84 protein-coding genes and 9 tRNA genes (1 of these 93 only partly in view) are annotated in these 84,155 nt (G+C 26.9%); 28 read left to right on the forward strand and 65 right to left on the reverse strand.

What is annotated here, in order from left to right; all coding sequences use genetic code 11:
- The 10 genes from ABDZ71_RS15870 to ABDZ71_RS15915 all read left to right on the forward strand — a co-directional run.
- Nucleotides 1-639, forward strand: the 3' portion of a protein-coding gene (locus tag ABDZ71_RS15870) for a MerR family transcriptional regulator (protein WP_343763126.1). The gene continues 189 nt to the left of window position 1, outside the view; 639 of the gene's 828 nt are visible here — the last part of the coding sequence; its start codon lies beyond the left edge, outside the window; the stop codon is at nt 637-639.
- Between the two features lie 97 nt (nt 640-736).
- On the forward strand, nt 737-2,086 hold the full coding sequence (locus tag ABDZ71_RS15875; RefSeq protein WP_343763128.1) for an MATE family efflux transporter: 1,350 nt from the start codon (nt 737-739) through the stop codon (nt 2,084-2,086).
- Nucleotides 2,087-2,287: 201 nt separating this feature from the next.
- Nucleotides 2,288-3,784: a YjjI family glycine radical enzyme gene (locus ABDZ71_RS15880; protein ID WP_343763129.1), complete on the forward strand. Its 1,497-nt coding sequence runs from the start codon at nt 2,288-2,290 to the stop codon at nt 3,782-3,784.
- Nucleotides 3,777-4,613 carry a YjjW family glycine radical enzyme activase gene (locus tag ABDZ71_RS15885; protein ID WP_343763131.1) on the forward strand — a complete coding sequence of 279 codons (837 nt, stop codon included), beginning with the start codon at nt 3,777-3,779 and terminating at the stop codon, nt 4,611-4,613. The genes ABDZ71_RS15880 and ABDZ71_RS15885 overlap by 8 nt, the downstream gene beginning before the upstream one ends.
- Before the next feature lie 300 nt (nt 4,614-4,913).
- On the forward strand, nt 4,914-5,165 hold the full coding sequence (locus ABDZ71_RS15890) for a TM1266 family iron-only hydrogenase system putative regulator (RefSeq protein WP_343763133.1): 252 nt from the start codon (nt 4,914-4,916) through the stop codon (nt 5,163-5,165).
- A 2-nt stretch (nt 5,166-5,167) separates the two neighbouring features.
- Nucleotides 5,168-6,214, forward strand: coding sequence for a [FeFe] hydrogenase H-cluster radical SAM maturase HydE (hydE, locus tag ABDZ71_RS15895; RefSeq protein ID WP_343763135.1), 1,047 nt, complete (start codon nt 5,168-5,170; stop codon nt 6,212-6,214).
- A 1-nt stretch (nt 6,215) separates the two neighbouring features.
- The gene (hydG, locus tag ABDZ71_RS15900; RefSeq protein ID WP_343763136.1) at nt 6,216-7,601 is read left to right on the forward strand and encodes a [FeFe] hydrogenase H-cluster radical SAM maturase HydG; all 1,386 of its coding nucleotides are present in this window, start codon (nt 6,216-6,218) and stop codon (nt 7,599-7,601) included.
- Nucleotides 7,602-7,609: 8 nt separating this feature from the next.
- Nucleotides 7,610-8,797, forward strand: a complete 1,188-nt coding sequence (hydF, locus tag ABDZ71_RS15905; protein ID WP_343763138.1) for a [FeFe] hydrogenase H-cluster maturation GTPase HydF — start codon at nt 7,610-7,612, stop codon at nt 8,795-8,797.
- A 170-nt stretch (nt 8,798-8,967) separates the two neighbouring features.
- Nucleotides 8,968-10,359, forward strand: coding sequence for a sodium:solute symporter family protein (locus ABDZ71_RS15910; RefSeq protein ID WP_343763140.1), 1,392 nt, complete (start codon nt 8,968-8,970; stop codon nt 10,357-10,359).
- Between the two features lie 248 nt (nt 10,360-10,607).
- Nucleotides 10,608-11,855 (forward strand): glycosyltransferase family 4 protein, encoded by a 1,248-nt coding sequence (locus ABDZ71_RS15915; protein WP_343763142.1) that lies wholly within the window; start codon nt 10,608-10,610, stop codon nt 11,853-11,855.
- A 45-nt stretch (nt 11,856-11,900) separates the two neighbouring features.
- Here the strand turns inward: ABDZ71_RS15915 and ABDZ71_RS15920 are convergent, their stop codons facing one another.
- Complete coding sequence (locus tag ABDZ71_RS15920) at nt 11,901-12,563, reverse strand: PHP-associated domain-containing protein (RefSeq protein WP_343763144.1); 663 nt, start codon at nt 12,561-12,563, stop codon at nt 11,901-11,903.
- Nucleotides 12,564-12,904: 341 nt separating this feature from the next.
- Here ABDZ71_RS15920 and ABDZ71_RS15925 point away from each other — a divergent pair, with 341 nt between their 5' ends.
- The 4 genes from ABDZ71_RS15925 (at nt 12,905) to ABDZ71_RS15940 (ending at nt 16,170) form a co-directional block, all read left to right on the forward strand.
- Nucleotides 12,905-13,390, forward strand: a complete 486-nt coding sequence (locus ABDZ71_RS15925; protein ID WP_343763146.1) for a dUTP diphosphatase — start codon at nt 12,905-12,907, stop codon at nt 13,388-13,390.
- Nucleotides 13,391-13,489: 99 nt separating this feature from the next.
- A complete protein-coding gene (locus ABDZ71_RS15930; protein WP_343763148.1) occupies nt 13,490-13,918 on the forward strand; it encodes a DMT family transporter in 429 nt (142 codons plus the stop codon).
- Nucleotides 13,919-13,998: 80 nt separating this feature from the next.
- A complete protein-coding gene (locus ABDZ71_RS15935; protein ID WP_343763150.1) occupies nt 13,999-14,895 on the forward strand; it encodes a selenium metabolism-associated LysR family transcriptional regulator in 897 nt (298 codons plus the stop codon).
- A 78-nt stretch (nt 14,896-14,973) separates the two neighbouring features.
- Nucleotides 14,974-16,170 carry a S8 family serine peptidase gene (locus ABDZ71_RS15940; RefSeq protein WP_343763152.1) on the forward strand — a complete coding sequence of 399 codons (1,197 nt, stop codon included), beginning with the start codon at nt 14,974-14,976 and terminating at the stop codon, nt 16,168-16,170.
- A gap of 181 nt (nt 16,171-16,351) precedes the next feature.
- Here the strand turns inward: ABDZ71_RS15940 and ABDZ71_RS15945 are convergent, their stop codons facing one another.
- From ABDZ71_RS15945 to ABDZ71_RS16015, 15 genes are all read right to left on the reverse strand, one after another.
- A complete protein-coding gene (locus ABDZ71_RS15945; protein WP_343763154.1) occupies nt 16,352-17,296 on the reverse strand; it encodes a phosphoglycerate dehydrogenase in 945 nt (314 codons plus the stop codon).
- A gap of 103 nt (nt 17,297-17,399) precedes the next feature.
- Nucleotides 17,400-18,251, reverse strand: a complete 852-nt coding sequence (locus ABDZ71_RS15950) for an acetyl-CoA carboxylase carboxyltransferase subunit alpha (RefSeq protein WP_343763156.1) — start codon at nt 18,249-18,251, stop codon at nt 17,400-17,402.
- Between the two features lie 51 nt (nt 18,252-18,302).
- On the reverse strand, nt 18,303-19,166 hold the full coding sequence (accD, locus tag ABDZ71_RS15955; RefSeq protein WP_343763157.1) for an acetyl-CoA carboxylase, carboxyltransferase subunit beta: 864 nt from the start codon (nt 19,164-19,166) through the stop codon (nt 18,303-18,305).
- A gap of 16 nt (nt 19,167-19,182) precedes the next feature.
- A complete protein-coding gene (locus ABDZ71_RS15960; protein WP_343763159.1) occupies nt 19,183-20,532 on the reverse strand; it encodes an acetyl-CoA carboxylase biotin carboxylase subunit in 1,350 nt (449 codons plus the stop codon).
- A gap of 87 nt (nt 20,533-20,619) precedes the next feature.
- The gene (gene fabZ, locus ABDZ71_RS15965) at nt 20,620-21,054 is read right to left on the reverse strand and encodes a 3-hydroxyacyl-ACP dehydratase FabZ (RefSeq protein ID WP_343763162.1); all 435 of its coding nucleotides are present in this window, start codon (nt 21,052-21,054) and stop codon (nt 20,620-20,622) included.
- A gap of 36 nt (nt 21,055-21,090) precedes the next feature.
- Nucleotides 21,091-21,543, reverse strand: a complete 453-nt coding sequence (gene accB / locus ABDZ71_RS15970; RefSeq protein WP_343763164.1) for an acetyl-CoA carboxylase biotin carboxyl carrier protein — start codon at nt 21,541-21,543, stop codon at nt 21,091-21,093.
- A 1-nt stretch (nt 21,544) separates the two neighbouring features.
- Complete coding sequence (gene fabF, locus ABDZ71_RS15975) at nt 21,545-22,783, reverse strand: beta-ketoacyl-ACP synthase II (protein ID WP_343763166.1); 1,239 nt, start codon at nt 22,781-22,783, stop codon at nt 21,545-21,547.
- A 17-nt stretch (nt 22,784-22,800) separates the two neighbouring features.
- Nucleotides 22,801-23,547 carry a 3-oxoacyl-[acyl-carrier-protein] reductase gene (fabG, locus tag ABDZ71_RS15980; protein WP_343763168.1) on the reverse strand — a complete coding sequence of 249 codons (747 nt, stop codon included), beginning with the start codon at nt 23,545-23,547 and terminating at the stop codon, nt 22,801-22,803.
- 26 nt (nt 23,548-23,573) lie between these two features.
- Complete coding sequence (gene fabD / locus ABDZ71_RS15985) at nt 23,574-24,521, reverse strand: ACP S-malonyltransferase (RefSeq protein WP_343763171.1); 948 nt, start codon at nt 24,519-24,521, stop codon at nt 23,574-23,576.
- A 17-nt stretch (nt 24,522-24,538) separates the two neighbouring features.
- Nucleotides 24,539-25,465, reverse strand: a complete 927-nt coding sequence (gene fabK / locus ABDZ71_RS15990; RefSeq protein ID WP_343763173.1) for an enoyl-[acyl-carrier-protein] reductase FabK — start codon at nt 25,463-25,465, stop codon at nt 24,539-24,541.
- 121 nt (nt 25,466-25,586) lie between these two features.
- Nucleotides 25,587-25,808 (reverse strand): acyl carrier protein, encoded by a 222-nt coding sequence (acpP, locus tag ABDZ71_RS15995; RefSeq protein WP_343763175.1) that lies wholly within the window; start codon nt 25,806-25,808, stop codon nt 25,587-25,589.
- 41 nt (nt 25,809-25,849) lie between these two features.
- A complete protein-coding gene (locus tag ABDZ71_RS16000; protein WP_343763176.1) occupies nt 25,850-26,827 on the reverse strand; it encodes a beta-ketoacyl-ACP synthase III in 978 nt (325 codons plus the stop codon).
- Nucleotides 26,820-27,299 carry a MarR family winged helix-turn-helix transcriptional regulator gene (locus tag ABDZ71_RS16005; RefSeq protein ID WP_343763178.1) on the reverse strand — a complete coding sequence of 160 codons (480 nt, stop codon included), beginning with the start codon at nt 27,297-27,299 and terminating at the stop codon, nt 26,820-26,822. Before ABDZ71_RS16005 ends, ABDZ71_RS16000 begins: the two co-directional genes overlap by 8 nt.
- A 23-nt stretch (nt 27,300-27,322) precedes the next feature.
- Entirely contained in the window at nt 27,323-28,357 is a 1,035-nt protein-coding gene (locus ABDZ71_RS16010; RefSeq protein ID WP_343763181.1) for an NAD(P)H-dependent flavin oxidoreductase, read from the reverse strand.
- 133 nt (nt 28,358-28,490) lie between these two features.
- Complete coding sequence (locus ABDZ71_RS16015; RefSeq protein ID WP_343763183.1) at nt 28,491-29,426, reverse strand: M23 family metallopeptidase; 936 nt, start codon at nt 29,424-29,426, stop codon at nt 28,491-28,493.
- A gap of 181 nt (nt 29,427-29,607) precedes the next feature.
- Between ABDZ71_RS16015 and ABDZ71_RS16020 the strand changes: the two genes are divergently transcribed.
- Both ABDZ71_RS16020 and ABDZ71_RS16025 read left to right on the forward strand, forming a co-directional pair.
- Nucleotides 29,608-30,588 (forward strand): DnaD domain-containing protein, encoded by a 981-nt coding sequence (locus ABDZ71_RS16020; RefSeq protein WP_343763186.1) that lies wholly within the window; start codon nt 29,608-29,610, stop codon nt 30,586-30,588.
- Nucleotides 30,588-31,559, forward strand: a complete 972-nt coding sequence (locus ABDZ71_RS16025; protein ID WP_343763187.1) for an ATP-binding protein — start codon at nt 30,588-30,590, stop codon at nt 31,557-31,559. Before ABDZ71_RS16020 ends, ABDZ71_RS16025 begins: the two co-directional genes overlap by 1 nt.
- Before the next feature lie 225 nt (nt 31,560-31,784).
- Here the strand turns inward: ABDZ71_RS16025 and ABDZ71_RS16030 are convergent.
- The 10 genes from ABDZ71_RS16030 to ABDZ71_RS16075 form a co-directional block, all read right to left on the reverse strand.
- Nucleotides 31,785-31,859: transfer RNA gene (locus ABDZ71_RS16030), tRNA-Glu, on the reverse strand.
- Nucleotides 31,860-31,883: 24 nt separating this feature from the next.
- Nucleotides 31,884-31,961: transfer RNA gene (locus ABDZ71_RS16035), tRNA-Asp, on the reverse strand.
- 7 nt (nt 31,962-31,968) lie between these two features.
- Nucleotides 31,969-32,044 (reverse strand) — tRNA-Val (locus tag ABDZ71_RS16040).
- Nucleotides 32,045-32,053: 9 nt separating this feature from the next.
- A tRNA-Glu gene (locus ABDZ71_RS16045) sits at nt 32,054-32,128 on the reverse strand.
- A 23-nt stretch (nt 32,129-32,151) separates the two neighbouring features.
- Nucleotides 32,152-32,227, reverse strand: a tRNA-Thr gene (locus ABDZ71_RS16050).
- A gap of 6 nt (nt 32,228-32,233) precedes the next feature.
- Nucleotides 32,234-32,311 (reverse strand) — tRNA-Asp (locus tag ABDZ71_RS16055).
- A gap of 6 nt (nt 32,312-32,317) precedes the next feature.
- Nucleotides 32,318-32,393: transfer RNA gene (locus tag ABDZ71_RS16060), tRNA-Val, on the reverse strand.
- A gap of 6 nt (nt 32,394-32,399) precedes the next feature.
- Nucleotides 32,400-32,474 (reverse strand) — tRNA-Glu (locus ABDZ71_RS16065).
- Between the two features lie 140 nt (nt 32,475-32,614).
- Nucleotides 32,615-33,415, reverse strand: a complete 801-nt coding sequence (locus tag ABDZ71_RS16070; RefSeq protein ID WP_343763189.1) for a pyruvate, water dikinase regulatory protein — start codon at nt 33,413-33,415, stop codon at nt 32,615-32,617.
- A gap of 18 nt (nt 33,416-33,433) precedes the next feature.
- Nucleotides 33,434-33,802: a CoA-binding protein gene (locus tag ABDZ71_RS16075; protein WP_343763191.1), complete on the reverse strand. Its 369-nt coding sequence runs from the start codon at nt 33,800-33,802 to the stop codon at nt 33,434-33,436.
- A 144-nt stretch (nt 33,803-33,946) separates the two neighbouring features.
- Here ABDZ71_RS16075 and ABDZ71_RS16080 point away from each other — a divergent pair, with 144 nt between their 5' ends.
- Nucleotides 33,947-35,179 carry a BaiN/RdsA family NAD(P)/FAD-dependent oxidoreductase gene (locus ABDZ71_RS16080; protein ID WP_343763193.1) on the forward strand — a complete coding sequence of 411 codons (1,233 nt, stop codon included), beginning with the start codon at nt 33,947-33,949 and terminating at the stop codon, nt 35,177-35,179.
- A gap of 63 nt (nt 35,180-35,242) precedes the next feature.
- Here ABDZ71_RS16080 and ABDZ71_RS16085 read toward each other — a convergent pair whose 3' ends face one another.
- The 7 genes from ABDZ71_RS16085 to ABDZ71_RS16115 all read right to left on the reverse strand — a co-directional run bounded on the left by ABDZ71_RS16085 (nt 35,243) and on the right by ABDZ71_RS16115 (nt 41,861).
- A complete protein-coding gene (locus tag ABDZ71_RS16085) occupies nt 35,243-35,995 on the reverse strand; it encodes an acyl-[acyl-carrier-protein] thioesterase (protein ID WP_343763195.1) in 753 nt (250 codons plus the stop codon).
- A 146-nt stretch (nt 35,996-36,141) separates the two neighbouring features.
- The gene (locus ABDZ71_RS16090; RefSeq protein WP_343763197.1) at nt 36,142-36,327 is read right to left on the reverse strand and encodes a DUF1858 domain-containing protein; all 186 of its coding nucleotides are present in this window, start codon (nt 36,325-36,327) and stop codon (nt 36,142-36,144) included.
- Between the two features lie 121 nt (nt 36,328-36,448).
- A complete protein-coding gene (locus tag ABDZ71_RS16095) occupies nt 36,449-37,735 on the reverse strand; it encodes an adenylosuccinate synthase (RefSeq protein ID WP_343763200.1) in 1,287 nt (428 codons plus the stop codon).
- A gap of 239 nt (nt 37,736-37,974) precedes the next feature.
- On the reverse strand, nt 37,975-39,348 hold the full coding sequence (locus ABDZ71_RS16100) for an NAD(P)/FAD-dependent oxidoreductase (RefSeq protein ID WP_343763202.1): 1,374 nt from the start codon (nt 39,346-39,348) through the stop codon (nt 37,975-37,977).
- 200 nt (nt 39,349-39,548) lie between these two features.
- The gene (locus ABDZ71_RS16105; protein ID WP_343763204.1) at nt 39,549-39,770 is read right to left on the reverse strand and encodes a DUF3006 domain-containing protein; all 222 of its coding nucleotides are present in this window, start codon (nt 39,768-39,770) and stop codon (nt 39,549-39,551) included.
- 131 nt (nt 39,771-39,901) lie between these two features.
- A complete protein-coding gene (locus ABDZ71_RS16110; protein WP_343763206.1) occupies nt 39,902-41,623 on the reverse strand; it encodes a phospho-sugar mutase in 1,722 nt (573 codons plus the stop codon).
- A 163-nt stretch (nt 41,624-41,786) separates the two neighbouring features.
- Nucleotides 41,787-41,861: transfer RNA gene (locus ABDZ71_RS16115), tRNA-Thr, on the reverse strand.
- Between the two features lie 298 nt (nt 41,862-42,159).
- Here ABDZ71_RS16115 and hsp18 point away from each other — a divergent pair.
- On the forward strand, nt 42,160-42,603 hold the full coding sequence (hsp18, locus tag ABDZ71_RS16120) for a heat shock protein Hsp18 (protein WP_343763208.1): 444 nt from the start codon (nt 42,160-42,162) through the stop codon (nt 42,601-42,603).
- A 112-nt stretch (nt 42,604-42,715) separates the two neighbouring features.
- Here the strand turns inward: hsp18 and ABDZ71_RS16125 are convergent, their stop codons facing one another.
- From ABDZ71_RS16125 to ABDZ71_RS16215, 19 genes are all read right to left on the reverse strand, one after another.
- Nucleotides 42,716-44,122 (reverse strand): sensor histidine kinase, encoded by a 1,407-nt coding sequence (locus ABDZ71_RS16125; RefSeq protein ID WP_343763210.1) that lies wholly within the window; start codon nt 44,120-44,122, stop codon nt 42,716-42,718.
- The gene (locus ABDZ71_RS16130) at nt 44,112-44,804 is read right to left on the reverse strand and encodes a response regulator transcription factor (RefSeq protein WP_343763211.1); all 693 of its coding nucleotides are present in this window, start codon (nt 44,802-44,804) and stop codon (nt 44,112-44,114) included. The genes ABDZ71_RS16125 and ABDZ71_RS16130 overlap by 11 nt, the downstream gene beginning before the upstream one ends.
- 328 nt (nt 44,805-45,132) lie before the next feature.
- A complete protein-coding gene (locus ABDZ71_RS16135; RefSeq protein ID WP_343763213.1) occupies nt 45,133-46,977 on the reverse strand; it encodes a hypothetical protein in 1,845 nt (614 codons plus the stop codon).
- A gap of 13 nt (nt 46,978-46,990) precedes the next feature.
- Nucleotides 46,991-47,695, reverse strand: coding sequence for an ABC transporter permease (locus tag ABDZ71_RS16140; RefSeq protein ID WP_343763216.1), 705 nt, complete (start codon nt 47,693-47,695; stop codon nt 46,991-46,993).
- A 35-nt stretch (nt 47,696-47,730) separates the two neighbouring features.
- Complete coding sequence (locus ABDZ71_RS16145; RefSeq protein ID WP_343763218.1) at nt 47,731-48,621, reverse strand: ABC transporter ATP-binding protein; 891 nt, start codon at nt 48,619-48,621, stop codon at nt 47,731-47,733.
- A 272-nt stretch (nt 48,622-48,893) separates the two neighbouring features.
- The gene (locus ABDZ71_RS16150; RefSeq protein ID WP_343763220.1) at nt 48,894-50,237 is read right to left on the reverse strand and encodes a replicative DNA helicase; all 1,344 of its coding nucleotides are present in this window, start codon (nt 50,235-50,237) and stop codon (nt 48,894-48,896) included.
- Between the two features lie 26 nt (nt 50,238-50,263).
- The gene (gene lonC / locus ABDZ71_RS16155) at nt 50,264-52,171 is read right to left on the reverse strand and encodes a Lon family ATP-dependent protease (protein ID WP_343763222.1); all 1,908 of its coding nucleotides are present in this window, start codon (nt 52,169-52,171) and stop codon (nt 50,264-50,266) included.
- Between the two features lie 10 nt (nt 52,172-52,181).
- The gene (gene rplI, locus ABDZ71_RS16160; protein WP_343763224.1) at nt 52,182-52,625 is read right to left on the reverse strand and encodes a 50S ribosomal protein L9; all 444 of its coding nucleotides are present in this window, start codon (nt 52,623-52,625) and stop codon (nt 52,182-52,184) included.
- Nucleotides 52,626-52,627: 2 nt separating this feature from the next.
- Nucleotides 52,628-54,604 carry a DHH family phosphoesterase gene (locus ABDZ71_RS16165; protein WP_343763226.1) on the reverse strand — a complete coding sequence of 659 codons (1,977 nt, stop codon included), beginning with the start codon at nt 54,602-54,604 and terminating at the stop codon, nt 52,628-52,630.
- 17 nt (nt 54,605-54,621) lie between these two features.
- Nucleotides 54,622-55,587 (reverse strand): DUF2232 domain-containing protein, encoded by a 966-nt coding sequence (locus ABDZ71_RS16170; RefSeq protein WP_343763228.1) that lies wholly within the window; start codon nt 55,585-55,587, stop codon nt 54,622-54,624.
- Between the two features lie 11 nt (nt 55,588-55,598).
- Nucleotides 55,599-55,916 (reverse strand): MazG-like family protein, encoded by a 318-nt coding sequence (locus tag ABDZ71_RS16175; RefSeq protein WP_343763230.1) that lies wholly within the window; start codon nt 55,914-55,916, stop codon nt 55,599-55,601.
- Between the two features lie 232 nt (nt 55,917-56,148).
- Nucleotides 56,149-56,391, reverse strand: a complete 243-nt coding sequence (rpsR, locus tag ABDZ71_RS16180) for a 30S ribosomal protein S18 (protein ID WP_343763231.1) — start codon at nt 56,389-56,391, stop codon at nt 56,149-56,151.
- Nucleotides 56,392-56,411: 20 nt separating this feature from the next.
- The gene (locus ABDZ71_RS16185) at nt 56,412-56,861 is read right to left on the reverse strand and encodes a single-stranded DNA-binding protein (RefSeq protein WP_343763233.1); all 450 of its coding nucleotides are present in this window, start codon (nt 56,859-56,861) and stop codon (nt 56,412-56,414) included.
- 13 nt (nt 56,862-56,874) lie between these two features.
- Nucleotides 56,875-57,162 (reverse strand): 30S ribosomal protein S6, encoded by a 288-nt coding sequence (gene rpsF, locus ABDZ71_RS16190; RefSeq protein WP_343763235.1) that lies wholly within the window; start codon nt 57,160-57,162, stop codon nt 56,875-56,877.
- Nucleotides 57,163-57,282: 120 nt separating this feature from the next.
- Nucleotides 57,283-58,431, reverse strand: a complete 1,149-nt coding sequence (locus ABDZ71_RS16195) for a double-cubane-cluster-containing anaerobic reductase (RefSeq protein WP_343763237.1) — start codon at nt 58,429-58,431, stop codon at nt 57,283-57,285.
- A 349-nt stretch (nt 58,432-58,780) separates the two neighbouring features.
- Nucleotides 58,781-59,971: a dicarboxylate/amino acid:cation symporter gene (locus ABDZ71_RS16200; RefSeq protein ID WP_343763239.1), complete on the reverse strand. Its 1,191-nt coding sequence runs from the start codon at nt 59,969-59,971 to the stop codon at nt 58,781-58,783.
- 235 nt (nt 59,972-60,206) lie between these two features.
- Nucleotides 60,207-60,404 (reverse strand): DUF951 domain-containing protein, encoded by a 198-nt coding sequence (locus ABDZ71_RS16205; protein ID WP_343763241.1) that lies wholly within the window; start codon nt 60,402-60,404, stop codon nt 60,207-60,209.
- A 22-nt stretch (nt 60,405-60,426) separates the two neighbouring features.
- A complete protein-coding gene (locus ABDZ71_RS16210) occupies nt 60,427-61,296 on the reverse strand; it encodes a mechanosensitive ion channel family protein (protein WP_343763242.1) in 870 nt (289 codons plus the stop codon).
- 3 nt (nt 61,297-61,299) lie between these two features.
- Entirely contained in the window at nt 61,300-61,545 is a 246-nt protein-coding gene (locus tag ABDZ71_RS16215) for a putative Se/S carrier protein (protein ID WP_343763244.1), read from the reverse strand.
- Nucleotides 61,546-61,725: 180 nt separating this feature from the next.
- Between ABDZ71_RS16215 and ABDZ71_RS16220 the strand changes: the two genes are divergently transcribed.
- The 3 genes from ABDZ71_RS16220 (at nt 61,726) to yyaC (ending at nt 64,618) form a co-directional block, all read left to right on the forward strand.
- Nucleotides 61,726-62,880 (forward strand): aminotransferase class V-fold PLP-dependent enzyme, encoded by a 1,155-nt coding sequence (locus tag ABDZ71_RS16220; RefSeq protein ID WP_343763246.1) that lies wholly within the window; start codon nt 61,726-61,728, stop codon nt 62,878-62,880.
- An 11-nt stretch (nt 62,881-62,891) separates the two neighbouring features.
- Nucleotides 62,892-63,956 carry a sporulation integral membrane protein YtvI gene (ytvI, locus tag ABDZ71_RS16225; RefSeq protein ID WP_343763248.1) on the forward strand — a complete coding sequence of 355 codons (1,065 nt, stop codon included), beginning with the start codon at nt 62,892-62,894 and terminating at the stop codon, nt 63,954-63,956.
- A 65-nt stretch (nt 63,957-64,021) separates the two neighbouring features.
- Entirely contained in the window at nt 64,022-64,618 is a 597-nt protein-coding gene (gene yyaC, locus ABDZ71_RS16230; protein WP_343763250.1) for a spore protease YyaC, read from the forward strand.
- 86 nt (nt 64,619-64,704) lie between these two features.
- Here the strand turns inward: yyaC and ABDZ71_RS16235 are convergent, their stop codons facing one another.
- The 13 genes from ABDZ71_RS16235 to rpmH form a co-directional block, all read right to left on the reverse strand.
- Complete coding sequence (locus ABDZ71_RS16235; RefSeq protein WP_343763252.1) at nt 64,705-64,956, reverse strand: YkuS family protein; 252 nt, start codon at nt 64,954-64,956, stop codon at nt 64,705-64,707.
- A 57-nt stretch (nt 64,957-65,013) separates the two neighbouring features.
- Nucleotides 65,014-65,520, reverse strand: a complete 507-nt coding sequence (locus ABDZ71_RS16240) for a DUF4446 family protein (RefSeq protein WP_343763253.1) — start codon at nt 65,518-65,520, stop codon at nt 65,014-65,016.
- 42 nt (nt 65,521-65,562) lie between these two features.
- A complete protein-coding gene (locus tag ABDZ71_RS16245) occupies nt 65,563-66,408 on the reverse strand; it encodes a ParB/RepB/Spo0J family partition protein (protein WP_343763255.1) in 846 nt (281 codons plus the stop codon).
- A gap of 16 nt (nt 66,409-66,424) precedes the next feature.
- Nucleotides 66,425-67,192, reverse strand: a complete 768-nt coding sequence (locus ABDZ71_RS16250; protein WP_343763258.1) for a ParA family protein — start codon at nt 67,190-67,192, stop codon at nt 66,425-66,427.
- Nucleotides 67,193-67,349: 157 nt separating this feature from the next.
- The gene (gene noc / locus ABDZ71_RS16255; protein WP_343763260.1) at nt 67,350-68,126 is read right to left on the reverse strand and encodes a nucleoid occlusion protein; all 777 of its coding nucleotides are present in this window, start codon (nt 68,124-68,126) and stop codon (nt 67,350-67,352) included.
- A gap of 95 nt (nt 68,127-68,221) precedes the next feature.
- On the reverse strand, nt 68,222-68,941 hold the full coding sequence (rsmG, locus tag ABDZ71_RS16260; RefSeq protein ID WP_343763262.1) for a 16S rRNA (guanine(527)-N(7))-methyltransferase RsmG: 720 nt from the start codon (nt 68,939-68,941) through the stop codon (nt 68,222-68,224).
- Nucleotides 68,942-68,972: 31 nt separating this feature from the next.
- Nucleotides 68,973-70,862, reverse strand: coding sequence for a tRNA uridine-5-carboxymethylaminomethyl(34) synthesis enzyme MnmG (mnmG, locus tag ABDZ71_RS16265; protein WP_343763264.1), 1,890 nt, complete (start codon nt 70,860-70,862; stop codon nt 68,973-68,975).
- 8 nt (nt 70,863-70,870) lie between these two features.
- Nucleotides 70,871-72,259 (reverse strand): tRNA uridine-5-carboxymethylaminomethyl(34) synthesis GTPase MnmE, encoded by a 1,389-nt coding sequence (gene mnmE / locus ABDZ71_RS16270; RefSeq protein ID WP_343763266.1) that lies wholly within the window; start codon nt 72,257-72,259, stop codon nt 70,871-70,873.
- A gap of 53 nt (nt 72,260-72,312) precedes the next feature.
- Nucleotides 72,313-72,939 (reverse strand): RNA-binding cell elongation regulator Jag/EloR, encoded by a 627-nt coding sequence (gene jag / locus ABDZ71_RS16275; RefSeq protein ID WP_343763268.1) that lies wholly within the window; start codon nt 72,937-72,939, stop codon nt 72,313-72,315.
- 18 nt (nt 72,940-72,957) lie between these two features.
- A complete protein-coding gene (locus ABDZ71_RS16280; protein WP_343763270.1) occupies nt 72,958-73,626 on the reverse strand; it encodes a membrane protein insertase YidC in 669 nt (222 codons plus the stop codon).
- A 25-nt stretch (nt 73,627-73,651) separates the two neighbouring features.
- Complete coding sequence (gene yidD, locus ABDZ71_RS16285; protein WP_343763272.1) at nt 73,652-73,861, reverse strand: membrane protein insertion efficiency factor YidD; 210 nt, start codon at nt 73,859-73,861, stop codon at nt 73,652-73,654.
- Nucleotides 73,858-74,199, reverse strand: coding sequence for a ribonuclease P protein component (rnpA, locus tag ABDZ71_RS16290; RefSeq protein WP_343763273.1), 342 nt, complete (start codon nt 74,197-74,199; stop codon nt 73,858-73,860). The genes yidD and rnpA overlap by 4 nt, the downstream gene beginning before the upstream one ends.
- A gap of 56 nt (nt 74,200-74,255) precedes the next feature.
- Nucleotides 74,256-74,390: a 50S ribosomal protein L34 gene (gene rpmH / locus ABDZ71_RS16295; RefSeq protein ID WP_343763276.1), complete on the reverse strand. Its 135-nt coding sequence runs from the start codon at nt 74,388-74,390 to the stop codon at nt 74,256-74,258.
- Between the two features lie 584 nt (nt 74,391-74,974).
- On the opposite strand from rpmH, the gene dnaA reads away from it, so the two are divergent.
- From dnaA to gyrA, 7 genes are all read left to right on the forward strand, one after another.
- Nucleotides 74,975-76,324: a chromosomal replication initiator protein DnaA gene (dnaA, locus tag ABDZ71_RS16300; RefSeq protein ID WP_343763286.1), complete on the forward strand. Its 1,350-nt coding sequence runs from the start codon at nt 74,975-74,977 to the stop codon at nt 76,322-76,324.
- Nucleotides 76,325-76,586: 262 nt separating this feature from the next.
- Nucleotides 76,587-77,693, forward strand: a complete 1,107-nt coding sequence (gene dnaN / locus ABDZ71_RS16305; RefSeq protein ID WP_343763288.1) for a DNA polymerase III subunit beta — start codon at nt 76,587-76,589, stop codon at nt 77,691-77,693.
- 16 nt (nt 77,694-77,709) lie between these two features.
- A complete protein-coding gene (gene yaaA / locus ABDZ71_RS16310) occupies nt 77,710-77,916 on the forward strand; it encodes a S4 domain-containing protein YaaA (RefSeq protein WP_343763290.1) in 207 nt (68 codons plus the stop codon).
- Nucleotides 77,917-77,988: 72 nt separating this feature from the next.
- On the forward strand, nt 77,989-79,083 hold the full coding sequence (gene recF, locus ABDZ71_RS16315) for a DNA replication/repair protein RecF (RefSeq protein WP_343763292.1): 1,095 nt from the start codon (nt 77,989-77,991) through the stop codon (nt 79,081-79,083).
- A gap of 26 nt (nt 79,084-79,109) precedes the next feature.
- The gene (remB, locus tag ABDZ71_RS16320) at nt 79,110-79,373 is read left to right on the forward strand and encodes an extracellular matrix regulator RemB (RefSeq protein ID WP_343763296.1); all 264 of its coding nucleotides are present in this window, start codon (nt 79,110-79,112) and stop codon (nt 79,371-79,373) included.
- Between the two features lie 27 nt (nt 79,374-79,400).
- The gene (gene gyrB / locus ABDZ71_RS16325; protein WP_343763297.1) at nt 79,401-81,314 is read left to right on the forward strand and encodes a DNA topoisomerase (ATP-hydrolyzing) subunit B; all 1,914 of its coding nucleotides are present in this window, start codon (nt 79,401-79,403) and stop codon (nt 81,312-81,314) included.
- A 22-nt stretch (nt 81,315-81,336) separates the two neighbouring features.
- Nucleotides 81,337-83,856, forward strand: a complete 2,520-nt coding sequence (gyrA, locus tag ABDZ71_RS16330) for a DNA gyrase subunit A (RefSeq protein WP_343763299.1) — start codon at nt 81,337-81,339, stop codon at nt 83,854-83,856.
- The last annotated feature ends 299 nt before the right edge of the window (nt 83,857-84,155 follow it).

Consider the following 84,155-nt stretch of genomic DNA (forward strand, 5'->3'; position numbering starts at 1 on the left):
AGTATTGATGAAATTAAAAAATATTTTAATGATAGAAATTTAAAACAATCCGTTGATATACTAAAATATAAACATGAGGAACTTAAAAATAAAATTAAGGAATTACAACAATTAGATAAAAATATTACAGAAAAAATTAATCACTTAGAAAATATTTCTAAGATTTCAAATTTAGAAGATATAGTTATAAAAGAAATTAAAGAAAGAAAAATAATTACTTTTGATAAATCACTAAATAATGAAATAGAACTAAGCTATGAATGTCTCCAGTTAGAAAATTCATTAAAAGAAATAGCTCCTATAGTTGGAAGTAACCGATACGGAACAATTAGAAAACAAGAGAACATAAAATTTAATAAGCATACAAAATCAATTGTTATGTTTATTTTTATTAAAGATAAGGAAAATATTAATGAAATTTATATAAAAAAAATCCCTAAAGGTACTTACGCATGTATGTATTACAAAGGAAATGTTTGGAATATAGATTTTAATTTAAAGAAAATAATTGAATATATTGAAAAAAAGAATTATAGAGTATGTGGTGATATTATTCAAATTATTCAAATAGATGTTAGTGTTACAGACCAAAGTGAAGAAGAATTATTTGAAATACAAATACCAATAAAAAAATGTTGACCTTTGTGTAACACAAAGGCTTATAATATACTCCGTTAGAAAAACATAGTTAGTATTTATACTCTGTGTTTTGTTATATTCTTTTGGAGGTAATTAAATGAATGAAAATATACTAGGAACAGAAAAAATATCTAAATTGTTTATCAAATTTTTGATTCCAGCAGTAATTTCTATGGTAATAGCTGGTGCTCAAACTATAATAGATGGAATATTTTTAGGGAATTTTGTTGGACAAAATGCACTAGCCAGTGTAAATATAGTACAGCCATTCATGCAGATTATAGTAGGTTTTAGTATGATAACAAGTGTAGGTTCTCTAAGTTATATAGGAAGAAGTCTAGGAGAGAATAAAAAAGAAGAAGCTCAAAATGCATTTAAAACAACATTTATTTTTATTGCGGCTATATCTTTAGTAGTATTATTTCTTGGAAGATTATTTAATAAAGAAATTGCATTATTATTAGGTGCTAATAATGTATTACTAGAAGGTGTATCCACCTATATAAAAACTATATCTATTTTTGCTCCTTTAATGTCTTTGATGTTTTTATTTGGATTTATTAATAGAGTACTAGGCAAACCAGAATTATATTTAAAAGCAACTATTTTAAGTGTAATTGTTAATATAAATTTAGACTATATACTTATAAAACAATTAAATCTTGGTATAATGGGAGCAGCATTTGCTACAGGAATAGCCTTTACATCGGCATTTTTAATAGTAATATTCCCTATGTTAAACAAAAAAAATGTAGTTAATATATTTAGTGGTAAATTTGATAAATCAATTATAATACCTGTAATATATAACGGTTCATCCGAAGGAGTTAATTCAATTGCAACAGCTATAACTGCATATATGTTTAATATGGCCTTTATGAAAATAGCTGGTGAAGCTGGTGTTGCAGCCTTTACAACAATAAACTATATAGGTCAATTTGGAACTCTTATAATGTTTGGTATATCCGATGGAATAACCCCTATAGTTAGCTATAACTATGGAGATAAAAAACATGATAGATTAAATAACACATTAAACTTAGCATTAAAGTTAAATTTAATTATAGGAATACTATTATTTTTGATTCTATTTATATTTGGAAAACAATTAATATCCTTATTCGCTAGTGGAAATAGTCAAGTTTTAAACCTAGCAACAAATGGATCAAAAATTTATGCATTTGCCTTTTTATTGTGTGGATTTAATATAATTATGTCAGGATATTTTACAGCAATAGGAGATGCTAAAGAATCTATTATAATAGCAGGAAGCAGAGGAATAGTATTTATAATTTTAGGTATAAATATACTTCCTATGATTATAGGCACAAGTGGAATATGGGGTACCGTACCCTTTTCTGAATTTATGACTTTTACTATAGGAATTTACCTAATGAAGAAAAATAATATAATTCTTATTAATAGCAAACTTGAAAATTCACTTTAAAATTTTATAAAACTAACAAGTATATTCTTATAAATATAACTTACGCTATTACCCTACTTTAATAGCATAAGTTATATTTTTTATATATATTTTTTTATACTTATATGTGGATATTATGTTAAAAGAAAACATTTGCATAATTTAACTATTAAATATAAAATTAAGTTGTCATATTAAAATTTATAATAGGAGCTGAGTAAGTTGAATAATACATTAAAAATAATAAAAGATAAAACATTAACTTATGAACAAAAAGTTTTATCTTTAGCTCGTGAAGCTGAAGCTTCATTAAATGTTTTAAATATAGATTCAGAAACAGAAACCCTTCGAAAAGAAGGAATAATATGTGATTTAAATGAAGGAAATGCTCCCTATAGACCTAGATATATAGTTCCTGATTATGAAAAATTCATAAATCAAGGAAGTGAATTTTTAGGACTATCCCCTGCTAAAGATATATGGGAAGCTGTAAATAACCTATTAATATTATATAAGCATGTACCTTCTATTACATCTATGCCTGTTTATATAGGAAATATAGATACTTTATTAGATCCATTTATAGAAGATGAAAAAGAAAGCTATAAAGCTATAAAACTTTTTTTAACTCATATAGATAGAACTATTACAGACTCCTTTTGCCATGCTAATTTAGGTCCTAAAGATACTAAGGCTGGTAGAATTATATTAAAAGTTCAAAGAGAACTTGAAACTGCTACACCTAATATATCTTTAAAATATGGAGAAGATACTCTAAAAGATTTTGCTGTAGATTGCATTAAAACTGCTTTAGTTACTGCTAAACCAAGCTTTGCAAATGACAAAATATTTTCTAAAGAATTTACTAAAGGTAAATATGCTATAGTTAGCTGCTATAACGGACTATATATAGGTGGTGGTAGTTATACTTTAGTAAGACTTAATCTTGCAGATTTATCTAAAAAAGCTACTGGTGTAGATCACTTTATAAATGAAATTCTTCCCTTTGCTATGGATAAAATGAGTAAATATATAGATGAAAGAATAAAATTTATTGTAGAAGAAAGCGGCTTTTTTGAATCTAACTTTTTAGCTAAGGAAGGTTTAATTAAAAAAGATAAATTTACCGCTATGTTTGGTATGTTTGGATTAGCAGAATGCGTAAATAACCTTTTAAATGCTAAAGATTTAAAAGATAGATTTGGACATAGTGAAAAAGCTAATAAACTAGGTCTTCAAATAATAGAAAAAATGTATGATATAGTTAATAAAGGCTTTAACTCTAATTGTTCTATAACAGATGGACATTTTCTATTACATGCACAGGTAGGAATAGAATCTGATAAAGGAATAAGTCCTGGATGTAGAATTCCTATAGGAGAAGAACCAGATTTACCAACACATTTAATTCAAAGCGCAAAATTCCATAAATACTTTCCTTCAGGTATAGGCGATATATTCCCCTTTGAAGTTACAGCAAAGAAAAATCCTAAAGCTATTCTTGACATAATAGAGGGTGCTTTTAGTGAAGGCATGAGATATTTTTCTTTATACTCTTCAGATAGTGACGTAATTAGAATAACTGGTTATTTAGTAAAGTTATCTGATATCAAAAAATTAGATAAAGGAAATCAAGTACTTCAAGATACAGTTGCATTAGGACTTGGATCTGTTAAAAATTCTAGAGTTCTTGAAAGAAAGGTAAGAGATAATGCTTAAAGGATTAATAAGAAAAATAATTCCTTTTAGTTCAGTAGATGGTCCTGGAAACAGGACTTCTATTTTCTTTCAAGGATGTAATTTTGATTGTCTTTATTGTCACAACCCTGAAACTATAAATCTTTGCAAAAAATGTGGTACTTGTGCTTTTGTATGTCCTTATGATGCTGTTGAATTTTTAGGAGATCATGTTAAATGGCATGAAGAAAAATGTATGGATTGTGGATTATGCCTTAAAAATTGTAAAAATAATTGCGGACCTAGAACTAAATATATGAGTGTTGGTGAAATACTAAAAGAAATATTAAAATATAAACCATTTATATCTGGTATAACTGTATCTGGTGGTGAATGCACCCTTCAAAAGAACTTTTTAGTAGATTTATTTGAAAAAGTAAAAAAATTAAATTTATCTATATATGTAGATACAAATGGATCCACTGACTTTAGTAAAAATAAAGAACTTACTGATTTAATGGATTATGCAATGCTTGATATTAAATCTTTTGATAAAGATGAACATAAAATGCTTACAGGCATGGATAACTCTATAGTTCTTAAAAATGCTAGATATTTAGCCAGTATAAATAAACTTTATGAAGTTAGAACAGTAATAGTTCCAGATCTTTTAGATAATGATAAAAATGTAGATGAAATAAGTAAACTTATTGCATCTTTAGATTCTAATATAAGATATAAACTTATAAAATATAGGCCTATGGGCGTTCGTGAAAATAAAATTAAATCTTTAAGTCCTTCTAATGACTATATGGAAAACCTTAAAGACATATGTATACATAATGGCTTAAGTAATATAATAATCTTATAATTAGCTACTTTATATAAATTTTTTCCATTGACAAAACTTATATATATAAAGTAAAATATGTTCAAACTAATAATTCAAACTAAAAGAGAAATATTCTCTTTTAGTTTGTTTATAAAATAATATTATTCCTAACAGAAAAGATACAATCTAATTTGAAAGGAAAGTTATACTAACATATATTAAAATATTAGTTATAAAAGCATATTTAGCTTATATCTATAACTAATTTAACTAGAATAAAAAACTTTCCTTATAGGAAAGTTTTATTTTTTGTTTTGAATAATCTTAAGGAGTGATACTATGAAAAAAATTGCAGTAATAAGCGCAATACTAGACGATCCTGAAAATTGTCAAAAAGAATTTAATGAAATAGTTTCTAATTTTAAAGGCATAGTTCGCGGAAGAATGGGAATACCTTTTGAAAAAGAAAAAATATCAGTAGTATCAATTACAGTTATAGGAACTCTTGACCAGATAAACAGTCTAACAGGAAAGCTTGGAAATGTAAATAATGTGTTAGTTAAAACATCAATATCAAAGAAAGAGATTTAATTATGAAAAATATTATAAATAAGTTATATGAAAACAATTTCTTAAATGAAAAAGAATTATTATATCTTTTAAATAATATTAGTCCTGAATCTAAAAAATATTTAACCTTAAAAGCCAATGAACTTAGACTTAAATATTATAAAGATAAGGTATACCTAAGAGGATTAATAGAATTTACAAACTACTGCAAAAATAACTGTGCCTATTGCGGCATACAATCTAATAACAAAAATGCTGATAGATATCGTTTAAGTTGCGAAGAAATAATTAACTGTTGCTCTAAAGGATATTTATTAGGATACAGAACCTTTGTGCTTCAAGGTGGAGAAGATCCTTTTTACACTGATGAAAAAATAATAGATATAGTAAGTTCTATAAAATCTAAATTTCCTGATTGCGCAATAACTTTATCTATTGGTGAGAAAAGCTATGAATCTTATAAAAAATACTATAATGCTGGAGCAGATAGATACCTTTTAAGACATGAAACTGCATCTAAAAAACTTTATGATTTTCTTCATCCTAATATGAGTTTTGAAAATAGAGTTAATTGCCTTAAAAGCCTTAAAAATATAGGATACCAAGTAGGAGCTGGATTTATGATAGGACTTCCAAATCAAACTAATGAAGATTATGTAAAAGATCTTATATTTCTAAAAAATCTAAATCCACATATGATAGGGATTGGTCCTTTTATTCCTCATAAAGATACTATATTTAAAAATGAAAAATCAGGTACTTTAGAAAAAACAACAACTTTACTCTCTATTATAAGACTTCTTTTACCTACAGTACTTCTTCCTGCTACAACTGCTTTAGGTACCATAAGTCCCCTTGGAAGAGAACAAGGGTTAAAAGCTGGAGCAAATGTAGTTATGCCTAACTTATCCCCTACAAGTGTTAGAAATAAATATCTTCTTTACGATGGGAAAATATGTACAGGGGACGAAGCTGCAGAATGTAGAAAATGCATAGAAAATAGAATAAATAATGCTGGTTTTTCTCTTGATTTATCAAGAGGAGACAATATAAACTGGAGGAGAAAATAATATGAAAAACACATTTATAAATCATGAATATATAGAAAATTTACTTCAAGAAACAAAAAATGTTACTAAAAATAAAATAGACTCTATTTTAGAAAAGGCTAGTAAAAAGAAAGGACTATCTCATAAGGATATAGCTGCCCTTCTTCAAACAGAAGATAAAGATCAAATAAAAAAGATTTTTAAAATAGCTGAAGAATTAAAAAAATCTATTTATGGAAATAGAATAGTACTTTTTGCTCCTCTATATGTTAGTAACTATTGTGTTAATAGCTGCCTTTACTGTGGATATAAAAAATGTAATGAATTTAAAAGAAAAAAATTAACTCAAGAAGAAATAAAAAATGAAGTAAAAATTTTAGAAAAAATGGGTCATAAAAGATTAGCTTTAGAAGCTGGTGAAGATCCTGTAAACTGTGATATAAATTATATATTAGATTCAATAGATACTATATATAAAACCCAAAATGAAAATGGAAATATAAGAAGAATTAATGTAAATATTGCTGCTACTACTACTGAAAACTATAAAAAACTTAAAAAAGCTAATATAGGAACTTATATTCTTTTCCAAGAAACTTATCATAAACCTACCTATGAAAAAATGCATCCAAAATGTTTAAAAGGAGATTATGAATATCACTTAACAGCTTTTGATAGAGCTATGGAAGCTAAAATAGATGATGTAGGCGGCGGTGTTTTATTTGGCCTTTCTGACTACAAGTTTGAAGTACTTTCTTTAATGCTTCATAATGAACATCTAGAAGAAAACTTTGGCGTAGGTTTCCATACCATATCTGTTCCTAGATTAAAGAAAGCTGAAGGCATGGATCTTAATATGTTCCCTCATATAGTAGATGATGAAACTTTTAAGAAAATAGTGGCTATAATTAGATTAGCAGTACCCTTCACTGGAATAATCTTATCAACTAGAGAAAGCGCTAAATTTAGAGAAGAAGTTATACACTATGGAGTATCTCAAATTAGTGCTGGATCTTGTACTGGAGTTGGTGGATACAAAGAACATGAAGAAGGTAGAAATATTAATCAATTTGATATAGAAGACCATAGAAGCCCCTTAGAAATATTAAAAGACTTAGTAAAAGATGGCTATATACCTAGTTACTGCACTGCTTGCTATAGAAAAGGACGTACTGGTGATAGATTTATGAGCTTAGCAAAATCCGGTGAAATTCAACATGTCTGTCAACCTAACGCCATAATGACATTAATTGAATATATAATGGACTATGGGGATGAAGAATTAAAAACTTTAGGAGAAGAATTAATAAATAAAGAAATTGAAAAAATCCAAAGAGAAGATATAAAAAATAAAGTTTTAGAAAACATAGAAAAAATTAAAAATGGAAAAAGAGATTTATTCTTTTAGGAGGTATTATGAATAACACACCAAATTCAAATAGAACTCATATAACCATCTTTGGTAAAACTAATTCTGGTAAATCATCTTTAATAAACTCTATAATAGGTCAAAATATTTCTCTAGTTTCTCCTATTAAAGGAACTACTACAGACCCTGTTTTAAAAGCTATGGAACTTATTCCTTTTGGTCCTGTTTTATTTACAGATACTGCAGGCCTTGAAGATGATACATCTTTAGGTAAACTAAGAATTGAAAGAACCCTTAAAACTTTATTTAAAACTGATTTTGCAATATATGTTATGGACATAAATGATATAGATAAAAAATCTTATGAAAACACTATTCTTAAATTTAAACAATATAATATACCTTATATAACAGTAATAAATAAAATAGATACTGCTAATGAAGATTTAATTAAAACTTCCAAAGAAACTATTAAAGATGCCATATTAGTTTCATGTAAAAGACCTGAAACTATATTAAATCTTAAAGATATTTTAATAGAAAAACTTAGTAAAAGTGAAGTATCAGATACTATTATTGGAGATTTACTACCTTATAATAGTAAAGTTATATTAGTAGTACCTATAGATTCAGAAGCTCCAAAGGGAAGAATAATACTTCCACAAGTACAATTAATACGTGACCTTTTAGACCACGGAATAAAAAGTTATGTTACTCGCGATACAGAACTTAAATCTTCCCTAGAAGATATAAAGGATGTAGATTTAGTAGTAACTGATTCTCAAGCCTTTAAAAAGGTTAATGAAATAGTTCCAAATAATATAAAACTAACTAGTTTTTCTATATTATTTTCTAGATATAAAGGAGACTTTGAAACATTTTTAGATGGCATAAAAAAAGTTGATAAATTAGATGAAAATTCTAAAATACTTATAAGTGAAAGTTGCACCCATAATCATTCTCATGAAGACATTGGACGAATAAAAATTCCTAGAATGTTAAATAAACATGTAGGTAAAAATCTTAATTTTGATTTTAAAATGGGTGAAGATTTTACAGAAAATATTAAAAACTATGATTTGGTTATTCATTGTGGCGCTTGTATGGTAAACAAAAAAGCTATGAAAACAAAAATAAATTTATGTAAAGAAAATAATGTTTCCATTACAAACTACGGAATGCTAATTGCATATTTAACAGGTATATTAGACAGAAGCATTGAAATATTTAAATAAAAATCCTTTAATTACAAATTTAAAGTAATAAAGAGTGTAATGTTAAATTCCTTGGAATTTCTACACTCTTTTTATTTATAGAAGATTTTTGAAAAATACACCTTGTTCATATATTGTAAAAATGTACTATCATAATAATAGATTAACTATTTATTAAGGAGATGGACATTTTGCTCATAGCTAGTATAATTTTTACTTTAATATTAACAGCTATTTTAGGATATATTGGTAAATTAAAAATAAATAATTCTAAAGACTTTATTAATGCCAATAATAAACTAGGTCTTATTGGCGTAACAAGTATGCTAATGGGAGTTATCATAGGTGGAGCTTCTACAGTAGGCACTTCTCAAATGGCTTATAAACATGGTATTTCCGCAATTTGGTTTATACTAGGCGTATCTATTTCAAGTGTACTTTTAGGTCTTATTTATTCAAAACAAGTAGATAAAAAAAATTTTAGTACCTTACCTCAAGTTATAGGAAATACCTATGGTGAAAAATCAAGAACTGCCTCTAGTGTGCTTTTATCTTTAGGTATGTTTATACACATAACTGGTCAGGTATTAGCCTGTACAGCTTTATTTACTGCTATATTTGGAGTAGATTCTAAAATCACTTCTTTTATAGTGGTACTGCTATTAGTTTTTTATATAGTATTTGGAGGATTTTGGGGTAGTACCTTAGTAGGAGCTATGAAAACAGTTCTTCTTTATGGTACCAGTATTATATGCGGATTAATACTTATATTTAAACTTAATGCTCCAAAAGAAATAGCAACCTTTTTTCCTAAAAATCCTTGGTTTAATTTATTTAGTGATGGTGTATTTCAAGATCTAGCTTGCTGTTTTTCTACTATAGTAGGAATACTTTCTACTCAAACATATTTTCAAGCTATAATGTCTGGTAAAAATTCTAAAATATCTAAATATAGTTCTTTTATAGTAGCTTTTTTAGTATTTCCTGTAGGATTAGTTTGTACTTTTATAGGTATGTATATGAGGGTACATTTTCCTTCAATATCTCCTAAAGAAGCCTTTCCATTATTTCTTATAAACTATTTAAACCCAATGCTTGGAGGAGTATCTATAGCTACTGTATTAATATCTTCTATAGCTACTGGTGCAGGTCTTGCTCTTGGAATATCAACTATGTTTGTAAAAGATATAATACCTAAGTTTTTAAAAGAAAAACTAGATGATAAAAAAGAAATTTTATTTTTAAGGATAACAATAATTATAGTTGGTATATTAACTTTATTTTTAGTAATAAATAATACAGAATCTATGATCTTAGATTGGGGATTTTTATCTATGATATTTAGAGCTACTCCAATATTTATTCCAGTAATAGCTGCTTTATTTATGAAAAACTATGTTAATTGTAAAGCTGGACTATATTCAATAATAATAGGTCCTTTATGTAGTATGCTTTGGATATTATTAGGATTAGATAGCGTCTGTTCTATATATATAGGTATATTTTCTAACATATTAGTATTATTTATTCTGAGTAAAAAATTTAATAAAACAAATACTATTACTAGAAACATAAATAATTAAATATATTAGTTTTATAAAGGAGGATTCATATGGCTAAAAAAGGTATGAAAAGACCTTCTCCTAATGAAAATAACAAAGACCCAAATAAAAAAAGGAAAAAAACTACTCCAGTAGTTCCTGAAACAAAATAATATTTTAAAAGAGACTATTTAAAATTTAAAATAGTCTCTTTTGATTTATCTATTTATAAATTATAATATCAATATATAAAAAAATATATGGTTAAATAAAATTTACGGGGGATAAAAATGAAAAAAATACTAAACATTATAGCACAAAAACCTAATAGTACAGGAAGTGGGATTTATCTACAATCTTTAGTTAAAGAAGCTGATAAAAAAGATTATAAACAAGCAGTAATTGCAGGTATATCAAAATATGATACTAAAGTATCTTTTGATTCAGTAAATAAAGTAGATTTTTATCCGGTAATATTTGAAACTGAAAATATGCCCTTCCCTGTTATTGGCATGAGTGATGTGATGCCTTATAATAGTACAAAATATAGGGATTTATCTAAAGAAAAACTATCTAAATGGAAAGAAGGCTTTTCTAAAGCTTTAAAAAAATCTATAGAAGAATTTAAACCGGATATAATAATATGTCATCATTTATGGTTATTAACAGCTCTTACTAAAGATTTAGTATTAAATAATATTCCTGTAATAGGCTTTTGTCATGGAACAGACTTAAGACAAATGAAATCTTTAAGTAAAAAATCTAAAAATATATTTAAAGAAACTATAAATTATATAAAATATAACTGTAGAAACCTAGATCTTATAATTGCCTCCCATTCTAATGAAAAAAATGAAATAATAAAGTACTATGGTATAGATAAAAATAAAATTGTACTTGGTGGTAGCGGTTATAACTCTGATGTTTTTTACAATAATTATGAAAAAAATAAAAATCTTAATGATTTAACTAAAATAGTCTATGCCGGTAAACTTAGTTTCTCTAAAGGAGTACCTTCTTTAATAAATTCATTAAATTTGTTAAAGGAAAAAAATAAAAATTTTGAACTTTTCTTAGCTGGATCTGGTACTGGAGAAGAACTTGATTACATACTAAATTTATGCAAAAAATCTAAATTTAAAATACATATTTTAGGACCAATACCTCAAAGTGATCTAGGAAATTTATTTAGAAAATCAAATATACTAGTTTTACCTTCCTTTTATGAAGGAATGCCTCTAGTTTTAATAGAAGCAATGGCTTGCGGTATTAAAATAGTCTCATCAGATCTTCCTGGTTTAAAAGAATGGATGGGAAAAACTATAAATAATAGTGGAATAATAAATTATGTACCTCTTCCTAGGATAGAAAATATAGATGTTCCTCTAGATGAAGATTTACCTGAATTTGAAAAAAAATTAGGTGAAAATATAGAAAATCATTTTAATAAATTAATAACATATGATAAAAAGTTAAAAAAATCTATAGAAAATAAATCTTGGAGAGGTGCTTTTGAAGATTTAGAAAAATATTTTTAAATATATAAAATAAGTAGAGCATTTTTATGCTCTACTTTATTATATCTATACAATACATTTTCTAATTAACATATCATAACTTTTACTATAGTGAATATATCCTCCATTATCATATATAGCAGGATATACTTTATCCTTTTTTATAGCATCTATTAAATCTTTTTCATCTCTTATACCATCTGGAAAAACTGTAGCATATTTACCTACATTTTCTATAACATGTGCATCACTAGAACCTATTGATGGAAGCTTTAATCTACTAGCTAAAGAATATGCTCTTAAATTCTGTGAAAACTCTGTACTACCATTAAAAGCTTCAACTGCTGAAAGTCCAAAATCAAAGGCAGTACTTATATAATCTCCCATACCCCTATTGTTATTTCTATAAGGGTGAGCACTTATAGCTACTCCATTTTTTTCATTAACAATTTTAAGTAATTCTTTTGCGTGAATTTTTTCTTTAGGAATATCTCTTACACCAAATACTAATATATCCCCTTCATATGTAAGTATCTCTGCTCCAACTAGTATTAAAAAATTTTCTTTTTTAGCAAACTCATGTGCTTCATCAAATATTTCATTACTTTCATGATCAGTAATACACACACCATCTAATCCAATTTTTTTAGCTCTATATACTATATCTTTTAAAGATATTTCACTATCTAAAGAATATTTACTTTCATGTATGTGAGTATCTATTATCATAAAAACCTCCACCATATTTTATATTTTACATTTTCATATTATCATTTCTCTTAATTATTTTGTTGAATTATTAAATATATTAATAATTTAAACTATTGTGCATAAGATATTTTTATACAAATTAATATAATATTGCATGGTTTATATTTACAATATGCTTTAATTATATTAAAAAATTAAAAATATTTAGTATTTTAATCAAAAAAAATTATGTAACCGATTGCAAATTCTTTTAAAATCCATTAGTTTTAGATAGAATATATATATATGGTATTATATATTTTTTGATCTTAGTTGCAATAATATTAGTTAAAAACCTAGCGAAAGGCGGCCTAATATATATGAATCTAACCAATTTATTTGAATTACAAAAAAAATTAGACGACCATATATTAAAAAAGCACTGCTTAAATGGTAAATCTCTATTGAGTGAAAAGATCCTTGCTCTTCAAGTAGAGCTTGGAGAATTAGCAAATGAAACTAGATGCTTTAAATATTGGAGCACTAAGCCTCCTTCTAATAAATCTAGAATTTTAGAAGAATACGTGGATTGTCTTCATTTTATTTTAACCTTAGGATTAGAACAAAATTTTAAAGATTTAACTATTAATCCTAAAAACCCTGACTACAACATTACAGAACAATTCCTAAGTTTATATATAGACATAAATGACTTTATGATTTGTTCTTCAAGGGATAATTACATAACTTTATTTGAAGACTTTTTAAGCTTAGGTGTAGAACTTGGGTTTACAAAATCAAATATTGAAGATGCTTACTTTAAAAAGAATTCTATAAATCATAGAAGACAAGACGAAGGCTATTAACAAAAATAGGTTATAAGTTTAATACTTATAACCTATTTTTTTATTAATAATAAAATATCTTGTTGGTTAAAATAGCTATACAAGGAGGTTTTTTTATTTATGTTAGGAATAATTTACTCTATAATTGCAGGAATTTCTATGACCCTACAGGGAGTTTTTAATACAAGATTAAGTGATAAAATAGGCCTTTGGGAAACAAATTGCTTGGTTCAAGGCATAGGCTTTATATTAACTTTAATAGCAGTTTTCACTATAGGCTCTGGTAATATAAAAAATATTAAATCTGCTAACAAAATGTATTTATTAGGTGGAGTTTTAGGAGCTATAATTATATACACAGTTATGAGAGGAATTAAATCTTTAGGCGCTACCTGCGCTATTGGAATAATACTAATATCACAACTTTCTTCTGCTGGCTTAGTTGATTGTTTAGGACTTTTTAACTGTGAACCTATAAAATTCGGTTTTACGAAAATAGCTGGCATTATAATCATGATTGTAGGAATAATTATATTTAAGATAAGATAATGATTATTGCTTTTACTTTAAATTTATAAATTGCTATAATATATTTATAAACATATTATAGCAATTTAGGAGGTAACTAAATGGATTTTAAACAAATAGAGGCTTTTATAAGTGTTGCTAAATACAAGAGTTTTTCTAAAGCTGCTAATTCTGTATTTTTATCACAACCAGCTATAAGTTCTCATATATCCAGCTTAGAAAAAGAACTTTCCATTCAACTGTTTGATAGAACATCAAAGGAAGTATTATTAACACCCGCAGGAAGTTCCTTTTTAAAATACGCTTTAGATATTTTAAACGCTAGAGATAACGCAGTTTGCTGTCTTTCTAATTTTAATAATACTATATCTGGTAAACTAACTTTAACTGCAAGTAGTACTCCTTGTAATACAATTGTTCCAAAATTAATAAAAGAATTTGAAAAAAAATATCCTGATGTATCATTTAACATACTAGAACAAAGTTCTGGTGAAGTAGTAGATAATCTTTTAAATTTTAATTGTGAAATAGGAATAATAGGTAGATTAATTAATTTAGATAAAATAAAAAATTATAAACTTATAGAAGATAACTTAGTACTTATATCAAACCCAAGCTTAAATTTGCCTAGTGAAATTACAAGTTCAGAACTGTCTAAACATAAATTTATTCTTAGAAAAAAAACTTCTGCAACTAGAAAGACTTTTGAAACCAGTCTAAAAAAACAAGGAATTGATCCAACATCCCTTAATGTCTGTTGCGAAGTAAATAACTTAGATACAATATTTCAGTTTGTGAAATCTAATGTAGGTATATCCATAGTTTCTGAAAAGGTTTGTGATGAATACTTAGGTTCAAATCATATAAAAAAATCTAACATAACGGATTTAAATTTACAAAGAAATCTTTATTTATCATTATGCTCAAGAAGAACATTAACTCCTACTGCTAAAGCATTTTTTGATTTTTGTTTAGAATATTTCAATATACATAATTAATATAATAATTACATAAAGGAACACTTAATAAATTTTAGCATTATAATATATAATGAAAATAATATTAAGGAGTGTTTTATGTTTCCCTTAAAAAATAAATTAGACAATAATTTAAAGATATCTATAAAAAATAATTTTTATAGAAACTATAGGGTTTTAGTTATTTATAAGTCTCTTCAAAAAGATGTAGAGAAAAAAATCAAAATATATAAAGGAGAAATAATACACTCTATTTCTACATGTAATTGTGTTTGTGCTTATGTTAATAGTAGAGCTATAAATAGGTTAGCAGAACTTCCTCAAGTTTCTTATATAACATCAGATATTTATGCAAACCTATGTGGAAATAGCGTATTACCTTCTAACAAAGTAGTACTTTCAGAAAAATATAGATTAACAGGTAAAAATATTGGGATAGGACTAGTAGATAGCGGAGTATATCCTCATGCTGATTTATTAAGTCCTAGAAAAAGAATAAAATACTTTTTAGATTTAATAAATGATTACAAATATCCATATGATGATAACGGACATGGTACTTTTATATCTGGAATGATAGGTGGTAACGGAACTTTATCTAAAGGTACCTGTAAAGGTGTTGCCCCAGACTCTCATATATGCATGATTAAAGCTTTTAATTCTGCAGGAAAAGGTTATGTATCTGATATATTATTTGCAATAGAAAATTTAATAAATAATAAAGATGAATTTAATATAAAAGTTATTTGTCTACCTTTTGAAATTACTTCAAATGATTATAACATACTTAAATTATTCTCAAATCTTTTTTCTATGGCAAGAAAAAATAATATAATAGTAGTAGTTCCTTCTGGTCATAACGGTAACAAAGAGAGCTCTATATCAGGTATCGCTATTTTAAAAGATTGTATAACTGTAGGTGGAATAGATACAACTGGTATTAAAGAAAAACCATACCCTCTTTCATCTTCAGGTCCATTTTCAAAATTAGACAAACCTAATTTATGTGCTGCAGCTTGCAATTTATATTCATTAAACACAAATAAGAACTATATATCAGAAAGAGCAGGAAGAAAAATATATCCTAGATCTTTAGAAGAACCTTATACGGTGTACTCTGGTACATCTTGTTCTGCAGCCTATATAAGTGGACTATGCGCATTACTATTTGAAAATAATATTGATTTAACCTATGAAGATACACTTTCTCTTATGAAAGTTTCTTGTGATTTTCTAGAAATGTCCAAATGGATTCAAGGATTAGGAGTTATAGATATAAATAAACTTCTCCAATAATTAATACATTAAAATATAAAGTCATATATAATTATAAAAACTATTTATTGAATCTATTTACTTTTTAACCTAATAAATTTATTAAAAAATTTATAATTTCCTAACTAAAAACAAAGCTATTAATATTTAGTATTTAAAACATTAATAGCTTTTAGTTTTTTTATTTATAGGTATTTATTATTTAATATCCTTTATTAATATCTACAACGTTTATTAATTCTTTTTCTTCTACATAGTTTTTCATATTATTGTATATACATTGAAATCTTCTATCATTTCTTTTTTCTGATATCCAAGAATTATGAGGAGTTATTATAACATTATCTAAATCCCATAGTTTATTATCTTCTTTTAATGGTTCTTCTTCAAAAACATCTAAAGCAGCAGCTTTTATTTTACCGGCTTTTAAATTATTAATAAGTTCTTTTTCATCTACTATATTACCTCTTGCTATATTTATAAAAAAGCAACCCTCTTTCATTGAATCAAATATATTTTTATTTATAAAATGATAGTTATCTTTAGTATAAGGTATAGTTACAACAACTATATCACTTAAAGATAGCATTTCTTTTATATTATCTTTAGAATAACATCTATCAAAATATTCTACTTCTCTTCCATTGGTATTAGATCCTAATATATTAACTCCAAAACTTTTAAGTCTTTTAGCAGCTTCTTTAGCTATACTTCCAGTTCCCATAAATCCTATAGTTTTATCATATAACTCTAATATACTAGTATCCATTTTCCATTTCTTATTATTTTGTTTTTCATATAAAGACTTAGAATTTTTTAAAAGTTCTAATGCTTTAAGAACTATCCACTCACCTATTGGTATAGAATATCCACCTTTATTATTAGTAATTTTGATATTACTCTTTCTAACCTCATTTAAAGGCAATTGATCTATTCCTATGCTAGATAGTTGTATCCACTTTAATTTTTCCATAGGAGCGATGTCTAAAGTTTTAAAGGGGTCATAACATACTAATATTTCTGTATCTTTCATATTTTCAGTATATTTCATGTTTTTCTCATCAACTATAGTAACATTATATCCAAGCTTTTCTATACTTTTCATTTTGTCTTTTCCATAATCATATGTAAATAGTGCCTCTATCATTAAATCTCTCTCCTCTTTCTAAAAAATAATATGTTTTTTGATTTTATCATCAATATACTGAAAATTCAATGAAATTATAAAATAAAAATAGGAGTAAATTTATTTACTCCAAAAATTCTCCTATACCTCTAAATTTTTCATATCTCTTTTCTAGAAGTACTCCCATATCATATTTTTTTAGTTCTTGTAGCTCGCTTATAAATATATCTTTCATAGTTTTTGACATTAATTCTATATTTTTATGTGCTCCACCTGTAGGTTCTTTTATAACTTTATCTATTATATTAAATTCTTTTAAATCTTCTGCTGTAAGCTTCATAACTTCTGAAGCTTCTTTTGCTTTACTAGCATCTTTCCATAGTATACTTGCAAAGCCTTCTGGAGAAAGTATTGAATATATAGAGTTTTCAAGCATATATATTTTATCTGTAACAGATAAAGCTAATGCACCTCCACTTCCCCCTTCACCTATAACTACACTTATAGTAGTAGTTTTAAGTCTAGACATCTCTAGAAGATTTCTTGCAATTGCTTCTCCTTGTCCTCTTTCTTCTGCATCTATTCCACAGAAAGCTCCTGGAGTATCTATAAAGCATATTATTGGTCTTTTAAATTTTTCTGCCTGCTTCATTATTCTAAGAGCTTTTCTATATCCTTCTGGTTTTGGCATTCCAAAATTTCTTTTTATATTTTCTTTAGTATTTCTACCTTTTTGCTCAGCTACTATAGTTACCGGTTTGTCATTTAGCATTGCTAACCCACATACTATAGAAGAATCATCTCCATAATTCCTATCTCCATGTAATTCAATGAAGTTGTCAAATATTAAATCTATATATTCTAAAGCAGTAGGTCTTTCTTTTAATCTTGCAAGGCTAACCTTTTCCCAGGCTGATTTACTTTTAAACCCTTTTATATTTTTCATGAAATTACCTTTATTGTTTGAATCATTCATAGCATATCTCCAATCTAAATCAAGTACTTTTAATATTACTTAATTTATTTTCTAAACTTTATGCATATAAATAAGTTTTGATAGTACTTTTCTAAGGTCATATCTCGGAACAATTTTATCTATAAATCCATGCTCTAATAAAAATTCTGATGTTTGAAAATCTTCTGGCAATTTTTGGTTTATAGTCTGCTCAATAACCCTTTTACCAGCAAATCCTATTAAAGCTTTAGGTTCTGCAAGTATTATATCTCCAAGCATTGCAAAACTTGCAGTAACTCCTCCAGTAGTTGGATCTGTTAATACGCATATATATAATAACCCTTCTTTATCAAGTCTTCCTAAGGCTGCACTAACTTTAGCCATCTGCATTAAAGAATACATTCCTTCTTGCATTCTGGCTCCTCCAGATACTGTAAATATAACTACTGGTAATCTTAATTTTATAGCATTTTCTATAGCTCTAGTTACTTTTTCTCCTACTACAGAACCCATACTTCCCATCATGAAAGAACTATCCATTACACATATTACGCACTCTTCTCCTGCTATACTACATTTTCCTGTAATAACTGCTTCATTCATTTGTTTTTTAGTTTTTATATTAGTAATTTTTTCATAATATCCTGGAAATTCTAATGGGTTTATAGTTTTAATATCTTTATCCCATTCAATAAATGAATCTTTATCCGCTAAATACTTTATTCTTTCTTTAAATGTAAGTCTAAAGTGATGATTACAAAAATTACATATCTTATAATTCTTATCCATATCATCTTTATAAACTATTTTTCCACATTTAGGACACTTAACCCACATTCCATCTGGAATAACTGGTTTCTTATCTAATTTATGATTATTTAAACTATCAGGGTTAACTGTTATATACTTAGTTTTTTTAAATAATCCCTTCAACATATACTCCCTCCTGACTTTACTTGTTGTCAGTTAGTAATTTTTCAATATATTTTGTATCATAATTTCCTGATGCAAAATTAGCATCATTTAATAGCTCAAATTGAAAATCTATATTTGTAGGTAGGCCTTCTATTATAAATTCTCCTAATGCTCTTTTCATAATTTGAATAGCTTCTTTTCTGTCATTACCATAACATATAAGCTTTCCTATCATAGAATCATAATATGGTGGTATAGCATAACCTGTATATACAGAACTATCTAATCTAACCCCTAATCCTCCTGGTACATATAAATCATTTATTGTTCCAGGACAAGGTCTAAAACCATTTTTAACATCTTCTGCATTTATTCTGCATTCTATAGCATGACCTTTAAGATTTATATCTTCTTGTTTAAGGTCTAGTTTTTCACCATAGGCAATTTTAATTTGATATTTAATTAAATCTATTCCTGTTACCATTTCTGTTATTGGGTGTTCTACTTGTATTCTTGTGTTCATTTCCATAAAATAAAATTTATTATCAGAATCTAACAAAAACTCAATAGTTCCTGCATTTTTATATCCTACTGCTTTTGCTGCTTTTATTGCAGCTTCACCCATTTTTTCTCTAAGTTTTTCATTCATTTTAGGAGATGGTGATTCTTCTAAAACCTTTTGGTTTCTTCTTTGAAGAGAACAATCTCTTTCCCCTAGATGAACTATATTTCCATAGTTATCTCCAAGTATTTGAAATTCTATATGTCTTGGCTTCTTTATAAATTTTTCCACATACATACTGCCATCTCCAAAGGCAGTTTCTGCTTCAGCTTTAGCCATATTAAAAGCTGATTTCATTTCATCTTTAGAATTAACTATTCTAATTCCTCTACCACCACCACCGGCAGAAGCTTTTACCATTACAGGGTAACCCATTTTTTCTCCTAATTCTAATGCTTTTTCTTCATCTTCTACAACTCCAGCTGAACCTGGTATAACAGGAACTTCTGCATCTGTCATGATTTGTCTAGCATTAGATTTATTTCCCATTTTATCTATTATACTTCCATCTGGACCTATAAAGACTATATTGCATTCTTTGCACATGTTAGCAAACTTACTGTTTTCTGATAAAAAGCCAAATCCAGGATGTATAGCTTGTGCTCCCGTTAAAACTGTAGCACTTATTATATTGTACATATTAAGATAACTATCTTTAGGAGATTTTCCCCCTATACATACAGCTTCATCTGCCATTTGAACATGCAGTGCATCTTTATCAGCTTCTGAATAAACAGCTACTGTTTCTATTCCCATTTCTCTACATGCTCTTATTATTCTAACTGCAATTTCTCCTCTATTGGCTATTAGTATTTTTGTAAACACCTGCATCTTCCCCATTCTTTAAATATTTTAGGCATATTAAAATAAATAAAAAGAATAACTTAAACTAATTATTTAATTAAAACTGCCTTATCCTATCATAAATAGTAATTCTGCTTGAGCTGCTACTTTTCCATCAACTGTAGCTACAGCTTTTCCTATTCCTGCAGGTCCTTTTATTTTCACAAGTTCAACTTCTAATTTTAATACATCACCAGGTACAACTTTTTTTCTAAATTTAGCTTTATTTATTCCACCAAAATAAGCAATCTTACCTTTAAAATCATCCTTACTAAGTATAGAAACTGCTCCTACTTGAGCTAAAGCTTCAATTATTAAAACTCCTGGCATAACCGGTTCTTGTGGAAAATGACCTTGGAAAAAGTATTCATTCATAGTTACATTTTTATAGCCTATAGCTTTCTTACCTTCTTCAAGATGAGTTATTTTATCAACTAATAGAAATGGATATCTATGAGGTATTATCTTTTGTATATCATTTATATCAAGTATCTTATTTTCCATAAAAATTCTCCTTTTTTATAAAACAGAAATTTATATTTACCTTATTTTAAATAATTCTTGTCCGTACTCTACCATATCTTCATTTTTTACTGATATTTCTGCTATTTCTCCATCTGTTTCTGCTTCTATTTCATTCATAACTTTCATAGCTTCTACTATACAAAGTACATCGCCTTTTTTTACTTTATCTCCTACTTTTACATAAGGATCTTTTCCAGCTCCTGGTGATTCATAAAAAGTTCCAACTATAGGTGACTTAACAGATGTAAGATTTTCATCAACTTCTTTATCTTTTTTATATGCCACTTTATTTATTTCAGATATATTGTTGTTTTCAATAGAATTTCCTTCTAAATTTTTAACTTCTTTATAAACAACATTATTTTCTTTTTTCATTTTTATAGATATTCCTTCAGCTTCTATATCTAAAGAGGATAGATTTGATTTACTCATTGCATTTATTATGCCTTCAATTGCTTTAAACTCCATATTACTCACTCCACCTTTTCAATAATACTACTGCGTTATGTCCGCCGAAGCCTAATGAATTAGACATAGCATAGTTAATACTCTCTTTTCTTCCTCCACAAGTAACATAATCTAAATCACATTCTTCATCTTTTTCTTTATATCCTACTGTTGCTGGAACAAAACCTTCTTCTAAGGCTTTAGCACAAACTATTCCTTCTATAGCTCCTGCAGCTCCAAGTAAATGACCTGTCATTGATTTTGTAGAACTTACAGGGATTTTATCTGCATATTCTTTAAACACTTTTTTAATAGCTATAGTTTCAAATTTATCATTATATGGAGTACTTGTTCCATGAGCATTTATATAAGATACTTCTTCTTTTTTAATTCCAGCTTCTTTTATTGCTAAGTCCATAGCTTTTGCTGCACCGTCTCCTTCAGGTGATGGTGAAGTCATATGATAGGCATCACAAGTAGCTCCATAACCTACAACCTCTGCATATATCTTAGCCCCTCTTTTTTTAGCATGTTCTAAAGATTCTAATATTAAAATTCCAGAACCTTCTCCCATAACAAATCCATTTCTTTCTTTATCAAAAGGAATAGAGGCTCTATTTGGATCAGTGCTTTTAGATAATGCTGTAAGAGATGTAAAACCTGCTACTGAAAGAGGAGTTATAGATGCTTCTGTTCCTCCAGCTATCATTATATCTGCATATCCATTTTTTATGTTTCTAAAAGCTTCTCCTAAACAATTTGTACCAGTTGCACAAGCTGTAACTATTGTTGTACATACAGCTCTAGCTCCAAATTCTATAGCTATATTTCCTGCTGCCATATTACTTATAATAATAGGAATAAAAAGTGGATTAACTCTATTAGGTCCTCTCTTTTGAAGTTTTTGTTCTTCTTTTTCTATAGTTCCTATTCCACCTATTCCAGATCCTACTATAACTCCAAATCTGTCTTTATCAATAACCTCTAAATCTAATTTACTATCTTCTACAGCTTGTTTTGAAGCAGCTATAGCAAACTGACAAAATCTATCCATTCTTCTAGCTTGCTTTCTTTCCATATAATCTTCTGGATTAAAATCTTTTACTTCTGCTGCTAATTTAACTTTAAAATCCTCTGTATCAAATGCTTTTATATTATTTATACCTACTTTTTCTTCTTTTATATTTTCCCAAAAATCATTTGCAGTATTTCCTATAGGAGTTACTGCTCCCATTCCTGTAATTACTACTCTATTTTCCATCTATTACACCACCTTTTCTACATTGCCATTCCGCCGTCTACACTAATAACTTGACCAGTTACATATGAAGATTTTTCTGTTGATAAAAATCCTACTACATTAGCTATATCTTCAGGATTTCCTATTCTTTTTAAAGGTATCATGCCTTCTATATTTTTCTTAACTTTATCTGATAGTACCTCTGTCATATCTGTTTTTATATATCCTGGAGCTACAGCGTTAACTGTTATTCCTCTGCTACCTAATTCTTTTGCTAAAGATTTTGTCATTCCAATAACTCCAGCTTTTGCTGCAGAATAATTACATTGACCAGCATTTCCTGAAATACCTACAACTGAAGATATATTTATTATTTTTCCTGATCTTTGTTTAAGCATAATAGGAGTTATATGTTTTAAGCAATTATAAACACCTTTTAAATTAACGCTTATTACTTTATCAAAATCTTCTTCTTTCATTCTAAGCATTAAAGCATCTTTAGTTATTCCTGCATTATTTACTAATATATCTATCTTTCCAAACTTATCTAAAGCCTCTTTCATAATCTTTTCGGAATCTTCAAATAAACTTACATCAGCTCTAACTACATGAACTTTTGATCCTAAATCTTCTATTTCTTTTGCTACATCTTTTATTGATTCTACGCTACTTCTATAATTTAATACTAAATCCGCTCCCATAGATGCTAATTCTATAGCTATAGCTTTTCCTATTCCTCTACTTGCTCCTGTAACTACAGCAACTTTATCTTTTAAACATTTCATAACTATATAAAACTCTCCTATCTAAATTATTTTATATAACCTAAGTTTTTCAACTCATTTACTGTCTTATCTAAAGATTTTAGATCTTCAACGTTTAATATTTTAACTTTTCTATTTACTTTTTTTATAAATGAACTAAGTACTTTTGAAGGTCCTAATTCTATAAATACATCAACACCGTCATTTAGCATTGTATTTACACAGTCTTCCCATAACACAGTAGTCATAACCTGTTTTTTTAATGTATCTTTTATTTTATCTTTATCTTCTATAAAATTTCCTGTAACATTAGTTACCACAGGTATTTCTATATTGTTCATCTCTATATTTTTTAAGTTATCATATAATTTATCTGCTGCTTTTTTAAGCATTGATGTATGAAAAGGTCCACTAACTTTTAGCATTACACATTTTAAAGCTCTTTTTTCTTTAGCAATTTCACATGCTTTTTCTACTGCCTTAACTTCTCCGCCAATTACTATTTGTCCAGGACAGTTTATGTTTGAAACTTCTACTTTACCAAAAGGTTTTGCACCTTCAATAACTTCTTTAATCTTATCTTTTTTAAGACCTATTATTGCAGCCATTGTACCTTCACCTTGTGGTACAGCTTCTTCCATATAAGTCCCTCTTTTTCTAACAAGTGAAACTGCTTCTTTAAAATCAATAACTTTACTACACACTAAAGCTGAATACTCTCCAAGACTTAATCCTGCAGTAATATCTGGATTAACACCATAAGATTCTAAAGCTTTCATCGCAGCAATACTTACTGTTAAAACAGCTGGCTGAGTGTTTTCAGTTTTATTTAATTCATCTTTACTTCCTTCAAAACACATATGAGATAAAGAAAATCCTAAAGCTTTATCTGCTGCTTTAAAAACTTCTCTACATTCTGGTATAGTATTAAGTTCTTTACCCATACCTTCATATTGAGCTCCCTGCCCTGAAAAAACAAAAGCAATTTTTCCCATGTATATCCTCCATTAAATTATTTATTATTCATAAGTGAATTTGCTTCATCAAATATTTCTTCTATTATTTCTGAGCAGCTTTGCTTTTTGCTAACAAGACCTGCAATTTGTCCAGCCATAACAGAACCATTTTCTATATCTCCATCTTTTGCAGCTTTGCTTAAAGCACCTCTTCCTAGTTTTTCAAATTCTTCTGGAGCTGCTCCTTCTTTTTCTAAAAGCTGAAATTTTCTAACTAATTTATTTCTTAAAACACGTACAGGATGACCTGTTGCTCTACCTGTAACTTGTGTGTCTATATCTTTTGCCTTTAAAACTTTTTCTTTATATCTATCATGTACAGTACATTCATCAGAAACTAAAAATCTAGTTCCAAGCTGTACTCCGTCTGCTCCTAACATAAATGCTGCTGCAATTCCTCTTCCGTCACCAATTCCTCCAGCAGCTATAACTGGAATATTTATAGCATCTACTACTTGAGGTATTAAAGTCATTGTAGTAAGTTCACCAACATGGCCTCCAGATTCACAACCTTCAGCTATAACAGCATCTACTCCTGCTCTTTCCATTCTTTTAGCAAGGGCTACTGAAGGAACTACTGGTATTACTACTATTCCATGCTCTTTCCATTTTTTTATGTACTTACCTGGATTTCCTGCTCCAGTAGTAACAACTTTAACTCCTTCGTCGCATACCATTTGAGCAATTTCTTCTGCCATATCACTTAAAAGCATTATATTAACGCCAAAAGGCTTATCTGTCATTTTTTTTGTTTTTCTTATTTCTTCTCTAACCCATTCAACTGGTGCATTTCCTGTTATTATACCAATTCCACCGGCATTAGATACTGCTGCTGCTAGGGAACTATCGGCAATCCAAGCCATTCCCCCTTGAATTATAGGATATTTTATATCAACCATATCGCAAAACATGGACTTACTCATTGTTATTCCTCCTTGAATAATAAAAAATATTAATGACTACTTTATTCGTGCTATAATTGATTCATTCTATAATTTAAGTTTAGGGCTCATCTAGCTTTAGATGGCCCTTTTCTTTTTTTAATTAAGCTATTTTACTTTTTACGTATTCTACAGCTTCAGCTACTGTTGTTATTTTTTCAGCTTCTTCTACTTGTATATCAAATTCTTCTTCTATTTCTATTATTATTTGGAATAAATCTAAAGAATCTACTCCTAAATCTTCAAAAGATGTTTCTAACTTTACTTCGTCCTCTTCTAATCCTAATTGATCTACTATAATATTTTTTATTTTTTCAAATACCATGTTATATTCCTCCTAAAGTAATTTTTTATATTAATTTTATATTAAACATTCCAACAAAGAGCAGCCCCGCCATATGTTAGGCCTCCTCCAAATCCAACTAAAATTATCTTGTCACCTTTATTTAATAATTTCTTCTTGTTCATTTCATCTAAAGCTATTGCTATACTAGCTGCTGAAGTATTACCATACTTATCTAAATTAGTATAGAATTTATCATTATCAATATTTAATTTTTTAGCTGTATAATCTATAACTCTAACATTAGCTTGATGGGGAACTATATATTTTACATCATCTAACTCCCAAGAAGTTTTCTTTATAAGTTCACCTACTGTATCAGATATAGATTTTACTGCAAATTTAAATATTTCTCTTCCATTCATTTTTATATATTTTTCATTAACTTCATTTTTTATACTTACATATGGATTTTGAACATCATAGGCTCCACAGGTTAAGTTATCACCTTTTTCTCCAATAGAATGGGTATGAAAAGCTTCTATACCTTTATCACCTTTTTCTATTACACAAGCTCCTGCTCCATCTCCAAATAAAACACAAGTTCCTCTGTCTTCCCAATTTAAAATCTTAGATAAAGTTTCTGCACCTATAACTAGTGCCCTTTTTCTATTACTAGATTTTAAAAGTGAACTTGCAACTTCTAAACCATAAATAAATCCTGAACAAGCTGCTGATATATCAAAACACATAGCATTTAAAGCCCCTATATTGTTTTGAACACTACAAGCTGTTGAAGGCATAAAGTTATCTGGAGTTAAAGTAGCTACAATAATCAAATCTATATCTTTAGAATCTAAATTTGAATCTTTTAAAGCTTCTTTAGCTGCATTAGTTGCCATAGTTATAGTATCTTCACCTTGAGATATTCTTCTTTCTTTTATACCAGTTCTAGTTTTTATCCATTCATCATTTGTATCCACTACTTTAGATAAATCATCATTTGTAATTACATTTTTAGGTAAGTAACTACCTGTACCTGTAACTTTAATATTAATCATTATCTTTCTCCTTTTTCATTACATTTTTTAAATGATATTTCTGTTTAAAAAATGAATTTAACTTATCCAAAGACCTTATAAGGACTTTTGTTTCCTCTTCTGTAAGTCCTTCTATAGTAGCTTTTACCATATCAGAATGAAATTTTTCATGAACTCTATAAGCAAGTTTACCTTTTTTAGTTAATTTAACTTGAACAATACGTCTATCTTCTAAACATTTTTGTCTCTCTACATATCCTTTTCTAACTAAATGATTTATTGCAGTACTAAGGGTTCCTATTGTTATGTCTAAATCCATTGATACTTCAGTCATAGTTCTAGGTGTATACATACCTATAGCTTCTATTGTATGTATTTCAGTAACTGATAAATCCTTAAATATACCTTGCTGTAGTGCTTGTTGTTCTATAGTTAAAATATCATTAAAAGTAACTACTAATAATTCATTTAAAATATATATGGATTTGCTCACTTTAATCACCACTTTATATAGTTTTATATAGTTAATTCTTTTATAAGTTCTTTTACAGTAACTATCTTATCTATTTTATAACCATTTGATCCTGTAAATATAAGTCCTTTATCTATATTTCCTTTTACAGCTTCTATTAAAGCATCTGAAATACAATAAGGGGTTGTCTTAGGATCACATTTTCTCAAACAATTGTAACAAATTTTAGGAGTGACTTTATTCTTTTGAATAGTCTCTATAAAGTTATTTTTTATAGCTCTTCCTGGCAATCCTACAGGACTTTTCACTAAAATTATATCTTCTTCTTTTGAATTTAAAAAAGCTTTCTTAAAGTTTATATCTGCATCACACTCTTTTGTAGCTATAAACCTCGTAGCCATTTGAACTCCTGAAGCTCCTATATTTATAAATTTTTTAATATCATCAGATGTATATATTCCACCTGCTGCTATAACAGGTATTTCTTTATCATAATTTTTTATTTCTTCTAATACATCTTTAACAATATATTCTAAAGAATGAGTAGCAACCTCATCCATTTTAAATCCTAGATGTCCTCCAGCTTTAGGTCCTTCAACTACTATAAAATCTGGAAGTCTATCATATCTTTTCTTCCAATGTTTTAAAATTATTAAAGCTGCTTTTCTAGATGAAACTATTGGAGCTATTTTAACATTATGTCCTTTTATCATTTTAGGTAATTTCATAGGAAGTCCTGCTCCTGAAATTATAATATCTATGTTTTCTTCTAAAGCTGCTTTAACTAATTCTTCATAGTTGTTCATAGCTACCATTATGTTTATTCCAATTATTCCTTTGGGACTATCTTTTTTTGCTTTTCTTATTTCGCTTTTTAAAGCTCTTATATTAGCTTCTTTAGGATTAGTTTTAAAATCATCTTCTCTGTATCCTATCTGTGCAGCTGAAATTATACCTACAGCACCTTCTTTTGCTACTGCTGATGCTAACTTATATCCTGAGACTCCAATTCCCATACCACCTTGGATTATAGGAACTTTCGCAGTAACATCTCCTATTTTTAAAGGATTTAATCCCATAATCAATTCTCCTTATTATTTGATAATCAAATATTTTGATAGCCAAAGTATATAATAAAAGTACATGATTGTCAAACAAACACCATGTACTTTTAACCTTATTGTTTTAATATTTAATTAACATTTATTTAAATTACTTTAAATATATAAGTGGATTTACTGGCTTATTATTTTTTCTTACTTCAAAATGAACGTGAGGGCCAGTACTTCTACCGGTGCTACCTATTTCTGCTATTTTCTCTCCACGCTTAACATTCTGTCCTTTAGTTTTTATTAATTTACTACAGTGTCCATATATAGTTTCTACACTATTTTTATGTTGTATCTTTATCACTTTTCCATAACCTTTTTCCCAAGCAGAATATATTACTTTTCCATTTTCTGCAGCATAGATAGGTGTTCCTTTAGGGGATGCAATATCTATGCCGTTATGCATTCTTCCCCATCTTCTACCAAAACCTGAACTTATAACTCCAACAGAAGGTCTTAAAAATTTAGTAGTAAATCCTCCTCTTGATAATCTTTTTTCTTTTACTATCGTTTTAGTAGTTTTAGATTTTTCTATATTATTAAATACTTCTTTCATTCCATCTACATTTTTAATATAAGTTGATACTTCTTTTGAATCTAACTTTTTTTCTATTTCAGCTAAATTTTTATTATTTTTTAGTTTATTTTTTAAAGCTAAAACTTCTTTTTCGTTTGCTAAAGTACCTACTTTTTCATTTTTTATTTTTAATTCTATTCCTTTGACTTTTATATTATTATTATTAACTATAGAATCTTTAATAATTTTTTTGCTTGTATATATATCTTTAGATGCTTTTATATCATTAAAATTAATATTATTTTTCAATTTTACATTAAATCTTTTTTCTATACTAGATTTAATTTGTTTGTTTATGTTATTAAAATCCTCCTTATTTTTAACATAAGCTACTTTTTTTCCATTTAAACATACTTCATAAGCATTAGGTTTAGTGTTAAAGTATTTAATAGATGTAACTATAAATGTAAATGCTACTAATGTTAAAATAATTAATTTTATGCTACTTTTTCTCCGATTCACTTTTATATCATCCCTTCAAATTAAAATATTATTTAGATAGCATACATTAAATTAACTTTCCCAAAAAATCTAAATTTATTACTATATTAGAAAAAATGTATAATATTAGTTTATTGTAGTAAATAAAATACTTTGTTATAATATAGTAATGCATATAATAATCAAAGGTAGGTGTAAAGCCTTGAGTACTTTTGTATTTAAAAATAATAATTTCAAATACACTCCAGTAAGCAATATTTTTATAGATAAATTTATGCCCAAAGCCCGAGGAGAATTCGTTAAAGTGTATCTTCTAGGGCTAAAATATTGTACCTCTGGAGAAATAGGTGTAACTTCAGAAATTCTTGCAAGTACACTTCATCTTCTAGAAACAGATGTTATGAATGCTTGGAACTATTGGGATGATGAAGGAGTTATAAAAATACATAACATCGATACTATGGGTAATTTTAGTGTAGAATTTTTAAATCTTGAAAATTCTCCAACTCACGAGTCAGATAAAATAAACCTTCTTGATGAGTTAAATAATACTTCCATAAAAGACATGCTTCAAGACATAGAAAAACTTTTAAGTAGGCCATTATCTTCAAAAGAAATGACTATGTATATTGAATGGATAAAGGAATATAAATTTCAACCAGAACTTATACTTTTATTAATACAATATTGTGCATCTAAAAATAAAACTGACTGGAGATATATAGAGAAAATAGCTATATCATGGTTTGATGAAGAAATAAAAACTATCGATGCAGCCCAAAGTTATATAAAAAGACACGAAGACAAATGGGTGAAAATCAAAAAAATACTTAACTATCTAGGTATAAAAGATGGAGAAGTTATGAAACCCCAAGAAGAAATGTTGACTAAGTGGATTAATGTATATAAATTACCTTTAAATGTTATATTTAAAGGCTGTGATATATGTTTTCAAAGAATTAGCAAATGTGATTTTAGATACATAGACGGTATTTTAACTAATTGGTATAAAAATGGATTAAACTCTTTAGAAAAAATAGCTGTAAAAGATAAGAAAAAATCTTATTCTAAAAATAAAAATTATTATAATAAACAAGCTAAAGTTGATAATTTTAATAATTTTGATCAAAGAGATTACGATTTTAAAGAATTAGAAAAGAAATTGTTAGGATGGGATAAATAATGATTAAAGGATATCAATCTCAAATTCTTAAACAATACGAAAAAATAAGAGACGAAGAACAAAAATCCTTAAAAAAACGAAGAAAAGAGCTAAAAATTAAACTACCACAAGTTTTTGATATAGAAAGAAAAATAGCTAAGTTAAGTGTTGAAATGTCCCTAGGTATAATTAAGAATCATGATAATTTAGATGAATACTTAAAATCTATAAAAAAGCAAATAACAGATTTAAGAATAAAAAAGTCTGAACTATTAGTAAGTAGGGGTTACAGCATGGACTGCTTAGAACTTCATTACAGATGCACTAAATGTAAAGATACTGGATTTATAGGAAATAAAAAATGTTCTTGTTATAAGAGAAAACTTATAGACTTATACTATAATAATTCAGATTTAAAATTTGCTCTTAAAACTAATAACTTTGATAACTTTAATTTCTCATATTTTAGCAATCAAAAAGTAGATTATCATAGAGATAGTCCTAGAAAAAATATGGAAAACATAGCATCTAAAGCCTGGTCTTATGTAGAAAATTTCAATAAATCTAATGAAAATCTTCTTTTTATAGGTAATTCTGGTACTGGAAAAACTTTTTTATCTCACTGTATAGCTAAAGAACTTTTAGATAAAGGTATTTTTGTAGTTTACAGAACATCTGATGAACTTATTAAAAATCTTAGAGATGTTAGATTTAATAATAATAAACAGTTAGAAGAAACTCTTATTACCTGTGATCTTCTTATTATAGATGATTTAGGAACAGAACAAATAAATGAATTTTCTAAAACAGAATTATTTAACTTTCTAAATAAAAAACTATTATTAAATAAAAAAATGATTATTTCTACTAATTACAGCATAGAACAAATACTTAAAAGTTATTCTGAAAGAATTTCATCTAGATTATTTGGTAGTTTTACTCTTTGTAAATTTTATTGTGATGATATAAGAATTCAAAATAATATAAAATAAATTAAGTTAATGAAATTTATTAAAAACTTTATAATTATACAAAATAAAATAAGGTAGTTAGATAACTTATCTAACTACCTTATTTTATATATGTATAATATAATAATATATAAAGACTAGATACAATCACTATTAATATTATTGAAAGCATATAGTCCTTGAACCTAATTTATGTCTACATAAAAATTTTATTTGCAACTACTAAGTAACTGCAAATAAAATATTTGGTGACCCCTACGGGAATCGAACCCATGTTACCACCGTGAAAGGGTGGTGTCTTAACCGCTTGACCAAGGGGCCTTATTAAGTTTTTTTAAAATAAAATGGCGACTCAGAAGGGGATCGAACCCTCGACCTCCGGCGTGACAGGCCGGCACTCTAACCAAGCTGAGCTACTGAGCCAGTTTTATGGTGGGCACAACAGGGCTCGAACCTGTGACCCCCTGCTTGTAAGGCAGATGCTCTCCCAGCTGAGCTATGCGCCCATAAAACCTTGGTGACCCCTACGGGAATCGAACCCATGTTACCACCGTGAAAGGGTGGTGTCTTAACCGCTTGACCAAGGGGCCTTATTAAATTTTATTTTAAATAATGGAGCTGGCAATAGGACTTGAACCTACAACCTGCTGATTACAAGTCAGCTGCTCTGCCAATTGAGCCATGCCAGCTTAAAATGGCGACCCAGAAGGGGATCGAACCCTCGACCTCCGGCGTGACAGGCCGGCACTCTAACCAAACTGAGCCACTGGGCCATTTTATGGTGGGCACAACAGGGCTCGAACCTGTGACCCCCTGCTTGTAAGGCAGATGCTCTCCCAGCTGAGCTATGCGCCCATAAAATGGTGACCCCTACGGGAATCGAACCCATGTTACCACCGTGAAAGGGTGGTGTCTTAACCGCTTGACCAAGGGGCCTTAGTCATTTCTTCGGGCCTTGCCGACCCGACATAAAATATAATACATTAAATTTCTATAAGTGTCAACAGTTTTTTCAAAGTTTTTTTATATTTTGTTATTTTTCTCTATAAAGTACTAATTTAATTATAATTTATATACTAAACTAAGTCTTTTAGATTCTCCATTATAATTAAAGCAGTATCTTCTATAGCTCTTTTAGTTACATCTATCACTTTACACTTTAGTCTTCTCATTATCTTATCTGCATATTCTAATTCATTAAGTATTCTTTCTGCATTAGCATATTGTATCTCTTTTAAAAATTTTATGTTTCCTAATCTGTTTTCTCTTATTTCCATAAGTCTTACAGGATCTATAGTAAGTCCTATAATTCTTTTTCTGTCCATTTCAAATAATTCTTCTGGAACAGGTATTTCTGGCATTAGAGGTACATTTAAAACCTTTATACCTTTATTGGCAAGATACATACTAAGTGGAGTCTTTGATGTCCTAGATAGACCTAATAGCACTACATCTGCATGCTTTATTCCTGAATGGTCTTTACTATCATCATATCTTATAGCAAACTCCATTGCTTCTATTTTTTTATAATATTTTTTATCCATATTCCAAATTGCACCTGGTTTGTATTCAGGAACCTGATTTGATAATCTTGAAACTAAACTTATACAAGGACCTAACACATTTGATATATGAATACCTTTTTCAACACATGTTTGTACTAGAAATTCTCTTATATCTACCAATACTATGGTAGATATTATCATAACTTCTTTTGGATTATCTATTTTATTTACAAAGTTGTTTACATCTTCAAAAGTCTTTATATAGGGTACTCTTTGGACTTTAATATAATTATCAAATTGAATTGCTGTGGCATTTGCTACTTGTTCTGCTGTCTCTCCTATAGAATCTGATACCGCATATATCTTAAACATAAATAATCCCCCTTAATTTTATTTTGAAAGCTCTACTAAAGCACATCCTTTTATTGCAGAAATATTTTTTTCTTTACAGTAGTTAATTATTTCATCACTTTCTGCTCCTGGTTGTATAAGTATTTTATCTATACCTAAATCTACTGCTTCTTTTACTACATATATCCCTAAAACAGGATTTATACATAAATCTAATACATCTATTTTATGTGGAACATCTTTTACACTATTATAAACTTTATGATCTTCACTTTTAGGTTTTACTCCAATTACATTATACCCCTTAGCTTTTAAAGCATTCAATATTTTATATGCATATTTTGTTTCATTTAACACACTTCCTGCTACTATCCAATTTTTATAATTTAAAAATTCATTTGCTTCCATAAAAAAAACTCTCCTTTTATACTTTTTTTCTATTATAATATTTATTATAAGCATAATTATTATTTTCATAAGGAATATAAATTTGGTAAATTATAATTATTAAAAATAAACTAAATTTTACATAAAATAAGGAGAGATTTAAAAGTGTATCATGAAATTATAACTATAGGCGGTGGAGCTTCTGGTATAATGGCTTCTATAACAGCTAAAGATATGGGAAAAGATATAGCTATTATAGAAGGTACAGATAGAATAGGTAAAAAAATATTAGCAACTGGAAATGGCCGCTGTAATATAACTAATAAATTTACATCTCCATCTAAATATCACAGCAGTAATAAGGATTTTTTTAATAATATTCTAAATTCTTTTACTGTAAAAGATACTGAAAACTTTTTTAATTTTCTTGGTCTTCCTTTAGTTGAATTAGAATCTGGTAAGATGTATCCTATGTCTCTTCAAGCTTCTTCTGTTCTTGATATATTAAGAATAGCTATAGAAGAGCGAGACTTACCTTTATACTTAAATAATAAAGTAAAAAATATTAAAAAAACTAAAAAGGGATATAGAATTCAAACTTCTACAGATGTTTTTGAATGTAAAAAGTTAATAATAGCCTGTGGCGGTATGTCTTCCCCTAAAACTGGCTCTGATGGCTCTGGTTTCACTTTAGCTAAATCTTTAAACCATTCTATAATAAAACCTAAGCCAGCCTTAGTGCAGCTTAAATTAGATTTTAAAAGCCTTAAAGCTTTATCCGGCGTAAAATTTGATGGCAACATAGAAATTCATGTAAATGAAAAACTTATTAGAAAAGAGTTTGGGGAAATACTTTTTACAAACTACGGAATATCCGGTCCTCCAATACTCCAATTAAGTAGTATAGCATCTGATGCTGCTTTAGCTCAAAAAGAATGCTTTATACATGTAGATATGATGCCTACTTTGTCTAAAGATGAAATAGAAGAATTTTTAGAAAATCATTGGGGTACATTTTCATATAGAAGTGTATATTATTCCTTTATAGGAATAATAAATAAAAAAATCATCCCTATACTATTAAAAAATAGTGGTATAGTTGATATTCATAAGCCTTGTTATGATTTAGATTGGCATGAAAAACAAAGTATTTTGTCCCATTTAAAGGATTGGAAATTTAAAGTTATAGGAACTAACTCTTTTGGGAATTCTCAAGTAACTTCTGGAGGAATAAATACAAAAGAAGTTTCTTCAAAAACTTTAGAATCTAAAAAAAATAAAAATTTATATCTTTGCGGAGAAATATTAGATGTATTTGGAGATTGCGGTGGATATAACTTACAATGGGCCTGGGCTTCAGGTTATGTTGCTGGAATTAATGCTTCAAAAGATAAATAAATTAATATAATAAGAGCTAACTAAAATTTAATTTTATAGTTAGCTTTTATTCAATTTATGTATCTATTTTTTTACCCAATGAGTTTCACCAGCAGTAACTCTTTTTCCTTCATGATTTTCTATACTATGGGTAAATAATATACTTTTATCATCCTTATCTTTTATAGAAGTATATATATCTACATGCTTTCCATATTTTAATTCTTTTTCATAAGTTATACTTAATCTATCTAAATCATAGTTTAATACTATATCTAAAGGTATAGTTTCAATAAACCAAGATACATATTTTACATTATTCACATGTAAATTTGTATCTATATCACTATATCTTATATTAAAAGTTTTCTTATAATCATATTCTTTAGGAACCCTTATTTTAGGCAATTTAAAAGGTTCTTCTTTTACATCAGTAAGACCATAAGCTGATTTCATATCATCTGATATTCTTATAGGTTTTCTCTTTTCTCTATCTAATAAAAACCATATAGTATTAGCAGTAACTATAACATTTTTTTCTTTATCTATTATCTCAAATCTTCTATATGCATAAAACTTTCTTGATGCTAAAGGTATAGTTCTAACTTCTAGGTCTTGTCCAAATTTAGGGTACTTATTTATTTTTATATTCCATTTATATAACACCCAAGCTAAGTTATTATCTTTAAGATACTTAAGTCCAACCCCTAATTTTTCTGATTGATATATAGAAATATCTTCAAAATAATTCATTATAGTAGCTATTGATGCTCTTTTTTTATAGTCAATTTCATGATAATCCACATAAAAATTTTCACTAGTTATTACACCTTCCATTATGTTTCATCTCCATTCTGACAATTTTTTCATAATATACTTAAATATATAATACCAAATATTGTTTATATTTTTAATAATATAATACTATGTTATCTAAATATTTACAAAATAAAACCTCATGTGTTTCCACATGAGGTTTTATTTTATTTATTTAAAGCTTCTAATAAATCATCTATGTTCATTCCATGAACCATAGCTGCTTCTTCTAAAGTTTCTGCTTGAGCTGATGGGCATCCTACACAACCCATGCCGAAAGTCATAAGTGTTTCAGCAGCTCCTTCATGTTCTCTTACGATTTGGCCTATTGTCATATCTTTAGTTATTTTCATAACGTATACCTCTCTTCTTTTTAATTTAATTATTATTATTATAACAATAACTTACTTATATTTGAAGATACTATAGGTATTTTTTATAAAACAGTCTATCTTATTTTAAATGGATAACTTTTTATATATCAGATATTTTTATAGTTTGATTTCTTTTTGGTCCTACAGATGCTATTGATACTTTTGTTTCAGTAAATTCTTCAATTTTCTTTAAGTATTTTTTAGCATTTTCAGGTAATTCTTCATAAGATCTAGCATCAGCAATGCTTTCGTCCCAACCATCAAATTCTTCAAATATAGGTTCACATTCACCTAAATCTTCAAGACTAGCTGGTACATAATCTATTACTTCACCTTTTAATTTATATCCTACACATATTTTTATCTTATCAAGTCCTGCTAAAGTATCTATTTTTGTTACTGCAAAACTAGTAAGTCCTGATATTCTAGAAGAAGTTTTTAAGATACATAAATCAAGCCATCCACATCTTCTTGCTCTACCTGTAGTAACTCCAAATTCATGTCCTTTTTCTCTTATCCAATCTCCCATATCATCAAATAATTCTGTTGGGAATGGACCTTTTCCTACTCTTGTTGTATAAGCTTTAGCTATACCTACTCCATTTGTTATAGCTGTAGGACCTACACCTGCTCCTGTGCAAACTCCTCCTGCTATAGTGTTTGAAGATGTTACATATGGATAAGTTCCATAATCTATATCAAGTAGTGTTCCCTGTGCTCCTTCAAATAATACTTCTTTACCTTCTTTTATTTTCTTGTTTACTATAACAGATATATCTTTTACAAATGGTTTCATTCTTTCTGCATAACCACAATATTCTTCATAAACTTTATCGAAATCTAAAGCTTCTCCACCAAAAACTTTTGTTATTATTGGATTTTTAACTTCTAAAGCTTCTTTTAAGTTTTCTTTAAAAACTTCTTTATTTATTAAGTTACAAGCTCTTATTCCGCTTCTTTCCATTTTATCTGTATAACAAGGACCTATTCCTTTTCCAGTAGTTCCAATATCTTTTTTACCTCTAACTTTTTCTTTTATTCCATCTAAAACTCTATGATATGGCATTATTATATGGCATCTATCACTAATTACTAAGTTGTCTGGTGTTATACTTACTCCTAGTCCTTCTAAGTATTCTATTTCTTCAAATAGAGCTTTTGGATCTAAAACTACTCCGTTTCCTATAACATTTAATTTATTATTATAAAGTATTCCTGATGGTATTAAATGTAATTTGTATTCTTTTTCTCCAACAACTACTGTATGACCTGCATTATTTCCACCTTGAAATCTTACTACAACATCTGCATCTTCTGCTAGATAATCTGTCATTTTTCCTTTTCCTTCATCGCCCCATTGAGCACCTAAAACAATATACGCTGACATATACTTTTCCTCACTTTCATTTAAGAAAATCATGTATTTTTTATTAATTCATATATATATAAATTTGTTAACTTACTTATGTAAATAATTTGCTTTTCAAATCACATCTATTATATTAGCAAATAAAAAATAAAATATCAACTAAAAAACGAATGCTAAAATTTCAAAACTTATGATTGTTCGTAGTCATTTTAAATAAAATATTGCAGTGCACTTGCACTGCAATTATGTTTATATTTCTAGAATTTTTTTGCTAAAGCTCTTCCTATAAATACACCACTAGCAGAAGCTTGTGATAAAGAATGGGTTACCCCTGAACCATCACCTAAAACATATAATCCTTTAAGTTTTGTTTCTAAATTAGAATCTACTTCTACTTTAGAATTATAAAATTTAACTTCTACGCCGTATAGTAAAGTATCTTCATTAGCTGTTCCTGGAGCTATTTTATCTAATGCATAAATCATTTCTATAATTCCATCTAATTGTCTTTTAGGAATTACCAAACTTAAATCTCCTGGAGTAGCTTTTAATGTTGGATTTGTAAAACTCTTTGACATTCTATGATCATTAGTTCTTCTTCCCTTTACTAAATCACCAAATCTTTGTACAAGAACTCCTCCTCCTAGCATGTTACTTAATCTAGCTATAGATTCTCCATACTCATTGCTATTTTTAAAAGGTTCTGTAAATCTATTTGATACCAATAATGCAAAATTAGTATTTTTTGTATGAAGCTCTGGATTAGAATAACTATGTCCATTTACAGTTACAATACCGTTAGTATTTTCTGCTACAACTTCTCCATAAGGATTCATGCAAAAAGTTCTTACTAAATCTCCATATTTCTTAGTTCTATATACTATTTTACTCTCATAAACATCGTCTGTTATATGAGAAAAAACAGATCCTGGAAGTTCCACTCTAACACCAATATCTACTCTATTACTTTCTGTTTTTATACCTAACTTACTACATACACTAGAAATCCATTTAGATCCTGATCTACCAGTTGCTAAAACTAAGTTTTTAGTTTTAAAATCTCCTTTTTCTGTACTTATACTAAAAATATCATTTTCTTTTTCTATATCCTTTACTTCACAATTAAACTTCATATCAATTTTATCTTTTAAATAATCATATATATTCCCTAATATGTGAAGATTTCTATCAGTTCCTAAATGCCTAACTTTAGCGTCTAAAAGATGTAGATCATGTTGAAGGGCTTTTCTTTTTAAATCTGAGTTAGCTGTAGAATATAATTTAGCGTCTTTTCCGCCCATTTCACATAAAATTTCATCTACATAATTCATTAAATCTAAAGCTTCTTCTTTTCCAACATATTTATATAATTCTCCGCCAAAATTATTAGTTATGTTATATTTACCATCAGATAAGCTTCCTGCTCCACCATATCCATTCATTATGTTACATACTTTACAATGTATACAGTTTTTTATCTTTTTACCATCTATAGGACATTTTCTTTTTTCTAAGCTATTTCCTTTTTCTATTATTAAAACTTTCATAGTTGAATTCATTTTAGTCATTTCATAAGCAGCAAATATTCCACTTGCTCCTGCACCAATTATAACAACATCATAATTAATCATAGTTAATTACCTCCTAAAAACAGGATATCATACTACGAACATTAAATCAATATACGATTATAATGTTTGTATTTTTCATTGAAAATTAAAATTTGTTCTAATATTTAAAGTTTAAAAAGAAAAAAATCATAACTATATAGTATATGAATTAATAATTTCATTATTACTAAAATTAATTTTTTTTATTTTGACATATTTTTTTAATCATCCCATATATCTTTTGTTAATTTTTTTATTTCTTCAGAAATTTTTTTAGTCATTTCTTTATCTATTTTCATTTTCCCACTAATTTTATCTTTATAAACATAATCACCTTCTTTTAATTCTTTAGGAAATTTACGTATATTAATATTTAACATGGTTTTATTTTCTAATTCTAAAACAACTATATTTCCCTCAATTCTATCTACTATACCTTTCACTTAAATCACCCTCTATAAAAAATACCAATATTAATTATAGTATTACTTTTATTTAATAAATTTATATCAAATATTATAATAACTATAAATTAATATTGGTACATATTATTTAAATTCATAAAACTCTACTATTATTTTACTGAATTAAGTTTTTCTAATATCAAGCTTTCCATAGTAGAAATCTTTTCTTCTGCTTCTTTAGCAGTTTTTCCTTTAGTATATATATATATTTTAATTTTTGGCTCTGTACCTGAAGGTCTAACTGCATACCAACTTTCATCTTCTAAAAAGAATCTTAAAACATTAGATTTTGGTATTCTACAAGGCATCTTATGGCCACTTTCTACTTTATATTCTATTCTTCTATCATAATCTATATATCTTTCTAGTTTTACAGCATTAATTTCTTGAGGGAAATTATTTCTATAAAAACTCATCATTCTCTCAATTCTTTTTTTGCCTTCTATACCTTCTAATACTAATGATATTTGTTTTTCTCTGTAATAACCATACTTTTCATAAACTTCATTTAAAACATCTAATAAAGTTTTTCCTATTGATTTATAATAAGCTGCCGCTTCGCATAAAAGCATAGCAGAACTTACACCATCTTTATCTCTAACAAAAGTTCCTGTTACATATCCTATACTTTCTTCATATCCAAATATAAATTGTTTATCTTGTCTTATTAATTCAGGAATAAGTCCACATATATTTTTAAATCCTGTAAGAGCTTCAAACGTTTCTACTCCATAATCTTTAGCTATAGCCTTACCTAAATCTCCTGTTACTATTGATTTAACTATAGCTGGGTTTTTAGGTAGTATTCCTTTTTCTTTCATTCCTTCTATAATATAATTTATAAGTATAACTCCTGTTTGATTACCATTGAAAGGAACATATTCTCCATCTTTATTTCTAACTTCTATAGCCAATCTATCACAATCTGGATCTGTTGCAATTAAAAGCTCTGCTCCAACTTTTTTTCCTAGTTCTTCTGAATATTTAAAAGCTCTTGTATCTTCTGGATTTGGATATCCAACTGTAGTAAAATCTGGATCTGGATCTTTTTGTTCTGGAACTACAGTTATATTTTTAAATCCTCTTTCTTTTAAAACTCTTTGTACAGGAACACTTCCTGTACCATTTAAAGGAGTATATACAATTTGTATATCTTTATCTATATCTTCTCTTAAAGAAAGACCTTTAACTTTACCTATATACTCATCGTCTATATCTTTACCTAATATTTTTAAAAGTCCTAAATCTAAAGCTTTTTCTTCTTCTATCTTTTTAACTTTACTTAAATCATATACTTTAGATATTTCTTCTGTTATACCTGCAGCTACATGTGTTAATATTTGAGCTCCATCTTCAGAATATACTTTATATCCGTTATATTCTCTTGGATTATGGCTAGCAGTTACTACTATACCAGCTGCTGTATTTAATCTTCTAACTGTAAAAGAAAGCTCTGGAGTTGGTCTTAAATCCTCAAATAAATATGTTTTTATACCATTAGCTGCAAGAACTAATGCTGCAGCTTTTGCAAATTCTTTTGAAAAATGTCTGCAATCAAAGGCTATAGCAACACCTCTTTTTACATAATCTTCACCTTTTTTTGTTATATAATTTGCTAGTCCTTGAGTAACTTTAGATATGTTGTATATATTCATTCTATTTGTTCCCGCACCAATTTTACCTCTAAGGCCTGCAGTACCAAATTCTAATTCTTTATAAAATCTATCTTCTATTTCACTTTCATTATTTTTTATACTCTCTAACTCTTTTTTTGTATCTTCATCAATATATTCATTATTTAACCATTCTTTATATATCTCTCTATAATTCATATTAATCTCCTCTCTAATCATTAGTATACAACTTTATTATTTCAATATTCACTTTATAAATCCCTCTTAATTCATTTAATAATTGATAATTATTTTTAATTACCATGAATTAATTTATTCATTTGAAAAAATCTTGAAATTAATCTAAATTTTATATATTCTTTGGAGCTTCCGACAGGATTTGAACCTGCGACCTATTGATTACGAATCAATTGCACTACCCCTGTGCTACGAAAGCATACTGTATATAATATAATTTTAATATAATATGTTATAAATTTCAATATATTCAATTTTTTTAAAATATAACTATAATATTTTAATCATATCTTTTTGAAATTTTCCTTTAAATCATTATTTTTATTTATTATATTAAATTATCTCTATTATTCTAATGATTTCTAACTATTTTAATTTATAGTTTCTTATTTTAGACTTTGACTTTCTTTGACTTTAGTTTTATTATGTAAGTACAGTAAATGATAAACATTAAACATCATTAAATATATTTTATTAAATAGAGGAGGTTTTTTACTATGTTTAATATGGTTCCTTTTAGAAAAAATAATGAAATGTTAAAAAGAGGTGATGTTTTCGATAATTTGTTTGATGAATTCTTTTCAGATAGCTTTTTTTCGCCAATGAATGTAAAAGGATTTGGTAATGGATTCAAAGTAGATCTTAAAGAAACAGATTCATCTTATATGATTGAAGCTGATTTACCTGGAATAAAAAAAGAAGATATCACTGTAGAGTATAACAATAACTATTTAACTATTTGTGCTAAACGTGAAAATTCTGTAGATGATACAAAAGATAATTATGTAAGACGTGAAAGAAGTTATGGTGAATTTAAAAGAAGCTTTTATGTAGATAATATTAATGAAGAAAATATAGAGGCTAAATTTGATAATGGTGTATTAAACTTAACTCTTCCTAAAGCTCAAAAATCTGATGGAAGAAAAATAGATATAAATTAATTAAAGAGTAAATAGATAGATTTGTATAAAAACAAATCTATCTATTTACTCTTTAATATCGTTATTATTATATAATATTTAATTTAAGTAATATATAACTTGTTAAAATCTATTAAATCTTCATTTCTAAAACAAAAGTTATAACTCCATTTTTATAATCTGCACTTAGCTTCCCCTTATGAAGTTCTGCTATTGTTTTACTAATTGCTAACCCTAATCCAGAACTATTTTTATCCTTTGAACGTGATTTATCTGCTATATAAAATCTTTCAAACAAATTGTTTATATCTTCCCCTTCAAGACTATTACATTTGTTACTTATAGATATAATAACTTTTTCTCCTTCCTTTATAAGTTTTAAATTCACATCAGAAGGTTTAATACTATATTTTATGGCATTGGTAAAAAGATTGTTAAAAAGCCTAGCAATCTTATCTGCATCTCCATTAATTATAATATTTTCATCAATTAAGTCCTCTTTTAGTTTAAGATTATTGTTTTCAAATAAATCTATATATTCATCTATAACTTGCTCTATTAATTCATTTATACTAAATCTAGTAATGTTTAAAGTTATACTTCCTGAAGATAGCTTTGTATATATAAATAAATCATTTGTTAATTTTCTCAATGACTCTGATTTGTTTGAAATTATACCTATATATTTTAATAATTCATTTTTGTTTTTGTAGCCTCTTTCTTTTATAATTTCTACATAACCTATAATATTAGTAAGTGGTGTTCTTAAATCATGGGCTACATTAGTTATTAAATCTTGTTTAGATTTTTCTATTTTTCTTTCATTTTTTATTTTTCTTTCTAATTCTTCTGACATATTATTAATATTAAAAGCTATTAATTGAAGTTCATCTTTTCCCTTTTCTCTTATTCTATATTTTAAATTTCCTTTAGCTACCTCATTTAAACCATGACAAATTTCTTTTATATATTTTAATTTTGGTCTAATAAAAATACTAATTATAATAATAAAAATTATAATCATAAGTAAACTTCCTATATCCCCTGAATGTCTATCAATAAAGTGATCGACTTTAATTGGGTTTATATTTCCTTTCACCAATACATTAACAACTTCATTATTAACTTTTACTGCTGAAATTCTTGAGTAATAAACTCCCTTTCCATTTCCATCATATCTTATTTCATCTTGTAATGTAATTTGTTTATCTATTAACGGTTCTAAATCTATAGATTTTTCATTACTAGTTGATCCTTTATACAAAATCTTTTCTTTGTTATTTATTATATATATTTTAAGATTATTCTCTTTATATTTTTTTTCATACTTTTCTATAACTTTATTTATTTCATTACTTTTATTTGATACTTTTTTTAATTCTTTTATAAATTTAATATTTACATTACTAATTCTAGATGTATAATCAACATTACCTTTCACAAATGATCTCATTATAATACCAGATAAAACCATTGATATATATATACATACTAAAAACATAGTTATCATTTTAAATTTAAGTCCCAATTTAATCTTCAATTTTATACCCAACTCCCCATACAGTTTTTATATAATTATTTTCTTTTCCTATTTTCTTTCTTATTCTTCTTATATGAACGGTAACAGTTCTATCTAAACTTATATACTCTTTTTCCCATACATTTTCATAAATTGAAGCTATGCTAAAAACCTTTCCTCTATTTTTAGCAAGCAGTACTAATATTTTAAATTCATAAGGTGTTACTTTAATTTCCTTGTCTTTTAAAAATATTTGATGGTTAGATACATTTATAGAAAGTTCATCAATTTGTATTGTTTCCTTTTCATAAACCTTACCAAAATTATTATTTAACTCTTTATATCTTCTAAGTTGAGATTTTATTCTAGCTAAAAGTTCTAATGGACTAAAAGGTTTCCCAACATAATCATCAGCCCCAATAGTAAGTCCTAATATTTTATCAGCTTCATCAATTTTAGCAGATAAAATTATTATAGGAACGTTAAGATTTTCTCTTATTTTCATACATGCTTTTATTCCATCCATTTTGGGCATCATAATATCTAATATAATTAAATCAATTTTATTATTTTCTAATATTTTTAAAGCTTCCACTCCATTTGATGCTGTATACACTTTCATGTTTTGATTAACTAAATATATATTAATCATATCTCTTATATCTTTATCATCATCAACAACCAAAATAATACTTTTGTCCATATATATTCCTCCCTGTCTTCACTCATTATATATATTTTTTACAAAAGTAAAAACCTTCTTTCTTAATAATAATTGAGATAGCTACTCATTACATTTATTATTGTAATAAAAAAACATTACAAAATTACTCTAACAACTGCTAAAGTTTTATTACAAATTATTAAGATTTTGTTAAAATATTTCATTTATAAAATTCCAAAATTTATTTACTTAAAAAACAAAAAACATCGTAAGAATCCATATTAGAAAACTACGATATTTTATAAACTATGTTTTGTTTATTTATAAAAAAACTTTAAATAATTATATATTTTAAATTAAATATTTTTTATTTAAAATATTTCATATTATTTTTTGCTATTTCTTTATCAACATATTTACTATATATTTTTTCTATATCACTATTTTTAGTCTCACACTTACGGTTCATTATTTCGCTAATAAAATCTAATCTTTTATTTTTATCTTTTATTGAAGAAAGTATTTTGCCAGCAAAATACTGATTGTTTTCTTTAGTATAAACTTCCCCTTTTTTTGTTTTATCTTTTATAGTTTGGATATAATGATCTCCAAACTTACTATCATTAGTTAATTGTGGATATATAATAGTTTCATTAATAAAATCTATCCATCCTTCCTTTAACCTTTCATCAGATATAAATTTAAAACCTTTCTCTTCTAAATATCCTTTATAGAAGCACTCATTAACTTTATAATCTCTTTCTTTCTCTAAATCTAATAACATTTCTATTTTTAAAGGAATAAAATTCTTTTTTAAATCGGTAACATTTTCTCTAAAATATACTTGAAACTGTTTATTAGAATTAGTATTTTTAAAGTTTTTATCAATTATGTTTTTTATATTATTCCAGCTTGAAAATAAATAATTTACGTCTCTTGTTTCAAGACTTCTATATAATAACTGAGTTTTAGTATTCTTTTTTATAAACCAACCATTATTATCTACTATATTAATCTTTTCAAAAAAGTTAGTAGTATTGATATTTTCTGTATCATATACAGCATTAGCTAACACTAAACCATCTTTTACTGCTATAAATCCTCCTTGTTTTTCATTTAAAAGCCTATCTAAATCTTTATCATTAAATACTCTTCTTTGAATAAATAAAATTTTATTTTCTTTATTTAATGGATTTTGAAGTAAAATTCTATAAGAATTAGCATTATATATTCCGTTTTTATCTATCATTAAATCTCTTTTATCTAAATTAATATTAAGTTTTAATGCATCTTTAATATTATTTGCTAAATCAGAATTATATTTTGAAATAACTACAATATTTTTATCTTTATATTTTTCTAAATTAAGTTTATTCTCTTTTATAAAATTTATATTTTTATTTTTACAATATAAAAGTAAATTCTTATCAGTTTCATCTATAATGTAAACTGGCTTTTGATTTTTAGTTAAAACTTTACTTACAGAAACTGATCTATTGTAACTACTATATTTATTTTCAAAAATTACAATAATAAATATAGATAAACTTAAAGCTAATATTTTAAATACAATTTTCTTTATTTTTTTCTCACTACATATATATAATAAATTTATAAAAAACAATATTATAGATATTCCTATCATAAAATATAAATTACTCTTAATAATATGCTCTTTAAGGGATAAATTAAATGAAGATGCTATTAGTGGACAATACTTTCCAAATATAAAATTCCCTACTACAAGTTGAAAAATAAAATATCCTATGGATATAGAATATCCTTTAATAGTATCTTTTGTAATATTGCTTACAAGTAATCCTAAAAGAGTTAAAAATAAAGAATAGAAAAAAACTATTATAAAGTCTTTTACAAACATGCCTGTATAATATTTAGTAAACCACCCAATAAAAAATAATGATGCTATCATTAACTTACTTAGAAAAAAGTAAATAAAATATCTAGAAAAAACAATTTTATATAAAGGAGTTCCATTTGGAATTATCATTCCTTCTCTTTTATTGTCATATTCTTCTGATAACACGTTAGTACATAGTACAATTGGTATAAGAACTGCTGTAAGCTTTACAAACTCCCACAAATCTGCAAAGAGAATTAAAAATATACATGTAATATAATATAATCCTATAGAAACAATTAAAAATTTATTTTTAGTTTTTATAGAATATTTAATTTTTAATAAACTATTCACCTTTATCCTCCTTTTAATTATTATTTTGACGGCAATAAATAATTGTGCTAATAACAATGCATATTATTGCTACTGCTATATATGCTGCACCAACTAATATTACTTTTGGATCAATATAGTTTCTATTAATGAATAATTGAGAATATCTTACACGAGTAAATCCTGAAAAAATTGGTATTTTATCTAACATAAAAAATACAAGTAAAGGTAAAATAACAGAAACTATTGACTGTCTAAGAATAATATTTATCAAATTACTTAAAGCAATGAAAAAAATAATTAAAGGAAAAGAAAATAACAAAAACGTAATAATAAAAGTATATATGGAATAAATACTTTTTCCATAAAATATAGGAAAAATAATAGTTATAATACTTCCTAATAAAATATATTGTAAGTAAACACAAACTGCTGTTAAAAACTTCCCAAAGCTATACTGAAATGGAGAAATAGGATTAGTATATATAATGCTTAGCATATCACTTTTCCTATCATAATAATATATAATAAAAACTAATAATGGAATTAAATACATTCCTATTAAAAATGATTCATCTGAATATCTCATAGCAGCAAATCTACTATTTTTTAGGTTATCTATTAATGTAAAGTAATCTAAAATCATAGGTACTATAGAAACTAATATTATTCCTAATAAAGAAACAACACTTCTATTTAACCTTTTCATTTCTTTTCTTAATACAACAAAAGATTTCATAAAAATTTCTCCTTTTTAAGCTTAAAATTACTGCCTTATTTCATGCTCTGCATAAAATGCAAATAGGCATCTTCTAAATTAGGATAAACTGATTTTATATTAGAACCATCCCTTACATCTTGAGATTTAGCTAAAAATCTAACAATACTAGTACCACATGTTCTTCTTATTGAAATTATAGAATATTTATTCTTTAAATCTATTAATTCTTTATTGTTAGAAATAGTCTTTTCCCATATATAACCTTCTGTATTTTTTATAAATTCATCAGGAGTTCCTACAAATTTTAATTCTCCAGAAAACATTAACCCTAATTTTTCACAAGAAGCAGATATATCTTCTACAATATGAGTAGATAAAATAACAATTCTATCTTCACTCAATTCTACCAACATAGTTCTAAATTTAATTCTTTCCTCTGGATCTAACCCTGCTGTTGGTTCATCAACAACTAAAATTCGAGGATTTTTAATTATTGCTTGTGCTATACCTAATCTTCTTTTCATTCCACCGGAAAATTGTCCAACTTTACCACTTTTATGATCTAAAAGATTTACTTTAGAAAGAGTACTACAAATAAGTTTATCTCTATCACTTTTATCATTAATATTATTTAATAATGCTATATAATCTAAAAATTCATAAGCTGTCATTTGAGGATATATATTAAATTCCTGAGGTAAAAACCCAATTATCTCTCTTATATTCATTTTATTTTCTTTAATATCTTGTCCACAAATTTCTATTTTGGACCCTTTATCCGGTAAAATTAAAGTAGTAATAATTTTCATAAGTGTACTCTTTCCAGCGCCGTTATGTCCTAAAAGACCAAACATTCCATTTTCTATTTCTAAGTTAATATTTTTTAACACTCTTTTTTTATCATAAGTTTTACTAACATTTTTTATTGAAATAAAATTTTTCAAATATATTCCCCCATCTGTAACTTTATTATTGATTTTTATAAAATAATTAGTTAACAAATATTTTATCCTTTAATATGTAACTATACTGATCCACTCTTTCAAATTTCATAACTATATTTACTTATATTTCTTTTTAATTACATGTATATATACGTAAATAAAATTAAAAAAGTTTTTTCTTTTAAAAAATATTTTTATATTTTCTAAATAAAACAATAAAAAAACAGCAGTAGCTTTAATAACTACCACTGCTATTTTAAAAAATAAAATTTTTATTCTTGATGAACTACATCTAGATTACCAAATCTACTGTATTGTCCAAGCCATGCAAGTTTTACTGTTCCTGTTGGACCATTTCTTTGCTTTGCTATAATACATTCTCCTATATTCTTATCTTCTGTTTCTTTATCATAATACTCATCTCTATATAAAAACATAACTATATCTGCATCTTGTTCTATAGATCCTGATTCTCTTAAATCTGATAGCATAGGTCTATGATCAGATCTTGCTTCTGGTGCACGTGAAAGCTGAGATAAGGCAATAATAGGACAATTCATTTCTTTAGCTAATGCTTTTATAGATCTTGATATTTCTGATACCTCTTGCTGTCTGCTTTCAGAATTTCTTCCACCAGACATAAGTTGAAGATAATCCACAATAATCATGTCTATTCCATGTTCAATCTTAAGTCTTCTACATTTAGAACGCATTTCCATTACAGTTATACCTGGAGTGTCATCTATAAATATTTTAGCAGATGCTAAAGGTCCTGAAGCTCTAGCTATATTTTCCCAGTCCTTATCATCTAAATCACCAGTTCTAAGCTTTAACATATCTACGTTAGCTTGAGAACAAAGTAATTTATAAGAAAGTTGTTCTTTTGACATTTCCAGGGAAAACATTGCTACACTTTGGCCTGCTCTAAGAGCTGCATATTCTGCTATATTTAATGCAAAAGTAGTTTTACCCATAGATGGTCTTGCAGCTATAAGAACCATATCAGATCTTTGAAATCCTGAAGTTTTAGCATCTAATTCTCTAAATCCTGAAGGTACTCCTGTTGTTTCGCCTTTGTTTTTAAAGAGCCTTTCTATTTCTAAAAATCCTCTTTCTAAAACATTGCTTAAAGGCTCAAAATCAGAAGTTGTAGTATCATTTGAAATATCAAAAATCTTTTTTTCTGCAACATCTATTACAGACTCCACATCATCTTGTTTATTATAACAACCTTCTATTATTTCAGTAGAAGATCTTATAAGTTTTCTTAATATAGATTTATCCTTTATTATTTTTATGTAAGAATGAATATTGGCTGTAGATATTATAGAATTACAAAGTTGAGTTATATAACTTATTCCACCTGAGGCTTCTAGTTTTTCTTTATTTCTTAAGTTTTCTGTAATTGTTAAAACATCTACTGCTGTATCCTTTTGATATAAATCAACAATTGAACTAAATATAATTTTATGGGAATCTTTATAAAAATCATCGGTGTTTAAAACCTCTACAGCATCTGCTATAGAGGTTTTATCGATGATCATAGATCCTAATACATTCTGTTCTGCTTCTATACTTTGTGGCATACTTTTCATTGGCATATTATCTATGGCCATTGTTATCTCTCCTTAAACACAGTAGATTAAAATACAATATCCATGATTTCTTCGATATTATCTACTAATTTAACTTCTATATCATCTAAACCTTTAGGAACTTCATTTGAATTTTCTTTTGGAACTATAACTGTTTTTATCCCTTTTCTTCTTGCTCCATATATTTTTTCAAATATACCACCTACAGGTTTAACTTTTCCTCTAAGAGATATCTCACCTGTTATAGCTATATTCTGTTTTATAGGTTTGTTTAAAAGTGCACTAATTATACAAGTTGTTATAGCAGCACCTGCTGATGGTCCGTCTATTTTTCCGCCACCTATAGCATTAACATGTATGTCATAATCATTCATATTTTTATCTGTTATTCTTCTTATAACAGATGCTGCATTAAATACTGAATCCTTCGCCATACTTCCTGCTGTATCATTAAATCTTATAGAACCTTTTCCCTTTTGAGCTGATTTAAATACTGAAGACTCTATTTCAATAGTAGAACCTATATATCCACTTACTCCTAGTCCATAAATATGACCTACTTCAGTTTCATTTTTGTTAGTAATTCTTTCATAAGGAGTAAGTCTACTTATTGATATAACATGTTCTAAATCTTTTAAAGTTATTTTTACTTTCTCATTTAAATTAGCCTTTTTATTATAAAGAACATATCCATAAGCATCTGATAACATGTTTACAGCTCTTCTACCTTCTATTGTATATCTGCTTATAGTCTCTGCTACTTCATCTTCTATTTCAATTTTAAGCTTGCTTGCAGCGCTTTTTACTATATCTTGTATGTCACTTGCTGATAGTGGTTCAAAAAACACCTCTGCACTTCTTGATCTTAATGCTGGATTAATCTTACTAGGATCTCTAGTAGTAGCCCCTATTAAAACAAAATCTGCTGGTGCTCCTTTTTCAAATAAATATTTTATATATTTAGGTATATTTTCATCATCTGGATCATAATAAGAAGATGAAAATTCTACTCTTTTATCCTCTAAAACTTTTAATAATTTATTTTGAAGCATATCATCTAGCTCACCAATTTCATCTATAAAAAGAACTCCTTTATGTGCATCTGTTACAAGTCCTGTTTTAGGTTCTGGTATTCCTGTTTCTGCTAAATCTCTTTTAGATCCTTGATATATAGGATCATGTACAGATCCTAAAAGTGGATTAGTTATTTCTCTTGGATCCCATCTTAATGTTGTACCATCTACTTCAATAAATTTAGAATCACCATCAAAAGGAGTGTAATGAAGTTTTTTAACTTCTTCTAAAGCAAGTCTTGCTGCAGAAGTTTTTCCAACTCCTGGTGGTCCATAAAGTATAACATGTTGTGGATATGGTGATGCTATTTTAGATAAAAGAGATTTTACTGCTCTTTCTTGACCTATAATTTCTGAAAATGAATCTGGTCTTAATAGCTGCTGTATACCTTCACTTGCGTTTTTCTTATCTAATTTTTTAAGCCTATCATATTTGCTCATAGTTCTTCTATTTTCTGAACCTTTTTGCTTCTTTATAATGTTAAGCTTAACTTCATCTATATATTTTTCTTGCTTTTCCATTAATGATTTTTCTACTTCTTTTTCTATCTTGTTTTCTACATATTTTTGAGCTAAAACTTCAACTATTACGTCATTTGTTTCCTCTAAAATATCCTTTGCATTTTCCTTTGTAGGTATCACTTCAATACCTTTTGTATCACTAACGATTCTATTTAAAGCATATAATTTTTCATATATATTTTTACTATCAACATATTTTTGTAATTTATATTTTATTATTCTACTTCTTATAGTTCCATCTTTGATTAATCTTTTAGCTATTTGAAACAATACATCAACTTGAACTTCTAATGAAGCATTGTTATCGTATATTGTATCCATTGCTTCTTTTTCTAACTCATCTAAAAATTCAGATTTCACAGCTATCCTCCTATTCCCCGCTAACTACAACTTTAACTTTTGTTGAAACCTCCGGATAAATTTTTAATTCAACATCATATGAACCTAATTGTCTTATAGCCTCTGATACAATTTTTTTCTTATCTATCTTAACTTTATATTGGTCTTTTATCTTTTGAGCTATATCTTTTGAAGTTATTGATCCAAAAAGTCTTCCATTTTCTCCTGTTTTAACTTTAAAATTAACTTCTTTACCTTTTAAGCTATTAGCAACTTTTTGAGCTTCTTCTAATTCTTTTAATTTTTTTCTTCTTTCTGCTTCTTTTTTATTATTTAATATGTGTAAATTATTATTTGTAGCTTCTTCAGCTAATTTTCTAGGAAATAAATAATTTCTAGCATATCCATCTGAAGTATTTACAAGTTCTCCTTTTTTACCTAATGACTTAACATCTTTTAATAATATAACTTTCATTATTATTCACCTTCCCTTAAGTATTTATCTATAGCATCTTTAAGTTTTTTCACAGTATCTTCTGTACTTAATGTTAGTTTTGAACCTGCTATAGTCATATGTCCTCCTCCACCTAACATTTCCATTATAACCTGAACATTTATTTTTCCAAGAGATCTACCACTAATATATACTTCATTTTCTATATTAACAAGAACAAATGAAGCTCTAATTCCTCTTATATTAAGAAGTTCATCCGCAGCTTGAGCTGCTAGTACAGTACTTTTTATATTAGAGGGGCATACAGCTATAGCAATGTCTCTATCTACTTTAGCTGATTTTATTATCTCAGATTTTTGAACATAACTTTCTAAATCATTAGAAAATAATTTTTTAACATCAATGGTGTCAGCTCCTAACCTCTTTAAAAAGGAAGCTGCTTGAAATGTTCTTACGCCAGTTTTAAAATAAAAATTCTTAGTATCTATATATATACCTGCTAAAAGTGCTTCTGCTACTATAGAACTTATTTTAGGCTTCTCCACCATATATTGTATCATTTCTGTTACAAGCTCAGAAGCTGATGAAGCATAGGGCTCTATATAACTTAAAATAGGATTTTCTATACAATCTGTTGCTCTTCTATGATGATCTATTATAACAATCCTATTAAATCTTTCTATTAAATCATTATTTTGTACATAACCTTTACTATGAGCATCTACTATTATAAGAAGACTATCTTCATCTATTAATTCTTTAGATTCTATATTATTTATAAAAACATCTTTAAAATCTTCTTCTTCTTTTATTTTTTCTAATAAAAAATGTGTACTGTTATTGCTATTTTCTAAAATTATATAACACTTTTTATTAAGCTGAGAAATAATACTATGAAGACCTGTAGCTGATCCTATACAGTCTATGTCAGGGTTCTTATGTCCCATTATAAATATTTTACTACTTTCATTTATTAAATTCACTAAAGCATGAGCTATAACTCTAGCCCTTACTTTTGTTCTTTTCTCTACTTCTTTTGTTTTTCCTCCATAGAAAAACAGTTTATCTTTATTTTTTACTACTGCTTGGTCTCCACCACGGCCTAAAGCAAGCTCTTTAGCTGCCATAGCATAATTATAGTTATCTACAGGTGTCTTTCCACCTTTTCCTATACCAATGCTTAAAGTAGGAGACATTTTATTACCTATATCAATATTTCTTATTTCATCTAATATACTAAATTTCTTATCCATATTTTCATCTATATAAAAATTTTGAACTGATATAATATACTTATTAGATTGGTATTTTTTCATCATAGCTTTCATATCTTTAGAAAAAATACTTATATTTCTTTCTATTTCAGCTACAAGAAGTGGTTTTTTGTCCTCTTCTACTCCTTTTATAACTTCATCTAAGTTATCAACTTCAACAAGCATTATACCTTCTTTTTTAGATTCTACTGTCTTTATTATTTCTAAAATATTAGTTACATCATATAAATACATAAGAAGCATCTTATTTTCTTTATATTCATCATAGATTATATTTGAGTATATATCATAATACCTATCTTTAAAAGATATATTTTTAAATAAATTTTTTTTACCTTCAATTGCCTGTTTAAACTTAAATTTTTTAAATTCACTTGATATATTAGATCCTAAAAGGTCTTTTCCATGAAGTATAACAGAAAATTCTTTGTTGTACCATAATATACTTCCATCATTAGATATAACAATCATTGGAAATGGTGAATTCATTAAAGTACTTTTAAAGGCAGTATCCATTTTAGATGAAAAATTTTTTATGAAATTTTTAAGCTCATTCTTCTTAAGCTTTATGTTTCTTAGATTATATACAACTAATAATCCATAAACAGCTATTGATATAAGTCCTATAATAATATGCTGATACAAAAATAAAATCATTATAAAAACAGCTATTATTACCATATATATTTTATTAGTTGTAATAAAACTATCATATTTGTTATCCATAAGCAATAATCACCTATCTATCTTTTTTTATAACTCCTAAATGAATCTAATTTTCTAAAGTCAAATACCATATCAATTAACCCTGTAAATATATATATCATGCTAATAGGTGAAAATAAAGTTATTATTAATATAAATATCATAATCCCTTTAGACATTTTAAATTTATTTTTAGCATAATATACAAAACAAGCTATACCATTTATTATAAATATAAATTGAAGTATAGATAAAGAACCTATAAATATATATTCTCCTAAACTTATATTAAACCTTTCTAAAACAGAACCTAATAATAAACAAATTCCTATAATAGTTCCTACTTTAATATTTATATGGATATAACTAAAAGACTTTGCTTCTTTTATATTTTTATATCTTAATTTTTTTAATATATAAACTGTAACTATATAATCTATATAACCTAAAATAAATGAAGATGATATCAAAACTCCTGGAAGCATTTTAAGTACATTTTCTGTCTTTAAAACTTCTTTATATTGATTTATTAAAACTGCTGTCTCTTCATTAGGCATTACAGCTTTATACGTATCTAAAGAATCCCTTAAAGGTTTAAAAATTTCATCTACCATTGTAAATAAATCTTTTCCATTTATCAAAAATGCAGCTAATAAAAAACTTGCTGTAAATATTATTATAAATCCTATACCTAAAAAAACTAATGTTTTAGACATCTTTATATTATTTTTAATACAATATCCAAGTATTAATCCAATAACAGAAGCTAATATAGATACTAATCCTGTTATAGGATTAAATATCATAGATGTAATTATTCCTGTTAAAATTATAGAGCTTAGAGAATACTTAAAACCATTTCTTATATATATAACAGTTACAGGTATAGGCAATATAACCTGGCCTATAGGTAGATAAACATTAATTACTGAAAGTATTACCATTAAGGCTATCATCATTGCTGTCTCTATTATTCTTTTAATTTTAATTTGCCTGTTTTCCATAGATTCCTCCATTATTTTCTTTCTTTAATGTGACTATATAATCTACTTAATGATTTTTCTTCTTTTTCTATATTGTCTTCTTCAACTATTCCAAGTTTTAATTTCTTTTTAATGTCATCATCTACTGAAGTATAAGAATATCCTAGTTTTTCCGCTAAAAGATAGAGTATTATTATAGCTCCTGATATACATTGAAGTATAGCATCATGAGCCACATTTGTACCTTTTGTTAAAAGTTTAAAAAAATCTCCTATTATGCAAATAAGATCCGCTTTTAATTCTTCAATAACTTTTATGTTACGCATAATATTAAAGTCATTTCTATCCATACAACATCCAACCCCTCTTACGTCCTATAACTATATTTTAGTTATATTTTGTACTTTATGCAATAATTGATACATCATTAAATAGTATTAAATTATAATTATGTATTTTTTTAACTTTTACAACTTAACTTTAAACTAATACTAAACTTAATATATGTTTTATGCAATAAATTATGGTTAATAAAAAAGCTGACTACAAAACATAGTCAGCTTTTATGTAATAATTTAGATATTACTCAGTTGTAAATGGTAATAAAGCAATATTTCTTGCTCTTTTTATAGCTCTTGTAAGCTCTCTTTGATGTTTAGCACAGTTTCCTGAAATTCTTCTTGGAAGAATTTTACCTCTTTCTGTGATATATTTTCTAAGTTTATTTATATCTTTGTAATCTATATAATCAACTTTATCTATGCAAAAAGAACAAACTTTTCTTCTTCCTCTTCTTTGTCTTCTTCCGCCGCCATCTCTAGCCATATTGTTCACTCCTCCTTCCTTTAAAATGGAATATCTCCATCATCTACTGGTATTATATCATCACCGAAGGCATCTCCTTCAAAATTCTGTGAAGATGAATTTTGAGCTGATCCGCCGTTATTTCCATTAAATCCTGAAGCTCCTGAAGCTTTGTTGCCCCATTCTAAGAATTGGACTTCATCTGCCACAACTTCAGTAACATATCTTCTAGTACCATCTTTAGCTTCGTAACTTCTTGTTTGTATTCTTCCACTAACTCCTATAAGCTTACCTTTGCTCATATAATTTGCTGTAGATTCAGCTTGTTTGCCCCATACAACTATAGGTACAAAATCCGCTTCTCTTTTTCCATCTCTTTGGAATCTTCTATCTACAGCTAGAGTAAATGTGGCAACTGCTGTCCCATTCCCTGGAGTAAATCTTAATTCAGGGTCTTTAGTTAATCTTCCAATTAAAACAACTTTATTCAAAACAAGCACCGCCTTATTGTTCTTGAGCTACGATTATGTGTCTCATTACTGTATCAGTAATTCTGAACACTCTGTCTAATTCTTTTGGTAAATCTTCACTTGCTGTGAAGTTTATTAAAGTGTAGTAGCCTTCGCCTATTTTCTTTATTTCGTAAGCTAATTTTCTCTTACCCCAAAAATCAACGTTATCTACTGTTCCACCTTCTTTTTCTATTAAACCTTTAAATTTTTCAACATTAGCTTTGTAACCTTCTTCGTCTAATGATGGGTTTAATATAAATAGAGTTTCATATTTTCTCATTAATTTCACCTCCTCTGGACTAATGGCTGTACATTTTGTACAGCAGGAATATTTACTATTCACACATCATCCAATTGTACCACAGTTTAATTCATAATTCAACATTATATGGATATTTAGTTATAACATTTCAATAAAGGCTGCAATTCTAGTATTAATTTGTCCAATGTCTGTTTGAGAATAATCTGTTTCTATACTCATATAAGGTGTATTTTTTTCTTTAGTTACAAATTTTTTTATTCGTAATGTTTCTACATTATAAGTATGACAAGCTTGAAGTATAACATCTATAACCCCATCTACTTTGTATTCATCCATTAAATTAGATATAAGTTCTATTCTATTATCATTTGGAGTCATACAAGAACAAGCAATATTTAAATACTTATTTGTAATTGCATCTATTGGATCAATTTTTTCATCTACAAATTCATTAAGATCTTTAGCTCCTCCACAGTTTTCATAAGAAACTACTACTCCACCATTATCCTCTATAGCTTTAATTATTTTTTCTGTTGATTCTCCAAGAGGACATCCTGTTACAAGTATTCTTTTAGAATCTTTTGAAACCGGTCTTTCTCCTTTTTTATATTTATCTAAAGTTTCTCTAGTCATATTCTTTATTTCATTTATCAAAGCCTCTTTATCCCATTTGTAGCTAGCTCCATTTAAAACTTTTTGCATATGATATCCAGATACTGCTGGAGGATCAAGTTTTCCAAGTTCATAAAATTCCTTTAAAGCTTGTCTCTCTCTGTTTCTAAGTCTTATAGCATCTTTTAAATTTTCTTCTGTTATATTTACGCTGAAATGTTTTTCTAATTTTTCTTTAAGTTTTACAATTTCATTTCTCCAAAGTTTATATGAATCTTCTTCTTTATATGACTGTGGAAGCTGCATTATATGAACGTCTTTAATATCACTAAGATATTCATACATTTTCTTTTTTCCATCACAAGTAGTCTCCCCTACTACTAAATCAGAAAAATAAAAAAAAGGACATTTTTCTGTTGTAGCAAAGCCATAACTTGATTTTATAAGTGGACATAAATTTCTTGGAAGATCTTTTTCTGCATCTGCTATAGGTTCTTCACTTGTACCACATAATCCAACAGCAATTGCACCTGCTGCTGTTATAAGTTCTCTAGGAGTAAATGCGCAAAATATTCCTACAATATTTTTACCTTCATCTTTTAAATTTTTTATTCCTATAAAAGCATTTCTTCTAGCTTCACTAAAATCATTTATCTTTTCTGGTAATTCATTCATTTATATTCACTCCTAATATTTATTTAGGTTAAATAGTTTTTAATATAAAAGTTTTTTTATTAATTTAATAAGACTTTAACCCTATCCCATATAAATACACTTTTTCTCATATAATTACATATATACCTATCTACATACACATTTTAACATAGTACAGCCCTTACTATTATTTTGTGTTTTTATACTTAAAACCTCATTTATAAAAATATATTATAATACTTTCAAAATTTAAATTTTACCTAATTACATTTATAAATTTCTCATAAAAAATAATATAATATAAAAAAGAAAGTAATCTTAAAACTACTTTCTTTTTATATTATATTTAACTTTAACTAATATTTTTTAATTACATTCCTGTTTTTATATTACTTTTTTGTTTTATACTACGTCTTTGAACTAAACCTGAAAGTATAAGAGTTATAGCCCCATCTCCAGTCATATTGCAAGCAGTTCCAAAGCTATCTTGAAGGGCAAATATTGTAAGTACTAAAGCTACTGCTGAATCATTAAAACCAAGTATTCCAGTAATTAATCCTAATGATGCCATAACTGTTCCTCCTGGAACTCCTGGTGCTCCTATACCAAATATACCTAATAAAATAACAAATTGAATCATACTACCAAAACTAGGAAGCGAACCATATACAACTTGAGATACTGTCATAACAAAAAAAGTTTCTGTCAAAATTGACCCACATAAATGTATAGTAGAACAAAGAGGTACACTAAAATCTACTATATCACTTTTTAAAACTTTTGATTTATGTGCACATTTTAAAGCAACTGGTAATGTAGCAGCACTAGACATTGTACCTACTGCTGTTAAATAAGTTGGTCCATAATGTTTTATTACTTCTAAAGGATTTTCTTTTGATACAATTGCTGCAATAAAATATAAAAGTGTAAGCCATATAAAATGACCTATAAGTACTATTACTATAACTATTAAAAATACTGGAAGTTGCTTAGTTATACCTCCTTCATATACAAGTCCAGCAAAAGTTGTTGCAATAAAAAAAGGTAATATAGGTAATATTACTTTAGTAACTATAGATAACATCATGTTTTGAAATTGATCTAATAATTTTTCAACTAATTCTGATTTTGTCCAAACAGTTGAAAGTCCTATTAATATAGCTGTAACTAAAGAAGTCATAACTGACATAATAGGCGGTATTTTTAATTTAAACATTATCTCAGGTATTTTTCTTAATCCTTCTGCAGTATTTGATATAGATAAATTAGGTATAATTGCATATCCAGAAATAGCCGAAAATGTGGCTGCACCTATTGAAGATAAATAAGCTATTATAACAGTTATTCCTAACATTTTACTAGCCTTAGATTTCATTTTTACAATAGATGGAGCTATAAATCCTATAATAATTAATGGTATACAGTAAGATATAACTTGTCCTAAAAAATATTTTATTGTAGCTACTACTACTATTACTTCTTTAGAAGAAACAAGCCCTAATAAAATTCCAAATGCTACGCCTAAAACTAATTTAAATATTAAATTATTTTTTAGTTTCATAGTAAAATCTCTCCTTTAAGAATTATGTGTTCATATTTTTTATAATAACATAATTTGTAACATATGGTTATTTATTATATTTATACTTATATATCCATCTATATAAAAACTTTATAATTCATTTATTTAAAATTTACTATAGATATATAATAATTTAAAACTATTTAATTATAGTAAATAACATATAAAAAAAAGCACATAAAAGTGCTTTTTTTATATGTTATTTCTATACTAATTAACTTTCCTCACTATGGCTTAATACTTTTTTTAATTTTTTTTCAAAAGTATTTCTTGGAAGCATTATTATTCGGCTACAATTTAAACATTTTATTTTAACATCTGCTCCCACTCTTATAATCTTCCACTCATTAGTACCACATGCATGAGGTTTTTTCATTTCAACTATGTCCCCAACATCAAAAACCTTTGGCACCTTTACCTCTCCCCTTTTTAATTTATTTTACTATATTTATTTTATTATAAGGTATTTCTATATTTTCTCTATTAAGTCCATTTAATATTTCTTGTCTTAATTTAACCTCTGCACTCCACTGATTCATAGGAACACATTTACCATATATAGTTATATTAACACTGCTATCACCTAAAGAAGTAACTCCATATACTTTTGGATTTTCTACTAATATGTCACCATTTTTTTCTGAAAAACTTTCACATATACTATTAATCTTATTTATAGCATTATTTACGCTTTCTTCATAAGCTATTCCTATTTCTACTTTGAATCTAATAGGATTTTTCACATGATTAGTCATTTTATTTATAAGTCCATTAGGAATTATATGAACATCTCCATTAAAATCTTTTATTCTAGTTATTCTAAGTTCTATTTCTTCTACAATTCCAGATTTATCTTCAATTGTTACATAATCTCCTACTGAAAATTGATTTTCAAATAAAATTAAAAATCCACTTATAACATCTTTAACTAAACTTTGAGCACCAAAACCTAGGGCCGCTCCACCTAGCCCTACAAATATAGATCCAATTCTTCCAAATATTATTTCTATAATCATAAATATACCTAAAAAGTATACAGAATACCTTAATATACTTTTTAGTACAGTTCCTATTGTATTAGCTTTTTTCTCATCTAAAGAAAATCTAAGGTTTTTCTGTCTATTAATAAATTTGTCTATTATCTTATTCCCTATTCTTACAGAAAGAAACATTAATACTAGTATAAATAATATTTGAAAAAATATATGCACAAAACTATATATACTATTTCCACTAATCTCTATATTTCCAATTTTTATGCCACCACTAAATATATCAGACACAGCCTTAAATTTTTCATTCATATTTTACGCTATCAAGCTATAGCTTGAACCCTCCTTTAAATATATATTTTTGATACTAATCTTTCCGCTATCTATAATATTTTTTGCTTTTTCATACTCTTTTTTATTTAATCTAATACTTATTCCACAACTTTTAGTTATATATGTTGGTGTTGGAATTATAGTTAAATTAATTCCTTCAGTTTTTAAAGTATCTTCACCATCCATAGCAGTATGTGTATTTTCAAAAGTTATTATGTAGTTCTCCATTATTATTCCCTCTCCTTACATTATTATAATTACATATTATATATTATAAAACTTTGAGTGTACATATACAATCAATCTACTTTAGTTTATAATTATATATAAATATTCCTATAATTAGAACATTTTTTACTCTTATCAAATATATTTTATCTACAAATAATTCGCATAGGAGGATTAATTATGAAAGTATACTTAGACAACGCAGCTACTAGTTACCCAAAACCAGAATCAGTATATGATTCAGTATATAATTATATGAAAAATATAGGGGCTAGTCCTGGTAGAGGTGGCTATAAAAACGCATTAACTGGAGATAGATTAGTTTATAAGTGTAGACAAAACCTAATAAAACTATTTAATTTTGATAAAATAGAAAATGTAATTTTTACACCTAATATTACAGTATCTATGAATATTTTATTGAAATCTATAGTTAAAGAAGGATGGCATGTAATTACATCTACTATGGATCATAACTCTGTACTAAGACCACTAGTCTCTTTAGAAAAAGCTAATAAAATAGAACTTGATATTCTATCTTGCTCTAAAGAAGGATTTTTAAGCTTAGAGAACTTCAAAGAAAAAGTTAAACCTAATACTAAATTAGTAGTATTATCTCATGCTTCTAATATAGTAGGCAGTATTCAGCCTTTAGAAGAAATAGGTGATTTTTGCAAAAAAAATAATATATATTTTATAATAGATTCAGCTCAAACTGCAGGAATACTACCTTTAGATTTTAAAAAACTAAATTGTAATGCTCTAGCTTTTACAGGTCACAAATCCCTTCTTGGTCCACAAGGTACCGGTGGTTTTATAATTGATGATAAATTAAATAAGGAAGCTAAATATTTTATAGAAGGTGGAACTGGAAGTTTATCTGAAAGTACCATTCAACCTGATTTTTTACCAGACAAATTTGAAAGCGGCACAATGAATAGTCCTGGTATTGCTGGTCTTTTATCAGGAATTGAATATATATTAAAGGAAGATGTAAATACTATAAAAGAGCGTGAAGAATATTTATGTAAAAAATTTATAGAAGGTGCTTTAAATATAGATTCTATAAAAGTATATGGTTCTTTAGATGCTAGTAAAAGAACTGCTACAATATCTATAAACTCTACAAAAATAGATAATTCAGAATTAGGTTTCATGTTAGATGATGAATATGGGATAATGGTAAGAACAGGTCTTCATTGTGCTCCCTTAGCTCATAAAACTATTGGAACTTTTCCACAAGGTACTTTAAGATTCAGTTTTGGTGCTTTTAACGATATAAAAGATATTAACTATTCCTTATATGCTCTAAACAACATTATTAATAGGATGTGATTTTTAAACATATGAATTCAATACTAGAAAAAATAGATAAGCTAATATTATTTCTTATAATATACACACTTTTATTTTTTACATTTTTTAAAACACTATCATATACTCTACCTTTTGTGTTAGCTTTAATTTTTGCTGTAATATTAAAAAAACCTACAATGTATTTAATTAATAAATTTAAAATGAAAAATTCTGTAGCTACTTTAATAGTTACAACTATATTTTTTGCCATAATAACACTTATTATGGTTCTAGGAATAAACACTATAGTAAATGAACTAATAGAATTTGGGAAAAATGCTCAAGCATATATTTCTTCTAATCAAGATAAAATAAATAATTTTGTAAATGAACTTCAAAAATACTATAAAGATCTTAATCCTTCTATAACTAGTTCAATAGAAAGTTCCCTAAAAAGTTCTTTCTCTAAAGTATCAAATGTTTTAGTTTATTTTACAAGTAGAACTGCTTCTTTTATAGTAAACTTTGTTGCATCTATACCTTATTTATTAATGATTATAATGTTTACCCTATTATCTACTTATTTCTTTACTAAAGACATAATAGCTAATAGAAAAAAACTAAGATCTATAAGTAATATTATTCCTAGCAAAAAATCTGATAGAATGGCAGAAATATTTAATGAATCAAAACAAATGCTTGTAAGTTATATTAATTCTTACGTATTTTTAATTTTTATGACCTTCTTAGAAACATTACTTGTGTTTATAATATTTAAAGTTAAATATGCAATAGTACTTAGTATAATAGCTGCTATAGCAGATATACTCCCTATAGTTGGAATAAGTGTAATATATATTCCATTAGCTTTAATATACTTTTTCGTATATCAAAATTATTTAGTTGGTACAGCTTTAATTATATCTTATATAATTATTTCTGTTATAAGACAAATTTTAGAACCTAAAGTATTGTCTTCATCCTTAGGATTACATCCTGTAGCAGTGCTTGCAGCTATTTTTATAGGACTAAAAGCAAATGGATTTTCTGGAATGTTCTTTTGCATATTTTTAGTAGTATTTTATAACATACTAAAAAAAGTTAAAGTATTATAAATTAAATAATATAAGTATAAAACCTCCTATATATGGTAATAATTACATGTATAGGAGGTAAATTTATGTTAAATAAAACTGTTATTGATTGTTCTTTTCCTAATGTTATATCAAAAATGAGAGATATATTATGTAAGGAAATTTACTCAGCTATGAGAAAAAATAGAGAAATAGTTATACTTTGTATAGGTACTGATAGATCTACAGGAGATAGTCTTGGACCTTTAGTTGGAGAAAAACTTAAATTTTTAGTTAGAGAAAAAGTACATTTATATGGAGATTTAAAAAATCCTGTACATGCTAAAAATTTGCCAGATATAATATTACAAATAAATAATACATATGAAAACCCCTATGTGATAGCCATAGATGCCTGTTTAGGAAAGCTAGACAATATTGGAAACATAATCATAGATAGTAGGCCATTAAGACCTGGATCTGCTATGAATAAAGATTTACCAACTATAGGTGATTTAAGTATCACAGGTATTGTTAATATGTGTGGTGCTTTAGAATTTATGGTACTACAAAACACTAGGTTATATACTGTAATGAAACTTGCAGACTATATTTCAAAAGGATTATATCATTCTATTTTAAAAACTGTAGGTGGTAAAAATCATTTAATATATAAAACAGAAAAAATAAGTAAAACTAACTAATGAAAATTGCACATTATATATTCTTTAAAAATAGAATGTATAATTATATAAATATAATAAACTAAAGATTAAATAGTATATAATTATTAAAATAAAGGAGTAAATGATCTATAATTTAATATATCTTCTATTTCTTCTATGTTTTTTCCACTACTATCTATAATTAATGCTCCTTTAGCATTAATATTATTTTTATAAAATAAGTTTAAAGTCCCTTCTTCTTTCAAATCACAAATTATAGCATCATAAGGCTTGTCATAGTTTATAGAAATATTATAACCCCTTTTTTCCAATTCATTTTTTATGTATTGTAAATTATTAGATACAAATATATGCATACTAAAAAACCCTCCTTTTACTACTATTATTTTCGTAAAAGAAGGGTTTTATACTAACTATTCAATATTACTATTTATACAATTTTCTAATACTTGTTTTTCTTCTTCTGATAACTCATATCTTGATATTCCTTTATCTACAGGTTTTGCATAAGTTGTACTTTCATCTCTTCCAAATATGCTTGTCATAACAACACCATTGTTATCAAAATCTAATAATGCTAAAGAAAAACTTAAATCGCTACCTACATTATCAAAAGCTCTATACCTTACTATAGCAACCTTTTGTACGCAACCTTTAACTCTTCTATCTAATACGTCATATAAATCTTTAACATAATCAGATTGTTCCTTAGCTTCATCTATCTTATCTAAATAATCATTTATTAATTCTTCTACGTTCTTATTATTTGTTCCTCTCATAAATCTTTTATACTTGTTTTTTAGTTTTGTTAAAGATACTAATGTACCTATATTTATCAACAACAATATAAAAACAACTGATGCTAATCCTAGTATTATATAGTTTGAATTTGTATTAACTATATCTATTACATTTGTCATTGTTTTTTCTCCTTTCAAGTAAATGTTTCACGTGAAACATTTTTATATGCTTAAAATATCTAGTATTCTTTGAAGATCTTCCGATGAATAGTACTCTATTTCTATTTTGCCTTTATCTTTTTTATTTTGAAGCTTTACTTTAGTTCCAAATAAACTTTCTAGTTTATTTCTTATATCAATATAATAAGGCTTCATCTCATCTTTTTTATCTTCTGTTTTATTCCTAGTTTTACTAGAATTTTTTATCAAATTTTCTGTTTCTCTTACACTTAACTTGTTATCTATTATAGCCTGTGCAAGTTTATACTGAAGATCATAATCTTTTAAAGAAAGTAATGCTCTTCCATGACCTTCTGTAATAACTCCATCTATTAGATAATTTTGAACTCTATCATCTAAATTAAGAAGTCTCATACAATTAGCTATTGCTGTTCTTGATTTACCTATAGTAGAGCTTAATTGTTCTTGAGTTATATTAAAATCTTCTATAAGTTTTTTATAGGCTTGAGCTTCTTCTATACAGTTTAAGTCTTGTCTTTGGATATTTTCAATCAAAGAAATTTCTAATATACTCTTATCATTCAAGTCCATTATAACAGCTGGTACATCTTTTACATTAGCTAACTTAGCAGCTCTCCATCTTCTTTCTCCTGCTATTATAGTATATATATTTTTCTCTTTTTTTAATACTAGAGGCTGTATTATACCATGGTTTTTTATAGAATGACTTAATTGTATTATTTTTTCTTCATCAAACTTTTTCCTAGGTTGATCTTTATTAGCTTTTATTAAATTAATAGGTATTTTATTAATACTATCCTTATTAATTTTTTCTTCATCTGGTATAAGTGCACCTAATCCTTTTCCTAGACCAAACTTTTTATTCACTCTGCCGCCTCCTTTATTAGTCTACTTTTTTTATAAATTCTTTGGCTAATTTCTCGTATGCTTTTGCTCCTTTGCATTTGTTATCATATAACATTATAGGTAATCCAAAACTAGGAGCTTCTGCAAGTCTAATATTTCTTGGTATAGTAGTCTTATATACTCTATCTTTAAAATATTTTTTAACTTCTTCTGCTACTTCATTACATAACTTAGTTCTTCCATCATACATACTTAAAATTATACCTTCAATTTCAAGATCATTATTCAAAGATTTTTTAATTAATTGTACAGTGTTTACAAGTTGTCCAACTCCTTCTAAAGCATAAAATTCACATTGTATAGGAATTATTACACTATTAGACACAGTTAAAGCATTTATAGTAAGTAATCCTAATGATGGTGGACAATCAATAAATATGTAATCAAAATCTTTTTCTAAATTTTTGATTTTATTTAGCAGTATACTTTCTCTATCTGATTTATTAATGAGCTCAACTTCTGCTCCTGCAAGTTCCATTGTGGAAGGAACTATATAAAAATTACTTATTAATTCACTTTCTTTCATAGCGCTTTCTATAGATACGTCTTTAGAAGTTAAAATATCATAAATAGATAAATCAACATTTCTTTTGTCTATTCCCATTCCACTTGTAGTATTACCTTGTGGATCTATATCAATAACTAAAACCTTATATCCATTCATAGCTAAATATGAACACAAATTTATGCTTGTAGTAGTTTTACCTACTCCACCTTTTTGGTTGAAAATAGATATAATTTTCAAGTGATCACCACCTAATTTAAAATTATGTACATTTTTAATTATATATTTTATATGATAATATTGAAAGTATTTTTATAAATTATTAACACAAAATCTTTTATTTTAAAAAAATAAAGGCCAAATATAGCCTTTGAAAATTTGTTTCACGTGAAACATTTTATTTTTTAGGTATAGTAACAACTATTTGTATTTTATCATCATAATCTTTTGATCTATACTTAGCATTGATTCCATATTTATCAAAAACCTGTTTTACTGTATTCATATAAACCCTTGAAGTAAATATTCCCTTTATTTTTTTCTTACCATCAGAAGCTATCTCTTTTCCAGCTTGTTTTAATAATTCTTTTTGTATTAATTCTTCTGTTTTCTTTACATTTAGTTTTTTTTCTATTACTATATCTAATATTTTATTTTGTAATTCTTTATCCCGTAATTTAAGTAGAGCTCGTCCATGTCTCTCTGTTAGTTTATTTTCAACTATTCTTTTTCTTATATTCTTATCTAGTTTTAATAATCTTATTTTATTTGCTATAGTTGACTGTTTTTTTCCTATAGCTTCTGCTAATTTTTCTTGAGTATAAAAATGATCTTTTATTAAGTTATTATAAGCTTCTGCTTCTTCAAAATAGTTCAAATCTTCCCTTTGTAAATTTTCAAGTAAAGCAATAGCTGCTGAATCTTTATCACATATATCTACAATTATTGTAGGAACTTCTTTTAATCCTATTTTTTTGGCAGCTCTTAATCTTCTTTCTCCAGCTACTAATTCATACTTTTCTCCTGTTTTTCTAACTGATAATGGCTGAATTATACCGTATGTTTCTATAGATTTACCTAACTCATCTATTTTCCCTTCATCAAAAACTTTTCGTGGTTGATATGCATTAGGTACTATTTCATTAATGGGAATATAAGTTACATGCTTTTTCATAAAATCATCCCTCTTATTTCTTCCTATTATTTACATTTTCTACATAATAATATTAATTCCTTCTTTTGTATTATTTAAAATACAATGTATTACATTTATTTTAATGGCTTCTTTTTAATTATCCCTGGATTTCTAGGATATTTTTTATCTGTTTTTTTTGTCTTTTTTATTAAAAGTAAATTGTGATTTAAATCAGTGCCTTCAATATCTACTTCTACTATATCTTCTATTTTACATCCTAAAACAGATAATGCTTTTTTAGAATCTAATATTTCTTGATCTATTGAAGGACCTTTCATAGCTATAAAATATCCTCCTTGTTTTACATAAGGAACACAATATTCACTTAATACAGTAAGGTTAGCTACTGCTCTTGAAACTGCTACATCATACTTTTCTCTATGCTCTTTATCTTTTGCAAAATCTTCTGCTCTTCCATGAATAGTATTAATATCTTCTAGTTTTAATTTTCTTATAACTTCATCTAAAAAAGTTATTCTTTTTCTTAAAGAATCTAATAAAACTACTTTTTTATCTTCTTGCATTATTTTTATAGGTAATCCTGGGAAACCTCCACCAGTACCTATATCTATTAAGCTTTTAGCTGTCTTTATTGGAGTTGCTTTGAATATCTTTATGCAATCTATAAAATGTTTTTTTAATATACCTTCATCATCTTTTATAGCTGTAATATTGATTTTTTCATTCCATTCTTTAATAAGATCTCTATATAAAATAAATTTTTCACATCTTTTTTCATCGAACTCTAATCCAACATCTTTAGATGCTAAATTAAGCATATCAAAATTATTCATTTAGTAACCTCCAAAATAAACTAATTTAACTTTATCTATTTCCTTTGTTTTCTCTTTTTTTTCTTTCTAAGTAAATTAAAAGAACAGATATGTCTGCTGGTGAAACTCCAGAAATCCTAGAAGCTTGACCTATACTTACTGGTTTAATCTTATTTAATTTTTGTATAGCTTCCAGTCTTAATCCTTTTACATCACTATAATCAATAGACTTAAGAATTATTTTATTTTCATATTTTTTAAATTGTTCTACTTGTTCTAATTGCTTGCTTATATATCCTTCATATTTAGATACAATATTTACTTGATCTATTACATCTTTATCAATTGGTTGTCTTTCTTCATCAAGTTCTTCTATTTTTTTATAGTTAAGCTCAGGTCTTTTTATTAATTCATATAAATTTATAGGTTTCTTTAGTTCTACAGAACCTATAGATTGTAAAAATTCATTAACTTCCTTTTTACCTGTTATTTTTGTACTTTTTAATCTTTCTATTTCTTTTTCTATTTTATTTTTTCTATCTAAAAATACTTTATATCTCTTTTCTGAAACCAATCCAACTTCATGTCCTATTTCTGTCAATCTTAAGTCAGCATTGTCTTGTCTTAAAAGTAGTCTATACTCCGCTCTAGAAGTCATCATTCTATAAGGTTCATTTGTACCTTTAGTAATTAAATCATCTATAAGAACGCCTATATAAGCATCAGATCTTTTTAAAATCAAACTTTCTTTTCCTTTTAATTTAAGTACTGAATTTATTCCAGCAATAAGACCTTGGGCTGCTGCTTCTTCATATCCTGAACTTCCATTAAATTGACCTGCTCCATATAATCCTTCTATATTTTTAAATTGTAAGCTTAAATCAAGCTCTTGAGGATCTATACAATCATATTCTATTGCATATGCAGTTCTTAATATTTCAACATTTTCTAATCCTGCTATACTTCTATACATCTTTATTTGAACATCTTCTGGAAGTGAACTTGACATTCCACCTACATATAATTCTTCAGTATTTTCTCCCTCTGGTTCTATAAAAATTTGATGTTTTTCTTTATCAGGGAATCTAACTACTTTGTCTTCAATTGAAGGACAATATCTTGGACCTACCCCTGCTATTGATCCATTATAAAGTGGTGATCTATGTATATTTTCATTTATAATGCCATGAGTTTCACTATTAGTATAAGTTAAATAACAAGACACTTGATCTTTTTCAAGATTTTTATTCATAAAAGAAAATGGTACTATTTCTTTATCCCCTGCTTGTTCTATCATTTTTGAAAAATCTACTGATTTTTTATTTACTCTTGCAGGAGTTCCTGTTTTAAATCTTCTAAGATTTATTCCTAAATCTAATAAACTTTGTGATAGGTCATTTGCAGGATATAATCCACTAGGACCGCTACTATAACTTATATCTCCTATTATTATCTTTCCTTTTAAATAAGTACCAGTACATAAAATAACTGATTTTGTTTTAAAATATCCACCGTTTTTTGTAAGAACACCTTTTACTTTTCCATCTTCAACATCAATTTTTGTCACTTCTAATTGTTTTAATGTAAGATTTTCTTCTGTCTCTAATACATGTTTCATTCTTTCGCCATATCTTTTTTTATCTGCTTGTGCTCTTAATGAATGTACTGCTGGACCCTTTGAAGTATTAAGCATCCTAGATTGTATAAAAGTTTCATCAATGTTTATTCCCATTTCTCCGCCTAAAGCATCTATCTCTCTAACTAAATGTCCTTTTGCAGTACCTCCTATATTAGGATTACATGGCATAAGTGCTATACTATCTAAGTTCATAGTACAAATTAATGTTTTACATCCCATTCTCGCAGCAGCTAAAGCAGCTTCACAACCTGCATGACCAGCTCCAATTACTACTACATCAAATTCTCCAGCTAAATATTTCATATCTTTACCTACTTTCCTAAACAGAATTCAGAAAATATTTTATCTATAATATTTTCGTCTAAAGTATCTCCAAGTATTTCTCCTAAATCTTTCCACGAATTTCTTATATCTATTGATGCTAAATCTATAGCAACAGTATTCTTTAAAGTTTCAATTGCTTGTATACAGTTTTCTTTAGCTTTTATTAAAGCTTGTTGATGTCTAGTATTTGTAACAAATAAACCATCAGATTTTATTTCTCCTTTAAAAAATAAATCTTTTATGGAATCTTTTAATTTATTTAATCCCTCTTTATTTTTTACAGAAGTTTTTAATACAAAGTCTGAATCAAAATTACCTATAAACTCTTTATGTTCTTTATCCATATCTTCTTTTAAATCTGATTTATTTAATAATAAAATATACTTTTTATTTTTTATAAAAGCCATTATTTCTTTGTCTTCTTCATCTATTTTTCTACTTAAATCTAACATAAATATAACTAAATCTGCTTCATTTATCTTTTCTTTAGATTTTTCAACACCAATTTTCTCAACTACATCTTTAGTTTCTCTTATTCCAGCAGTATCAACTATCTTAATAGGTATACCTTCTATGTTTATGTACTCTTCTATAACATCTCTTGTTGTTCCTGGAACTTCTGTAACTATAGCTTTATTTTCATCTATCAAAGCATTAAGTAGTGATGATTTTCCTACATTAGGTTTACCTACTATAACTACATTTAATCCTTCTCTTAATATTTTACCTTCTTCTGATTTACTTATCAATTCATTAATTTCTTTTAATATATCTTTTAAATCCTCTGTAACTTTTTCTCCTGTTACTTCTTCTAAATCCTCTTCTGGATAATCTACTGTAGCTTCAATATGAGCTATAACTTGTAATAATTTATTTCTAAGTTTTTGTATTTCTTTAGAAAGCTTACCTTCTGATTGTTTAAGAGCTGATTTCATTGAAAGTTCTGTTTTTGATCTTATAATATCTATTACAGCTTCAGCTTGGCTTAAATCAATTCTACCATTTAAAAATGCACGTTTTGTAAATTCTCCTGGCTCTGCAAGTCTTGCACCTGCTTTAATTGCTTCTTCTAGTACTTTCTTTGTTGATATTATTCCACCATGACAATTTATTTCTACTGTATCTTCTGCAGTAAAACTTCTAGGACCTTTCATAAAAGAAACTAAAACTTCATCTATTACATCTTTATTTTCTTTATCTATAATAAAACCATATCTCATAGAATAAGGCTTTATGTCTATTAATCTTCTATTATTTTTACCTTTAAATATACTATCTACTATTTCTAAACATTTACTACCAGATAATCTTACTATAGCTATACCACTTTCTCCTAAACTTGTAGCAATAGCCGCTATAGTATCAAATTCTTTCATCTAATTCACCTCTTTATCATAAAATTACCTCTTATAACATAAAAAGAAAGCCTTTAGGCTTTCCTTAAGTTAATAACTACTTTTCTAAAAGGTTCTTCACCTTCGCTATGAGTTTCTACAGAATTATCTATTTGAAGTTCTGAATGTATGATCCTTCTCTCATAAGGATTCATAGGCTCAAGCTTTATTGGCTTTCCTGTCTTTTTAACTTTGCTAGACAATTTTCTTGCTAACCTTTTAAGAGTATTTTCTCTTTTAGATCTATAGTTTTCTGTATCTAAAATAATCCTTTTATATTGGAAATTATTATTTTTATTAACTACAAGACTAACTAAATATTGAAGAGAATCTAAAGTTTCCCCTCTATGTCCTATTATTATGCCCATATCAGGTCCATTTAATTCTATTTTTAATGCATTTTTCTCTTCTTTTATTCTTATTTCAGCTTTAATATTCATACTATCTAGTATACTTCTTAAAAACTGTCTTGCATCTTTTACATAATCTTTTTTTACTTTTATTTTAACTTTAGCAGGTCTAGTTCCTATAAGATTCAAAAAACCTTTACTACCTTCATCTATAACTTCTACTTCTACATCATCTCTAGATACTTTTAATTGATTTAAGCCACATTCTATAGCTTCTTCTATGTTTTTTCCTGTACTATCAATGCACTTCATGCCGCAAGTCACACCCCCCTAGGCTTTAACTTTACCTGTGTCTCTATTGTGTTCTATTTTTATAGCAACTACAGTCATACCTATTTGAATTAAGTTACTTACTGCCCAATATAAAACTAGTGCAGATTTTAATCTCCAACTAATAAATATCATAAATGCTCCCATACCTATATTCATAGTGTTAGTTTGTTTTGATTGAGATTGATCTGAAGATTTGCTCATCATCATAGCACCTGAAAAATAAGTAGTAACACCTGAAAGTACTGCTAATATGATATCTGGTTTTGCTAAGTCTTTAATCCACAAAAAGCTTACTCCGCTTATACCTTGTAGGTCATTAAACACCCAATATAATGCTAAAAGTATAGGCCATTGAATTAACATTGGTAAACATCCGCCCATAGGACTTGCATTATTTTCTTTATAAAGTTTCATAGTTTCTTGTTGCAATTTTTGAGGATTATTTTTGTATTTTTGTTGTATTTTTTTTACTTCTGGTTGTAATTTAGTCATTCTTAAGGAGGATCTTATTTGTTTTATATTTAAAGGAATTATTATTAACTTTATTATCACTGTAACTAAAATTATAGCAATTCCATAAGAATAATTCGGGTTAGTTATAACCTGTGAGACCCCTCCATGAATAAAATTAAAAAATTGAACTATAGCATGTTTTAAATAATTCAAGTTTTAAACCTCCTGATTTTTACATTTATTTTACAGGGTCATAACCACCTTTGCTAAATGGGTGACACCTAAGTATTCTCTTTATAGCCATAAAAGTTCCTTTTAAAGCTCCATATTTATTTATAGCATCTATTGCGTATTGGGAACATGTAGGATAAAATTTACAACACTGTCTCTTTCGAGGCGAAATATATTTTCTATATAAATTAATGAAAAAAATCAAAAAATTTTTCAATTTAAAAGGCCTACCTTTTTCAATAAATTCACTAAAGCTGCCTCTATTTCTTTGTAGGTTTTGTCACTGCAACTATGTCTTGCAATAAAAACCAAGTCAAATCCTTGCTTTTTTATATTTTCTTCTTTAGAATTCAATCTATAACTTTCTTTTATAAGTCGTTTTACTCTACTTCTAACAACGCTTTTTCCAACTTTTTTACTTACGGATATTCCTATCCTATTTATATTATATTTATTCTTATATATATAAAGTACTAATAATTTATTTGAAAAAGACTTCCCTCTTCTATAGACGGATCTAAATTCTTTATTTTTTCTTATTTTATCTTCCTTCATAAAAAATAGTCTCCTTTATTTCTGCATCTGCAGAAAAAGGCCACTAAAGCGGCCCCTTATGCTGTCAATCTTTTTCTTCCTTTTCTTCTTCTTTTTCTAAGAATGTTTCTGCCTGCTGCAGTTTTCATTCTTTTTCTAAAACCATGTTCTTTTTTTCTTTGTCTTTTTTTTGGTTGATATGTCATTAACATTATCTATTGCACCTCCTTTTGAGATATTAATAAATATATTACTTATATGAAGCAATATAAATTTATCTTAAAGATGTTTTTTTCAAGTTAGTATAACCCTAATTTAAAGATTCACTATTAGATTATATATTTGTAGCGTTATAATGTCAAGAAAAAGGAAATATAGATTGTTTTTATGTTTTTTTGTGGATAACTTCTTGAATACATGAACAGGTTTTGATATTATTATTAAAGAACTGTTGATAACTTTTAGTTATGTAATACTTATCCACAGCTGTTGATAAATATGTGCATAACTTGTTTAAATCTTATATATTGCTTTATTTTTTTCTTTTATTTTTAGCTATTTTCTTAATTACATACATATTTAAGTTTGTTAATATAATTATATATTTTTTTGTTAATAACTTTTTTTATCTTCTTTTTATAACCAGAACTATGCACATGTGAATATTTTTTTTAACAATTAAAAGCTAAATATAACTATTGTATATAACCTGTTTATATGTTGTTAGTTATTATTTTTTGGCTAATATTGTTAATTAATATTTCTAAGTTTCTATAAAGACTGGAGGACTATAATTATGAATACCCATCTTAAAGAAACATGGGAAAAGACTATGAATATAATAAAAGGTGAACTTACAGAAGTAAGCTTCAACACTTGGATTAAAAGCATTACTCCTTTATCACTTAAAGATTCTACATTAAAGTTAGGCATACCTAATGATTTTACTCGTGGAATTTTAGAAAGTAGATATAAGGATCTTATTATTAATGCGTTAAAATTAATTACATCTAAAAAGTATAATGTACAATTTGTTGTAGCTTCAGAAGAAGCTATGGATGAACTAAACAATAAAAACATAGATGCTTCTAGAAAAAATATAGTAGTTAATGATAAAATGTCTACCATGTTAAACCCAAAATATACTTTTGATTCTTTTGTTATAGGTAATAGCAATAGATTTGCTCATGCTGCTTCTTTAGCAGTAGCAGAATCTCCTGCTAAAGCTTATAATCCCTTGTTCATATATGGAGGCGTTGGACTTGGAAAAACACATTTAATGCACGCTATAGGTCACTACATATATGAACACGATTCAAATTCCAAAGTAGTATATGTTTCATCTGAAAAATTTACTAATGAACTTATAAACTCAATAAAAGATGATAAAAATGTAGAATTTAGAAATAAATATAGAAACGTAGATATTCTTTTAATAGATGATATCCAGTTTATAGCTGGAAAAGAGAGAACTCAAGAAGAATTTTTCCATACTTTTAATGCTTTGTATGAAGCTAATAAACAAATAATTCTTTCTAGTGACCGTCCTCCTAAAGAAATTCCAACTTTAGAAGACAGGCTTAGATCTAGATTTGAATGGGGTCTTATTGCTGATATTCAAGCACCAGATTTTGAAACAAGAATGGCTATATTAAAAAAGAAAGCTGATGTAGAAAGCTTAAATATACCAAACGAAGTAATGGTATATATCGCTACAAAAATAAAATCAAATATTCGTGAACTAGAAGGTGCCTTAATAAGAATAGTTGCATTTTCTTCTTTAACTAATAAAGAAATAAGTGTTGATTTAGCATCTGAAGCCCTTAAAGATATAATTTCTAGTAAACAAACTAAGCAAGTAACTATAGGTCTTATACAAGAAGTAGTTGGAAATTACTATAACTTAAAAATTCAAGACTTTAAATCCGCTAGAAGAACTAGAAATGTAGCATTTCCTCGTCAGATTGCTATGTATCTTTGCAGAAAACTAACAGATATGTCTTTACCTAAAATAGGTGAAGAATTTGGTGGACGTGATCATACAACAGTAATCCACGCATATGAAAAAATTTCTACTAACCTTAAAAAAGATGAAAGCTTACAAAGTGCTGTAAATGAATTAAATAAACGAATTACTCAAGCATAATATTCAGATATGTTGATAATATTATCTTAATATATTGTTTATAACTTTAAATATCAGAATACGAATTTATTAATGTGGATAAGATCTAATGATATAGGTTAACTTATCCACACTTATTTTTGCACGATAAAACCTGGTATTTCAACAGGTCTAAGAGTTATTAACATATCCACAGCCCCTATTACTATTACTACTAACTTAAATAATTATCTAAATCTATCTTATACAAAATCTATCTTGTGTATAAACGGAGGTAATACGAATGAAATTTTTATGTAAAAAAAACATATTACAGGAAGGTATTTCTATAGTACAAAAAGCAGTAACTGGTAAATCAACATTACCAGTATTATCTGGAATACTTATAAAAACTGATAAAAATAAATTAATCTTAACAGGATCAGATATGGATCTTAGTATAGAAACAAAAGTAGAAGCAGATATAGTTGAAGAAGGAACTATTGTTTTAGATGCTAAGTTATTTGGAGAAATAATAAGAAAATTACCTAATGATACTATAGAAATCAACACTTTAGAAAATAATTCAATCGAAATAATTTGCCAAAAATCAAGATTTACTCTTATATATATGAATCCAGAAGAATTTCCAACACCACCTATAATAAATGAAAATATGATTTTTTCTATTTCTGAAAAAAAATTAAAAACTATGATTAAAGGAACTATATTTGCTACAGCACAAGATGAAACTAGACCAATACTTACTGGAGTTTTATTTCAAATAAAAGAAGATAATTTAAATTTTGTTGCTTTAGATGGATATAGATTGGCACTAAGAAAAGATCCTGTGGATAACAATAATACTATAAATGCAGTTATTCCTGGCAAAACTTTAAATGAAGTCTCAAAAATACTTGAAGATGTGGATAAAATGGTAAATATAACTTTCACACCTAACCATATACTTTTTAGCGTAGGCGAAACTAAAATAATTTCAAGACTTTTAGAAGGTGAATTTATAAGTTATAATTCAATAATACCGGAAGAATATAAACTAAAAGTTGACATAAATAGAATAGAATTTTTAAACTCTATAGAAAGAGCTTCTTTAATGGCTAAAGACGGTAATACTAATTTAGTTAAATTTACTGTTTCAGATGACAAAATGGTCATAACTTCTAATTCTCAATTGGGAATGGTAAGGGAAGAAGTTAATATAAATATGCAAGGAGAAGATTTACAAATTGCATTTAATTCTAAATATTTATTAGATGCACTTAAAAGTATGGAAGAAGAAGAAATTACTTTAGAATTTTTTAGTAGTGTAAGTCCATGTATAATAAAAAATAGGGAAAACGATAATTGTATATATTTAGTTTTACCAGTTAGACTTTTAAATAATAACTAAATAAGGAGATTTTTTTATGGAAAAGATAAAAATAAATACTGAAGTAATAAAACTAGATTCATTTCTTAAATGGTCAGGAGCTGTAGTTTTAGGTTCAGAGGCTAAAATGTTTATACAAGAGGGTTATGTAAAAGTAAATGGAGATGTAGAGCTAAAAAGAGGAAAAAAACTTAAAGCTGGAGATATAATTGAATTTGATGGAAATAAATACGAAATAATATAACTTAAAGGTAATTAAATGCTATAATCATTGTTAGTAAGTTATAATATGGTATAATTAATTTAGGTGTTTTGAATGTATGTAAAAAATATGCAATTAATAAATTTTAGAAATTACGAAAATATATATTTAGAATTAAATCCTAATATTAATGTTTTTATTGGGGATAATGCTCAAGGTAAAACTAATATATTAGAGAGTATATATTATTCTAGTGTTGGAAAATCCCATAGGACTAATAGAGATAAGGAGCTTATAAATTGGAATAAGGATTATGCTTATTTAAAGTTATATGTATCTAAAAATAGATTAGATAAAATCATAGATATGAAAATTTTAAAAAATAGTAAAAAAGCTATAAGTATAAATTCTATAAAGATTTCTAAGATATCTCAGCTTATGGGAGTTTTAAATGTGGTTATGTTTTCTCCAGAAGATTTAAAAATAGTAAAGGAATCTCCGGTTTTTAGGAGAAAATTTTTAGATGTAGAGATATGTAAAATTAGTAATGCCTATTATCATAATCTAGTTCAATATAATAAAGTATTATTTCAAAGAAATACACTTTTAAAGAAATGGAATAAAAATGGATTAGATATGCTTGATATATATGATAATCAAATTGCCCACTATGGTGCTTTAATTATAAAAGATAGGAAAAAATATATAGAGAGATTAAACATAATAGGTTCTAAGATACATAGTGATATAACTAATGGAATAGAAAATATTAATTTTAAATATATAGATAATATTGTAGATGATGGGGACGAATTTAAAAATCAGTTATTAAAACTATTTTTAAAATATAGAAATAAAGACTTAGAAAGAAGAACAACATCCGTAGGTCCTCATAGAGATGATTTTAGTATAGTTATAAATAATATTGATATTAGAAACTTTGGTTCTCAAGGACAACAGAGAACCTCTGTTTTAACATTAAAATTTGCTTCTTTAGAAATTATAAAAGATGTTATAGGTGAGTATCCTGTATTGCTTTTAGATGATGTCTTATCAGAGCTTGATTCAAAAAGGCAAAAATATGTTTTGAATTCTATAAGTAATATACAGACATTAATAACCTGTACAGGAATTGAAGAAATAGAAAAATATTTAGACCGAAAATCTCAGCTTTATGTAGTTAACAAGGGTGGAATAAAAACGGTCTAATATTTAATTTGAAAGGAGATTAATTTATGTTTCTTCATTTAGGAGAAAATGTAGTTGTTCCAATAAACGATGTAATAGGAATTTTTGATATAGAAACTTCTATGTATAGTTCTGATACTATACAGTTTTTGAGAATGGCAGAAGAAGATGGATTTGTTGAAAGAATAACAAAGGATAAACCTAAATCTTTTGTTGTAGCTGAGGTAGATAAAAAAAGTAAAGTATATTTATCTCCTATATCATCAGCAACTTTAACAAAGAGAACTAAGATAATTTATGGTAATTTATAATGAGCTATAGAAGTTAGGAGGATAAGCATGTCACAGAGTAATAATCAAGCATATGATGAGAGTCAAATACAAGTCCTAGAGGGGTTAGAGGCGGTAAGAAAAAGACCAGGAATGTATATAGGTAGTACTAGTTTAAGAGGACTACATCATTTAGTTTATGAAATAGTTGATAACAGTATTGATGAAGCATTAGCGGGATTCTGTAGCCATATTGAAGTTTTTATACATAAAGATAACTCTATAACAGTTATAGATGATGGAAGAGGTATGCCTGTAGGTATGCATCCAAAGATGAAAAAACCAGCAGTAGAAGTTATTATGACTATACTACATGCAGGAGGTAAGTTTGGCGGTGGAGGCTATAAAGTATCTGGTGGTCTTCATGGTGTAGGTGCTTCTGTTGTTAATGCCTTATCTGAAACTTGTGAAGTAGAAGTTAGAAGAGAAGGTCATATTTGGAAACAAACATATAAAAGAGGTAAAGCTGTAACAGGATTAGATGTTATAGGTAATAGTGATGATCATGGAACTAAAATAAATTTTAGTCCGGATAAAGAGATTTTTGAAGATATAGAATTTGATTATGATACATTGGCTCAAAGACTTAGAGAATTAGCATTTTTAAATAAGGGAATAAAAATAAGCATCAATGATGAAAGAGATGACAAAAAAGAAATGTTCCACTATGAAGGTGGAATAAAATCTTTTGTAGAGTATCTTAACAGAAATAAAGAAACTCTTCATAAAGAGCCAATATATGTTGAAAAGAATAAAGATGATTATATAGTTGAAATAGCTATGCAATACAATGACAACTATAGTGAAAATATTTTTTCTTTTGCAAACAATATAGATACAGTAGAAGGTGGAACTCATTTATCTGGATTTAGAGCAGCCCTTACTAGAGTAATGAATGATTATGCTAGAAAGTTTGGATATTTAAAAGATACAGATAAGAATTTATCTGGTGATGATGCTAGAGAAGGTCTTACTGCTGTTATATCTATAAAACTAACAGAACCTCAATTTGAAGGTCAAACAAAAACTAAGCTTGGAAATAGCGAAGTAAGAAAAATAGTTGACAATATAGTAGGGGAAGGCATAAGAAACTTTCTTGAGGAAAATCCTGATGTAGGAAAAATAATAATAGAAAAAGCATTATCTGCATCTAGAGCTAGAGAAGCTGCTAAAAGAGCTAGAGAATTAACTAGAAGAAAATCTGTACTTGAAAATACATCACTTCCTGGAAAATTAGCAGACTGTGCATCTAAAGATGCTTCTAGTTGTGAAATATATTTAGTCGAAGGAGATTCTGCCGGTGGTTCAGCAAAACAAGGCAGAGATAGACAATTTCAAGCTATATTACCTTTAAGAGGTAAAATAATGAACGTTGAAAAACAAAGATTAGATAAGATTTTAGGATATCAAGAAATACGTTCAATGGTAACAGCTTTTGGTGCTGGTATTGGAAATGAATTTGATATAGAAAAGATAAGATATCATAGAATTATAATTATGACAGATGCCGATGTTGATGGTGCACATATAAGAACATTATTACTAACATTCTTCTATAGATACATGAAAGAATTAGTTGAAGAAGGCCATGTATATATTGCTCAACCTCCTTTATTTAAAGTTTCAAAAGCGAGAAAAGATTATTATATCTATTCTGATAAAGAATTAGAAATTTTACTTAAAGAAATAGGAGGAAAAGATAGCAATACTAATATTCAAAGATATAAAGGTTTAGGAGAGATGGATGCTACACAATTATGGGATACAACAATGAATCCAGATCAAAGAACACTTTTAAAAGTTACAGTAGAAGATGCTATGGCTGCTGATCAGATATTTACTATTTTAATGGGAAGTAAAGTAGAACCAAGAAGAGAGTTTATAGAAGAAAACGCAAATAAAGTAGTGAACTTAGATATATAGTAGATTGTAAAGAGGTGTAGACATGTTTAATGAAGGAAAGATTTTGCCTATAGACATAAGTAAAGAAATGAAAAAATGTTATATAGATTATGCTATGAGTGTAATTGTAGGGCGTGCTTTACCTGATGTAAGAGACGGACTAAAGCCTGTACATAGAAGGATATTATATTCTATGCATCAGCTTGGATTAACTCCTGAAAAAGGATATAGAAAATGTGCTAGAATTGTCGGTGATGTTTTAGGTAAGTATCATCCTCATGGTGATACTGCAGTTTATGAAGCATTAGTAAGAATGGCTCAAAACTTTTCTATAAGATATACTCTAGTAAACGGACATGGTAATTTTGGTTCTGTAGATGGAGATAGCGCAGCGGCTATGAGATATACAGAAGCTAAAATGGATAAAATAACATTGGAAATGCTTAGAGATATCAATAAAAATACAGTAGATTTTGTTGATAACTTTGATGGTGAAGAAAAAGAACCATCTGTACTTCCATCAAGATTTCCTAACTTATTAGTTAATGGATCAGCAGGTATAGCTGTAGGTATGGCAACTAATATACCACCTCATAATTTATGTGAGGTTATAAACGGAATAACTATGTTAATAGATAACCCAGATGTTACAGTATTAGATTTAATGACTGAAATAAAAGGACCGGATTTTCCAACTTCAGGTATTATATTAGGCACTAATGGAATAAGAAGTGCTTATGAAACTGGTAGAGGAAAAGTTATTATAAGAGCTAGGGCTGAAATAGAAGAAGAAAAAGGAAGAAACAGAATAGTTGTAACAGAAATTCCTTATCAAGTTAATAAATCAAAACTAATAGAAAATATTGCGAATTTAGTAAAAGATAAAAGAATAACTGGTATATCAGATATAAGAGATGAATCTGATAGAACTGGTATGAGAATAGTAATAGAGTTAAAAAGAGATGCTAATCCTAATATAGTGTTAAATCAACTTTATAAGCATACAAAACTTCAAGATACTTTTGGTATAATAATGCTTGCTCTAGTTAATAACCAACCAGAAGTATTAAATTTAAAACAGATACTAGTTAATTACTTAGACTTTCAAAAGGAAGTTATAAGAAGAAGAACTAAGTTTGAACTTGATAAAGCATTAGCACGTGCTCATATACTAGAAGGTTTAAGAATAGCACTAGATCACATAGATGAAGTAATAAAATTAATAAGAAGTTCTAAAACAGCAGGTGAGGCAAGAGAAGGTCTTATGACTCAGTTTGGACTAACAGAAAAGCAAGCTCAAGCTATACTAGATATGAAGCTTCAAAGACTTACTGGTTTAGAAAGAGAAAAAATAGAAGAAGAATATAAAGCTTTAATAGAAAAAATAACTCATTTAAAAGAAATACTTGATAAAGAAGAATTAGTATTAAATATAATAAAAGAAGAGTTATTTGAAATAAAAAGCAAATATGGTGATGAAAGAAAAACTGAAATAAGAAGAGATGAACATGAGATAGATATAGAAGACTTAATAGAAGACAAAAAAGTTATAGTAAGTTTAACTCATGGTGGATACATAAAAAGATTAGACATGGATACTTATTCTTCTCAAAGAAGAGGAGGAAAAGGAATCCAAGCAGCATCTACTAAAGAAGATGATTTCATAGAAAATATGTTAGTTACTTCAACTCATAGTACAATATTATTCTTTACAAACTTAGGTAAGGTATACAAGTTAAAAGGATATGAAATACCAGAGGCAGGAAGAACTGCTAAGGGAACTAATATAGTAAATCTTATTCCAACAGATCCTAAAGAAAAAATTCAGGCAGTAATAGGATTAAAGGATATAAATGATGATGAAAAATATTTATTGATGTGTACTAAAATGGGAATTGTTAAAAAGACAGAAATAGATAAATATTCTTCTATAAGAAAGAGCGGATTAAATGCTATAGGCCTAAGAGAAAATGATGAATTAATAGATGTTAAAGTTACAAGTGGAAATTCAGAAGTTATTATAGTAACTGAAAATGGATATAGTATAAGATTTAATGAAAAAGATGTAAGACCTATGGGAAGAACTGCATCAGGAGTTAAAGGTATAACACTAAGAGAAGATGATCTATCAGTATCTATGAACATAGTAATCGAAAATGAAGATTTATTATGTATAAGTGAAAATGGATTTGGTAAGAGAACTTTAATAGATGAATATCCTACCCATAAAAGAGGCGGAAAAGGTGTTATAACTTATAGAATAAATGATAAGACTGGTAATATAGTTGGTGCTAGAATAGTTAATATAGAAGATGAAATGATGCTTGTAAATAGTAGTGATGTAGCTATAAGAATAAATGTTTCTGATATATCCCAAACTAGTAGAAATGCTATGGGAGTAAAACTTATGAGAACAGAAGAAGAAGAAAAAATAGTTACTATAGCTAAAATAAAAAATGAAGATAATATAGAAGAGGAAAGCATAGAAGAAGAGAAACTAGAAAATAAAGAAAAAAATATTGAAGATGAAGAAAAATCAGATATAGAAAATAAAGAAGAATAGAAGAAAAAGCTTAGCAGGTTTTGCTAAGCTTTTTTTGTTTTTACTGTATAAATACTTGTGATTCAGCTATAATAATATTATTAAATAGTATAACATTACCTGGTGTATCTTTGTGAGAATATATAAGAAAAAAAGAGATATATATAATATTATTAATATAATTTACTATTTTGAACGCTCCTTTAGGGGAGGGTTACAGTAAATGTGGTAAAATATCAATTGTCGTCGAGAGAGACGGCAACAAATTGACAAATAAGTCAATAAAAAACATGTTGACAAACAAATTAAAACATGTTATT

Origin of the sequence: Clostridium oceanicum (assembly GCF_039521385.1) — a bacterium.
Taxonomy (GTDB): Bacteria; Bacillota; Clostridia; order Clostridiales; family Clostridiaceae; genus Clostridium_F; species Clostridium_F oceanicum.

Excerpts from the sequence above, each read along its gene's own strand:
- fabF (WP_343763166.1), bottom strand. The coding sequence starts at position 22,783 with ATGGAAAATAGAGTAGTAATTACAGGAATGGGAGCAGTAACTCCTATA.
- ABDZ71_RS15930 (WP_343763148.1), top strand. The coding sequence starts at position 13,490 with ATGTTAGGAATAATTTACTCTATAATTGCAGGAATTTCTATGACCCTA.
- jag (WP_343763268.1), bottom strand. The coding sequence starts at position 72,939 with ATGAAGTGCATTGATAGTACAGGAAAAAACATAGAAGAAGCTATAGAA.
- ABDZ71_RS16165 (WP_343763226.1), bottom strand. The coding sequence starts at position 54,604 with ATGGATAACAAATATGATAGTTTTATTACAACTAATAAAATATATATG.
- ABDZ71_RS15890 (WP_343763133.1), top strand. The coding sequence starts at position 4,914 with ATGAAAAAAATTGCAGTAATAAGCGCAATACTAGACGATCCTGAAAAT.
- ABDZ71_RS16075 (WP_343763191.1), bottom strand. The coding sequence starts at position 33,802 with ATGGAAGCAAATGAATTTTTAAATTATAAAAATTGGATAGTAGCAGGA.
- ABDZ71_RS16070 (WP_343763189.1), bottom strand. The coding sequence starts at position 33,415 with ATGTTTAAGATATATGCGGTATCAGATTCTATAGGAGAGACAGCAGAA.
- ABDZ71_RS16200 (WP_343763239.1), bottom strand. The coding sequence starts at position 59,971 with ATGAAACTAAAAAATAATTTAATATTTAAATTAGTTTTAGGCGTAGCA.
- ABDZ71_RS15915 (WP_343763142.1), top strand. The coding sequence starts at position 10,608 with ATGAAAAAAATACTAAACATTATAGCACAAAAACCTAATAGTACAGGA.
- ABDZ71_RS16095 (WP_343763200.1), bottom strand. The coding sequence starts at position 37,735 with ATGTCAGCGTATATTGTTTTAGGTGCTCAATGGGGCGATGAAGGAAAA.
- hydF (WP_343763138.1), top strand. The coding sequence starts at position 7,610 with ATGAATAACACACCAAATTCAAATAGAACTCATATAACCATCTTTGGT.
- gyrA (WP_343763299.1), top strand. The coding sequence starts at position 81,337 with ATGTTTAATGAAGGAAAGATTTTGCCTATAGACATAAGTAAAGAAATG.
- fabK (WP_343763173.1), bottom strand. The coding sequence starts at position 25,465 with ATGAGTAAGTCCATGTTTTGCGATATGGTTGATATAAAATATCCTATA.
- acpP (WP_343763175.1), bottom strand. The coding sequence starts at position 25,808 with ATGGTATTTGAAAAAATAAAAAATATTATAGTAGATCAATTAGGATTA.
- ABDZ71_RS16110 (WP_343763206.1), bottom strand. The coding sequence starts at position 41,623 with ATGAATTATAGAGAGATATATAAAGAATGGTTAAATAATGAATATATT.
- yyaC (WP_343763250.1), top strand. The coding sequence starts at position 64,022 with ATGTTAAATAAAACTGTTATTGATTGTTCTTTTCCTAATGTTATATCA.
- rnpA (WP_343763273.1), bottom strand. The coding sequence starts at position 74,199 with ATGAAGGAAGATAAAATAAGAAAAAATAAAGAATTTAGATCCGTCTAT.
- dnaN (WP_343763288.1), top strand. The coding sequence starts at position 76,587 with ATGAAATTTTTATGTAAAAAAAACATATTACAGGAAGGTATTTCTATA.
- ABDZ71_RS15945 (WP_343763154.1), bottom strand. The coding sequence starts at position 17,296 with ATGATAGAGGCACTATTTACATATGATTATGGAAAAGACAAAATGAAA.
- ABDZ71_RS16000 (WP_343763176.1), bottom strand. The coding sequence starts at position 26,827 with ATGATTAATATTAAAGTTACAGGTACAGGTAGTTACTTACCTAAAAAT.
- rsmG (WP_343763262.1), bottom strand. The coding sequence starts at position 68,941 with ATGAATAATTTTGATATGCTTAATTTAGCATCTAAAGATGTTGGATTA.
- accB (WP_343763164.1), bottom strand. The coding sequence starts at position 21,543 with ATGGAGTTTAAAGCAATTGAAGGCATAATAAATGCAATGAGTAAATCA.
- ABDZ71_RS16130 (WP_343763211.1), bottom strand. The coding sequence starts at position 44,804 with ATGGACAAAAGTATTATTTTGGTTGTTGATGATGATAAAGATATAAGA.
- fabZ (WP_343763162.1), bottom strand. The coding sequence starts at position 21,054 with ATGGAAAATAAGATACTTGATATAAATGATATACAAAAGATAATACCT.
- ABDZ71_RS15935 (WP_343763150.1), top strand. The coding sequence starts at position 13,999 with ATGGATTTTAAACAAATAGAGGCTTTTATAAGTGTTGCTAAATACAAG.
- ABDZ71_RS16090 (WP_343763197.1), bottom strand. The coding sequence starts at position 36,327 with ATGAAAATAACTAAAGATATGACAATAGGCCAAATCGTAAGAGAACAT.
- gyrB (WP_343763297.1), top strand. The coding sequence starts at position 79,401 with ATGTCACAGAGTAATAATCAAGCATATGATGAGAGTCAAATACAAGTC.
- ABDZ71_RS16025 (WP_343763187.1), top strand. The coding sequence starts at position 30,588 with ATGATTAAAGGATATCAATCTCAAATTCTTAAACAATACGAAAAAATA.
- mnmG (WP_343763264.1), bottom strand. The coding sequence starts at position 70,862 with ATGAAATATTTAGCTGGAGAATTTGATGTAGTAGTAATTGGAGCTGGT.
- rpsF (WP_343763235.1), bottom strand. The coding sequence starts at position 57,162 with ATGAGAAAATATGAAACTCTATTTATATTAAACCCATCATTAGACGAA.
- ABDZ71_RS15940 (WP_343763152.1), top strand. The coding sequence starts at position 14,974 with ATGTTTCCCTTAAAAAATAAATTAGACAATAATTTAAAGATATCTATA.
- ytvI (WP_343763248.1), top strand. The coding sequence starts at position 62,892 with ATGAATTCAATACTAGAAAAAATAGATAAGCTAATATTATTTCTTATA.
- rpsR (WP_343763231.1), bottom strand. The coding sequence starts at position 56,391 with ATGGCTAGAGATGGCGGCGGAAGAAGACAAAGAAGAGGAAGAAGAAAA.
- mnmE (WP_343763266.1), bottom strand. The coding sequence starts at position 72,259 with ATGAAAGAATTTGATACTATAGCGGCTATTGCTACAAGTTTAGGAGAA.
- hydE (WP_343763135.1), top strand. The coding sequence starts at position 5,168 with ATGAAAAATATTATAAATAAGTTATATGAAAACAATTTCTTAAATGAA.
- rpmH (WP_343763276.1), bottom strand. The coding sequence starts at position 74,390 with ATGTTAATGACATATCAACCAAAAAAAAGACAAAGAAAAAAAGAACAT.
- ABDZ71_RS16210 (WP_343763242.1), bottom strand. The coding sequence starts at position 61,296 with ATGAATGAAAAATTTAAGGCTGTGTCTGATATATTTAGTGGTGGCATA.
- ABDZ71_RS16240 (WP_343763253.1), bottom strand. The coding sequence starts at position 65,520 with ATGACAAATGTAATAGATATAGTTAATACAAATTCAAACTATATAATA.
- ABDZ71_RS15875 (WP_343763128.1), top strand. The coding sequence starts at position 737 with ATGAATGAAAATATACTAGGAACAGAAAAAATATCTAAATTGTTTATC.
- fabD (WP_343763171.1), bottom strand. The coding sequence starts at position 24,521 with ATGGGAAAAATTGCTTTTGTTTTTTCAGGGCAGGGAGCTCAATATGAA.
- ABDZ71_RS15920 (WP_343763144.1), bottom strand. The coding sequence starts at position 12,563 with ATGATAATAGATACTCACATACATGAAAGTAAATATTCTTTAGATAGT.
- noc (WP_343763260.1), bottom strand. The coding sequence starts at position 68,126 with ATGAAAAAGCATGTAACTTATATTCCCATTAATGAAATAGTACCTAAT.
- recF (WP_343763292.1), top strand. The coding sequence starts at position 77,989 with ATGTATGTAAAAAATATGCAATTAATAAATTTTAGAAATTACGAAAAT.
- ABDZ71_RS16100 (WP_343763202.1), bottom strand. The coding sequence starts at position 39,348 with ATGATTAATTATGATGTTGTTATAATTGGTGCAGGAGCAAGTGGAATA.
- dnaA (WP_343763286.1), top strand. The coding sequence starts at position 74,975 with ATGAATACCCATCTTAAAGAAACATGGGAAAAGACTATGAATATAATA.
- ABDZ71_RS16150 (WP_343763220.1), bottom strand. The coding sequence starts at position 50,237 with ATGGCCATAGATAATATGCCAATGAAAAGTATGCCACAAAGTATAGAA.
- ABDZ71_RS16010 (WP_343763181.1), bottom strand. The coding sequence starts at position 28,357 with ATGGGATTAAATCCTTTAAAAATAGGAGATGTTACTGCGAAAGTTCCT.
- fabG (WP_343763168.1), bottom strand. The coding sequence starts at position 23,547 with ATGAAATGTTTAAAAGATAAAGTTGCTGTAGTTACAGGAGCAAGTAGA.
- ABDZ71_RS16195 (WP_343763237.1), bottom strand. The coding sequence starts at position 58,431 with ATGAATGAATTACCAGAAAAGATAAATGATTTTAGTGAAGCTAGAAGA.
- ABDZ71_RS15885 (WP_343763131.1), top strand. The coding sequence starts at position 3,777 with ATGCTTAAAGGATTAATAAGAAAAATAATTCCTTTTAGTTCAGTAGAT.
- ABDZ71_RS16085 (WP_343763195.1), bottom strand. The coding sequence starts at position 35,995 with ATGGAAGGTGTAATAACTAGTGAAAATTTTTATGTGGATTATCATGAA.
- ABDZ71_RS16215 (WP_343763244.1), bottom strand. The coding sequence starts at position 61,545 with ATGGAGAACTACATAATAACTTTTGAAAATACACATACTGCTATGGAT.
- remB (WP_343763296.1), top strand. The coding sequence starts at position 79,110 with ATGTTTCTTCATTTAGGAGAAAATGTAGTTGTTCCAATAAACGATGTA.
- yaaA (WP_343763290.1), top strand. The coding sequence starts at position 77,710 with ATGGAAAAGATAAAAATAAATACTGAAGTAATAAAACTAGATTCATTT.
- ABDZ71_RS16140 (WP_343763216.1), bottom strand. The coding sequence starts at position 47,695 with ATGAAATCTTTTGTTGTATTAAGAAAAGAAATGAAAAGGTTAAATAGA.
- accD (WP_343763157.1), bottom strand. The coding sequence starts at position 19,166 with ATGTTGAAGGGATTATTTAAAAAAACTAAGTATATAACAGTTAACCCT.
- ABDZ71_RS16235 (WP_343763252.1), bottom strand. The coding sequence starts at position 64,956 with ATGCATATATTTGTATCTAATAATTTACAATACATAAAAAATGAATTG.
- ABDZ71_RS16170 (WP_343763228.1), bottom strand. The coding sequence starts at position 55,587 with ATGGAAAACAGGCAAATTAAAATTAAAAGAATAATAGAGACAGCAATG.
- ABDZ71_RS15950 (WP_343763156.1), bottom strand. The coding sequence starts at position 18,251 with ATGAATGATTCAAACAATAAAGGTAATTTCATGAAAAATATAAAAGGG.
- hydG (WP_343763136.1), top strand. The coding sequence starts at position 6,216 with ATGAAAAACACATTTATAAATCATGAATATATAGAAAATTTACTTCAA.
- ABDZ71_RS15925 (WP_343763146.1), top strand. The coding sequence starts at position 12,905 with ATGAATCTAACCAATTTATTTGAATTACAAAAAAAATTAGACGACCAT.
- ABDZ71_RS16175 (WP_343763230.1), bottom strand. The coding sequence starts at position 55,916 with ATGGATAGAAATGACTTTAATATTATGCGTAACATAAAAGTTATTGAA.
- ABDZ71_RS16220 (WP_343763246.1), top strand. The coding sequence starts at position 61,726 with ATGAAAGTATACTTAGACAACGCAGCTACTAGTTACCCAAAACCAGAA.
- hsp18 (WP_343763208.1), top strand. The coding sequence starts at position 42,160 with ATGTTTAATATGGTTCCTTTTAGAAAAAATAATGAAATGTTAAAAAGA.
- rplI (WP_343763224.1), bottom strand. The coding sequence starts at position 52,625 with ATGAAAGTTATATTATTAAAAGATGTTAAGTCATTAGGTAAAAAAGGA.